The sequence below is a fragment of the Ralstonia sp. 25mfcol4.1 genome (assembly GCF_900104095.1).
Taxonomy (GTDB): Bacteria; Pseudomonadota; Gammaproteobacteria; order Burkholderiales; family Burkholderiaceae; genus Cupriavidus.
In genome coordinates, this window is record NZ_FNJO01000016.1 from 1 (window position 1) to 112,884 (window position 112,884).

Consider the following 112,884-nt stretch of genomic DNA (forward strand, 5'->3'; position numbering starts at 1 on the left):
ACGCCGAACTGAGCGCCGCCACTGGCGTGCGCGTGTACTTCTGCGACCCGCATAGCCCCTGGCAGCGCGGCACCTGTGAGAACACCAATGGTCTGCTGCGCCAGTACTTACCCAAGGGCACCGACCTGTCCGTCTACTCGCAGGAGGAACTTGACGCCATCGCCGACAGCCTCAACGGCCGCCCGCGCAAAACCCTGAACTGGCACTCCCCGCTACAAGTCCTCGCTCAGGTTCTGGCCAATCCCACGGACCGGCTTCCTGTTCAATAACTGAGGGGTGTTGCACTTCGCACTTGAAACCGCCCGGTGTTTTCTTCTCTGATCACGTTGTTCACGAGTGTGCTGCTAAATGAGGATGGGGCCTACAGCCTGCCAACGTCTTCGCATACCATCGGCTACCACGCCACACAGCCCAGCACAACGTCCTGCCGTGAAGCCCCAGCCTCTTCCCCTATATCGAGCTAACGCGTGGCCTTGCCATGTTACTCAAGAGCGTTCGCGTCGAATGCGCGCCGGCGTATTGCCGGCGATGCGACGAAAGCACGTCGTCATGTGCGAGCGGTCCGCGAAGCCACAGACATTCGCAATGGTGGCCAACGGCATACTGGTTTCCAACAATAGCCGCATGGCACGGGCTACCCGCCGCCGCATGATGAAACGCAACGGTGCTTCGCCCGTGGAGGCGCGGAAGGCGCGCATGAAATGCGGAAGGCTGACTTCCGCCATCACCGCCAGTTCAGTGATGGCGATACTGTCGCCAAGATGCGCTTCGATGTAGTCGAGGATGCGTCGCAACCTGAACGGCGCGAGTCCGCCCTTGCAGGCCCGCGCGGGGGCGTTGATCCCGAGCCCGGCTATTTCCACAGCCAGCATACCGACGAGGCTTTCGCAGTAGAGCCGTTGCCCGATGTGTGGCGTGACGCACGCCAGCGCCAGACGGTCGGCCATGGCCCAGATCGGCTTGTTCTCGAACATCAGCCGTGACCGGAGACGGGCCGCAGCACTGGCGGCACCGCAAGCCTCGTCCAGCAGGGCATCGTCGAAATGGATCGCCACACAGCGAAAGCCGCGAATGAACCGGGTATAGCCGTACGCCTCGCCGCCCTGCTCGATGAGGCTGAGGTGGTCGCTGCCCCGATAGTAGTCGGCAAGCGGCTGCGATGGCCTGTAGCGCGCCTCGATGCGGCCGCCGGTCTCACGCAATGCGGCGCGCAGGCTCACGCGCCGCGATCCGATCGGGCGAGCAACGTCCTGCAGCTCGCCGTATTCGAAGACTTCCACCTCGGTGTTCGCCCAGGTACTGGCGATTCGGCTCTGATGCACGTCCGTGACGATACGTACCATTTTCCGTTCCCTGCCAACTTCCAACTACCGTGTGTACTGACAATATGGATTCGAGGCTGCAAATTTGTCTCGACCGGAATGCCAAGCTTCCGCTGTCGGAGCAGATTCGCCTGAGCATTGCCAGAGCGATAGACTCGGGCGTACTGCCCCCGGGCACCCGCCTGCCCTCATGGCAAGACCTGGCCGCTCGCCTCGGTGTAGCGCGCGGCACGGTACAAGCGGCGTATGAGCGTTTGTCCGACGCCCAGATCATCGAATCCTTCGGCGCACGGGGCACTCGCGTCGCACGCCACCCACGCTTACCGATGACCCAGCCAAAAGCGTCGCGGCACGGGGGCATTCATGAACACCTATCTCCAGATGAACACGGGACCGGCGGTCTTTCAGCTCGGCATACCGGCGCTGGAAGGGCTGCCAGACCGGCTTTTCGCGCGCACGCGTTCTTCGAATCTATTGAAAACGGGTGCGTTTTCGTCGTTGATCTATCCCGACCCGCGTGGCGAGCTTGCACTGCGCCGGGAGATTGCGGGCTATCTCGCCATTTCCAGAAACCTCCATTGCCACCCTGATCAGGTGTTCATCACTTCGGGATACATCTCTGGCCTGGGTCTCGCACTGCGCGTGCTGAAATTGGACGGCGAAAAGGCCTGGATGGAAGAGCCCGGCTTCATGGTCACTCGCAAGGCCCTGGAGCTCGCTCGCCTCACCACCGTTCTCGTACCCGTGGACACCGGCGGCATCAACGTCGAATATGGGATCGAGCACGCCCCGGACGCCGCATTGGCCATCGTGACACCCGGCCAACAAGCGCCGTTGGGCTCGACGCTTTCGTTGACGCGACGGCTACAGCTACTTGAATGGGCGGCTGCCAGCGACGCCTGGATTATCGAGGACGACTACCTCAGCGAACTGCAGCTCGATGGCCGCGCGGCACCCGCCCTGGCATCGCTGAGCGGAGCCGGACGGGTGATTCATATCGGCACATTCAGCAAGACAATCAGCCCGGCTCTACGACTGGGATTTGTCGTGGCACCCACCGAACTGATCGATCCGTTCTCAGAAGTGGCCGCAGCACTTGCACCCGAGCCCACACCAATCGTTCAACTCGCCACGGCTGCGTTCATGCGCGATGGCCACTACATCCGGCGCATTCGCCGACTCAAGCGCCTCTACACCATCCAGCGTGAAGCCCTGTGCGAGCAGTTGCGTTCGCGCGACGCTGCGTGGACAAAGGCGGGCCTGGCGGTACTGCTCAATCTGCCGGACGGCGCGCCCGACGCCCGGATCGCCCAGGAGGCGATGGCCTTCGGCATGGCGCCGTCGCCGTTATCGAAGTGGTTCGCCACGCCATCCCCCGCGGCCTCGGGCCTTCTATTAGGGATTGCAACTGCACCCGAAGCCGACGTCAGCGCGTCATGTCATCGTCTGTTCGAGATCATCGACCGGTTTTGCCAGCCGCCCACGGCCCCCGACCGACGCCAGAAGCAGGGAAACCGAGGCGCCCAACAACACAAGATCCTTGAGTAGAAACTGGCCCGGCACCGCTGAGATGGCTGGAAATCCACCGGCCGTCGTCTCGGCCACACCGGGCGTGCTCAAGAAGAAGGTAAGCGTGATCAGGTACGTTGCCGCCGACATGGCAGCACCCAACGCCGAGAAGATGGGTCGGAACGCACCAAGAATCAGCGCCACCGCAGTCGACAGTTCGAGTATCCCGATGGCGTAGCTTGCCCCTTGCACGCCAAGCAGCACGTGCATCCAACTCATGATCGGGCTGTTGGCGATGAACGGTGCGATGCCATTGGCTTCGTAAGCCGTGAACTTCATGCCGCCGAACCAGAGGAACACGACAGCCAGCGTCCACCTGAGAGGGGCCAGCAGAGACAGCGGTCCAATGCCGTTTTCGGCGATCCGCAGCCGAAGGTGGTGTGCAAGGGTTTTCATGTGGTTTTCCATTGAAATTCGTCTGGGCGCCTGAGCTTTCAATCTAGCCCCGCGCGAATTCGATTTCGAGACTGCATTGGCGTAATCCGCTGCGCGAAAGGATCAAACCCTCGTGCATCACTTACCCTGGCGTGCCATGCGGCGCCATTGCCCCGGGGTCATGCTCATTGTCTCGGTGAACACGCGCCGGAATGCCGCAACGGACCGGTAGCCCACCGAGTCAGCCACCGCTTCGGTGCTTGCCGCCGGCTTTTTCAGCGCGTTGGCCGCGAGGCTCATGCGGATATCGGTGAGCAGATCGCTGGCCGAGCGCCCGAGACTGGACTGGAAATGCCGCATGAAGGTGGCGCGAGACATGCTGCACAGCTCTGCAAGCTCAGACAGGTTCCAAGGGCGGGCCGGATCGGCGAACATGGCCGAGATCGCCGGGGCCAGCCGTGGATGCCCGGCAAGCGCCAGCAAGCCTGCCGGCGACTGTTCCGATTCACTTGCCGCGCGCAGCACCAGTGTGAACAGTGCAAAGCTCAACGCGTTGAGCATGGCGTATCCCCCGGGCTTGTCCGTGGCGCATTCCATGCGCATGAGCCCCATCAGCCTGGCCAGATCCTTTGTGGCGGACAAGACATCGTCTTTACCTCCGTCTTCCGTCCCCCGCACCACGAACGTCGCGGGCAGGTAATCACGAATCATCCGGTCGTGCGGCGGCCCGATGAAGAACCGTCCGCACAGCATGTCCAGCGGCTCGCCCTTACCGTCGTTCTCGCTAAGCGTCCAGCCTGCGGAGCCCCGGCGATTGGAAGTGGGCCCTGGAGCATGCCCGCTACCATCGTGGAGCACGTGCGCCGCGCCGTGAGGCAGCAAGAGGATGTCGCCAGCCGACAGCTCCGTGAGCGTGCGCGTCTGCGGATCCTCCAGGACGGCCCGCCCCTTTAGCACCATGTGATACGGAATCTCGTGCGCGGCTGACTTGTCCCAGGCCACGCGCCAAGGCGCGCCGTACACGCAGCGCACCTGCAGTTGCCCGGTGATGTCGATCATCTGCAGAAGCTGGCTCAGCCAGTCGATCCGGGACACTTGACCGTCGGAATATTGATCCACTTGAACGCCTCATCGCGATCGCGCCCGGGACGCAGCGCCTACCCAACACACGCTACGTCCCCGCTGGCTTCAGATCGAACCGGCCGGCGCCACCGCCGGGAAGTCTTTTTCCGGATCGAACACATTGTTGAAGAAGTTGGTCAACGAGTACATGGCCACCAGCGCAACAATCTCCATGACGTTGGCTTCCGTGTAGCCGGCATCGCGGACCGCCTTCAGGTCGGCGTCGCTCACCTGGCCGCGCGTCTCGATGACCTTGCGCGCAAATTGCAGCGCCGCGTCGCGCTTCGGATCACTGGCGTGACCCTTCCGCGCAAGGATAATCTCATCGGCTGGCAGTTTGGCCAGGTGCTCTGCCGTAAAGCTGTGAACGGTCAGGCAGTAGTTGCAGCCATTCACTTCGGACACAGCCAGGCCGATGCCGTCGCGCGTCTTCACATCGAGCGCCTTGCTCAGGCCGCCCAGCAGCGTTGCCCATGCGTTGAACGCGATCGGGCTCTGCGCGAAGCTCGCCATCATGTTCGGCGTGAAGCCGATATTCTTCGTGAATGCATCGAGCGTCGCCTTCGATTCGGCCGGTACCTGTTCCGGTTTCAGCACTGCGGTTCTTGCCATGGTGGACTCCTTGGATAAATAGAATGCGATTGACGGTTAAACGAGATCCAGCACGTCGGCCACGGGCAAGCGCGGCTTCTGCGCCCAGTTTCCCGGACGCTCGACGCCCACGGAAAGCAGCATGACCGGCACCTCGTTGGCCGCCAGCCCAAATTCGCCATGCACCGCCTCGGCATCGAAGCCAATCATCGGGGTCGAGCCCAGGCCCAGCGAACGGGCCGCGTAGATCATCGCGGCCGCGCCGAACGTGCCCGTCCGCACGGCTTCATCCCGTTGACGTTGGGGATAGTCCTGGTACAGATCGCGTGCGGGGTTTTCCCACTCGGAGACCATCTCCGCCGGCATGACGCCGGCCGCCACCAGCGGCGCCAGGCGTTGGGGAATCACGCTGGCGTCGGCCAGTTGGCCGATGATGATGAAGGTCACGGCGGCATCGGTGATCGCCGGCTGGCTCCAGGCAATCGGGCTAAGCTTGGCCTTGGCAGCCGCCGTGCGCACGGCGATGAATCGCCAGTTCTGCATGTGGAACGACGTCGGTGCTGAGGTGCCGATGCGAACCAGCTCGCGGATCTGGTCGTCGCTCAAGGTGGCGGCGGGGTCGTAGTACTTGGCCGCGCTGCGGCTCAGGATGCATTCGATAACGGCGTTTGTCATGTTGATTGCGGTAGTCATCTGGATTTTCAAGGTTGGAGCCGACGCCGAAGGCCATTCGGCGCGGCGGCTTGGACTTTCTGGCACTAACGTTTCATCGGTCGGTTGTGAGCCTCCACTTTAGGTATGTCGGATAGCGATTTCGAGTCCGTTTTGGCTCAAGATAGTGCTCAAAAGGATCAGTCCGGTATGGATCTCAAGCTACACAGGCGGCAGACGACCATGGCGCTCCTGGGGTGCGCCGCGCATGTCACACAAAGGTTGGGGAACGCGTTGATATGTGCCCGGGATCAGGCTGCGAGCTTCGGCGCCTGGGTACCGAAATGGGGATGCCGAAAGAAAATGTCCGCAGCCCAGTTCACGAACACACGCACCTTTGCCGACAGATGCCGGTTCTGCGGATACATCGCGGAGATCGGTATTGGGTCGGTCTGCCACCTGGACATGATTTCGGCCAGCCGGCCACTATCGACATAAGGCGCGGCTGTGGCCCGTGACATGCGGGCAATGCCGTGGCCGTCCAACGCGCAGCCCAGAAGGACATCGGTATCGTTGGTAGCAATCATGGAGGGCGGCAATACTTCGCCGCGTTCCCCATCGCAAACGAGGGACCACGGCGTCGCACGTCCGGTGCGGTTCGACAGAAGATGCACCGCCCTGTGCTGCGCCAGGTCCGTAAGATTCTGGGGAGTGCCGAAGCGGCGCAGATAGATCGGCGACTCGTAGAGGCCCAGCCGCAGCCACCCGATGCGCCGTGCCACCATGGCTTCTTCCAGCGCGCCCACACGCAGCACCACGTCGACGCCTTCTTTGAGCAGGTCAATCGGCTTGCCGTTACTGGTCAGTTCGAGCCTGATCTCCGGATACGCATTGCAGAAGTCATGCAGTTGCGGCATCAGGACCATTTTCGCGATCCCGCTCGTGGTGTCCACGGTCAGCGTGCCGCGCGGCGAGTTGTTATGGCGCGTCAGCAGGTATTCCGCTTCGTCGATGTCGGCCAGGATGCGTACGCAGCGTTCGTAGTAGGCGGCGCCATCTGTGGTCACGCTGATGTGACGCGTGGTCCGGTGCAGCAGCTTGACCGCAAGATGCATTTCCAGCTTCTGGATCAGTCGGGTAAGCGTGGCCTTGGGAAGATTCAGCGATTTTGCGGCGCCTGCAAAGCTGCCGATATCCACCACCCGCGTGAAAGCCTGCATCGAGACGAGACGATCCATGACAACAGCGCTCCAAAGGCGTAGGGCTTTGAGACCGTCTCATGTGGCGCTCACTGAGTGACTGGGAGACCGTCTTGATGGTCGCATTCTGTACGGTCGAGCGCACGAGTTGAAGAACCAAGATTTCCGCTTTCATGTGTACCAAGAATTGGGGGCGCCCTGCCAAGCCCTGACTCAGGTAGCCAGAAAACCGCGACCGGCCAGAAGCGCCATTCGACGGCGCTGGAGGGACCTGTTGGGTCGCGAGATATGGGGCGAAGACCCTGACCTCATCGGGTCGGGCTACGAGACCGCCTTTCGGCAGGCTGCCGAGTCGGGTATGGCGAGCAGTGCCACCGACTTCTATACGCCCCGCCCGGTACCTGATTTGATGTGCGGGCGTTCGCCGGCGGCGACGGTGTCATCGTGCCGGCCCGCGACGCCACCGAAGCGCGCGCGATTTCGGACCGCTTGTCGCGCCAGGCAACGCATGACGAGTTCACCGGCCTCATCAGCACTGGTTTCGGATGCGGCCGAAGCGGCCGGCGTATGCCCTTCCGCACTGACTATCGAGTTGACTGAGACTGTCGTCATGAGCGACGTTGCCGCCGCGTCGCGCGCGCTTTAAGAGGTACGAAGGCTTGGCGTAACCGTCTCGCCCGGTGATTCCGGCACCGGCTACAGGACCTGTCATCGGGCACGCGCGGTGGTCGAAGCAATGGTCGTACTCGCGCGCTGCGCATGAAAACCGTCGCGGAAGGACGCCAGAACCGGATCGCGCTAGCCGTCAACACACGGCCCCGGCGGTTCGCGCACGCGACTTTAGTCCGGCGGTTGAAGCTGGCACGGACGTTGCTGCCTGATACGCCACTGCATAGTTATGCCTGACTCACTGGCATCTGATCTTTCGGGGAGCGTTTGATGAAGAAAAAGATTGCGCACTTGGCAGCCTTCGCGCTGTCCATTGGCGTACTGGCTTTCGGCACTGGCTGCGCACTGGCACAGACATATCCATCGAGGACGATCAGACTGGTGGTTCCTTTTCCGCCAGCCGGTGCCACTGACGTCCTGGGCCGGGCGATTGCGCAGAAGCTGTCCGAAGGACTCGGGCAGCCAGTGGTGGTGGAGAACCGGCCTGGTGCCGGCAGCACCATTGGCTCGGACATCGTCGCAAAAGCGGCGCCGGATGGCTACACGCTATTGTTGGCGTCAGGCTCGCTTGCCATCGCATCCAACCTATACCCCAAACTGGGCTTCGATATTCTCAAGAGCTTCACGCCGATCTCGCTTGTGGGCCATGTACCCCATATGCTGGTCGTGAGCCCTTCGATTCCGGCGAATTCGGTCAAGGAACTCGTCGCGCTGGCCAAGTCCAAGCCCGGACAAATAAGCGCCGCTTCGCAGGGAAATGGCACGCTGTCTCACCTTGAGCTGGAAATGTTCAAGTTGTCCACTGGCGCCGACATGCTGCATGTCCCGTATAAAGGCAGCAATAACGTCATGCCCGATTTACTTGCCGGCAACGTCTCGGTGTTCTTTGATAGCGTGCCGTCTTCCATGCCGCTCGTGAAGAGCGGAAAGCTCAGAGCACTTGGTGTCGTAGGGGCCAAGCGCCTGCCCATGAGCCCGGACATTCCGACACTGGCCGAAGCCGGACTTCCTGGTTTCGAAATGAAGAACTGGTTCGCGCTGCTGGCACCTGCAGGTATGCCGGCCGAGAGGGTCGAGTTGCTCAACACGCAGGTGCAAAAGGCAGTGGCCGCTCCGGATCTTGCCGCGCGGCTGGCCGAGCAGGGGGTCATCCTGGAAGCCAGCACGCCCAAGCAGTTGAGCACGCTGATGCAATCGGACGTCGCAAAGTGGGGCAAGGTCATCAAGAGTGCAAACGTGCACCTGAATTGAGCGCGGCGGCGAGGATCTCCCAAAGATGCGGATCGCAGTTGCCGAGCTTGCGTTCACGCAGCGTGAGGCGCCTGGCTACGCCGTGGAACGTAGCGTATCCAGCCGCCCGTCCCCCAGCCATGCGCGCTAGGCAACACCGTCGTGCGCGTGGTCCGCGGCGCTTGTCTTCAGCGCTGGCCGTTAGCGCTTCCGCTCTCGCAGCGGTGGCGACCTAGGCCGCCACGTTGCCGGTCAGCACAAAGGACAATACGTCGTCGGCCGTCGGTATGCCCCACGTCTGATCGGCAAGCCACTGGTAGAAGCTCGTCTGGGCGACCTTGGTCGGCCGCTTTCGGGCGACAAGTTGCAGTTCTGCGGTCGCACACTGCGCGTTGTACCTGCTGATGAGCGGCATCTGCTCCTCGTCGGCAAGGCTCACGAAATACGCCTGTGCGCGGGGCAGGCGCGCGGCGATGTAACGGTCCATCGCCTCTTTTGCGGACTTCGCCGGGGGCGGCGGTGGGGCGGCCGGTTCTTCGGTCGCGCCCATTGTCGCGCCAGTTGCCGGCCTGGTCCCTCCAACCCTTCCCTTTCCAGCGTTGGCCGTGCGCCCATCGCGGCCACCCGCGCCGTCACCCACACCTTGCCCCGCCATGTCGCCCAGTATCTTGCGAAAATACGCGGGCACATTGTCGATCGCCGGGGCGTCGGTAGCGGACTCACGTGTGCGGATGTGAGCGATAGCTTCGTGCAGGGCCCCGTGCGGGTGCATCGTGGCCAGCTTGCGCGCCTCGCTGGCCGGCAAGCCCAAGCCGATGATCGCCGGTATCAGGTCGCCGACGTTGGCCTCATCGCCTGCTTCGCGGCCATCGGCCTCGCCACTGCTCGCGTCCTCCTTGCGCGTGATCCTGAACTGCAGCTCGGTGACCGAGCGACCGACCTTGTGCTCGATAAGCTCGAGGTAGTGATCGGACACGTTGCAGATCTCCGCGATGCAGGGGTTGAGCACCGCGCGCTTGAAGATCTTGTATTCCTTGTACTTGGTCTCGCTCTCCTCGCGCCCAAGGATCAGATTCCGAAAGACGGCCAACGGAATGCGCGCGGTGATCCCGGCGCGTTCGTAACGGACGGTGTTTTCCCAGATCGCGAGCGAATGGGCCCGACGAAACAGCTTCGCTATCCGCATGTCGATCATCGCGTAGCGCTCCGGATTCAACAGTTCTTCGCGGATCTGAGGAGCAAACGAGTACGAGAGTTGGGAGCCCGTGATCCGCGCTCCGGCCAGCAGGGTCGAGCCGGTCCAGGTCGCGGTCCCGTCGCTATTGAGCTGATCCCAGTCGACGACCGTCCGCATCAGGGACTTTGCCGTCTCCTTGATATAGCTCGTGTCCTTGGTGGTCAGCGCAAGGTTCGCCATCATCTCCGGAATCGAGATCTGGAAAGTCTCGACGGTCCGGGCCTCCCCGAGGCGAAGTTCGATCGCATTCTTGATGAGCGCGTTAAACAGGCGTCGTTGCTGCAGTGTGAGCGAGCCGCCGACTGGTGAAACGTGGATGGCCTGGACCGCTTTCTTGAAGGGCTCCGCCACTTCCGGCTCCTGAACCTGGGTGAGTTGGCTGCCCTTGCGTGCCTTCGCGCGTGCCATCTGCGTGCCTGCGATGTGGAGATGGGTGAAATGTTAGACGGGTCGCGTTCACCTATCAAGGTGACGCGCGTGGCGTGAAGCTCGGGCACCGCGCCGAGGCGAGGTGAACCAAGGCGTGGCCGACCTGGCGGCTGCCCCCAAATCGTTTCACCTTTGGGCGCAAGCATACCTTCCCCCAAATTTCTTCACCTTTGACCTCAATGACATCGCAGGCCGTCCGATGGGGGCAAAGGTCAAGGGCGATGGGGTAAATGGCGCGATTCAAGGTGAAAGATGTTGGGGATCGGTCGCCCAGAGCCTGGCCATGCTCGACACCAAGAAGCGAGACCCGTTTCCGGGCGTGCGGGGCCTCAATGGCGTTCACCTTAGCTGCGAGCATGGCTGCGCGCCTAATGGAAAGGGATCTCCCTTAACTCGCTCTACCCCCAAATCACTTCACCTAATGGTGTATCGCTCCGGCTCGAGCGCGTTGCCGCGCTAGCACCGTCTGATTTTATTGCTCCCCAAATCCCTTCACCTTATTTCCGAATTTGGGAGTGGCCCCAATGGTGTTCACCTTAGTGAAATCGAAAGGCTGCTTACTCCCCATTAGTGTTCACCTATTCGCAAATACCGCGAGGGCTTTCACCTCAATAGGGTTCACCTTTTTTATGACAGACGTTTCTGCGGCCCACTACAAATATCCTTATTCATCGACCAGAGGGGTATTTCGACGTTGCCATCACGGAGGTCATGCCTTATTCCTGCGCTTGAAAAAAACAGAGCGCATTGGGAAACAGGTGAACATTATTGGGGACGCCATAGGGCGCACGGGCGACCGTGCTCGCGGCGCGTTGCGACGTCGACGAGCGATCAGGCGCCGCTACTCGCTGTTTATATGTGAGTAGTCACTCTCTACAGAGGTCGCTGTAGACTTAGTTGCGCATCATCCAGTCCCACGCGTGCAATGGCGCGAGCTGGCGCTGCGCTTGATCGGCCTGATACGTCGGTGCTTGTGCAAAGAAAATGTGCTCACGCTTGGTCCGGACGAAATACAGCGGCATCCACGCAAGGTGGGACTCAGACCTGGAATGCGTGGCGCACGTCGCTGGCTTGTGCGAGGTCCAATCCGCGTTTGTACCCGCAGAAGCGAATTGCTCATCGGCGCCAATGCACCGAACAACGATATTTTCCGGCGCGAAATCAAGGTTGCCATAGCCCTGCAATGGAAAATCCATGGCGCCAGACAAAGGAAATGACGCGTATACGCGTCGATGTGACGTAAACCTCTTGCGGTTTACGTATACGGTCGCTATTCTACGGCCAACCATTTAATTGACGGAAAGCGTCTAAGTTTCTGGTTCGGCGCCGGTCAGGCGCTTCGGGACCTTTCCAACGGATTTACAACTGTTATGGCACGAACGAGCTTACTCAAGGCAGAACTCCCGCGCCCAGATTTTTCAGACGATCACGGCCTGTCAATCGACGGGCTTGCGGCCGTTGCGGCGCAGGCCAACGACGTCTTTGGGCAAATTCGGGATGCCATGCTGGAACCTTACCCCCGTAAGATTCCGCCCTCGTTCACGAGCAGCCAGATCGCCACGCTTTGCGGGGTCGACAAGGCGCGCTTCCATTATCTTGCCACCAAAGGCGGATTGCCGGCCGGTACTTCACAAGGCAACGGCCGGGCGAAGGTCTTCAGCCTGGAAGACGCCATCACCTGGGTACAGCACGCCAACGGCCGCACCAAGCGGCCCGAAGGCCAGCGCGGGCGTATCGTCACGGTCGGTAATTTCAAGGGCGGTGTCGCCAAGACCACGACCGCGGTCTGCCTGGCACAGGCCTTGACCCTGCTCGGCCGGCGGGTCCTGATTGTCGACTGCGATCCGCAGGGCACCACGACCCAGCTTTGCGGCTGGGCCCCGGATGCCGAGATTGCCGAAGAGCAGACGCTGCTGCCGCTGATCTATGGTGACCAGACGACGCTGGACTATGCCGTCCAGACGACGTATTGGCACAACCTGGATCTGATCCCTGCCTCGTCGGCACTGTTCGATGCGGAATTCGAGATTCCGTCGAAGGTGCTGTCCGAGTCCGGCTTCGAGTTCTGGGACATCCTGCGCAAGGGCCTGGTGCCGCTGTCCGAGCAGTACGACGTGATCATCATCGACACGCCGCCTGCGTTGAGCTACATCACGATCAACGCGCTGATTGCATCGGATGGCATTCTGATGCCCTGCCCGCCTGACGGGCTGGACTTTGCCAGCTCGACGCAGTTCTGGCACCTCTTTTCGGATATCGCAAAGAAGCTGCCTGGCGTACTGGAATCCAAACGCTATGACTTCATCAACATCGTGCTCACCAAGGTGAAACAGGATGCTGTGTCGCGAGTCGTGCGCGAGTGGATGGTCAAGGCCTACGGCAATCGTGTACTGAGCATCGAAATTCCCGAGTCATCGGTCCCCAAGGGCGCTTCGGCACAGCTGGCGACCGTCTATGACCTCTCCAAGCCCGACGGCAGCGTCGAAGCGTATCAGCGTTTCCGCGATCCGCTGGACAAGCTCGCCCTGCATGTCGACGACCAGTTCGTCAGGGCGTGGACAGAAAGGAAAGAAGTATGAGAATCGGCGACAAGTTGTTGGCAAAGACCGCCAACATCGCAGTCAAAACCAATACGCCTAAACCCGAAGCCAACGAGCCCAAGACGTCGCCCGGCCGCATGCTGGCGGCGCAGTCTGCCGTCGCGGCAGCCGAGCGCCGGGTTGCCGAGCTCGAAGCGAGTGTCGGCAAGGCTGTCGAAGTCGCGCTCGACGAAATTACCGAAGTCCCCGGGCGTCGGCGCAAGCTTACGCCTGAACAGTATGCTGAGCTGCGGGAGAACCTGCGTAATAACAAGCTGGTTCACCCGATCACGCTCGTCGTGCGCGGAGATGGCAAGAAGGAACTCGTAGCCGGTCACAACCGGTTTTACGTCTTCAAGGAACTCGGCCGGGACACGATCCCGGCGGTGTTTGCCGATCTTGCGGACGTCGAGCAGATCGAGGAAGCCGCGTTCTATTCGAACCTGCTCTCCCCTTCGCTGCCCGACTTCGAAAAGTACCTGGGATTTCAGAAGCACCTCGATCGCACGGGGCAGTCGCAGCAGGACATTGCGGCGGCCGCAGGCATTTCTGCCGGGCACCTGAGCAAGCTGTTCTCGTATGCGCGTTTGCCTGGACCCGCCATCGCGGCGCTTGACGCGGCAAATGATCGTGGTCGCTTGGGTGTCAACGCGGCTTACGAGATGGCGACGTTTTTGGGCGAGCACCCGGACCAGGAGGCCGCAGTCACGGAGGTCGTGGAAAGACTGCTAAGCGACGATAAGGTCACGCAAAAGCAGGCGATCGCCCTCCTCCATGCGCGCGTGCGGCAAACAACTGTTTCGCCGGTGGCGGCGAAAACACATCGGATCAAGGCGGGAACGCGTGAACTGTGTGCGGTGACGACGCGCAATGGGACGGTCACGCTGAAGTTCAAGAATGCCGAAGACGCACAAGCCTGGGAAAAGCGGGTGCGGGAGTTCATCGAGGCCAACGCAGAGACGAACAACTAAAAAGCAGGTTTTCTGCCTTTTACAACACATGAGAGAGTGAGCGAATGAATTAAAGCGCGCTTTTGACACATCCCTCACCACAAAGACAAAGGCCTGGGCGGGAACCCAGGCCTCTGCTGAGATTCGGACGGGAATCCGAAACTCGATTTGGTGGAGTTTGATAGCTCAAAGCTCAACCTACACGTATCTACGGCGGGAACCGTGAACACGAGTCGCAACGAGTGTTCAGTGTAGCGAGTGATTTTGCCTAGTCAAGCTCCGGAGGGCGTTCGTCCTTAAAAATCGGAGTCAATATGACTATTGCGCAACGCTACGCGCCGGGCGAGGCTATCGCTCGCCCTTCTCCTCTACCGCTCGCGCTCATTGAAGCCCGGGCTGCCGTATTCGATCCGCTTAATTGCCTGGACCTCGGGATTACCGCCCGTCGGGTTCTTTTTGGCATTCTGCGATTCTTCAATTTGTCTCGTCCCTCCTCGTCCATCTGGCCACGCCGGGATTTGCTGCGCGCCGAGTCCCTGCTCAACAGCGAGTCATCCCTCTATCGTGGGCTCGCCGATTTGCAGCGACATGGCTACGTCGTTCGTGAGCAGATTCGCATAGCACGTTCCGGGCGGTTTCACGTCTCTCCGGTTCGGCTCACAGAGAAAGCACAGATTCTTCTCGGTCTCGTCGGGCGGACCTCAAAGGAGGATAGGCGTCGAAAAGTTATCCACAAGGAACCGTCTCTCACAGTGGAAGACGGCCAATATAAGGAACATACCAACAAGCAGAAGTCTTTACAGAATTCATTCGCAAGCGAGCCTCCGGCAGATAGGGACTCGGCTTCCAAGGTCCCGCTTTCGTTAGTCTGGTTGCTCAAACTCGGATTGACTGCGCGTGCTGTGTTCTCGCTGATGGGCATCGCCAAGCGTCATGGCAAACGACTGGAGGACATCGCTACGGCATTCCGGGAACGTCTGTCGGCGCTCACCAGTCGCGAGGCATACGCGTACATCCGGTCGCTTGCTGGAAAGGATCTGGACTTCGCGGCAATTGCTTCCGGCAAGGAGGGCGCTATCCGGGCCGCCACGGAGGTCCAAAGCGCGAAGAACCTCTTGGCCTCCATTCTTGCCAAGTCGCACGGGCTGACGGTCGTGAAGCGTGACGGAACCACGTTGGGTCGGATTGACGCGCACACCCAGGTCGTCATGGGGCAGGGCGGATCCTTTCCGGTCAATCTACGCTTCGCTCTGGCTTTGCAGAAGGGGCAGATGAGCATTCGACGACTATCCGCTTAGCATCGAGGGGGCGTGTACTTGCCTTTTATTCGTCGCGCTTGTCTTGGGTGGAGAGTGAAGTGTGGGATGCGAGACTCAACGGAGGTATTGTCGAATGCGGAAGGAGCGGCGGCGCAGAATCGATTCCCGGGGACATATGCGCAGGACACAATCGATGCGCCGCAAAATTTGTGGGGCCTGTTTAGAGGGATGTCAGATTGCTTGCGTGTGGAACGCGATCACATCAGATTTCGTGGCGTCGAGGGCGGGTTTCTAGTAGAAAGCCAATGAAATCAGTAGCTTACAGTGTCAGCAGTTTTTGGGCGACCGTGGTGATGAAAAGTGACCCATCTTCTAACCGTTTGATTATTAAGGCTTTCTATTAGAAAGCCCCTCGTCGTCGGGACTGAGCTTGGATCGTCATTACAGGGAGGCAGCGTCTGTGCCGCGTCGGGCAGAGTGACATAAGTCAGCGGCGGCCTGGTACGGGCGCTTCTACGCCACCACGTTATATCGCGCACACCTCGGGTCACGTTGTAGCACGCTTGGCTCCTAACACCGGGTGAGCCGGCGAGCGACTAATTGGCGTTGATGGAGAGGCGCCGTATGAAGTGGCTACCAAGCAACAGAGTGCATCGTCAAGGGGCGGCTATGGATCTCAGCGCCTGAGCCGCGATAAGAGACACTTCCTCGAAGCGGCTGTTGGCTCTTGGTGCACGAACCACCCGTCTGGCTGGTGCCTGATATCTTCTGTCGGCTTTCGTGTCTGAACTCGCGCTCGTCGGTTGGGCATGCGAATCACAAGGCGGGCGTCAACGCGAACAGAGGTCGTCCGGGTAGGCCAGTGGCTCATCCGTCGAGTCGATGAGCGCCACCGACAAAGTCGTCGCAGTCGCGTAGACGTACATGGGCAAAATCAAGCTTCACCCCTTTGTAGGCACGAATTCTGGCGGACGGGTCTCTACCAGCAGTCCTTTGCGTAAAGAGACCTGAACGTTTCGGCTCCGCGCCTTCGCTCAATCAATAATGGGGTCGCGTCGGCAAGAACTGACCGGGCCCGACATGGGCCACTAAGGTGCGGTGCGCATATTGGTGGCTGAAGCCACAGGCCGTCCACGCCCAGCGGTATGTTGCACGCGCCCTGTCTAGACCAGTGATCCCGTACCGGCCCGCCCGTCTGCCGGTAGGTGCCGCAGACTTCGGGTTTAGCAAGAAGGTGAAGCGGCAGCCGGTTTTGAATCGCTATCGTGGGCCCCCACGAGTCGCACGAGCCTTATCACAACCATGTGCCGAGATGTCTTACTCGGCCAAATTTGAATTCGCCCGAATTTTGTGGCGACCGACTACTCGGGGTATCGCAGCCAACGAGCAGTGCCGGGATAATCACCTATGTAACGAATTGTAACCATCAGCCATTCTGGCGGAGACACACAGGTGCAGGGGCCTCGGGTAGCCCGCCAAGACGCCAGACGAACCGGTTAGTGCCATGTACTGCGTATAGTTCAGCCGTTGGCTGTAGCATCCCTTAGCGTGGGCAAGCTTTGGCACGTCGCGACGCAGGAAGACTTTCGCCGCCGGGAACGTCGAAGGAGGTAACTCAGAGCAACACCTACGCCATGAGGCGTGCGCCGTACATTAGATAAGCGTGATAACTCATTGTTTCTATTAAGAAAAGGTTGCTTTCCGAAATCTTCCGGGCAGTTTTACATACTGTATTGCAATGCAAATTATTTTAGGCAGCCCTTTTCGGGCCGGACCTTAACGCTACGGCGCGACCCCTCGACGTGCAAAAGCAAATGAGCCAACTGAGCGAAGCGAATCGCAGTGCCAAACCTGACGCGAGACTGATTGCGCTTGACTGGGGCACATCCTCGCTGCGGGCGATGTTGCTCGGCGACGATGCTGCGTTGATCGACACCCGGGTTGCGCCACTGGGGATCATGCGAATTGGCGAGGGCGGTTTCGAAGCGGCGTACCGTTCGGTGGTCGCTGACTGGCTGGACGAAGCAGTGGTTCCTGCGATTGCCGCCGGGATGGTAGGTAGTGCGCAAGGTTGGCAAGAGGCGCCATATTGCGAAGGGACGGCAGGCGCGCGCGAACTCGCGGATCGCTTGGCCAAAGTCACGCTATCCGATGGCGAGGTACTGCATCTGGTGCCGGGTGTTTCCCTGACCGAGCCCCGCGCCGAAGTCATGCGTGGCGAGGAAACCCAGGTAGTGGGTGCGTTGACGCTCTTTCCCGAAATGCGCAGAGAGGCCGTGTTTGTCCTGCCCGGCACCCACAGCAAATGGATTCGCATTGAAGATGGATGCATCCGCGAGTGCCAGACCTTCATGACCGGCGAGCTGTTTGCCGTGTTGCGGCAGCATTCCATCCTGGGTCGATTTGCCGGTGCCGGTGAAGCGGAAACCAAAGGAACAGAGGAGGACGCGGCGTTCGACGCGGGTGTCGAAGTGGCGCGCACCAGCGCGGGCGGGATCTCGCCGCTACTGTTCTCGGCACGCGCCAAGGTACTGTTAGGGCAACTTCCAAGATCTGTCAGCCTGGCCTATCTGTCCGGGGTACTCATTGGCGATGAACTGCGCAACGCGTTGGCCCACCCAATTCCGTCCCTTGTCATGATCGGCGACGCCACTCTGTGCGCGCGTTATCGCAAGGCGGCGACGCAGTTCGGCGTGTCGGATATGCCAGAGATCGAGAATGCAACCCGCGCCGGACTTTGGGCGATTGCCCGCGAGGCGGGCCTGATCAGATAAGTCACGACCGTCACCGACAAGGAAGCTTCGATGATTCAACCATACTTGGATCGTTTTCCCCTGGTTGCCATTCTCCGGGGCGTGACACCAGACGAAGTCGTGGGGATTGGTCAGGCATTAGTCGACCACGGATTCACGGTCATCGAGGTGCCCCTGAACTCACCAGAACCGTTCGAAAGTATCAGGCGCCTGGTCAAGGCTTTTGGTCACGATACCCTCATCGGGGCGGGCACCGTCACCGAGACGGTACAAGTGAGGGCGGTCGGTGAGGCAGGGGGGCGGCTCGTTGTCATGCCCCATAGCGACGCCGTCGTGATCCGCGCGGCGAAGGCCGTCAACATGGCGTGCGTGCCAGGTGTGGCGACGCCGACTGAGGCATTCGCCGCACTACGCGAAGGGGCGGACGGGCTCAAGGCCTTCCCGGCTGAAGCGCTGCCGCCTGCCGTGGTCAAAGCCTGGCGGAGCGTGCTGCCGAAGCACGTCCGCCTGCTGCCGGTTGGCGGGATCACGCCGCAAGCGATGTCCGCCTATGTTGCCGCAGGGGCTTCCGGTTTCGGCCTGGGCTCAGCGCTATACAGGCCCGGCATGGACGCCAGTGCCGTGGGTCAAAGTGCGCGACTCTTTGCCGAAACCTGGCATTCGATTCAGAGAGCGTCAGCGGGATAGCCGACCGAAGCGAGCCGAGCGCAGGGGCCGTCACCGCCGGCCCGGCCAGCGGAATTCCCGGCCTATCGACCGGAAACCTGCCAACACTCGGTCAACCATGGCATGCCCTCGGATGTCACTCGACTCAAGGCGTGAAGATGTCCAGCGCCGCGAGGGCAAGGACGCCGCTCAATGCGGTGGCTGCAGCGGAATCCATCCACAGGAGGACGGCACCGGACAGCCAGCACATGACGGTGAAGCCGACGGCTTCCTTCATAAAACCACCCTCCGCCCAAGCGACTCGCGCACGACTCTGCCGGAGACGCCCAACGCCCTGTTTCACGCACGTGAATCCGTTATCGGGTATGACGGCGGACCGGCACTGGCCACGACACCGGTCGTGACCCGAAGTAGCTAGTAAAGGAGACGAGCGAATGTTCTGCATCATCGGTACCGATGATGCAGAAGGCTCGGACAGGGCAGCAGCCTGCGGTCTGAGGGAACCCGCCGGAAGCCTACCGGCCGCGCGTCGTAGGGTGCCAGAAGACGACACGTCGATGGATGCCACGCACCGCTTCTACGCCGATCAGGCCGGTCACCGCCAGCAGCAGCACGCCGGCGAACATCGTGGCAAGACTCATGCTGACTGACGACGAAGCGATCAGGAAACCCAGCCCCCGTTGGGCCGACAGAAATTCCCCCACCACGGCGCCGATCAGCGCCAGCGATACGCCGATCTGCAAGCCCGAGAAGATATCCCCCAGCGCCGCCGGCAGCTTTACGTGCCACAGCAGGAAGCCACGCGACGCGCTGAAGGCACGGCACGCCTCGAGCAGTTCCGGATCCGTCCGCCGGATGCCGTTGATCGTGTTGACGAACAGCGGAAAGAAGCAGACCAGGGCCACAAGCACGATCTTCGACGCCGCGCCAAAGCCGAACCAGACCAGCAGAATGGGGCCCAGTGCTACCTTTGGCGTTGCCTGGAGACCCACCAGTAGCGGATAGACAAAGCGTTCGAAGGTCTCGGATTCCGCCAGCAGGGCGCCAAGCGCCACGGCCAGCACGCTGCCCACCGCAAAGCCGGCTACCGTGTTGAGCAGCGTCGCGCCGATATGCGGCCACAGCGTGCCCGTTAGAAAGCCATCGGTGAGCGATCGGAACACCGCTTCAGGCGGCGGCAGGAGGTAGTCGGGAATCTGCAGCCATCGTACGGCCTGATCCCAGGCAAGCAGCAGCAGGCCGATGCTGATGGCCGGATAGAGCGGCGCCGGCAGGCGCCGGGCCACGGTGTCAGTGGGCATTGAAGTGTCTCCGCAAGTGCTGGGTCAACGCGGTGAATTCGGGATGGTCGAACGTGTCGACGCTGCGCGGGCGGGCGAGCGGGTTTGGCAGCGACTCCACAATGCGGCCGGGGCGCAGCGACATGACCAGGATCCGGTCAGCCAGGAACACGGCCTCGGGAATGCTGTGCGTGATGAACAACACCGATTTTCGCTGCACGCTCCAGATGTCCTGCAAGGCAAAGGTGAGCGTCTCCCGCGACAACGCATCCAGCGCCGCAAAGGGTTCGTCCATCAGCAGCAGGGCGGGGTCCGGCAGCAGCATGCGCGCAATGCCGACGCGCTGTTGCATGCCGCCCGACAGTTCGAACGGATAGTTTCCAGCGAACGCGGTCAGTCCGACCAGTTCCAGCAACTGGTCCGCCCGTGCCTTTGCGCTGGCAAGGTCCAGGCCCTGCGTGCGCGCCGGCAGCAGTACGTTTTCGCGGACGGTCTTCCAGGGCAGCAGGCTCGGTTTTTGAAACACCACGCCGGTGCTGCAGCTCGGCCCGTGGATCGGACTGCCGTTCAGGGCGATGTCTCCGCGCGTCGGCGCGAGCAGGCCGGCGGCCACGCGCAGCAGCGTGGACTTTCCGCAGCCGGAAGGGCCCAGCAGGGCGACGAACTCACCATCGCCGATCTCCACATCGACGTCGGCCAAAGCCTCGGTCTGGCCGGAACGCGTCGGATAGGTCAGGCCGACGCGGTGTATCGACAGTGCGACGCTCATGACTCGCTCATCCCCTCGTCATGGCGGCTTGCCGACCGCTGCACGGCATCGGCCAGGAAATCGACCACCCGGGCCCACGACGCGGCGCTGGCCGTGGCGTTGGCCTGCGCGGTGCCGCCGCCATCGAGTAGCAGACCGGCCACCGGGTGTGGCTTGGCGATCAGGGTGGCTGGCAACTGCGGCAGGCCGATTGCGTGTCCGGCGCCTTCGCCGCGGAAGTGCTCGACGGGCGCCCCGTTTTGCCGCTGGCGCAGCACGTCGGCCACCTGGTCGCTGTAGAGCGTGGACGGCCAGAAGCCGTCATCGGTGCCCGAGATCAGCAGCACCGGGCCCTCGATGTTTTCTACCGGTATGCGGGCGCGTGCCACGGCGTCGGGATTGCGCAGCGGCGTATGGAACGCGGCGGCCTGACGTACCGGCTGCCCGGCAGCGGGCGGATGATCAAATGCATGCCAGTCGGCGTCGGGATTGCCTTGCCAGACATTGGGCAGGGGCTCGCCCCGCCATGTCCAGGCGGTGGCATCGCGCGGCTTGTCCGGATGGCCTGCGCGCAGCGTGCCATGCACCACGGCGCTGGGCACGTATGCCACGATGGCCGATACAAGGGCGGGAAAGCGGGAGCCTAGCAACAGCACCAGTTCGCCGCCGCGCGACACGCCCGATACCGCAACGAATCCGTGCTGGGGTGCCAGTCGTTCGTGCATCCAGCGTAGTGCGCTTTCGAAGTATTCGAGCGGTGTGTCGTCGATATACTCGGGCCGGCCCGACGTCTTGAAATAGCCCAGGGCCAGTGCCGAGTAGCCGTGCGCGGCGTACAGGGCGGCACGTTGATCGTGCGTGCCGCCGCCGGAACCCGCCAGCACCAGCACCGCCGGGTGGGGGCGGGGACCCGCCGGCGTGTAGAGCGTGCCGCTGAGGCCGGCCTCGCGTATCGGGCGATGCGTGACGCCCGGCGCCAGGAATCGCAATGTGTACTGAGCCCGCGCCTGTGCGCCATATTGGCCCGTGGCTGTGAGGGCGACATCTAGCGGCGCAATGCCTTCGCTCAATGCCGGGCGGGTTGGGGCGCGCAGCCGCCACATGGCCCAGACCGGTGCCGTGGCGTCGGCAACGATCCAACCGCCGCTGGCGGGAGCGGTGGTCCCTACCGGAACCGTGCCGTCAGCATCCGCTTCGAGCACTGCGTGGCTTTCCCACTGGCTGCCGTCCGGATGATGCAACGTGGCGGTCAGGGTCACCCGTTCGCCGCTGTTGAATCCGCGCAGCGTGATCTCGCGCGGCACATCGACCAGCGCGTCAGCCGGCTCGACGTCGATTTGTGCGTGCTGGAGGCGGGTCATTGGGCTGCCTTTGCGCGACGTACCAGCGCGGCGCGATCAAAGTCCCCGAACGCCGGGACGAACTCATTCGAAAAGATCTTTTGCAGCGGCACATCTGCGCTCGGATACTCCCCGGCCTGGGCCATGGCTTCAATGCCGCGCTGGATGGCGGGCAGATCGTACTGTCCCGGCACGCGCGGGGCGCCCGACGGCGTGTACAGCACGCGCTTGAGCCGGCGCGTCACCAGTTCGGCTGCCTCGGCTAGCGCTTTGGCTTCGTCGCCGGCAGGCTTGGCCTCCGGATGCTGCCGCCAGAACGCCTTGACGCAGAATGCGGGATTCGCCTCGCAAACGATCTGGGCCTGGGTGTAGGCGCGGCCAAAGCGGCGCACCAGGTCGGGCTGGTCGCGCAAGGTGTCGACGTGGGCGATAAAGCCGTTGCCCGCGGTCTCCTGGAACACGGCCGGATAGGCAATGCGCCGGATCCGGGTGCCGGAGAATTCAAGCTGGTCGTCCCAGCTGCTGTTGAAGTTCAGCGCGTCCACGCGGTGGGTACGCAGCGCCTGGAACCCCGCCCCAAGCGCCCCGACGGCTACGTACTCGACGTTCTTGCCCGGCTCCAGGCCTGCAATGCGCAACGCCGCGCGCCCGCCCGGAATCGTGCCCCAAGTGAGCGCGCCCACGCCAATCTGCTTGCCCTTGAGATCGGCGAGGGTGCGGATCGGCGAGTCCGCCAGTACCGCGAATTCCATCGTGTTGCCCGGTACGCCGTTGTAGAAATAGCGCAGTGGCAGCGGATCCTTGCCCGAGAAGTAGCTCGCAATGACTGGTTCCGACGTGGGATAGCCGAACGTCACGCGCTTGCCCGCCACCTGCGGCAGCAGAGCGCCGGCGCCCTGGAAGACGATGGTCTTGACGCTGAGGTTGGCTTCCTTGAACAGGCCCAGCGCCTCGGCCGCCGCGTAAGGCGCCCCGTCGTGGACGGCGGGAGGAATGGCCAAGGCGACCGTGACTTCATCGAGCGCATGGGCCGAGGTGGCGAACAGCGCGGCGGCGCCGAGCGCGGCAAGGGTGGCGCCGGCGCGCGCCGGTTTGCGGAACTTCATCATTGACTCCTGCGGATTTCGGACGGAGAGGTCTGGGTGGGTCATCACGGCACCAGCAGGCGCACGGCTTGCTCGGCCAGCGCGCGGCGATCGATTTTCTGCGTGGCGGCCAGTGGCAGCGCATCGACGTACCAGATGCGACGCGGATGCTGGTAGGCGGCCAGCTGCGTCAGCGACCAATCGCGCAACGCGTGTTCGGTGGGGGGTGCGATACCCGGCCGCAGCACCACGAAGGCCACTGGCTTGGTGCCCTTGATCTCGTCGGGCACCGGTACGACGCAAGCCTGCTGCACGGCTTCGTGCCGCTCCAGCGCCTTTTCGATCTCGCCGGGGTAGAGGTTCTCGCCGCCGCTGACGAACATGTCGTCGCGCCGGCCCACGAAGGTGTAGAAGCCGTCCGCATCGCGCCGGAACACGTCGCCGGTGATGTAGTAACCGTCATCGGTGAATGGCTGCAGTTCAGGGCGGCCGTGGTAGCCAAGCATCAGGCCGGGGCTGCGCAGTTCCAGCACGCCTTCATCGGATGCCTTGCCTTGCGCGTCGATCAGCCGCACCGCCACGGCGGGGTGCGGATAGCCGACCGATTGCGCTGGCGTGGGCAGTCCGTCCGGATGCGGGCCAAACACGACGGGGCCGCCTTCGGTGGTGCCATAGGCGTTGATGACGCGCGCATTGGGCAATAGCTGATGGATGTGGGCCTTCAGCGCGGGGCTGACCGGAGCGGACCCCATGCGCACCGCCCGGACGCTGCCCAGGTCGGTGCGATCCAGCAATTCGCGCTCGCGCAGCATCATGGCAATCATCGGCGGCACGGCGGTCAGCCACGTGCACTGGTAACGTCCGATGGCATCGATATAGGCGGTGGCCTGGAACTGGGGCAGCAGTACCGATGGCGCATGGCAGGCCAGCGCCAGCAAAATCAGCGCCAACGCGTTCATGTGGTACAGCGGCGCGGCAATCAGCACGCGCTCGCCGGCCAGCGGCGTGCTGGCCTGGCGAGCCTGCACCACCCAGAGATGGCTGGCGTGGCTCAGGCGCACACCCTTGGGCCGCCCCGTGGAGCCGGAGGTGTAAAGCAGCAGCGCCACGTCGTCGTCATCGGGTGCGTAGGGCGTGAAGGAGGCGGTATCGCCGTCCGGCGCACTCAGGGCCGCATGTTCGGGCGACCCGAACACGATGGCCGGCGTGCCCGCCGGGACCTGCGCCCGGTGGGCCTCATCGCACAGCACCAGGCGTGCGCCGCTATCGGCGACGATGTAGTCGACCAGCGGCTGTGGCAGCTTGAAGTTCACCGGCACCGCGATCAGCCCGGCGCGCATGATGCCGAGCAGCGACACCACGTAGTCGACGGAATTCACGCCAAGCAGGGCGATGCGGTCGCCCTGCGCCAGGCCATCCCGGAGCAGCCCGCGTGCAATAGCGTCGGCGGCGGCGTCGATGTCGCCAAACGTACGCCGGGACTCATCGCCGTTGGCGATGCCCACGATGGCCAGAGCGGAGGGATCGGCGTCGCGCGCAATGACGCTACCGAGGTTGCGGCCCGGATTGCGGGCAGGTGCTGCGTGTGCTTCAGCTGCCATGATGCGTCAGCTCTGCGCAGGCGTGGCGTAGACGCCCCGGCCGCTGGCGACCAGACGGTCTTCGGCGTCGTAGACGTTGGCCTGGGCCACGCTTACCAGCCGGCCCGTCTTGATGACAGTGCCCACAACCTTCAGGTCGCCGCGCGCCGGGCGATGGTAGTCCACGCGCAGGTCCACGGTCGGCACGCCCTTGCCGGTGTGCGATACCAGCGCCCAGTCGGCGCCAAGGTCGACCAATGCGGCCAGGATGCCGCCATGGATGTAGCCGCCGTCAGGGTTGACGATCCATTCGTCGCGAAACTTTGCCGTCAGCGTGATCTCGCCTTCTGCGACGGATACGACCTGCAGGCCGAGCCATTGGTGATAGGGGCCGCGCAGCAGTCGTGCCTGTACGTCGGCGGCGGAAGGAAGAGTCGTGGTCTGGGTCATGTCCGGTTTTCGGTGTCGGTATGGAACGATGTGCGGGGTGTGGCAAAGGGGTGATGGCTTACGGCGTCACCACAACCTTGCCCAGCACGGCGCGATCCCGGATCAGCGCCAGGCCTTTGGCGGCCTGGTCGAGCGGCAACACGTTGTCGATCACCGGATCGAGATTGCCCTCGGCAACCAGGGCCAGCAGGGCCTTGAGGTTGTCGTCGTAGAAGCTGTTCGAACCCTTGATGTTCAGCTCGAAGCTCCAGACGTAGCGCAGGTCTTCCTTGGGATCATGACCGGCCGTGGCACCACACACGAGCAGCGTGCCGCCGCGCTTCAGACTCTTGATGGAGGGCAGCCACGTATCGCCGCCGGTAAAATTGACGATGACATCCACGCCGCCGTCATACGTGCGGCGCTGCGGCTTTCCGTAACGCTCGATGACCCACTTGCCGAAGTCCACTTCGCGATAGTTGATGACGTGGTCAGCGCCGATTGCCTTGAGGCGTTCACCCTTCTCGTCGGAGCCCGCCGCGGCAATGACTTCGGCGCCCAGCATCTTCGCCAGCAGTACCGTAGCGGTTCCCACGCCGCCGCTGGCGCCAAGCACAAGCACCTTGTCACCGGCCTTGACGGTCTTGTGGGTGATCAGCATCCGATGTGCCGTGCCATAGGCCACAGGCAGTGCGGCCGCCTGCGCGAACGAGACGTTGTCGGGGAGGGCAATCAGCTGGCGCGCATCCACCCGCGCGAATTCGGCCATGCCGCCATCGGTCATTTCGCCCATCAGGCCCACACCGGGCTTGAGCGGGTTCACCAGCACGCGGTCGCCGACCTTCCATCCAGTCACGCCGGCACCGAGTTCAGTGACGGTACCGGCCAGGTCCAGGCCGATCACGACCGGAAACGGCACCTTGATGCCCGGCATGCCGTGTACGGTGAAGACGTCGTGATAGTTGAAGGACGATGCACCCACCCGGATCACGACGTGGCCTTCGTCGGCCTTCGGTACGGGTTTGTCAGCAACGACGCGCAGCTGTTCTTCGAGGGTGCCGTGTGCGTCGAGCACCAGCGCTTGCATGGATTGAGTCACGATGGGTTCCTTGGGGGAGGGAAAAACGGAAGCGGAAAAGCTGGAAACAAGGCGAGCGGGGCTTACTTGAGCGTCTTGGCCTGCTCATAGGGTTTGCGCGCAAACAGGTCGTCCTTGAGTTCGCCCTTGACCAGCCCGGATTCGACGAACACCGCATGCTGGCGTCGCAGCGTGGCGATATCCGCGGGCTCGAAGGCCACGCGGTTCATGTCGTTCCAGTGGCTGACATAGACTTTGGCATCGTCGGCCGGAAGGTTGGCTTTCTTCTGCAGAATCTGGACGACTTCGTCGCGATTGGCGTTGCCCCAGGCCAGGGTGTCGCGCAATGCGGCAATCACGCGGGCCACAACCTCGGGATGGTTGTCGATCAGCTCCGAACGCGCTGCCCCGACGCCAATGTAGGGCACGGCGTCGGACTGGGTCAGCGTCTTCCACTCGGTGGCAAACGTGCCCAGCTTGCGCACGGGCAGTTCGTCGCCAAGCTGCTCCACGGTGACTGAGCGCAGCGCCGCCGCATCCACCTGCTTCTGCACCAGGAACTGCGCCAGGCGCGATTCGTTGCCGCCAACCAGCGCGAAGTCGCCGCTCTTGATCTGATAGTTGCCGGCCAGCACGGCGCCCGCAATGACCGCGACCGACGAGCCGGCCGGGGACATGCCCACCTTCTTGCCCTTGAGGTCACGGATCGACTGGATCGGTGAATCCTTCGGGACGACGAACTGCACATCGGCGGGTTGCGTCGCGGCAAAGATGCGGATGGGCACGCCCGACGCCGCAGTACCGAACACACCGGCTACGGGAGCGCCGAACGCGAGGTCGATCGAGCCGGAAGCCAGCGCCCGCAGCGGCGCATTGACGTCGGGAAAGTGAACGAACTCGGCGCGGACGCCACGCTTGGCCAGGAAATCCCTGGTTTCCAGGACCGAGCCATAGCCAAGGCTCACGCCGCTGGTCCAGTAGCCGATCTTGACAATGGGAGCCGGCTCGGCGGCGGTGGCCGTGGCGGGGGTGATCGCAGCGTAGGACAGCGCGATAAACGTGGAATAGGCGGAAAACGCGGCGGCGGCCGCTGACAGTAGCTTGCGCACGATGAAATCCTCAGGCTTGGAAGGAAATGGACGGGTTGGACGGTTGTCGCGAGGCCGCTTTCCAGCGGAACAGCCGGCGCTCGGCGGGCTTGAGCAGGCCGCCTTCGAGCAGCAGCATCAGGCCGACCAGCAGGACGGTCCATGCGAAGACCTGGTCGGTCTGGACGAGGTCGGCGGCCTGGCGCAGCCGATAGCCGATACCGCTGGACGATCCAATGGTTTCGGCCACCAGCGAGACCCGCCAGCCGAAGCCGAACGCCAGTCGTGCACCGGCAAAGAAATGCGGAAGGATCGTCGGCACGTAGATCTTGCGCAGCACCTGCATGCGAGACATGCGGAAGCTGCGTGCCAGGTCGACATAGTGCGGATCGACGGTCTTGGTGCCTTCCCAGACATTGGTAAGGATCAGCGGCATGGCCGTCATGAACACGACAAAGACCGTCGTGGCATCGGAAATGCCAAACCAGATGATTGCGAAGATCGCCCAGATGGCCGACGACACGGTGTTGAAGACCGTCAGGACCGGCTCGAAGAACCGGGCCAGGACGCGGCTTGCGCCCAGCGTCAATCCCACGCCGCTGCCCACGATGGTGGCCAGCACGAAACCCGACAGCACGCGTCGGCAGGTTGCGGCCACGTCGGCGCCGAAGGTGTCGCTGTGCCACAGGGAGAGCAGGGCCAGGCCGACCTTCTCAGGGTTGGGCAGTACGAACGATGGCACGCGGGTGGCGCCCCACCACCAGAGCCCGAGCAACAGGGCAACCAGCAGCAGGCGTTGCAGCACCAGCGTGGCGAAATGACGGGCTGTGGTCATGGTCACAGTGGCGCTCCTCATGCCGCGGCGCGCAGTACGCGCACCTGTTCTGCCACGACGGGCGCGGTGGGCACGCGGGGCCGGACCAGTCCTGCCAGGTTGACCACGTCGGCGACACGGCCGGGCCGGGCTGCAAGCCGGACCACGCGGTCGGCCAGCACCACGGCTTCTTCCATGTCGTGGGTCACGAACACGACGGTCATGCCATTGCCTGCCTGGATGCGCAACAGTTCTTCGTGCATCTGGCTGCGCGTCTGGGGATCGAGCTTCGAGAACGGCTCATCCATCAGCAGGACTTCGGGTTGTACGGCGAGACTGCGGGCCAGCGCCACGCGGCTGCGCATGCCGCCCGACAACTCGTGCGGCCATGCATCGCCGCGCGCGCGCAGGCCGACGAGTGCCAGCATGTCGTCGGCGCGGCGGCGACGATCGGCGCGTGACAGGTTGCTGGCTTCGAGGCCGAACGCGACGTTATCGCGCACGGAACGCCACGGCAGCAGCCGGTCTTCCTGGAACATGTAGGCGATACGGCGCCAGTCGGACACCTGGGTTGCGGGCACGCCGTCCACCGCAAGCTCGCCGGCGTCGGGAGGCACAAGACCGGAGAGGATGTTCAGCAAGGTGCTCTTGCCGCACCCGGACGGACCGACCAGCGCCAGTACCTCGCCACGGCGCACGCTGACGTCGATCCCGGCGAGGATCGTGGTGGCACCAAATCGCTTGACGATGCCCTGCGCAGACAGAACGGGCGGACTCATGCGGTACCCCCGGCCACGCGCATCGGCAGGTAGGTACCGGCCTGCGACAGGCTGGCATAGACCTTTTCCATGGTTTGCGTGCGAAATGCCTCGATATGGCGGCGCGCTATTGTTTCGGCGGCCTTCTCGTCGTGATCCTCGAACGCCTTGATCAGCGAGTTGTGGTCATGGCGGATCTCGGGACGCACGCGCTGGACATTGAACCCGAGCGCGACGAGCCGCGACATCTCATCCATCAGCGACGAAAGCGTGCGCGTCAGCCGCTCGTTGCCGGTGGCGTGGACGATGGCCAGGTGGAACTGCTTGTTCGCATCCATGAACTTGTCGATGCGGCGGGGCGCCGGAATCGCATACTCATCACGGCACGCCGCCTCCAGCCCGTGGAGTAGCGCCGTGTCGACCCGGCCGATGGCCAGCCTTGCTGCCATCGGTTCGAGCTGCACGCGCAGGGCGAACACCTCCTCGACGTCCTTGAGCGTGATCGGCGCCACCTGATAGCCACGGCGAGGCCGGGCGAAGATCAGTCGATCGTGCGCCAATCGCGTGAGCGCGATGCGGCAGCTGTTCTTGCCGAAGCCGTAGGTGGTCATCAGCTCGCCTTCGGTGACCAGCGCGCCGGGCACCAGCTTGCAGGACAGGATGTCGCGGCGCAGCGCCGCGTAGGCCGCCAGGCCCAGGCTGGTGTCCTGGGCGTCCTCTGCAATGCCGGCCTGCACGATCATCTTCCCTGCTCCTTCGCGGTCGTCGGGCGGCCTTCATGTCCGCCTTGCAATACATGGACGCAGCTTACGGCCGCGTCGTTGGGAAGCAAACGAAGCGTTTTACGGAAGCATATGAAGACGCTGCTGTGACTGGGCAGCCCAGCCCGGTGAGCAGCTCACAGGAATTCCGTGGGCGCCGCGGCACGAACAGGACCACGCCAAAAGAGGGCGTCGATACACGCCAATGCGGGCAGTGCTCAGGGATCGGTGAAACGGAAGGGGGGAGACTGCGCCCCCGTGCCGGGTTCGGCCGGGGGCGAGAGAGAGGGGAGCGGCGCGGTCAGTCCAGCAGGTCGGGCTCGGCTTTCACCAGTCCGGCGTAGAGGCTCTCGAATGCATGCAACGATCCTTCGTCGCCACCGACCTGTCCATGCGTATGCCGGGCCGTCGCTTCGTCGATGGGCTGTGGCTTGCCGGCAGCCTCGGCCAGTAATTGAGTATGGGCGGCGTTTTCAAGTGCGATATACCACCAGGCGGTTGCTTCGACGGTCGGGCCGGCGGTGAGGATCCCGTGGTTCTTCAGGATCGCTGCCTTGTGCGTCTGGCCATTGCCCTTGTCCAGCGCCCGGGCAATCCGCTCGCCCTCGGAGGTGTCGACCACCATCCCCGTGAAGTCGTCAAACAGCACATGATCTTCGAAGAACGAGCAAGCGTCCTGCGTCAGCGGATCGAGCTGGCGTCCGAGCGTGGACCACGCCTTGCCGTAAGTGGAATGGGTGTGCGCCGCCGCGACGATATGGGGATGTGCTTCGTGAATCGCCGCGTGGATCGCGAACGCCGCCTTGTTCAGCGGCCGGTCACCGACCACCGTCTCGCCGTGCGCATTGACAAGCAGCAGGTCGGAAACACGGATGCGCGAGAAATGGACCCCCAGCGGGTTGACCCAGAAGTGGTCCGGAAACTCGGGATCACGCGCGGTGATGTGGCCGGCCAGCCCCAGTGCGAATCCTTGGCGCGCAAAGATTCGGAACGCGCCGGCCAGCCGCTCCTGCCGATGGCGTCGCTCCGCCTCGATCGTTGGCCGTGGAGGGACCGGATCGAACCAGAACTTCTGCCGTGGTTCGGGGTTGGGAACGAACGCACCACGGCGTTCGATTGGCAATACGCTGCTCATGTCGGGCCTTTCGGTAGGGAACACCGCATGAACCTACGCCGGCCTGCCGCGAAATGGAACGAAGCATTCGGCACGAGAATATGACACGAATGCCGCGCGGCTAACGATGCGTGTGCCAGGGCACCAGCCATTGCGCAAGGCGGCGCATGGCCAGGTCGAACAGCCACGCAATGGCGCCGATCAGCACGATTCCCATCACAACCACATCGGTCCGCAGGAAGTTCGATGCATTGAGCACAAGCTGACCCAGGCCGGCGGTGGCAGCCACCATCTCGGCGGCCACCAGTGTTGTCCAGCCGAAGCCGATGGCAATGCGCAGACCGGTGAGGATCTCCGGCAAGGCCGCTGGCAGGACCACGTGGCGGACCAGCTGCCATCGCGTGGCGCCCATCGATTGGGCGGCGTGCAACTGCTCGGTCTGCACGCCAGCCACCCCTGCGCGCGTGGCGAGCGCGATTGGCGCAAAGCACGCCAGGTAGATAAGCAGCAGCTTGGCCGTCTCGTCGATACCAAACCAGATCACGATCAGGGGCAGATACGCCAGCGGCGGCAGCGGCCGGTAGAACTCGAGCATGGGGTCGGCGATGCCCCGCGCCACCCGGCTCGTTCCCATCAACAACCCCACTGGCACCGCCGTGGTGGCGGCGAACAGGAAAGCGCCGAACACACGGGCCAGGCTCCACGCCACGTGCTGCCACAACAGCAGGCCCCCTTGGACGTTGCCGTCCCAGGCTTGAACGGCGGCATGCCAGACGGCCGAAGGCGGCGGCAGGAACAATGGTGGAATCCAGCCCGCACTGGTGATTGCCAGCCAGAGGCCAAGCAACGCGAGGATGGTGGCGGCCGTGATGGTGCCGGTCCGGCCGCTGCCCAGGCGAGGGAGCACCTGGGCCACGGGGATGATGGCTTCGGCGGTGTCGTCGGTCGAACCGACGTTGGCGCCCTGCTGCAGCGGCATGGTGGCGACGGTCTCGTCAGCGTGACTCATGCGGGTTGCCCGTGTATCAGGTGGAGAAGGCGCTCGCGCCAGGCAATGAATTCGGGCGACGCTTTTACAGCCCGGGCATCGCCGGACTCGATATAGCGTTGAACGAATGGCAGCGGGAATTCGTGCGCGATGCGGCCTGGGCCGGCAGACATCACAATGACCCTGGTGCCCAGAAACAGGGCTTCTTCCACGCTGTGGGTGATGAAGAACACAGTCTTTCCGGTGGCCGCCCAGACCTTCGCCAGCACCTCCTGGACCGATTCGCGTGATAACGCATCCAGCGCACCCATCGGTTCGTCCATCAACAGCACGCGGGGGTCGTTGGCCAGCGCGCGTGCAATACCGACGCGCTGCTGCATTCCGCCAGACAATTGGTAAACAGGCGCAGTGCCGTGGCGCTCAAGGCCCACCAGACGGAGCCGATGCTGGGCGAGCGCAATGCGTTCGGCACGGGGAACACCACGGAACCTTAGTCCGAGCGCGACATTGTCCTGCACGTTGAGCCATGGCATCAGCGCATGCTTCTGGAACACGACGCCCAGTCCGGGACCGGGCCCAGTGACAGGTTCGCCGTCGAGCAGGATGCGCCCTGCGGACGGTCGGACGAATCCGGCCAGACAGTTCAGCAGCGTGGTCTTGCCACAACCGGAGGGCCCGAGCGCCACCACGAACTCGCCCGGCGCGATGGTCAGGTCAATGCCGGAAAGCGCCAGCGAGGCATGGTCGCCAGACGAAGCAAAGCGCACTGCCACGCGGTGCGCTTCGATGCGGCCGCCCGTCCCGGGGCTGGCCTCGTCCGTCATTGCGCGAGCTTGCGTACCCATGTCGCGTTGACGCCGGTGGCGTAGTCGGGCAATACAGTCTGGATGGTGCCCTGGCTCTTCAGGAATGCCGCGGTGGCCGCCAGCGACTTCGCCGCGCCACCCCCAAGCCAGGCCGCCGAGGCTTGCTGCTGCGGCGTCGGGAAGTCGTACAGGGCCAGGCTGGCCGGTACGTCGGCGGCCTCTGCGCCCGACCACTTCGCTACCGCCTTGACCTGCGGCGATTCCGGCGTCCACGCCGCCTTGTTGGCGCGGTAGGCCGCATCGGTATCGGCCAGAATACTGACGAAAGACGTCAGGAACGCATCATTGTCCCGGGCGAACGCCTTGTTGACGACGATACCGTCGAAAGTCGCCTTGCCGGTTTCCTGAGCGATCCTGCCCGACGTGGTAAGGACATGGCCGTTCTTCTTGGCCTTTGCCAGCACGGGGTCCCAGATGAACGTCGCGTCGATGTCGCCCCGTTCCCACGCGGCTGCGATCTCGGGCGGGCGCATGTTGACGATCCTCACGCTGCGCGGATCGACTTTTGCTGTCTCCAGGGCCAGCAACGTGTGGAAACGCGATGTGGATACAAACGGCACCGCCAGCCGCTTGCCCTTGAGATCGGCCAGCGACTTCACATCGCTGCCGTTGCGCGTGACCAGCGCTTCCGCGTCGTTGATATTGTCGAGAATCCAGAACAGCTCGATACCCAGGCCCTGCGACAGGCCCGCGGCAATCGGCGCGGAGCCCGCTTCGCCAATCTGCACCGAACCGGACGCCAGCGCGCGAATGACATCCGCGCCGCTGGCCAGCTTGCGGAACGTGACCTTGTAGCCGGTTTGCTTCTCGATGGTCTGGGCATCCTGCGCATAGCGCCATGGCACCACCATGTCCTGGTACGCGATCACGACTTCCTTCGATTGCGCGATGGCGCTGCCGGCAATCAGCAGCGCGGCGCAGGCCATCATCGACTTCAGCAAGCTTTTCATGGGCGTTGGGTCATGGCAGGAAAGAAGGCCAGTATAGGAATCGGCCCCCGAGGCGAGAACGAAGTTTTCGGCCAATGCTTATCTGGTTTCTGCGATGCCCACCGACGACGCACGGCATATCGATATCGGCTTTCGTTCGTTCCCGTCCGCGCAGGGCTTCCTTAAGCTCGTCTGCCAGACACCGTTGCAAACGCCCGCCCGTTCCTCGCCACCATGCCCGCTGCCTCGCCTCCACCCCAGCTTCACCTGAATCTCAACGCGCTGCATTCTGGCTTCGTGCCGTCGGCGTGGCGCCTGCCCGACAGCGACCCGCGTGCCTTTGTCGACGTGCAGCACTACGTCCGGCTGGCGCAGATCGCCGAAGCGGGAAAGTTCGATGCCATCTTCCTGGCCGACAACGCGTCCATCGCCGATCAGATCAACTTTCGGCCCATTACCGCGCTGGAACCCACCGTGCTGCTTGCCTGCGTGGCAGTGGCCACGCGCCATATCGGACTGGTCGCAACCGCCTCGACCAGCTACAACGAGCCGTACAACATCGCGCGGCGCTTTGCGACGCTGGATCACGTCAGTGGCGGGCGCGCGGGCTGGAACGTCGTGACGACGGCCGATGCAGGGTCCGCGCGCAACTTCGGTCGCGCGGCGCCGCCGGATCATGCACAACGCTACGCGCGCGCCGACGAGTTCACGACCGTCGTCAAGGCGCTATGGGATAGCTGGGAAGACACCGCGTTCGTGGGTGACCGTCAGTCGGGCAGCTTCGTGGACACGGCCCGCCTGCAGCCCATTGCTCATCATGGCCCGTTCTTTGATGTGCAAGGGCCACTGAACCTGCCACGGCCGCCACAAGGACATCCGGTGCTGTTCCAGGCCGGCGGGTCGAACGATGGCCGCGAACTGGCGGCCCGTCATGCGGAAGCCGTGTTCTCGGCCTCGCAATCGCTGGAGGAGTCGCGCGAATACCGCCTGGCACTGAATCAGCGTGCCGAAGCCCTGGGTCGCGGGTCCGGCGCGATCAAGGTCCTGCCGGGGCTGACGACGATACTCGGGGCAACCGAGGCTCAGGCACGCCAAAGACGCGATGCGCTGGTCGACCTGATTCCGTGGGACTACAGCCTGAACCGGCTGGCCGGCACGCTTGGCATTACCGCCGACCGGCTGTCGCTTGATGCGCCGTTGCCCGAAGGCCTCGCGCTGCCGGCCAATGGCAACCACACCTTCTTTCGCGCGACGATCGCGATGGCGCAGCGCCATAACCTGACGGTACGTGCGCTGATCCGTGAGCTTGCGGGTGGAGGCGGGCATCGCGTCATCGTCGGCACGCCCGAACAGATCGCGGACGACATCGAGCACTGGTTCCGTAGCGGCGCGGCAGACGGGTTCAACCTGATGCCCGATGTATTGCCCGATGGCGTGCAGGACTTTGTGGACGGGATCGTGCCGATCCTGCAGCGCCGAGGCCTTTTCCGCCAGGACTACGAGGGCAGCACCTTGCGCGAGCACATGGGGGTGGCCCGCCCCGCAGGCAGGACGGCCTCGCGGGCGGCGGCGTAGTCCGCATTTGCTATATCGGATTACTTCGTGGACCAGGGCAGGAGGGTTTCATAGACTGGTGCTTCCCAAACTCTCGCACCTCTCATCATGAAACGACGCTCCGCCCTTGGTGTCATCGCTACGCTGGTTCTGGTGCTGGCAGCCTTGCCGATTGCATCGGCCTACGCCCAGTCATCGGGCGGCAAGCCGCTGAAGGTTGGCGTGCGCGGCGGTGTGGACGAGGAGATCTGGGAAGTCGTCACCCGCGAGGCGGCCAGGAATGGCCTGAAGGTCGAGACGGTGATCATCACCGGCACCGCGAGCCCGAACGAGGCGCTGAACAACGGTGACCTCGACGCCAATTCGTTCCAGCACATTCCATTTCTGCGTGACCAGATCAAGCAGCGCGGCTACAAGATCACCAACGTGGGCGACACGCTGATCTCGCCGATCGCGTTTTATTCGCGCAAGGTGAAGTCGCTGGAGGCGCTGCCGAACGGCGCCAGCATTGGTATCCCGAATGATCCCAGCAACCAGACCCGTGCGTTGGTCATTCTGCGTGACCACGGCCTGATCAAGCTGAAGGACGGCTTCGATCCGTACACGGGTACCGTCTCGCTGGCCGATATCACGGCCAATCCGCGCAAGCTCGAATTCATCGAAAGCGCGTCGGTAGTGCTGCCGCGGGCGCTGCCCGACGTGGACGCCGCCGCCATCGTGAACACGTTCGCCTACCAGGCCGGCCTGATCGCCACGCGCGATGGCATCGCCGTGGAAAAGCGAGAGAACAATCCCTACGTCAACGTGATTGCCGTGCGTGAGAAGGACCGGGCCGCACCGTGGGTGCAGCAACTGGTCAAGTCCTACCAGTCAGAGGCGGTGCGCAAGTTCATCCTGACCAAGTATCAGGGGTCGGTCATTCCGGCGTTCTGAGGCGCTGACGAAAAGGGACTATCGCATGCGCACGCTTTCGCAATTGCCGACGCGCGACCCGCACATCGTGTTCGAGCAGGTTGGCAAGACCTATGCGGGCGCCGCCGCGCCTGCGCTGGCGGACGTCTCGTTCACGATCGAACGCGGCGAGGTATTCGGCATCATCGGCCGAAGCGGCGCGGGTAAGTCGACGCTGCTGCGGAGCATCAACATGCTGGAGCGGCCTGACCGTGGCCATGTGTGGATCGACGGTTCGGATATCGGCAAGCTGGACGAGGATGCCCTGGTGGGTCTGCGCAGGCGCATCGGCATGATCTTCCAGCACTTCAATCTGATGTCGGCGAAGACCGTCTTCGACAACGTGGCGCTGCCACTGCGTGTTGCGGGCGTGCGGCGCGTCGAGATCGAATCCCGGGTCAATGACGTGCTTGCGACGGTGGGACTCGCGGACAAGGCCAAGGCTTACCCGGCGATGCTGTCCGGCGGACAGAAGCAGCGCGTGGGTATTGCCCGTGCGCTGGTACACCGCCCGGAAATCCTGTTGTGCGACGAAGCAACTTCGGCGCTCGATCCTGAAACGACGGAGCAGATCCTGGACTTGCTGCGGGATATCAACAAGCAGCTCGGCCTGACCGTGGTGCTGATCACGCACGACATGGCCGTGATCGAGGAGGCTTGCGACCGGGTGCTGGTGCTGGATCAGGGCCAGGTGCAGGAGCAGGGGCCAGTATGGCGCATATTCGCCGATCCGCAGGCCGAAGCCACGCTGTCGCTGCTGCGCCCGCTGCGCAAGCGACTGCCTGTGAATGTACAACCTGCGGAGGTATCCCATCGTGTTGCCAATGGCTGAGAAGTACCTGAAGGCGTTCGGCGAAACGCTGCTGATGACCGGCAGCGCCTGCCTCGTGGTGTTTGCCGTCGGCATGGCACTGGCCATCGTGCTGACCGTTACCGCGCCTGGCGGGCTGGCCCCGAGGCCGCGAACGAACCGCGTGCTGTCGGTGCTGGTCAACATGTTTCGTTCCATCCCATTCATCATCCTGCTGGTGGCCATGCTGCCGGTTACACGGCTGATCGTCGGCACGACGATGGGCACATGGGCGGCCGTGGTGCCGCTGAGCGCGCATCTGATCCCGTTCTTTGCGCGGGTGTCGCAGGTGGCGCTCAATGAAACCGATGCGGGGCTGATCGAGGCGGCGCGGGCCATGGGTTGCCGACGCTGGCATATCGTGCGGCATGTGTTGTTGCCGGAGGCGCTGCCGGCGCTGATCGGTGGCGCGACGGTGACCGTGATTGCGATGATCGGGTCGTCGGCGATGGCAGGTGCCGTGGGGGCGGGTGGCCTCGGCGACCTGGCGATCCGCTATGGCTACGAACGCTATGAGACGGCCGTAATGTTCAATGTGATCGCTATCCTGGTGGTTCTGGTAACGGTGGTGCAATTCACAGGCGAGCGGCTGGCTCGCCGCTTCGATCACCGGCGATAGCAACGCCGCCGTCTCCTTTCGGGGAGTGGCGGCATCTTGTCAGAACAGGCCGGTCGTCGGAGGCGGTTCGTCCTTCAGCAGCCATGCGCCCACGGCGGCTGCTTTCCACTGGCGTGGATTGTGATTGGCCACGGTGCGCGCATTGCGCCAGTGGCGATCCAGGTTGTACTGGCGGTCGCAGGTGGATGCCCCGCCGACATCGAACGCCAGCTCCGCACTCTTCAGCGCGGCCGCCACGGCGAAGTACTGCGCCTGGGCGACGTCGATCGACGCCTGTGTCAGTGACGCATTGCTGAGGTTGTCCGCCCATGCGGCGTCAATGGCGTCAGCGGCGCGCAGCGTGGCGGCTTCGGCCGCAAATACCTGCGCGGCAATCTGGCCAATCGTTTCCTGCACATAGGGATCATCCACCGATCGCTCGGCCGAGCTGTGCTTGATGGGGCGGGCCTTGTTGCGCGCAAACCAGACCGCATCTTCCAGCGCGTTGCGGGCGATGCCGGCTTCCGTCGCCGCCAGAAAGAGCTGGAACACCGGCGATACCGGATTGCGGCGGTCGCGTGGCAGGTAGCTCGCACGCAGTTCATCCGGCTCGACGCGCATGTTCGTGAATTGCGTGGTGCCGCTGGCAGTCAGCCGCTGGCCGATGGTGTCGAAATCGTCGACCAGCGTCATGCCGGCTCGATCGCGTGGCACCGTGAAGTGCGTTTCCTTGCCGGCTTCGTCCACGGCGATGGAGCTGATCCAGTCGGCGTAGAGCGCGCCGGTGCTGTAGTACTTGGTGCCGTTGACAATGTAGTGATCATCTTCGCGGACGATGGTCGCCTGGATGGCGCCATGCTTGCCGCCGCGCTCCACGCCGCCATTGCCGACGATCTGGCCACCCAGCAGCCGGTCGAACCAGCGCCGGCGATCGGCTTCATTGTCTTGGCCCGCGAGCAGGCCTTCGATGAGTCCGAAGTTGGGTCGCAATGCCTGGGCGAGGTTGGCATCGACGGCGGCCAGCTCCTGAACGAAGCGGATGGCGTCGCGCACGCTTCCGCCGGGGCCGCCATACGCCTTCGGGATGCGGAACGTCAGCAGGCCGGCATTGGCCACCTGGCGCGCAAAATCAAAGGGCAGTTCGCGACGGCTTTCGCGTTGCGCGGCCTCCCGCGCGATGTCGGGCAGCAGGGCCTGGGCGCGTTGGCGAAGCAATGCCACATCGGCGGCCGGAGGCAGCGGTTGTGGCGCCGCTGTCGGCGAGGCGGTAGCCGTGTCGATAGCGATTGCGCGGGCAAGGGATTCCTGAAATGGCATGCGGTAGTCCTTCGGGTTCTCGTCGAATGAGCACGAAAGACATCGTGCAGCAATTCTCGCGACGCGTAACGACCGATTCCGCATGCCCTTATGCGGCTAGTGCGTGGCACCTCCGATTTCCTTGACATCGATGGAGACTTCCAGCGCCGTAGCCACCATTATCTCGATGGCCTCGATCAGAACGCGAACATCCATGCTTGGCGCACCCGGATGCGCGGCGGCCATCTGCGGCAGGTAGGGCACGTGAATGAAGCCCCCGCGCAGGGCCGGCCGCTCAGTCGCGATGCAATGCAGCAGCGAGTAGAAGATGGCATTGCAGTTGTAGGTGCCGGCGGACTGCGAGACCGACGCGGGGATGCCCGACGCGCGCAGACGGCTGACCAGCGCCTTGATCGGCAGCGCGGAGAAGTAGGCGGCGGGACCGCCGTCGATCACAGGTTCGTCGACGGGCTGCCGCCCAGCGTTGTCGGGAATGCGCGCATCGACGACGTTTATCGCGACCCGTTCGATCGATACGTCACTGCGTCCGCCGGCTTGTCCCAGGCAGAAGACGACAACGGGATCGACCTCTGCGATGGCGTGCAACAGCGCCTGCCTGACCTCGGCAATCACGCAGGGGAGTCGACGGGCCACGACGCGTGCACCGCCGATCACGCGTTCATCCACGGCTCGGGCCGCTTCCCAGGACGGATTCAGGGTTTCGCCATCGAATGGGTCGATGCCGGTGACAAGTACGGTCTGCATTTGGGCGCTGTCCGCGGGCGGACGATGGGGAGGAGGAAGCAAATCGTACCGACACCATCGAGATTCTTGAAATGGATATTCAATATCCGTTAAATTCATGGAATGAATCTATCCCGCATCGACCTGAATCTTCTGGTGGCATTCGAGGCGCTGTATCAGACGCGCAGCGTCACGCTTGCCGGCAAGCGGCTGAACCGCGCCCAGCCGTCGGTGAGCAACGCACTGAGCCGGCTCCGGGCGCTGTTTGGCGATGAGTTGTTTTTGCGTAGCCCTGCGGGGATGGAGCCGACGCAGCTGGCGCACGCGCTGATGCCCGGGATTTCGTCCGCGCTGGATCATGTCCGCCGTGCGGTGGGGCAGTCGGTTGCCTTCGACCCGGCCGCACCGGCCGGGCGCAGCTTTACCATCGCGGCCACGGACTACGCCGACATTGTTCTTCTGCCGTACGTCATCGGCCGGCTTAGACGGCAGGCGCCGGACGTCGATCTGCGGATCATGACGCTAGACCGGGCGGCGGTCTTCGAGCAGCTCGATCAGGGCGTTGTCGACGTTGCGATTGGCGGGCACCTGGCCGCGCCGAAGCGCATGGTGCAATCGAAGCTGTACGAGGAGGACTTTGTCTGCATCGTCAGCCGTTCGCATCCGTCGCTCCGCGCCGGCGGCCGGCGGCGACAGCATGTTGACCTGTCGACCTATTTGCAGTTGCCCCACGCACTATTCGCCCCCGGCAACAGCGGATCCCGACGCGGCGTCGTTGACGGCAGGCTGGACAAGCTCGGTCGGCAACGGCGTGTGGCGGCAACCTTCTCGCACATCGTCGCGTTGCCGTTGGCGGTGGCGCACAGCGATCTGGTCGCGACCATTGCCAGACGAGTGGCGAGTCGGTTGGCCTCCCCCGATGTGCAGATCCTCGAAGTCCCGGAAGAACTTGCCGATACAGGCTTCGATATCGAGCTGATCCACAGCCGGCGCACGCAGGCCGATGCCGCTGCAGTGTGGCTCAGGCAGGAGATCCGATTGGCGGTCAGCGAGATGGTTTGAGACGCGGGCGCAGCAAGGGGACAGGATGTCCCAAGGGGCCGTGCGTCACGTCGAAAAAAGGAAGTGCAAGGCTTCCGACGTCAATGTGGACTGGCTCCGCATGACTCTGGAGTTGTCAGGCGTCGTCCCCGGCAAGCAGGGACGTGAGCGCCGCGCCGCTGAGCGAGGGCGAGCGCACCAGCGCCACAAGCAGCCGCAAGCTCCATGGGCGCGTCGCGCCCGCCAGATCGCTCAAGCAAAGGGGAGGGGCCCTTCGAACTTGTCCACGTAGCAGAGGTGAGTGACGCCCTCGCCCGTATCCGCCGCCCAACGGTGCAGCAGGAATGCGGCGGGTTCCAGATATGAGGCTGGCCGGGCGTCCTCGTGCACACGCAATGCAATCTGGGTTGTGGTGCTCGGACACGTTGACACCGGTACTGTGCCGATGATCGTCTGCATCGTACGGTGAACATGTCCCGCGATAATTCGGTCGATATTGTCGTGCCGAGCGACCAGATCGCGGAAGGGATCCAGATCGCGCAATCCGTACTTGTCGAGATAGGGGATGCCGGTGCTGAACGGCGGATGATGCATGGCAACGACACACCGTCTGCCCCTGTTCGAACCAAGCTCGTGACCAAGCCACGCCAGCGTCGAACGATCCAGCTCACCATGGTGGAGTCCCGGAACGGTGGTGTCGACGGCAAGGAAGCGAACGGCGCCGATGTCGAAGGCGAAGTTGAGAGGGCCTTCTCCTGATTGCGATGGCCAGGGCTGCTCGTGAAATGCCTCTCGCAAATTTCGTCGTTCGTCGTGGTTGCCTGGCATCAGCAAGTACCGGCATTCCAACATGCCAAGAATTTCCTTCAGCATGGCATAGGCCTCAGGCGAGCCGTCGTCGGTCAGGTCGCCGGTAATCAGGACGGCGTCAGGGGCCGGCCGCAGCCGATTGATGGCTTCTACGGCCGACACAAGCATTGCATTGGAATCGACGAGGTTCTGATACAGCATACCTCTGGGCCGGACATGCACATCCGAGAGTTGCGCAACGACGGTCATGAGATTTCCCTTTTTGTTTGTTGTCCTGCGTCCGGGCGGCTTCGCTCAAAATGTAATGAAAGGGTAGCTTAAGCCGTGATACATTTATGCAACTTTGTTGCATAAAGAGTCCATGCAGACTGTCCTGAGTTTCCCGCGCCCAACCTCCCGGCGCGCTTTCTGCGTTGCAATTTCCGTGCTGACGTCGCAGGCTGGCGCGCAGGAAGCGACGCTCCCGGCGGTTGTCGTCAGCACTTCGGCCGAGAAAAGCTATGCACCGCCTTACGCCACGGGTGCCACGCGCACGGAAACGCCTTCGCGCGAAGTTCCGCAGTCGCTGCGGGTGCTGTCGCGCTCGCTGATCGACGATGCTGCCGCCACGCGGATGGACGACATGCTCGACTACGCAAGCGGGGTTTCCCGGCAAAATAACCTCGGGGGGCTGTGGGACAACTACGCGATCCGCGGCTTCACCGGCAATGAGAACACCGGCGCTGGTTACCTCGTGAATGGCTTCGCCGCAAACCGGGGCTACACGGCGCCGCGAGATACGGCGACCATTGATCGCATCGAAGTGCTGAAAGGTCCCTCATCGTCGCTGTACGGCAGCAGCGAGCCGGGCGGCGTGATCAACATCGTTACCCGGCAGCCGCAATTCAAACCAGGCCAGACCTATGACCTGGAAGTCGGCAACCATGATCGTTACCGGGCCGCGGCGGATATCACCGGGGCCATTACCGAGAATGTGGCAGGGCGGCTTGTCGCGGTCGCCGACCATGCTGGCAGCACGCGAGACTTCGTCAACAGCCAGCGTTATCTGTTCGCTCCTTCCTTGACCTGGGCGCTCGGCACCAGCACGCTGATCCAATACTCGGCCGAGCTGCAGCGCTATACGGTGCCGCTGGATCGCGGCATCGTGGCGGTCAACGGGCAGTTGGGGGCAGTGCCCCGGTCCCGCTTCCTGGGAGAGCCAAACGACGGTGACATCCGGTTGGATAGCCAGTCCCATCAACTTTCGGTCGAGCACGACTTCTCCGACAAATGGAAAGGGCGAGTTGCCATGGCCTATCGAGGGGGCAGCCTGGAGGGCGCTTCCACCGAGGCAAGTGCGCTGCTGGCGGATGGCCGGACGCTGACACGCCAGCGCCGTTACCGCGACTATCAGTCCGACGACGTGTCACTGCAGGCCGAGGTTACGGGCAAGTTCGCAACGGGCCCAGTGGGCCATGAACTGCTTGCAGGCGTGGACACCTATCGCTTCAGCACGACACAGACGATGCAGCGCAGGAACCCTACCGCCGCCGCGCCGTATGCCATCGATATCTTCGATCCGGTCTACGGCCAATCGCCACCGTCGCTGTTGCCCAACACCAGCACCTACGAGCGTCAGACGAACGTTGGTATGTATGCACAGGATCAACTACGGTTCGGCGATCGATGGCGTGTCGTAGGTGGTGCGCGGTTTGATATCTATAACCAGTCGCTGGACAACCGCCTGCGGGCAACGAGTTCGGGCCAGCATCAGACGGCGGTCTCCCCGCGCCTTGGCGTGACGTATCTGGCGACCCATGACATCGCGCTGTTCGCCAATGTGAGCCGCTCGTTCCGGCCGAATGCCGGAAGCGATGCCAACGGCAATGCCTTCGCGCCCGAGCATGGCCGCGCCGCGGAAGCCGGGATCAAGTTCGACAGCACCGATCGTCGCACCACGGCCACCCTGGCGGTGTTCGAAATCCGCAAGCGCAACGTGCTGACGACCGATCCGAACGACGCGAGTTTCCAGGTGGCGGCAGGAGAAGCCCGCAGCCGGGGCGTGGAGCTGGATGTGGGGGGACAGTTGAACGCGCATTGGCGGGTGACCGGCAACTTCGCCTACACAGACGCCGAGATCACGCAGGACTCCCGCCTGGCAGCGGGCACCCCGCTTGCCAACATTCCGCGCATTTCCGGGAGCGCCATGGCCGTCTACGAAGACAAAGCGCCGATCGGACAGCGCTACGGCATCGGTGCTGGCGTGCGTTACGTCGGGACCCGTTCGGGCGACGCGCAAAACAGCTTCTCGTTGCCGGCCTACACGCTGGCGGACCTGCTCGCCTATTGGCAGTACAGCAAGACCATCCGTGTCTCGCTCAACGTCAACAATCTGTTCGATCGAACGTACTACGCGAGTTCCTACAGCAATGTCTGGGTGGCGCCGGGAACCGGCCGCATTGTACGGCTGGGGCTGCGACTGAGCTATTGAGCATGACATCGTCCGATATGAAGCCGGCGTCCGGCATGCGGCGGCGAGTGCTGCAAACTGCTGCACTGTCGTCAGTGCTCGCATTGCCCGGGCGCACTGCGTGGGCACATGGTGGAGGGCGCGCTGCCCGCGTCATCGGGCCCTGGGAGTTGTCCAGTATCGATCCGTTGCGCAACGGCTATCTGTTCTCGCGCATGGAGGTGACGGAGACGCTGGTCAACTACGACCAGAGGGGCCGGCCGTGCCCAGGGCTTGCCGCCAGTTGGCGTCTGTCGCCCGACAGGCTGTCATGGCAGTTCACGCTCGCGGCTAACGCTCAGTTTCACGACGGCACGCCTGTGCGTCCGGCCGCGGTAGTCGCGGCGCTGGAACGCTCTCGCCACGCCGCCGGGGTGCTGTCGCAAGCGCCGATTGCGGAAATCATGCCTGACGGTTACGACGTCCGCATACGGCTCTCCAGGCCGTTCTCGCCGCTTCTCGCGTTGCTTTCGCATAGCACGACACAGGTACTCGCGCCGTCTTCTTTCGGTGCCGATGGCGGCGTACGTGCCGTCGTGGGATCGGGGCCATATCGGGTGGTCGAACTGGAGCCGCCGCAGCGCTTCGCGGTAGAGACGTTTCCGCATTGGCGGGGCAAGCGACCTGCCGTCGGTCGTGCCTCTTATCTGTCGGTCGGCCGTGCGGAGATGCGTGCGCTCATGGCCGAAGGCGCACAGGCGGACCTGGCCTATGGCCTCGATCCGGGCAGTATTGCAAGACTCGCTCGCAAGCCAGGCATAGGGTTGCTGTCCGTAACGATTCCGCGCACCACTTCCCTCAAAGTCAATGCGGCCCATCCGTATCTGGCCGATGCCGGAACCCGGCGCGCACTCTCCTTGGCGATCGACCGACGTGGCATTGCAGCCGCGATCCTGCGGGACCCGCAGCTTGCTGCAGGGCAACTGTTTCCGCCTACGCTGGAGGGCTGGCACGATGACTCGCTGCCGCCGCTGCGATACGACCCCGTGCAAGCCAGAAAGCTGCTGGCCGACGCCGGTTGGAGGGCAAGCGATGACGGGATATTGCGCCGGGGCAACGAGAGGTTTGCGCTGACGCTGCGGACGTTTCCGGATCGGCCGGAGTTGCCTGTCATCGCCACCGCCATCCAGGAACAGCTCCGGCTCGTCGGTATTCAGATCCGCGTATCGATCGGAAATTCGAGCGACATCCCTTTTGGGCACCGCGACGGTTCGCTGGAGATGGCGCTGATTGCCAGGAACTATGGGGTAGTGCCCGACGCCTTTGGCACCATCGCGCAGGATTTCATGGGGGAAGGGGGCGATTGGGGCGCGATGGGGTGGTCGTCGCCCGGCGTAACGCGCGCACTCGCCGCATTGCCGCTTGCTGGCGATCCGCAGCAGGCAACGCCGCTGCAGCGCGAGGTGGCAGGCATCCTGCATCACGCCCTTCCGCTGATTCCCGTGCTCTGGTACCGCCAGACACTTGCGGCAAATCCCCAACTCGATCACGTCTCGATTGACCCGTATGAGCGGACCTATCGCCTGTCGCAGATGGAATGGAAATCATGACGGACCAGATACTCTCCATCCCGGCTGACGAAGGCCAGCAAAGTCGCCGCGGCGCATGCCGGCCGTTCCACGTTCTTGGTACGGTTGCCTTGCAGCGTGGCATCCAGGCAGTCGTCGTGTCCGCGTTGGTCGGCACGCTGAGTTTCATGATGATGCGCTGGTTGCCTGGCGACATGGCCTTTCGCATCGCTGCGGGGCGATATGGTTTTGACATGGTCACCGTGCAGGCCGCGGAAGCGGTACGCGCCGAACTCGGTTTGCAGGCCCCCTGGCTGCCAGCACTGTGGCATTGGTGGACCCGACTCCTGCACCTCGACCTTGGCGTGTCGGCCGTCACCGGGGCACCGGTCGTCCATGAGATCGGCCATCAGCTCGGCCATACCATGATGCTGGCGGTGGCCGCGCTGGCTATTTCCTGTGCGATCGCCATTCCATTGGGATTCCTTGCGGGCATGCGTGCCGGTGGTGCACTGGATCGGGCCACTCTTCTGGCTTCGGTGATGCTGAGGGCGCTGCCGCCGTTTGTGCTGGGCATCGTGCTGGTTTCCGTGTTGTCAGTCGGCTGGAACCTGATGCCCGCGGGAGGGCATCACGAACACGGCAGCTTGCTCGCGCCGGCGTTGACGCTTGGACTGGGTCTGGCCGCGACAGCCATGCGCGTGGCGCGTGATGCGATGGCATCCGTGTCCGCCTCCTCATATTTCCAGTTTGCGCGCACCAAGGGCCTGACCGATCGCCAGGCGCTGGCCCGCCACGGCATCCGCAATGCCGCGATTCCGCTCATTGCATATATCGGGGTGCAGCTTGTGTTTCTGGTCGAGGGGGTCGTTGTCATTGAAACGTTGTTTGCATGGCCCGGCATTGGCCACGCGCTGGTGCATGCCATCTTTGGTCGCGACGTGCCGATGATCCAGGGTACGGCCATCGTCATGGGTCTGATGTTCGTGATGCTGAATACCGTTGTGGACCTTGCCTGCGCCGCGGTCGATCCGCGCTTGCGGGTTGGAAGGAGGCACCGATGCCCACACTAAGCCGGCAGCATATCGGTGCCGCATTACTGATTGGGCTGGCCCTGTTTGCCATCGCCGGTCCGCTGGTCGCCGCGCGGGCACCATTCGAACAGAACCTCTACGGCATTCTGCAAGGTCCGAGTTTGGCGGAGCCTCTTGGGACAGATCATCTTGGCCGTAGCATGGTCGCCCGTCTGGCAAGCGCCAGCCGCCTGTCGTTGGGCCTGGCGCTGCTGAGTGTCGTGACAGCGGCGGTTCCGGGGACATTGCTCGGACTTCTGGCGGCATGGCGTGGCGGCTGGACGGCCCGCGCCGTGGGTGCGGTTGCCGACACCGTGCTGGCATTGCCGGGCCTGCTGCTCGTGTTGCTGCTTGGCGCATTCGCGCCCGGAGCATTCTGGCCACTGTATGTCGGTCTGTCGCTGGTATTGTGGGTCGAGTACTTCCGCATTACCCGCGCTACGGCCTCGGTCGTGCTGGCAAGCGATCATGTCGAAGCGGCACGGATGCTTGGCTTTGGATCGTTCTATGTGCTTCGTCACCACGTTTTGCCCGAACTGCTGCCGATGCTCGGCACCTTGGCAAGCTTCGGCGCCGGCGCAGCCGTGCTTGCATTGGCGGCGATGGGCTTCGTGGGGCTGGGGGCCCAACCGCCCGCGGCCGAGTTGGGGCTCATGATGACCGAGCTGCTGCCTTACGCCGCGGAGGCGCCATGGGTGATAGCGAGTCCGATCGTGCTGTTGACGCTGGCCACCCTCGCGCTGGTGCTGCTGCACGGCGCCAGTTTGCGCAGGCATTCCGTATGAGCAGCAATAGCGTGCCGCTTCTGGCGGTTTCCCGACTGCGGGTCGAAAGCGCCGAAGGCGATCTGGTTGGCCCGATTTCATTCGAGATGCAACCGGGCCGGGCGCTCACGCTGCTCGGCGAGAGTGGCTCGGGCAAGAGCCTGCTGGCGCAGGCCATCATGGGGGCGCTGCCTTCCGGCTTGCGGGCCGAAGGCAAGGTGGCGCTCTGCGGCGAATCGTTCTCCGCCGCAGACTGCGTCGCCAGGCGCACCATGTGGGGACGACACCTGGCATTGCTTCCGCAGGAGCCCTGGCTGGCACTCGACCCCACCATGCGGGTAGGGCGCCAACTGGCAGAGACATATGCGCTGGTCGGCGGCCGGTCCCGCACCAGCGCGTGGGCAGCCACGCTGGCCGAAGTGGAATCGCTGGGTATGGCTGGGATCGGCAATGCCTGGCCTGGGAATCTGTCCGGTGGCATGGCGCAAAGGGTTGCCTTTGCGATCACGCGCGCGGGCGGTGCGCCCGTGTTGATCGTCGACGAGCCAACCAAGGGCCTGGACCATGCATGCCGTGACGATATCATCGCGCGACTTCAATCAGCGCTTCGCGCCGGCTGTGCGGTGTTGACCATCACGCACGATATCGCCGTGGCACGGGCCCTCGGGGGCGATGTGAGTGTCATGCTTGCGGGAAAAATCGTGGAGGCCGGACAGGCCGATGCCCTCCTTGCGGCCCCGTCCCACGACTACACGCGCGCGTTGATCGCAGCAGACCCCCGCAACTGGGCATCGCGACCGCCTGCAAGTCCAGGCAAGGAAGTGCTCCGGGCGAGTGGGATCGGGAAGCGCTTTGGCGACCGCGAACTCTTTCGAAACGTCGATCTGTCGCTGCATGCAGGCGAGAGCATTGCAGTCACCGGGCCAAGCGGGAGCGGTAAGTCGACGCTGGGCAACGTCCTGCTAGGCCTGGTGTCGGTGGATGCGGGACGGGTGCACCGGCGATCCGATGCTGGGTCGATACGCTTCCAGAAGATCTACCAGGAACCCTCATCGGCGTTTGCGCCGCGTCGGACGATCGGGCAGGCACTTGAAGATCTTTGTGTCCGACATCGACTTGATCGGGGCGGCATTGCGCACCTGATGACGCGTATGCGACTGACGCCTGCATTGCTGCACAGGCGGCCAGGCCAGGTTTCGGGAGGGGAGCTGCAGCGGTTCGCTTTGATTCGGGCGCTCTTGCTGAGACCAGTGTTCCTGTTTGCCGACGAACCGACTTCAAGACTGGACCCGATCACTCAAAAGGAGACGCTGGACCTGATTGCGACGGCCGCGCAAGAGCAGGAATGTTCGCTGATGCTGGTTACCCACGATCCCCACATTGCCCGTTTTCTGACTCAACGCGAGGTGAACATGGCATCCATCGGGAGACCCGCCGAGCGAGAAGCCGAAATGGCGGTTCGTGCCTTGTAGTCAGACCTGCAGATTCCGGCCCCGCCAGCTTGCGCGCCGGGGCGCGATGGCCCCGCGAGACGGGGATCTGGCGTGTCAGGCCTCTACCATCCCCAGGAACTGCTGTAGTTCCGAGGTTTGGGGACGGCTAAAGACATCCTCCGGCGCACCGATCTCGTGGACCTTGCCCTGATGCATAAACACCACGCGGTCGCACACCTCGCGCGCAAAGCGCATCTCGTGCGTCACCATCAGCAAGGTCATGCCGTCGGCGGCCAGACCTCGCACCACCTGCAGCACCTCGTTGACGAGTTCGGGGTCCAGCGCCGACGTGATCTCGTCGCATAGCAGCGCGGTCGGCTGCATGGCCAACGCGCGGGCGATAGCGACCCGTTGCTGCTGCCCGCCGGACAACTGGTCAGGATAAGCGTCGAACTTTGCGGACAGACCCACCCGCGCCAGGTTCAGTTCGGCAAGCTCGCGGGCCTTGGCCTCTGGCACGCCCTTGACGATCATTGGCGACAGCATCACGTTGCGCCCTGCGCTCAGGTGGGGGAACAGGTTGAACTGCTGGAAGATCATGCCTACCTTCAGCCGGAGCGCGCGCAGCTGCAGCTCGCTGTCGGCCAGATGCGCGCCTGCTACGGTGATGGCCCCCGCGTCGATGCGCTCGAGCCCGTTGATGCAACGTAGCAGGGTGCTCTTGCCCGAGCCACTCTTGCCGATGATGGCGATGACCTCGCCGGGTTCCACGGAAAGCGAAACGCCTTTCAGGACCTCGTTGCTGCCAAACGACTTGCGAACCTGGTCAATGGCGATGAGCGGCATGGAATTTCCTCTCCAGCATCTTGCTGTATTGCGAAAGCGGCCAGCACAGCGCGAAATACATCAGCGCCACGGCGGCGTACACGGTAAAGGGTTGGAACGTGGCGTTCACGATCATCGTGCCTGCCTTGGAAAGCTCGGTAAACCCGATGATGGATGCAAGGGCCGTTCCCTTGATGACCTGGACGCCGAAGCCGACGGTTGGTGCCACGGCAATCCGGAGCGCCTGCGGCAGGATCACGTGGCGCATCTGCTGCACGTAGCTCATGGCCAGACTGCCAGAGGCCTCCCACTGGCCGCGAGGGATGGCTTCCACGCAGCCGCGCCAGATTTCCGCCAGGAAGGCCGAGGTCCAGAGCGTCAATGCCAGTCCTGCAGCCAGCCATGCGGGTACTTCGATGCCGAAGAGCGCAAGGCCAAAGAACGCGAGAAACAGCTGCATCAACAGCGGCGTGCCCTGGAACAGCTCGATATAGGCTTGTGTCAGCCGCCGTGCCCACGGACGCTTGCCCGTGCGCAGCAACAGCACAAGTAGCCCCACGATGCCGCCGCCTACGAAGGCGACCAACGACAGCAACACGGTCCAGCGCGCCGCCAGCAGCAGGTTACGGACGATATCCCACAACGAAAACTCGATCATCCCACCCTCCGGACAAATAGCCGTCGGCCGATGCCGCGCAGCAACTGCCGCAGGGCAATCGCGAGCAGCAAGTAGATGCCGGTGCTGACCAGATACACCTCGAACGCGCGGAAGTTGCGGCCCTGTATGAAATTGGCCGCGTACGTCAGGTCTTGGGCGGCAATCTGCGAGCACACCGCGGACCCCAGCATCACGATCACCACCTGGCTTGACAGCGCGGGCCAGATCTTCTGCAATGCCGGTCGCAGCACGACATGGCGGAACACCTGGAACGGTGACATGGCAAGACTGGCACCCGCCTCGAACTGTCCGCGCGGCGTCGCTGCCAGCCCGGCGCGCACGATCTCGGTTCCATAGGCGCCCAGATTGATGACCATGGCCAGCGACGCCGCCACCATTTCCGGCAGATGCACACCGAGGCTAGGCAGCCCAAAGAAGATAAAGAACAGCTGGATCAGAAACGGCGTGTTCCGGATCAGCTCCACATAGGTGCCGACGACTGCGCGCAGCCAGGCCGGCCCCTGGGTCTTGGCCCAGGCGCCCGCTACCGCGACGGCCACGCCAAGTACCCCGCCGGTGAGCGTCAGCTGCGCCGTGACGGCAATGCCTTTCACCAGCACGTCGGTGTAGTCCAGCACCGAAACGAAATCGAACGCGTAAGCCATGCTTTTACCTGGGCGGCGCGAGTCAGAGCTGGGCCGGCAGCGGTCGCAGCAGCCACTTGATCGACAGCGTATTGAGCGAGCCGTCCTTCTTGGCTTCGGCGAGGATGGCGTTGACCTTGTCCTGCAAGGGTTTTTCGCCCTTGTTCATGCCGATGAAGCACGGCGAATTCTTGATCAGGAACTTGGTCTCCGGCGCCTTGGGCGGGTGCTTGGCGATCAGCGAGGTAGCCACCACGTTACCGGTGGCAATCAGCTGCACCTGTCCGGACAGAAAGGCCGAAATCGTGGCGTTGTTGTCTTCGTAACGCTTGATGTTCGCGCTGGCCGGCGCGATCTTGCTCAATTCCAGGTCTTCGACCGCACCACGCGTGACGCCAACGGTCTTGCCCGCCAGGTCAGCCGCACTTTTCACAGAAATGTCCGCCGGCCCGAACACACCGTTGAAGAAGGGCGCGTAGGCCTCCGAGAAATCGAGCACCTTTTCGCGCTCGGGGTTCTTGCCCATGCTCGAGATCACAAGATCCACCTTGCGCGTCTGCAGATACGGCACGCGGTTAGTGCTGGTTACGGGGACCAATTGGAGCTTGACTCCCATTTTCTTGGCCATCAGCGCTGCCACGTCAATATCGAGGCCCTGCGGCGCCATATCGGCCCCCACCGAGCCGAACGGCGGGAAATCCTGAGGCACGGCTACGCGCAGCACGCCGGCCTTGGTAATGTCGGCAAGCGTATCGGCCTGCGCGGGCAGCGCGGCCACGCAGAGGGCGGCCAGCAATGCGCACATCAGGCCACGGCGGGAAGACTTGGATTGGGACAGGGCTTGGAACATCGCGTGTTTCCTCAGTTTCGGGATGGGGTAGGGGAGAGCATGGGGTGTGCCGCGGATACTTCCGCGGCGGGCGTGGTGGCATGGGGCGTGCGCCCGGGATCGACCGGTGCCAGGGCCTGCCGCAGGTGCGCAAGGGGGTCAGCGGGGCCCACGGCATCGAGGCTCGTATGCACTTCGCCAAGATGTTCGGCCATAAGCCGCGCGGCCAGCGTGCCATTGCCCTCGGCCAACGCATTGACGATGTCTTCGTGCTGGCTGCATGAGCGGTCGGCATCGGCGGCGGACTGATTGCGGCTGGCCACGAGCGTCGTGCGCGCGGTCAGGTCACGCAGCGTGTCGACAAGGAGGCCATAGCCCAGCGAGGCGCATAGACAAACATGAAAGTCGCCCAGCAGAAAGCTGCGCATGCTGGCGTCGTCGCCCTGGAGCGCCGCCTTTTCGCGCGCGATATGAACCTTGAGCGTGTGGATGGCCTGTGCGCCCGGCGGGCGCTCCGGGCCGATCTCGCGCAGCAAGCCGGTTTCGATAATGCGCCGGGCGTCGAACGCCGCGCGAATGTCGTCGGCCCCCGGCTCCACCAGGAACCAGCCGCGCCGGGCGCTGACGGTCACCATGCCGCGCGCCGCCAATCGCGACAGCGCCTCTCGCACCAGCGTGCGGCTTACACCGAAGAGCGTGGCGAGCTCCTGCTCACCTAGGCGCGAGCCGGGGAGCAGCTTCTGGCCGAGCATTGCCTCGGTGATGCGATTGGCAATATCGGCGGGCGAGTTTTCAGTCGTTGCGTTCACGGATGCCACTTGAGCAAGTGGTATGCCATGCTTGTATGCAAGATTTGTCGCCAGAATGCGGCCTATGCGTCAATTCGGGCCGGTGTCGAACGTCGGATTATCCCCAGTGCGGGGCGCTGCGCGCCAAGACGGTGCGACGCGTTGCGGAGCCGAGGGCGGACGCCCCGGAATCGGACGGGCAAAGACGGTCGATACTGGCCCCTGAAGATGGATATTCAGTGGCGGCACTACGACCACGAACGAAAATGCCCCGCATGGGCGGGGCGTCAGTGCTACTGTCTTTTCGAAAGGAAATCGCAGACGCGGCGGGCCTAGTCGGCCTGAATGCCAAACTCCTTGACCAACCGGGCATAGCGCGCGTAGTCGGCGGCGATCAACTTCTGCAGCACGGCCGGCTCGCCGCCTACGGGCGTCACGGCGATCGTGGCCATGCGCGCGACCACATCGGGCTGCTTCAGGATTTCGTTGACGTGGCTGTTCAGCACACGAACGATTTCCGGCGGCAGGTTTTTCGGCCCAAGCAGGGCTTGCCAGGCGCCAATCTCGACGTCCTTGTAACCCAGTTCGCCAAGTGTCGGCACGTTCGGCGCAAAGGGCGAACGCTTTTGGTCGGCCACGGCAAGCGGGACCAGGGTTCCGTTGCCCACGTACTGCGCCACCGCGCCGTAGGTGACATACGTCATCGGCACCTGGCCGCCCAGCACGTCCACGATGGCGGGTGCGGTGCCACGGTAAGGCACCTGCGAGATCTTCACACCGGCGGACTTGTTGAAGAGTTCACCCATGATGTGCATCGGCGATCCGTTGCCCGGGGTGGCGTAGGTTTCCAGTTTGCCGGCTTTTGCGCGAGCCACGAGGTCGCCCATCCTGGCGATGCCGCTGTTCTTGTTCACAACCACGAACAGGGATTGCGTGCCAAGCTCGGCGATGGGGGTGAGATCGTTGAGCACGTCGTAGCTGGCGCCGGTGCCGGCTTTCAGCACCAGTGGTGCGATCGACACGGTGTTGGGCGCCAGCAGGAGCGTGTAGCCGTCGGCGGCCGCGCGGGCCACATAGGCACTTCCGATTGTGCCCGCCGCACCCGTGCGGTTCTCCACGACCACTGACTGCTTCAGGCGCGCGGCGAGCTTCTCGGCCATCAGCCGGGCCAGCACGTCGGTGTCTCCGCCAGCGGGGTAGGCCACCACGATGGTGATGGGCTTGCTGGGGTAGTTGCCCTGGGCCATCGACGGGGCCGTCGCCAGCAGCGCGGCGGTGCCGATGGCGGCGCCAATCGCGCCCATGACGATGCGACGGATTACCTTTGGTTGCATGTCGGCCTCCTTAGAAAATGTGCTTGATGCCGACCATGGCGCCAAACTGCTGGCCGCCCGGCTTCGGGTTTGCGCCGGCCTGCGCGCCGCTCACGGACATCGCCAGCGTGCCGTCGTTGTTGATGTAGCCGGCCGTCGCATACACCGCCGTGCGCTTGCTGAAGTTGTACATGCCACGCACGGCGTACAGCATCGCCTTGTTGTCGCTGTTCTGATAGTTCAGGTAGTAGACCTGACCTGCCAGCGTGAAGGCCGGGGTGATGTCGTAGGCCGCCCCGATGTAGTAGAGCTCCGAGAGCGGCGTCGTGCTGCCCTGGTTTTCGCGACGGATCACGCCGGCGCCAATCTTGGTGCGATCCAGCAGCACGTAGCCGGCAATCGATGCGCGGTCGTCGCGCAGGCTGCTGCTGGTCAGGCCGCCGAAGGCGCCTGGGCCGCCACGCTGGGAGTCATACGCGGCCGTGATGCCCCACCACTTCTGGTCCCAGCCAATCATGGCCGACCATTCGCGGCACTGGCTCTTGTTGGCCGGGTTTTCGCCGGCGCAGTTGGTGCCGGAAGGGCTGGGGCCCGCGTTGGCGGTATCGCGGCCAAAGCTGTACGTGGCGCCCATGGTCAGGCCGCCAAACGTGCCCTTGTAGGCGATGGCGTTGTCGGCACGGGTGTTCGGCAGATAGCTGTCCAGGGACCCCGAGCCGAATGCGTTCGGCCCCAGGATGTCGGGGTCGAGCGTGGCCCAGAACAGCATCGTGTACTGGCGGCCAAACGAGATCTGGCCCCACTGGTTCGACTGCAGGCCTACCAGCGCCTGGCGGCCAAACAGTCGACCGCCCTGGTTGGCGTTCCCGGAATCGGGGGCGAATCCGCCTTCGAGCACAAACACGCTCTTCAGCCCATTGCCGAGATCTTCTGTGCCGCGCAGGCCCCACCGTGACGGTACGGTCCCGGTCAGCGTGTTCATGCGGACCACGCTGTTGCCGGCCGCGCCGACGTTGTTGACGAATTCCACGCCCGTGTCCACCACGCCATACATGGTGACGGACTGGGCGCAGGCCAGCAGGGGCGCGGCTGCGAGCAGGCCCGCCGCGTACTTTGCGATCTTCATCTACCGTTTCCTTCTCTTGTCTTGTGGGCTTCTCATGGACGTTTCCGCCGGCAACGGTATGGTGGCTGCCGATCTTGTGTGTTTCATTAGTAAAACAATGAACTACATAGGAAACGATGAGCGGAATATAGGCAGAGGGCAATAGCCCGTAGATAGGGGCGAACCCGAGTGAGGCTTCCGTGTGACAAGGCTGCGTCGTCCGTACGGCACGTCGGGAGGTAATGCCACCGCGGCCGGCGTGGTGCGCGCCGCACCGCCACGGCGCATGGCGAGCGACAGAATTCCGGCGCCCCGGTCAGGCGACCCAAGCCTGGCGGGGTTTTCTGGCCGCCCCTGTTCCCGCCCTCCTTAGAGGCGGGTTTGACGCGTGTCGCACCGCTTTCGGGCGTTCCCAAAACACCGCGATTTTTCTACCTGTTTACCCTGATCGCCCCCCACAAAGATATGCGCCTATAGTCAAGAAGTTTTATTTGCAAACCTATATTTCATATATGGAACAAAGTGCGACCCATTCTGCACCCGCTCCAGGCGTCGACCTGCTGGCCGCGCTTGACAGTCATTTCGCCGAACGCGCGGTGATGACAGGTCCTGAGGGCGCGCGGGTGGCCTGCCGCATCGGCGGTACACGTGGCCCGGTCGTCGTACTGCTGCACGGCATCAGTTCGGGGGCGGCGTCGTGGTTGCCATGCGCCAGCCTGCTGGCGGCCCATGCGCGCGTGATCGCCTGGGATGCACCCGGCTACGGCCAGTCGTCTCCATTGCCGACGCCGGCTCCGACGGCGCGCGACTACGCGCTGCGACTCGGCGCGATGCTGACGGCGCTGCAGGTCCGGCCCGATCTGATCGTCGGGCACTCGCTCGGCGCGCTGATGGCGGCCGGGTTTGCTGCGAATGCGCCAGCGGCGCTCCAGCCGGACAGGTTTCTGCTGCTAAGTCCCGCCCTGGGCTACGGCGCGCCAGGGAAGGAAGACAAGGCGCGCGAAGTGGGCGCGCAGCGCATTTCCTCGCTGGAATCCATCGGGGTGGACGGCCTAGCGCAACGCGGCCCGGCCAGGCTTCTTAGCCCGGCTGCCACGCCGGATGCCCAGGCATGGGTGCGCTGGAATATGCAGCGGCTCAATCCGGATGGCTACCGCCAGGCCGTGGCGCTGTTGTGTGGTGACGATATCGGCCAGTATCTGGAAGCGCAGGCACGACCTGTGGATGTTGGTTGCGGCGCGCAGGATGTGGTCACCACACCTGCGGCGTCCGCTGCGCTGGCCGAGCGCTTTGGCCTGCCGTTCCATGCCATCCCCGGCGCCGGTCACGCGTGCTACATCGAGCAGCCCCAGGCCGTGGCCCGCTTGATTCGAAGCACGCTTTCTCGATCCTGAGCATTCCGCCCGCGCCAGCCTGGCCGGCTATCGGCCAGCGTCCCTCTCCCAGCGCGGGTTAACCCCGATCAATCTTTAAACCGTCGTTGTCTATAGTCGTACCTGTGTTCAATATTTAAACTCGTGTTTCATAGGTAAGACAAACAACGTCAACCTGAGGATCGCGACAGTCGATTGAGCCAGCCGTCCCCCACAAAGCAAGCCATGGAGCAAAGCGCAATGGAAAGCGTCGCGTACAACCCGAACCTGGTTCCCTGGGAGCGTCCCGCGCCCAACAACGTTGCCGGCAAGGGTCATATCGAAAAGCCGGGCCACGTCACCAACATCGTCTGGCAGACGCGCGCCGCCGCGCCCTCCGCCTACGAGAACGCGCTGGGCGACGCGCTGGAAGCTGCGTTCGCGGGCGGCGCCAAATCCCCGGAAGACGTCGTGCGTGCGTTCAATCACGCCGGATTCCTGGCGGCCGACGGCCAGTCGTGGACCGAGGACCGCTTCCTCTCCGAAATGCGCCGCCTGGGCGCCTGAGCACCGGCCGAGACGACAAGCGAGAAGACAGACATGGAATCGAACAAGCAAGCACGCGCCGAAGCGCGCCTGAACTCCGGCCTGCGCAACTACTGGTATCCGGTGGCGGCGTCGTGGCAGGTCACGCATGCCCCGATCGGCATCACGCGGCTGGGGCAGAACATCGTGGTGTGGCGCGACAACGCCGGCAAGCTGAACGCGCTGGAAGACCGCTGCCCGCACCGTGGCGCGCGTCTGTCGATGGGCTGGAACCTGGGCGACCGCGTGGCGTGCTGGTACCACGGCGTGGAAGTGGGCGGCGACGGACAGGTGAAGAGCGTGCCGGCGGTCGAGAACTGCCCGCTGGAAGGCCGCACTTGCGTGCGCAGCTATCCGGTGGCGGAACAGGCCGGTGCCATCTTCCTGTGGTTTGGCGATCGCGCGCCGACCGAAGCCGACGCGTTGCGCTTGCCCGAGGAACTGGTCAGCGAGGAACACAGCAACTTCCTCTGCGTGGCGCACTGGGACTGCAATTACCGCTATGCCATCGACAACGTGATGGACCCGATGCATGGCGCATACCTTCATGCGGTGTCGCACTCGATGGCAAGCGGCGAAAAGTCTGCCGTGATGCAGGTCGTGGAAACCGATCACGGCCTGGTCTTCGAGAAGACCGGCCAGCGCGGCGTGAACTTCGACTGGGTGGAATTCGGCGAGACCGGCACGCTGTGGCTGCGCCTGTCCATTCCGTATCGCGACAAGGTCGGTCCCGGCGGCCCGTTCGGCATCGTTGGCATCGCCACGCCGGTAGATGAAGAGCACTGCATGGTGTTTTTCTGGCGTACCCGCCATGTGCAAGGCTGGGAGCGGGACGTGTGGCGCTTCCTGTATCGCAATCGCCTGGAAGGCCTGCACTGGGACGTGCTGGAACAGGACCGCGTGGTGCTGGAGTCGATGGCCCCGGCCGCCCGCGATCACGAGATGCTCTACGCCCACGACGCCGGCATCACGCGTGTACGCCGCCTGCTGAAGCGCCGCGCCGATGCAGAGGTCGCCGATGAGCCTGTGGCGATGCTGCAACCGGTGACCGGAGCCCACAGCCATGCCTGATCGTCAGTACGCCAACCTGCTGGCGGGCCGCAAGGTGCTGGTCACCGGCGCCGCGCGCGGCCTGGGACTGGCCTTTGCCACAGCCATCGCCGAAGCCGGCGCCAGCGTGGCCATGGCCGACATCCTGGCCGACCGTGTCGGGGAATCGGCCGCCGCGCTGAAGGCGCGTGGTTTCAACGCGGTGCCGCTGCAGCTCGACCTGAACGATCCGGTATCGGTGCAGGCCTGCGCCAGCGCCGCCGCAGAGACGCTCGGCGGCCTGGACGGCCTCGTCAACAACGGTGCCGTCACCGACTCCGGTGGCCTCGACCTGACCGAGCTGGACATCGCCACGTGGGACCGCGTGATGAACGTCAATGTGCGCGGCACCTGGCTGATGACCGCCGCCTGCACGCCGGCGCTGCGCGCCAGTGGCCGGGGCGCAGTCATCAACCTGGCTTCGGACACGCCGCTGTGGGGCGCGCCGAACCTGCTGGCCTACGTGGCCAGCAAGAGCGCCATCATCGGCATGACCCGCTCGCTGGCCCGCGAACTGGGCGATGCCAACGTCACGGTCAACGCAGTCGCGCCGGGCCTGACGCTGGTGGAAGCCACCGCATACGTGCCGCAGCACCGGCACGACCTCTACCGCAACCAGCGCGCCATCCAGCGCGAGCAGGTTCCCGACGACGTCTGCGGCGCCGTGCTGTTCGCGCTGTCCGACCTCGCCCGTTTCGTGACCGGCCAGACGCTGGCGGTCAACGGCGGCTTTGTCATGCATTAACCAAACACTCCAGAGGAAATGGAAATGAGCGATCTGTCGCAACAGGAAAACATCAAGCGCAGCTGGGAACAACCTGAAGGCGCCTCGTTCGACAAGTGGATGGAATCGCGCGTCGCGCGCTTCAATACTCGCCGTTATGACTGGGACGCGCTGAAGTTCCAGGCGGACTACGACCCGAAATACCGTCGCGCGCAGATGCGTTACCTGGGCACCGGTGGCACTGGCGTCTCCACCGACACCAATACGGTGCCGTCGGAGCACTTCACGTTCTCCACGATGATCATCCCCGCTGGCCACGAAGGTCCCTCGCACCTGCACACCGACGTGGAAGAGGTGTTCTTCATCCTGCGCGGCAAGATCAAGCTGATCCTGGAGAAGGACAGCGAACGCTACGAAACCATCCTGACCGACCGCGACCTGGTGTCGGTGCCGCCGGGCGTGTACCGCGAGGAAATCAACATCGGCGAAGAAGACGCGCTGATGTGCGTGATGCTGGGCGCCAAGAAGCCGATCACGCCGACGTACCCGCCCGAGCATCCGCTGACCAAGGTCAAGCGGTAAGACGCGAGCGAGCCGAGCGATGAGCGCCAATCCTGAAGCCGCAGCCGCCTTGAATGCCGAAGGTCTGGACAAGTACATCGTGCCGGGTCTGGAGCGCGGCCTTCGCCTGCTGGCCGAGTTCAGCGCACGCGACCGCGTGTTGAGTGCGGCGGACCTGTCGCGCCGGCTCGATGTGCCGCGCTCCACGGTGTTTCGCCTGCTGGCCACACTGGAATCCACCGGCTACGTGGAGCGTGCCGACGGCGGCCGGGAATACCGGCTCGGACTGGCGGTGCTGCGGCTCGGCTTCGACTACCTCGCGTCGCTTGAACTGACGGAGCTGGGCGGTCCGCTGTTGAACCGGCTGCGCGACGATATCGAGTATCCGTGCAACATCGTGGTGCGCGATGGACGTTCGGTGGTGTACGTGGCCAAGGCCGCGGCGTCACGGCCGTTTGCCAGCAACGTCAACGTCGGGGCACGGCTGCCCGCGCATGCCACAGTGCTGGGCCACGTGCTGCTGGAGGACCTGGATCTGGAGCAGCTGCGAACGCTGTATCCGGAAGCCCGGTTGCAGGTCTACTCCGACAGCACGCCCCGTACGGTGGAAGCCCTGCACACCCTGGTGCAACAAGTGCAGCAGCGCGGCTACCTGCTGCAGGAAGGCTTCTTCGAAGCCAGCATTTCCACGATTGCCGCGCCGGTGCGCGACCGTACGGGCAAGGTTGCCGCCGCGCTGGGGGCCACGATCCCGGCGTCGCGCCTGCCACAGGAAGAGCTCGACCGCATGGTCGGGAAAGTCAGGGAAACCGCAGGCGAACTGTCGCGCCTGCTCGGATACCGGCCGCATCGGCATCTCAAGCGTGTGCCGGGCCAGGCGGTAGCCATGTATCGCGATTGATGGAAGAGGGGAGAGGGGATTCGAATGTCCATGATTGAACTCGACGGCAAGGTGGCCGTCGTGACCGGCGGGTCCTCCGGCATCGGGCTGGCCACGGTCGAACTGCTGCTGGAGGCGGGTGCCGCCGTTGCCATGTGCGGCCGCGACGCCGCCCGCCTGCGCAGCGCCGAAGCGTTGTTGCGCGACCGTTTCGCCGGGTGCCGGCTGTATGCCGCGACGTGCGATGTCTTGCAGCCCGAACAGGTCAACGCATTCGCCACAGACGTTGCGCGCGAACTGGGCCCGGCCGACATGCTGATCAACAACGCAGGCCAGGGCCGGGTGTCGACGTTTGCCACCACCGAGGACGCTGCCTGGATGGAGGAGTTGCAGCTGAAGTTCTTCTCGGTGATTCATCCGACGCGCGCGTTCCTGCCGCAACTGGAGCAATCGCAGCAGGGCGCGGTCGTATGTGTGAATTCGCTGCTGGCCACGCAGCCCGAGCCCCACATGGTGGCCACATCGGCCGCCCGTGCCGGCGTGCACAACCTCGTGCGTTCGCTTGCCACCGAATTCGCTCCTCGCGGCGTGCGCGTCAACGGCATCCTGATCGGCCTGGTGGAATCGGGCCAATGGCGCCGCCGCTTCGACGCGCGCCCGGAAGACGATCGTCATCTGGACTGGACCGCGTGGACCGCGCGTCTGGCCAAACAGAAGCACATTCAACTGGGCCGCCTTGGCCTGCCGCAGGAAGCCGCGCGCGCCATCCTGTTCCTTGCCTCGCCGTTGTCTTCGTACACCACGGGCAGCCATATCGATATTTCCGGAGGACTCTCCCGTCATGCGTAACGAGCAACAACAAGTCACCGTGGGCTGCGCCATTGCAGCCTTTCTCGAACAGTGCGGCGTCAAGGCTGCATTCGGTGTGATCTCGATCCACAACATGCCCATCCTCGACGCGATGGGCGAGCGCGGCAGGATCCGCTTCGTCCCGGCGCGCGGCGAAGCAGGTGGCACGAACATGGCCGACGCCTATGCCCGGACCACCGGCAGCCTCGGCGTGTGCCTGACCAGCACCGGCACCGCCGCCGGCAATGCCGCTGGCGCCATGGTGGAAGCCCTGACCGCCGGCACGCCAATGCTGCACATCACGGGCCAGATCGAAACGCCGTACCTGGACCAGAGCCTGGCCTATATCCACGAAGCGCCCGACCAGCTCACGATGCTCAAGGCCGTGTCGAAGGCCGCCTTCCGCATCCGCAGCGCCGACACCGCGATCTCGACGATCAAGCTCGCCGTGCAGACCGCGCTGACCGCGCCGACCGGCCCGGTCAGCGTGGAAATCCCCATCGATATCCAGGCTGCGCTGATTCCGATGCCGAACGACCTGAAGCCGCTGCCGGTGCCGCAACACCAGCCGTCGGCCCATGCGCTCGACGCGCTGGCAGAGCGCCTGATCAAGGCAAGGCGTCCGATGCTGTGGCTCGGCGGCGGTGCGCGCCATGCCGGCAAACAGGTCAAGCGCCTGATGGACATGGGCTTTGGTGTGGTCACCTCCACGCAAGGCCGCGGCATCGTCCCCGAAGACGACCCACGCTCGCTGGGTGCCTACAACCTGCACAAGCCGGTGGAAACGTTCTACCAGACCTGCGATGCGATGCTGGTGGTCGGTTCGCGCCTGCGCGGCAACGAGACGCTCAAGTACGAGCTGAAGCTGCCGCGTCCACTGCTGCGCATCGATGCGGATCCGGCCGCTGAAGGCCGCTGCTACCAGAGCGACGACTTCGTCAGTGGCGATGCCGCACTGGCGCTGGACGGCCTGGCGGATCGCCTGGCAGGCCGCATGCAGATCGATGGCAACTTCGCTGCGGACCTGCGCCGCGCCCACGACGCCGCCGTCGGCGCACTGGTCGATGGCCTGGGCCCGTACAGCGCACTGGTGCAGGCGCTGCAGCAGGCCGTGGGCCGCAACTTCAACTGGGTGCGCGACGTGACCGTTTCGAACAGCACCTGGGGCAATCGCCACCTGCAGGTGTTCGATTCGCGTGCCGGCGTGCATGCACTGGGGGGCGGCATTGGCCAGGGCCTGGCGATGGGCATCGGCGCCGCAGTCGGCGCCGCCGCCACGGCATCGGGCAAGAAGACGTTCACGCTGGCTGGCGATGGCGGCTTCATCCTGAACCTGGGCGAACTGGCCACGGCCGTGCAGGAACGTGCCGACATGGTCATCGTGCTGATGAACGACAAAGGCTACGGGGTCATCAAGAACATCCAGGACGCGCAGTACGGCGGCCGCCGTCACTACGTGGACCTGCATACGCCCGACTACGCGCAACTGTGCCAGTCGCTGGCGCTGCGTCACCGCCGCGTGAGCAACCTGGCAGACATCGGCGCTGCGCTGGAAGCCGCCACGGTGGAGCCCGGTCCGTTCCTGCTGGAGATCGACATGCTGTCGATCGGCAGCTTCAAGACCGTGTTTGCCGGCCCGCCGGTCAACAAGCAGGCCCCCATCGCCAATACGGCGGCGGCTGCGGCCTGAGGAGGAATGTCCATGCTGCATGTGTCGATGGTGGGCTGCGGCGCGATTGGCCGTGGCGTGCTGGAGCTGCTGAAGTCCGACCCCGATGTCGCGTTCGACATGGTGATCGTGCCGGAAGGCGGGATGGCCGCGGCGCGCGGTGCGCTCTCGACGCTGGCGCCGAACGTACGCGTGGCGACCCGGCTGGCCGACGGCGACCGGCGGCCCGATCTGCTCGTCGAATGCGCGGGCCACCAGGCGCTGGAGGAACATGTCGTGCCGGCACTGGAGCGCGGCATTCCGTGCCTGGTGGTGTCGGTCGGCGCGCTCTCCGAACCCGGCATGGCCGAGCGTCTGGAGGCTGCTGCGCGCCGTGGCAACACGCAGGTGCAGCTGCTGTCCGGTGCCATCGGCGCCATCGACGCCCTTGCGGCGGCCCGCGTCGGCGGCCTCGATGAAGTGATCTACACGGGCCGCAAGCCGGCCGGTGCGTGGATCGGTACGCCAGCCGAGCAGCTGTTCGACCTGAACGCACTGACGGAGCCGACCGTGATCTTCGAAGGGACGGCGCGCGATGCGGCACGGCTCTATCCGAAAAATGCCAACGTGGCGGCCACGGTGTCGCTGGCCGGGCTGGGGCTGGACCGCACGTCGGTCAAGCTGCTGGCCGATCCGTCGGCGGTGGAGAACGTTCACCACGTGCAAGCGCGAGGCGCCTTCGGCGGCTTCGAGCTGACCATGCGCGGCAAGCCGCTGGCGGCCAACCCCAAGACGTCCGCACTGACCGTGTTCAGCGTGGTGCGTGCGCTCGGCAACCGCGCCCACGCGGTGTCGATCTGAAGCGAGTAATTCCCCATGACGACGCAACAAGTCCTTCCCATCCTGATTGCCGGCGAATGGCGCCTGGGCGGCGGCGACCGCTACGCAACGCGCTATCCGGCGACGGGTGAAGTGGTGGCAGAACTGAACGCGGCCAGCCTGGCTGACGTCGAGGAAGCCATACAAGGCGCCGATCGGGCCTTTCGCCAGAGCGGCTGGGCCCGGCGCAAGCCACACGAGCGCGCTGCCGTGCTGTACCGCGTGGCCGAACTGATCCGTGCGAAAGCCGAAGGGCTGGCCCAGCGCCAGCGCCTCGACAACGGCAAGCCGATCAGTGAGACGCGGGCCCTGGTCGCCAGCGCCGCCGGTACGTTCCAGTTCTTTGCCGCCGCGCTCGAAACGCTCGAAGAGCACATCACGCCGCAGCGCGGAGACTGCCTGACGATGAGCGTCTACGAGCCAATGGGTGTGGTCGCCGCCATTACGCCGTGGAATTCGCCCATTGCCAGCGAGGCGCAGAAAATGGCGCCCGCACTTGCCGCGGGCAATGCCGTCATCGTCAAGCCGGCCGAGGTCACGCCGCTGATGGCACTGGAACTGGCTGCCATCTGCGAGGAAGCCGGCGTCCCGAAGGGGCTGATCAGCGTACTCCCAGGGAAGGGTTCCGTGATCGGCGACGCTATTACGAAGCATCCGCTGGTGCGCCGCGTGTCGTTCACCGGCGGCACCACCACCGGCAAGCACATCGCGCATATCGCGGCGGAAAAGATGATGCCGGTGTCGCTGGAACTGGGCGGCAAGTCGCCGACCATGGTGTTCGACGATGCCGACCTGGACCATGCAGTGAGCGGCGTGCTGTATGGCGTATTCAGTTCGTCGGGCGAATCGTGTATTGCCGGTTCGCGCCTGTTCGTGGCGCGCTCGCAGTATGAGGCGTTCATCGACCGCCTGGCGGCTGGCGCGGCAAAGCTGCGCGTGGGAGACCCCGCCGACGAGCGCACTCAGATGGGGCCGTTGATCACGGACCGGCACCGCGACAGCATCGAATCGTACGTGGCGGTGGGCGTGGAGGACGGCGGCCAGCTGCGCACCGGCGGCATCCGCCCCGACGTGGCGGGCCTGCCCAATGGCTATTTCTATACGCCAACGATCATCGAGGGTCTCGACAACCGCGCACGGATCTGCCAGGAAGAAATCTTCGGGCCGGTGCTGGTAGCGATGCCGTTCGATGACGAAGATGACCTGATCGAGCAGGCCAATGACAGCGTCTACGCGCTGGCAGCAGGCATCTGGACCCGCGACTACAAGCGTGCGTGGCGGGTGGCACGATCCGTGCAAGCCGGCAATGTCTGGATCAACACGTACAAGCAGTTCTCGATTGCCACGCCGTTCGGCGGCTGGCGGGACAGTGGCCTCGGCCGCGAGAAGGGACGGCTTGGCATCCTGCAGTACATGGAGCAGAAGAGCGTGTACTGGGGCCTGAACGAACAACCGCTGCCGTGGGCCAACTGAGGCCATCGCGCATCATCGCAAACCGGCAGGACGGAGACTGGAAATGAAGGTATTGGGAATTGACGAGATCGTCTACGGCGCCGACGACTTCGATGCATGTCGCGGCTTCTTCGGGGACTGGGGCCTGACGATCAAGCGCGATGACGCGCAGGGTCTGGACTTCGAGACCCTGAACGGTTGCCGCGTGCTCGTACGCAAGGCCGGCGACGCGGCGCTGCCGCCGGCCATCGAGGATGGCCCGACGCTGCGTGAAGTGGTATGGGGCGTCGACAGCGAAGCGTCGCTGGCGGCCCTGCGTGACCGCATTGCCAGTGAGCCGACCTTCGTGTCGCTGGAGAATGGGGCGCGTATCGGGTGCACCGACCCGAATGGCCTGGCGGTGCGCTTCCAGGTCACGCGCAAGCATGATGTCCAGGTGGACTGTGCGGTGATGAACACGTGGAACGACAAGCCGCGCATGAACCAGCGCAGCCCGATCTACGAGCGCGCCATTCCGATCGAGGTAGGCCACGTGGTGTTCTTCGTGAAGGACGTGAAGGCGACGGAGCGGTTCTACATCGATAAGTTCGGATTCGTGCAATCTGACAATTATCCCGACCGTGGCGCGTTCCTGCGCTGCGCCGCAGAAGGCGGCCACCACGATCTGTTCCTGCTGCAGCTTCCGCACGGCAAAGCCGGTCTTAATCACGTGGCGTTCACGGTGCGCGATATCCACGAGGTATTTGGCGGGGGCATGAACATGTCCCGCAAGGGCTGGGATACGCAGCTCGGACCGGGCCGCCATCCCATCTCGTCGGCGTACTTCTGGTATTTCAGGAATCCGGCTGGCGGGCTGATCGAGTACTACGCCGACGAAGACCAGCTCGATGCCCACTGGGAACCGCGGGCGTTCGAGCCCGGCCCCACCATGTTCGCCGAATGGGCGATCGAGGGGGGCATCGATGGCAATACCCGTCGTCAGAAGAACGCCGGCGGTCCGGAAGGCAAGTTCCTGACGGAAAAGCGTTAAGCATCCGGAAGTCTCGAAGTAGAAGGAAGCCCCATGAGTGCGAGCCCATCTTTAGCCCTGCGCGTGCAGGCCATGCGCTTCGAGTCGCGTGGCGTCGTCAGCCTGGAACTGCGTGACCCCGACGGGGCGCCGTTGCCGGAATTCGCGCCCGGCGCCCATATCGACCTGCACCTGGCCAACGGCCTGGTCCGCAGCTACTCGCTGTGTGGTGCCCCCGAACAGCGCGACCGCTATACGGTGGGCGTGCTGAATGATCGCAACAGCCGTGGCGGCTCGCGCTTCGTCCACGAGCAGTTGCGCGTGGGCGCCACGCTGACGGTGGCAGCGCCGCGCAATCACTTCGCGTTGAACGAGGATGCCGCGCATACGGTGCTGGTGGCCGGTGGCATCGGTGTGACGCCGATCGTATGCATGGCGCGGCGCCTCGCCGAACGCGGGCGTGCATTCACCCTGCTGTATTGCGCGCGCTCGCGTGCCGAGGCGGCGTTCATCGAGCAGCTTTCGGCCTACGGCGATGCGGTGCGTTTCCACTTCGACGACGAAGCGGGCGTGCCCCCCGACCTGAGCGCCATGCTGGCAGGCCAGGACGCCAGCACGCACTTCTATTGCTGCGGTCCGGGGCCGATGTTGACGGCGTTCGAGTCCGCCTGCGATATGCACGGTTACGCGAACGTGCATATCGAGCGCTTTGCCGCCGATCCGGCGACGGAAGCGGTGCAAGAGGGGGAATACAGCGTGCAACTGCAGCGCTCGGGCAAGAACGTGCGCGTGCCGTCCGGCAAGTCGCTGCTGGACGCCCTGCTGGAGTCGGGCGTGGCTGTGGAATACAGCTGCCGCGAAGGTGTGTGCGGATCGTGCGAGACGGCTGTGCTCGACGGTTGCCCGGATCACCGCGACAGCGTACTCAGCAACAGCGAGCGCGCATCGAACAAGACCATGATGGTCTGTGTGTCCGGTTGCAAGGGCCAGCGCCTGGTGCTGGACCTCTGACCAACGCAACGCCGCGCCATGACAGGCGCGGCTACGAAGACTGCCCGCCGGCAAGGCAGAGCCGCACGTTCAGGGACGAAGCGGCCACGCGGGTAACTGCCCTACACGATTCAGGAATAGATACCCGTGTTGATTCAGAGACAAGACGCCGCACCTTCGCTGCAGGGTGCACAGGCGGGCGCTGTGGCCTACGGCGGCGCAGCAACCGGCGAGTCCGCCGCCACATCCCAGACGCAATCGGCCGCAAAGGTGACGCGTGGCCAGATCATTGCCCGCATCGAGCGCATGCCGGGCAACATGATGCACGTGCGTGCACGGCTGCTGATCGGGCTGGCGACGTTTTTCGATGGCTTCGACGTGATTGCCATTGCGGCAACGCTGCCACTGCTGATCGCGAAGTGGTCGCTTTCGCCTGGCCAGATTGGCTTGTTGATCGCCGCTCCGTCGGTGGGGCAACTGGTTGGAGCGCTGCTGTTTCCCGCATTGGCCGAACGGTTTGGCCGCCTGCGTTCGATTGGCTGGAGCGCCGGCATCATCGGCCTGATGAGCCTGGCGTGTGGTTTCGCCCCGTCGTTCGAGATATTCCTGCTGTTGCGCATCGTGCAGGGTCTGGGCCTGGGCGGCGAGTTGCCTGTGGCGGCGACGTACATCAATGAGGTAACGCGCGCGCACGGCCGCGGCAAGTTCGTGCTGCTATACGAGATCGTGTTCCCGATCGGATTGATGGTGTCGAATGCGCTGGGCGCCGTGCTGGTGCCGCGCTACGGCTGGGAGGTGATGTATTTCCTCGGCGGCGTGCCACTGGTGCTGTTTTTCGTGCTGCGCCGGCTGATTCCGGAGTCGCCGCGCTGGCTGGCGGAAAAAGGCCGCATGGCGGCCGCCGCCGACGCGCTGCGCCAATTCGAAGCGCGGGCCACGCAGCCATTGGCACCCATTGGCGATACGTCGAGGTTCGATGCGATGGGCGACCGTCCGCGCCGCCGCGTGCGCGATCTGGTGGGCAAGGCCTATCTGGGGCGAACGCTTGCCGTGTGGATGCTGTGGGCCACCTGCGGGTTTATCCAGTATGGGCTGTCGACCTGGCTGCCGACGGTCTACCAAACCATCTACCACGCACCGCTGCAACTTGCACTGAACCTGGCGGCAGGTGCATCCGTGCTGGGCGTGGTGGGGTCGTTGATCTGCGCGCTGGTGGTGGACAAGGTGGGTCGCAAACCGGTGATCAACGTGTCGTTTGTGCTGTGTGCGGCGTCGCTGATTCTGGCAGGTGTGTTTCACGCGTCGTCGGTGTATGTGGTGGCCACCTTCTGTGCGCTGGCGATGGGCTTCCTGGCCTGCGGCTTCATCACGGCCTACGTCTATACCCCCGAGCTTTACCCGACGAGCGTGCGGGCCATGGGCTGTGGCCTGGGCGGGGCGTGGCTGAAGGTATCGGCGATCTTCGCGCCGGGCATCATCGCCTCGACCATCGGCACTGGGAATTTGAGCACCGCGTTCTTCGGGCTGGCGGTAGTGCCCCTGCTCGCCGCGGTCACCGTGTTTTTCCTCGGCATCGAAACCAAGGGCCAGGTTCTGGAAGAACTGGAGGTGTGACGCCGCGCGGCGTTGAACGGTGTTGCCTCCGCTTGTCAATGCTGCCCCGACGCCGACTGCCCCGGCGCGCGGGGCATTTTTATTCCGCGCCCGGGGCCGCTGATGCCGGCCAAAAACTAGGGTTTTCCTTAAGTTGATAAATCAACAAAGCGGTTTACAGTGAAATCGTTCCCGGTGTGGATCTTGGTTTTATATATGGAACAATTCTGCTAGTGTTCGGCATAGCGCCGAGTGCTCCGGTCATCGGGCATGGCGAAGCATGTTATATCGACATGCCTTGCTGTTCATCGGCAAACCGAACGTCAAGCAGAGAGAGACCATGACTACAACCACTCCCACCGAGGAGATGCAGGACAAGTACATCGTGCCGGGTCTTGAGCGCGGGCTCAGGCTGCTGGGCGAGTTCAGCAGCAAGGATCGCACGCTGTCGGCGGCGGAGCTGGCGAGGCGACTGCAAGTGCCGCGTTCGACGGTGTTCCGGTTACTCGCCACGCTGGAAATGATGGGCTTCGTGGAGCGCACGGACGGTGGGCGGGAGTTCCGCCTGGGGATGGCGGTGCTGAGGCTGGGGTTCGATTACCTGGCGTCGCTGGAATTGACCGAGCTGGGCCGGCCGCTGCTGGACCGGCTGCGCGACGAAATTCACTATCCGTGCAATCTCGTGGTGCGCGATGGCCGGTCGATCGTGTACGTGGCGAAATCCGTGGCGGCCCGGCCGTTCACGAGCACGGTGAATGTAGGAACGCGCCTTCCTGCGCATGCCACGGTGCTGGGCCGCGTGTTGCTGGAGGACCTGACGCTGCCGCAGCTACGGGAACTGTATCCCGAGACGCGTCTGGAAGTGTTCTCGGAAAGCACACCGCGCACGGTGGAAGAGTTGTACGAGATGGTGCAGCGTGACCGCCAGCGCGGCTACGTCCTGCACGAGGGATTCTTCGAGGCCAGTATCTCGACCATTGCCGCGCCGGTACGCGATCGCACCCGGCGCGTGGTGGCGGCCCTGGGCGTGACGATTCCGGCAGCACGGATCGATCCTGCCCAGCTCGAACCGATGGTGGAAAGGGTGCGGGAGGCGGCAGCGGAATTGTCGCGCCTGCTGGATTACCGGCCAATGCCCGAAAGCATGGTGGCCGGCCAATGACAACGCGACGGTAGCGATCGTAACGATCGAAGGGACAGGCAGGAACAGCATGCAGCACCGCAGCCACAACGCAAAGGCAACCCAATGGACCCGGCGGTGGCTGGGCGCAATGGCGGCAACGGCGGCCGTCGCCATGGCTGGCACAGCGCATGCCGAGACGTGCGCGAGCGTGCGGATCGTCGTGCCGTTTCCCGCCGGCGGAGCGGCCGACCAGCTTGCCCGCACGCTGTCCGTAGGGCTGCAGCAGCGCAAGGGTACGCCACTCATCGTGGACAACAAGCCCGGTGCCAACGGCAACATCGGCATCGATGCGGTGCGACGCGCGGCCGGGGACGGTTGCACCTGGCTGGTCGTGCCGGCCGGCAACCTGACGATCAATCCGACGCTGTTTCCGAAGCTTTCCTATAACGTGGCCCGCGACTTCCGACCTGTATCGCTGCTGGCCAGTTCTCCCAACGTGCTGGCCGTGCATCCTTCGGTCAAGGCGCACACGGTCCCGGAACTCATTGCGCTGGCAAAACAGGCCGACCAGGCCAGGACGCCGCTGGGCTATGCCAGTCCCGGGGTCGGCAGCGGCCTGCATCTGGCGGGCGAACTGTTCCACCACAAGGCGGGCGCGAACATGCTGCATGTGCCGTACAAGGGCACCACGCAGGCCGTCAATGACGTGGTGGGCGGGCAGGTGCCGGTGCTGTTCGGCACATGGCCGACGCTTGCCCCGTTCATCCAGTCCGGAGCGCTGCGCGCGATTGCCGTGACGCAATCGAATCGCTCGGCTGCCGCGCCCGGTCTGCCGTCGCTGGCGGAACAGGGTATGCCAGGCATCGACGTGAGTTCGTGGTATGCGCTGCTCGTGCCATCGGCGACGCCCAAGCCCCTGGCCGATGCGCTTGCCGTCGACGTACAGACCTTGTTTGCCACACCGGCGGTTCGCGCCGATCTGCAGCGCCAGGGTCTGGAGCCCATCGCCAGCACGCCAGAGGCCCTCGCTGCACGGATTCGCAGTGAAGCCGCGTCGTGGGCCACGCTGATTCGCACGTACCACATCACCGCGGACTAGCGGAAATCGTTCGGAGGCGCCAAGCCGGCGCCATCCCCAATCCCCATTTTTGAGTCGTACCTGGCCGCACCGCGTGCAGTGCGCGGTGGCATGCGGCCGTCTTTTCTTGCACTGTCGAGGACAAAGCGAGGCAACCATGGATTTTGTGTTGAACGGGAAGGCGACACACTTCGACGGCGACGGCGATACGCCGCTGCTCTGGGTGATACGCGACGACGCCGGGCTGACCGGCACGAAGTATGGCTGCGGCATCGGCGCATGCGGTGCATGCACGGTCCATGTCGACGGCCACGCCCAGCGGTCGTGCGTGACGCCGGTATCCACCGTGGCGGGCCACAAGGTGACGACGATCGAGGGTTTGTCGCCGGATCGCTCGTCAAAGGTCCAGCAGGCGTGGATCGCCAAGGATGTGCCGCAGTGCGGCTACTGCCAGTCCGGGATGGTGATGGCGGTCAGCGCGCTGCTCAGGCAGAACCCGCACCCCACCGACAAGGACATCGACGCGGCCGTCAGCAACCTGTGCCGCTGCGCCACGTATCACCGCATCCGGGAGGCCATCCATGCTGCAGCAAAGTGAAGTGCCGACGAGCCCCGCGCGCCGTGGCTTCCTCAAGGTGAGCGCCGCGCTGGCCGGTGCACTGTGCATTCCGCTCCCCGCCTTGGCGAGCCGGACCGTCGATAGCGGCCCGCATGGTACGAACGAGATCACTGACTGGATCTGGATCGAGTCCGACGGCAAGATCACGCTCGGACTGTCGCAGTGCGAATGCGGGCAAGGCGTGTACACCGGGATGCCGCAGGTGCTTGCCGACGAGCTCGACGCGGACTGGCAGAACATCGCGGTGACGTTTGTGACCGGGCGCGATGCATACCGTACCGGGGCGGCGTATGAGGAGCCGCAGCAGTTCGTGGGCGCGTCGATGTCCGCCACGCTGTTCTACCAGCGCCTGCGTATTGCCGGGGCGCAGGCACGTGAAGTCCTCATGATCGCGGCGGCAAGGCGACTGCAGGTGCGCCCCGGGCAGTGCCACACCGACAAGGGGCGCGTCTACCATGGCGCCACGGGACGGTCACTGTCCTACGGTGAACTGGCCGAGGAGGCATCGAAGCTGCCGCTCAATCCGACGCCGCGCCTGAAGAACGAGGCGGCGCACAAGCTGATCGGGAAGGATCTGCTGCGCATCGATACCCCCGCCAAGGTGGACGGCTCGGCCCAGTTCGGGATCGACGTGAAAGTGCCGGACATGTTGTACGGTGCCCTCAAGATGCCGCCCACCGTCACCGGGAAGGTGACGGGCCTTCGCAACGCTAAGGCAGTGATGGCGATGCCTGGGGTCAAGGCCGTGGTGCAGGCGCCCGATGCGGCGATCGTCGTCGCGACAAGCTACTGGCTTGCGAAGAAGGGTGCCGACGCGCTGGAGCTAGACGTCGATCCAGGGGCGGCAAAGGACCTGGACAGCGACAACATCATGGCCGCACGCAAGGCTGCGCTGGGTGCACCGGAAGCGGTTGTCGCCACCCGGCTGGGCGACGCCGACACGGTACTGTCAGCGGGTGGCCGGATCGTCGAGGCCGACTATCACACGCCGTACATCGTTCACGCGACGATGGAGTCGGTGAATGCCACGGTGCATGTGCGTGATGACGCGATCGAGGTCTGGGGTCCGATCCAGGGGCAGGATTTCGTGCGAAACGCGCTGGGCAAGCTGTACAGCCGCAAACCCGAGACGGTAATCGTGCACACGACATTCCTGGGCGGAAGCTTCGGCAGAAAATTCCTGCCGGACTTCGTGATCCATGCCGCGCGCGCGTCCGCCGCGGTCGGAAAGCCGGTCAAGGTGATCCGCTCGCGCGAGGACGATATCCGGCACGGCTTCTATCGCCCGGGTGTCTCTGGACGCTTCCGCGCGGTGCTTGACGACAAAGGCATGCCGGTAGCCATGCACGCACGTATGACCGGCCAGTCGCTCTACGGCGTGATCAAGGCGGATCGCATGGCCAGGCAAGGTGGCTGGGACGAGACGATGCTGGAGGCCGTCTACGATTGCGTCTACCGCGTGCCGAACCTCAAGGTCGACATGATCGACGTGAAGCAGCCGATTCCCGTGAGTTTCATGCGCAGCGTGGGCTCGACATCGAGCGTTTTCATGCTGGAGAGCTTTGTCAACGAGATGGCGGATGCCGCGCGCATGGATCCGTATCGTTACCGTCGTGCGCTGCTGGCGCACAACCCGTTGGCACTGCGCACGCTTGACGCGGCGGCAAAGGCCGCCAACTGGGATCGCAAGCCGCCCGCCAATGTCACGCGCGCCTTCACGTTCAATCTCTACACCGGCCGTGGCGAGGCATTCCAAACCTACGTGGCCATGGCGCTGGAGCTCCAGCGTGCGGGCCAGTCATTCGCGGTAAAGCGGGTGGTGTGCGCGGTGGAGTGCGGCAGGGCCATCAATCCGAACCTGATCCGGGCGAACATCGAGGGCGGGATCGGCTTTGCGTTGACGAATACGCTCAATAGCGAGATCACCTTCAAGGCCGGGGTGGTGCAACAGAGCAACTTCCACGACTATCCATTGCTACGTCTGGCGGAAATGCCGAAGATCGAAGTCGTCATCGTCGACAGCGATCGTCCGCCGCAGGGCTGCGGGGAGGTTTCGCTCGGGCCAGTGGCTCCAGCCGTGGCCCATGCGCTGTACAAGGCAACCGCGTCGCGACAACGGTCGATGCCGATGAAGCTGGAAGCGTGAAACCGGACGGCGCGACGCGGCGCGCCGTCCGTCATCTCGTGGCCCGCAAGCTAGGGCTTGCGATACCCCAACAGCGCCGACAGATCCCTGGCGGCGGCCTTGACCTCTTTCTCGGTGCGTTCTCGTAACGTGCCATCGACTTCAAAACGCTGCTGCGGACCCGCCACGCTGATCGCCGCGATGACATTGCCGGCGGCGTCGCATACGGGTGCTGCGCACGAATCAATGCCAGGCTCGAAAGCGGAGAAGCTCCATGCGCAGCCGCGTTCGCGGTCGGCCGCGAGAATGTCGGCGAGCCGCGCATGGGTGGCCGGGCTCTGCCGCGTGACCGTCGGCAGGGGATCGTCGCCAAGCCGTGCCCGCAGTTCTTCGGCGGAAAGATGGGCAAGCAGCATGCGGCCCGGGGTGGTCAGGTGCGCCGGCACGCGGCTCCCCACCTGGATGTTGCTCACCAGCCCAGTGTTAGGCATGTCGCGCAGCAGGTAAAGCACATCCCCGCCATCGGGCACGGCGAGATAGGCCGAAAGCTCGAGCGAGCCGCTCAATTGCGCGAGTATGCGCCGCGCGAAGGTGGTCAGGTCGTTGGCAGCCAGCACACGCGAGGCCATCTTCAAGAACGCGAATCCAACAGTGTGGCCGCCCTGCGGAAGGCGCTCGACCATGCCCTCGTGCTCCAGCGTGTCGAGCAGCCGCATGACGGTAACCCGGTTGACGTCGATGCGCCGGCCCACTTCGCTGAGGTTGGCGGTGGAACCGCCCTCGGCGATGAAGCGCAGCAAGCGCAGGCCGCGCATGACCGGTGTTACCAGTTGCTGCGATGAGCCGGTGGATTCGTCGGCATCGGATTCGGAAGGGAGGTTGCGCAAGGCGGCGGGCGTGGGCATGGATGATCGGGCGATGACGGGGAACAGCTTCAGTTCAGCGGCGCGTTCCAGGCGTCGTAATCGTACACCCAGTCGGCATTCCCGCCGGCCTTGAGCCATTCGTTGCCGCGCGATCCAATCTGGATGCGGCTGGTACGTGCGTGACGGGCTGACTGGTAGCGCGTCAGTGCGGCCGGTACGTCGGTGGTGCTGGCGTCGGCGAGGCAACGCGCCATGACCACGCCGTCCTCGATGGCCATGCCGGCGCCTTGCGCCATGAATGGCATCATCGGATGGCAGGCGTCGCCCATCAGGGTGATGTGGCCTGCGGACCATGCGGGCAGCGGGTCGCGCACGTACAGCGCTGAGATGAGTACGTCGTCGCAGGCGTCGAGCAGCGCGCGTGCATCGGGATGGAAACCCGCATAGGCGGCGCGCAGGTCTTCCACGCGGCCCGGCGTGGTCCACGACTCGTTGCGCCAGCTCTCCTGTGCGACGGTGGCAAACACAAAGATCTCGCGGCCCCGGTTCAGCGGGAACGTCACGATCTGGCTGGTAGCTTCGGGTCCCCACCATTTCGTGAAGGCTCCGATGTTCGGAACGCCGGCGAGGCGTTCGGCCGGGACCACCGCCCGGTAGGCGACGACACCGGCAAAAGTGGGATGCTCGTCGCCGAGGATCGCACGACGCACGACCGAGTGGATCCCGTCGGCGCCGATCAAAACGTCCACGTCGTCGCTGGACCCATCGGCAAACTGCACGGTGGCACCGCGCTCGCGCGGGACGATCGCAATGGCCTTCGAGCCCAGCTTCACATTTGCCGGGGGGACTGCTGCTTCGAGGGCCGTCATGAGGTCGCCCCGGTGCATCGTCAGCTGGGGGGCGCCATAGCGGCGCTCGGCTTCGTCCGACATGGCCAGGCGCGACGTTTCTTCGCCGCTGTCCCAGATCCGGCTGATGCGATGCGTCGGACGGGCGGCCGTCTCGCGGAGCGCATCGCCGATGCCGAGCCCGTCGAGCGCGCGCACCGCGTTGGGCGTCAGGTTGATATCCGCGCCGACACGCGCAAAGCGAGTCGCCTGCTCATACACGACGACGTCCATGCCGAGCTTGCGCAGGGCGATGGCCGCAGCCAGGCCGCCAATGCCGGCGCCATTGATGCCGATTCTTCCGTGGATCATGGAATGCTCCTGTATGTTCAAAAATGAACGAAATGTTCATAAAACAGTCGCATGTTTGGGTGAGGCAGTCAAGCGGTGCGGGTGCACGCAAGCTGTTTTTGCCGGCCGAACCCGACGATATGGCCCGCGCTGCCCTGCGGATCCTGGTATCGCAGCGGCTCCGGCACAGCTATTGCACCGGTCCCGACATTGCCGTGGCCATGCCGAGGCCCTTTAAATTCCGGCCGTCCGCTGCCGATAAGGAATCTTCCCGCTCCTCAATACGCGGTGTAGGTTTCGGGTCACTAAATCAAAGAGAGCAATTTTTGCAATGGCTGCGTCCGCAGGAGACCGTTTTCAGCCGCAGGTCGGGGCAGGTATGCCGTTGGCCAGCTTGGCGCTGGAACAGGTCTTATTGCAGTTTCCCGAGCCGCTGCTTCTGAAAAGCCGCCGTGGCGTCTGGCTCTTCGTGAATACCGAGATGTGCCAGCTCATGCAGCGGCCCGCCGAAGAACTGTTGGGGCGCTCCGATGATGAGTTATTCGGTGCGGAACGCGCGGCGACCTATCGCGCTGTCCACGACCGTGTTGTCGAAAGCGGCGAGCATCAGGAAGAAACCGAGGTATTCCGCGTGCGCGATGGGGGTGAGCGGATCCTCCGAACGCGGAAACGCCTGGTGCGGTTGCCGCACTCGCCTGAGCCGCTGATCCTCGTATGGATCACCGATATTACCGACGCACACCGCACGGCAGAGGCCCTTTCCGAAAGCGAGGCACATTACCGGTACGCGGTCGAACTCAGTCCAGAGATTCCCTGGACAGCGGATAAGCAGGGCCGTATCACAGAGGCCGGCCCACGCTGGGCGGCCCTTACCGGCATGCCTGTCGCGGAGGCCCTCGGCGACGGCTGGGCACGATGCGTTCACCCAGACGACCTGCCGCGTGTCAGTGAGACGTGGTCGAATGCGGTGGCTTCGCACCGTGGCGTGGATATGGAATATCGCGTGAAGCTTCGGGACGGCTCATATCGCTGGTTTCGCGCCCGCGCGGCGGCGCGCACTGACGATAACGAGAACGTTATCCGCTGGTATGGAACGCTCGAGGACATAGACGACCGCAAATCGGCCAGCATGGCGATGGAGGGTCTGGCGGCGCGCTTGTCTGCTGTACTCGAGAGCACCACGGATAGCGTCGTGCAACTCGACCACTCCCTGCGACTGACCTACTTCAACGGCAATGCTGCGCGCGCGATGGCTGGCCGCATGCCGGCGCTCGGACGATCGGTGTGGGATATCTTTCCCGAAGAACGTGATGGCGTTTTCGCGGAGCAATACCGGTTGGCAATGACGCGGCAGACGCCTGTCGTGTTTGAGCACTACATGCAGACGCTGCAAGCATGGTACGAGATCCATGTGTATCCGACCGAGGATGGCCTGTCTGTGTTTTTCCGCGATGTTTCCGAGCGAAAGGACGCGGAGCAGCAACTGCTGGCGAACCAGGGGGCGCTCTTCCACATGGCTCGTCACGACCCGTTGACCGGCATCGCGAACCGGTTGCTCTGGCGCGAGCGGATGGAGGAAATTCTCGCGTCGGCCACGCCCCATTCGCTTTCGGCACTGCTATATATCGATCTCGATGGCTTCAAAGGGGTCAACGACGCGTTTGGCCATTTTACCGGCGACATCGTGCTGCAGAAGGTGGCTGCCCGATTGCAGGCGTGCGTCGATGACTCCGAAGCCGTCGCACGTATCGGCGGGGACGAGTTTGTCGTGGTACTTGAGCGTGCCGCGGATCGGCAGGCAATCGATGACCTCGCCCGAAAACTGATCGCGCAGCTCGCGCGCCCGTTCGAACTCAATGCGGAGCGTGTGACGCTGGGCGGCTGCATCGGCATTGCGCTGATACCGGACGATGGGGGGAGTGCCGATGAGCTGTTGCAAGCTGCCGACGTCGCGCTGTACCAGGCCAAGGCGGAAGGCCCTAATGCCTACCGGTACTTCTCGGCCGACGAGGGTGGCCGAACGAAAGTGCGTTTCGAGCGCAAGCGGGCGCTGCATCATGCTGTAGCAGCCGGACAATTCGAACTCCATTACCAACCGATCTACGATCTGCGCTCCGGCCAACTGCGAAGCTTCGAGGCGCTCTTGCGCTGGAGGCATCCGGTACATGGCCTGGTGTCGCCAGCGGACTTCGTGCCGCTGACCGAGGAAACCGGCCTTATCGTGCCAATTGGCGAGTGGGCGTTGAGCGAAGCGTGCCGACAACTGGCGCGCTGGCCGTCCGCCATATCCGTGGGCGTCAACCTGTCGCCGCTTCAGTTTCGGGGCCGCGCGTTGCTGGAAGCCGTCCGCCGGGCGGTCAACGAGTCAGGCGTTCAGTTTTCCCGGCTCGAACTCGAGATCACCGAATCGGTCCTGTTGCGCAACGATCGAGTCAACCTTGAACTGTTGAGAGAGCTGCGCGCCATGGGCGCACGGATTGCGATGGACGATTTCGGGACGGGCTATTCGTCCTTGAGTTACCTCCGAAGCTTCCCGTTCGACAAGATCAAGCTCGATCGCTCGTTTGTCGCGGATCTCGCCACCAGCGCCGAGGCGAGGGCGATTCTCCATGCTGTCCGCAGCCTTGGTGCGGCATTCCGCGTGCGGACCACGGCCGAAGGCATCGAAACGCCCGAGCAGCTATCCGTCGTGCGCCAGGAAGGCTATGACGAAGGTCAGGGCTATCTTCTTGGCCGGCCAACGGATTCAGAAGATGCCTTCGCGTTGGCACATGGGGTAAGAGACGGAGAATCGGATGCCATGAGGTGGCTGCAGCCGATTTCGAGTGCCCCGGGCGTCGGCCGGTAACGACCGTTGACGGCCCCGGGGCGCGATGGCCGCTACGGCAGCAAGGTTTGCAAGGCCGCCTGGGCGTCGCGCCGCAGGCGTTCGATGTCGAGCCCGACCACGGCACCATCCCGCACCACGTGCCGGCCGCGCACGAACACGTCGCGCACGGGCGTTGGCTCGCCGGCCGCAACGGGCGCCGTGGCGATGTCGTGGAAGCCGGCAAAGCGCAAGCCGCTGACGTCGTAGATGGCAAGGTCGGCGGACTGGCCTGGCTGCAGCGTGCCGATGCCTGGCAACCCGAGCACTCGCGCACCACCGGCGGTGCCCCAGTGGATCACCTCTTCGACGCGCGTCTGCGACGCCCCGCCCAGCGCACGATGGATGAGCCAGGCGAAATTGGCTTCGTGGACCATGCTGCCTGATTCGTTCGATGCCACGCCATCGACTCCGATCGATACCGGCACGCCGGCGTCGGCCATGGCACGCACCGGCGCGATACCGCTGCCCAGCCGCGCGTTGCTGACCGGGCAGTGCGCCACGCCGGTGGCCGTCTGCCCGAGCATGCGGATCTCGTCGGGTGTCACCGTGACAAGGTGAGCGAACCACACGTCAGGGCCCAACCAGTCATGATCGGCCACGAACTGTACGGGCGTGCAGTGGAATTTCTCGGCGCAGAAGCGAACGTAGTTGTCGGTTTCCGACAGGTGCGTATGCAGCCGCAACTGCATGCCGCGCGCGAACGCCGCCACTTCGCGCAGCATCGCGGGGGGCATCGAGAACGTGGGTGTGGTGGGTGCCACCACCACGCGACGCAGCGCGTCGGGGCTGGCATCGTGATAGCGCGACTTGAGGCGTTCTATGTCGCCCAGCATTTCGTCGAACGTTTCGGGCACCAGCGCCGTGGCGCGCATGCCAGGATGATCGGCCTTCGATTGCACGGCGCCACCGCGACACAGCACCAGGCGCATGCCGAACTCTTCGGCCACGTCGAACAGCACATCGCCCGTCTCGGCGCCATGGCCGTGGTGATACAGGTAGTGGTGGTCGGCGCAGGTGGTGGTGCCCGACAGCAGCAGTTCCGCCATGCCCAGCCGGACGGCCGCGCGGAAGCTGTCCGGCGTGAAGCGGTCCAGCCGCGGATACGGCACGCTGGCCAGCCATTCCTGCAGATCGGCGTTCATGCCCGCGGGCACGGCCTTGAGCAGGTTCTGAAACAGGTGATGGTGCGTGTTGACCCAGCCGGGATAGATCACGCAGCCGGTGGCGTCGATCACGGTTTCATCGGACAGCGGCGTCAGGTTGGCGGCCAGCTCGGCCACGCGGCCGTCGCGGATGCGGATATCGACGGCGCCGCCCCGGGCGTCGGCACCGGCGCGGCCGGTCATGACGGCGGCCGCGCCCCGGATCAGCATCGGACTAGTCGTCGCCATGATTCAAACCTCCGGAAAGTGTTCGGGCACCACGGCGTGCCGGGCCTGCTCGACGCTGTCGTCGCGCGCGGGGATGCCGTTGAGGACCAGATTCAGAAAGACCGACACCACGCAAGAGATGATCACGCTGCTATGCACGAACGGCTGCAGCGCGGCGGGCAGCTTGTCCAGCAGGTTCGGCATGATCACGGGCATCAATGAGCAGGCGAGCGTGATGGCCACCACGCTGAGGTTGGCCGGCTTGCGTTCATAGTCCACCTGGCCCAGCGTCCGGATTCCCGCGGCTACCACCACGCCGAACATGACGATGGTCGCGCCACCCAGTGCGGCCGCCGGAATCGACGAGAACAGCGCGCCGATCTTGGGTACCAGAGCCACCACACACAGCATGACGCCGCATACGGCCACTACCCAGCGGCTGCGCACGCCGGTGACGATGACCAGCCCCACGTTCTCCATGAACGCGATGAACGGAAAGGCGGCGAACATGCCGCCGATGGCGCTGGCCAGTCCGTTCGCGCGCAGGCCCGCAGTGGCTTCCTGCTCGCTCACGGGCCGCTTGACGATGTCGCCGATGGCCACGAACAGGCCCATCGATTCCACCATCTGCACGACCATCACGATCACCATCGTCACGATGGCACCGGCATTGAACGTGGGCAGGCCGAATGCGAACGGCGTGACCATGGTGAACCACGGCGCACGGGCCACTTCGTCGAAGTTGCCCATGCCCATGAGCCACGCGGCCGCGCCGCCCATCATCAGGCCGATCAGCACGGCCAGGCTGCGCACCAGCCGGCCACCATGGCTGTTGATGAACAGGATCAGTGCCACGGTGCCGAAAGCCACGATGAAGAACATCGGCGAGCCGAACGCTTTGGCGTCATGGCCGCCGCCGGCCCATTGGTAGGCGACCGGAAACAGCGACAGGCCTACCGAGGTGATGATGCACCCGCTTACTACGGGCGGAAAGAAGCGTTTAAGGCGCCCGATCACGGGCGCCAGGAACATCGTGACCACGCCCGCGCCGATCACTGCACCGCAGACCCCGGTGAAGCCAAGCGACGGGTCGGTGCCGATGGCGATGACCGGCCCCACGGAGCCGAATGCCACGCCCTGCATCAGCGGCAGGCGCACGCCGAACTTCCAGAAGCCCACGGTTTGCAGCAGCGTGGCAATGCCGGACGTGAACAGCGCGGTGCTGATCAGCAGCGTGGTCTGCGCCGGTGTCATCTTCAGGGCGCCGGCAACGATCATCGGCACGGCGATGGCGCCAAGATAACTGACCAGCATATGCTGGAAACCAAGCGAGACCATGGCCCGCGCGGGCAGTATCTGGTCGACGGGATCAACGGGGATTGACATGGCTTTCTCCTGCCTTGGACGTGTGGGGTGTGCACCCAAGGTAGCGAGCCCGCAACCGCGTGCGTAGCATCATTGCGAAGGCGCGCGCACGGAAGCGAAATACAGCGGGTTTTCCTCAGCTTGCATGAAACCTGCATGGATCCCTAGCATGCACACATTCCTTGCCGTTCGTCCCTCCGTTTGCACCATGGGCCATCATGCTGCACCAAGAATGAACACCGCGAGTCATGCGCGTGCACTGGATCATGTGCAGGCGCTTTCCGCGCGCGTGTTCGGCCCCACGCGGCTGCATACGGACGATGCAGACCCCGAAGTGGCACTGCAAAGCTGCCAGATCGGCCACCTGACGCTGGCGAGCACGCGCTATGCCCGCGACATGACGGTGGAGCCGGTGCCCGGCAAAGACGAGTACGTCATCCAGACCGTGATCTCGGGCCAGTGCAGCGTCGAGGTCGAAGGCGTATCGGTCACGATGGAGCCGGGTAACACGTGGGTGTTCTCGCCATCGCTGTCCGTGAGGCTGCATTTGGAAGCAGGATGCGAACGCTTCAGCGTTGTGGTGCGGCGGCATGCGCTCGAGGATGCGTTTCGCGCATGTTTCAACTTCGATCCGCCCAGCCCCATGGTCTTTGCGTTGCAGCCATTGCCCGACGCGCAACGCGCCGGACGCTGGCGGGCGTTGATGACGTGGATGCGTGCCGAAGCCGCGATGCGCGAGGATCGGCACGGCCTGCCCGCCGCCGACACGGCTATCGAACAGCTTTGCCTGACCACGTTGCTGGTGGACCATTTCGGGGAGGACGGCAGCCTGCTGCCACGCGGCTATTTGCCGTCATTGCCAGCCTACGTGCGTCGCGCCATTCGGTACCTGCGCGCCAATCTTGGCCAGCCGGTAATGATGCAGGAGCTTGCCGCCCATTGCGGCGTGTGCGAGCGCACGCTGCAGCTTGGCTTTCGCAAGAGCAAGAACACCACGCCGATGGAATACCTGCGCGTGCTGCGCCTGCAGGGCGCGCGCGCCGACCTGCAACGCGCAATACCGGGCCCCGGCGTAGTGTCGGCCATCGCGTTGCGACACGGGTTTACGCACCTGAGCCTGTTCGCGCGCGAATACCGACGCGAATTCGGGGAATCGCCTTCGGCCACGCTGCGTCGCGCGGGATAAAAAAGACGCAGCCGACGTGAGGCGGCTGCGCCATCAATCACCCGCCGATATTGTGGCGGGGTCCCAGAGCTGATTCCGGCGGCGTTGGCGGCTGCGTGCTATGCGGGGAGTTGCGTGGGCTGGCAAACGCCCAGCAGCGTCTGCAGTCTTGCCCGGTCGAGGTTGCGGCCGATAAATACGAACTTGCTTTCGCGAGGCATGTCGCCCCATGCGTCCCCGGGGTGGAAGTCCATCAGCCGGTGCACGGCCTGGAGCACGTGCCGCCGATCGTCGTCGTGCACGGCCACGATGCCTTTCATCCGGAACACGTTGTCGCCTTGGGCGGCCAGCAACGCGCGCAGCCCGTGTTCCAGCCGTTGCCGGTCGAACGGCGCGTCGAACACCAGCGAAACCGACGTGACCGACGGATCGTGACGATGTGCGTGGTCGTCATCGTCATGGCTGTGATCGCATCGTTCGTCGCAGACATGGTCGGCGTGGTCATGATGGGTGTGGTCGTCGTCAGGCAGGCGCGCCGCACCTGGCGTGAAGCCGCCAATGCCCAGAATGCGCGACAGGTCCACCTGCGCGTAGTTCGACCGCAAGATCTGCGCGCCTTCGTTCAGATGATGCAGGCGATGTGTCAGCGCGTCCAGCCGCTCGGCGTCCACCAGGTCGGACTTGTTCAGGATGATGCGGTCGGCGGCCACGATCTGGTCGACGGCCTGGTTGTCGAAGCCGGACAATTTCGGATCGTCCAGATGGTCCTCGATGTGCACCGCGTCGACCAGCGTCAGGATGCCGTCCAGCGTCACCTGCTTCGCCACGTCGTTATCCATGAAGAACGTGGCGGCAACCGGAGCCGGGTCGGCCAGGCCACTGGTCTCAACCAGGATGTGGTCGAATCGCTCAGGCCGTTCGAGCAGCTTCTGCAGGATGGCTACCAGATCGGTCCGTACGTCGACCACGCAGCAGATGCAGCCGTTAGTCATCTGGTAGATCTCTTCGTCGGAGGTCAGCACCAGGTCGGAATCGACGTCGACCTCGCCGAACTCGTTCTCGATCACCGCGATCCGGTGTCCGTGTTTCTGCGTCAGGATGTGGTTCAGCAGCGTGGTTTTGCCCGCGCCCAGAAAGCCGGTCAGGATGGTAACGGGTACGGGCGGGTGGGTGCGGCGATGGGCTTCGATCATGGTGTCTCCCGGGTGATGACTTCGGCGTTGACGGCGGCAAGCGTGGCGCGCATGCCGGCCCAGCGCGAGACCAGGCCGTCATGCGGAATGTCGAACAGGTCCAGCACGCGTCCGACGGTGTGGTTGACGATGTCGTCGACGCGTTGTGGATGGGTATAGAACGCGGGCATCGGGGGCATGACGATGGCCCCCATTTCGGTGACGGTGGTCATGTTGCGCAGATGCACCAGGTGCAGCGGCGTTTCCCGCGTCAGCAAGACTAGCCGGCGGCGTTCCTTGAGCATGACGTCGGCGGCGCGCGTGATCAGGTTGTCGGCCAGCCCGGTGGCCACGGCGGCCAGTGTGCGCATCGAGCAGGGCGCCACCACCATGCCGTCGCAGCGGAACGACCCGCTGGCCAGACTGGCGCCGATGTCGCGCACGTTGTGTACGACGTCCGCCAGCCCTTCCACCTGGGGGCGTTGCAGGCCCAGTTCGTGATGTACGGTGAGCAGGCCGGACGGCGAGCAAACCAGGTGCGTTTCCCAGCCGTCGATCATGCCGAGTGCCTGCAGCAGCCGCACACCGTACGCCGCGCCGCTGGCGCCGGTGATGGCTACCACCAGCCGGCGCGTCGCGTTCATGGGCGGGCCTCCGTCGCGCGCTTTGCCGCCAGCGCCTGCAATACCTGCTCGGGCTTGATCGGATAGTGGCGAAAGCGTACGCCGATGGCGTCGAACACGGCATTGGCGATGGCCGGCCCGATGGCGACGATTGGATCTTCCCCGACGCCCTTGGCACCGAACGGGCCGCCCGGGTCGGGCGCGGCTTCCAGCAGCACGGTGTGGATCTCGGGCATGTCCATGGCCAGCGGCATCTTGTAGTCGACGAAATTGGCGTTCAGCGACCGGCCCGTCTTCACGTCGATCTGGTAGTCCTCGTAAAGCGTGTGACCAATACCTTGCTGGATGCCGCCCTCGATCTGGCCCGCGGCGGCAACCGGGTGAATCACCTTGCCGATGTCGTGCACCGGCACGACCTGCTTCACGGTGACGAAGCCAGTCTCGGTATCGACTTCCACTTCGACGAAATGCGCGGCAAACGAGTACGACTTGGTGGGGTGATAGGTGGCGGTGCCCACCAGTTGCGCGGCGGGCAGGCCCTTACGCGGCATCACGGCTTCGCGCACGGTCATCGTCGGGCCCTGGCGGCCACGTACCGAGATCACGCCGTTCACGATATCGAGGTCCGCCGGTTCCGCTTCCATCTGTTTCGCCGCGCGCGCCAGCAGCTGCGTCTTGATGTCGGCGGCCGCCATCTGCGCGGCGCGTCCCACCATGTAGGTAGTGTGGCTGGCGAATGCGCCAATGTCCCACGGCACCACATCGGTATCGCCGTGTACCACGCTGACCGATTCGAACGGAATGGCCAGTTCTTCGGCCACGATCTCCGCCAGCGCCGTATGCGCGCCCGTCCCCAGTCCGGCGGCGCCGGTCAGCAGCACCACGGTGCCGTCCTCGTTCATCTTGACGATCGCATTGGCCTGTTCCTTGATACCCGGATAAGCGCTGCTGCCGTGCATTTCGCAGCCGATGCCCCAGCCGCGCCGGAGCACGCCGTGCTGCCGGCGCGTTTCGGCGCGGCGAGCGTTCCAGTTCACCACTTCCATGCCCTTGCGGATGCACGCTTCCAGACCGTGGCCGATGAGCGGATGGTTGGACGGTGCGATATCGCCTTCACGGACCGCGTTGCGCAGCTTCAGTTCGGCGGGATCGACGCCCAGTCGTTCGGCGGCCTCGTCCATCTGGATGTCGAGCGCGTAGTACGTCTGTACCACGCCATAGCCACGGAAGGCGCCGGCGATCGGGCTGTTGGTGTAGACGCAGCGGCCTTCCAGCCTGACGTTCTCGCATCGATACAGCGACACCATGGCCGCCGTGCCGACATTGGTCACGCCGGGCCCGTGCGAACCGTACGCGCCAGAATTGAAGACCACCTTCGCTTCGCGCGCGGTGATGGTGCCGTCGTTGCGAAAGCCTTGCCGCAGCCAGATCCTGGCCGGATGGCGCGTGCGTCCGCCCAGGAAGGTCTCTTCGCGCGTGTATTCCATCCGTACCGGACGATGCGTCTGGCGTGCCAGGAGCGCGCACAGGAACTCCGCCTGGAAAAGATCCTGCTTGGCGCCGAACCCGCCGCCCATGTGATCCACCAGCACGCGCACCTTGTGCAGCGGCAGGCCCAGCACCTCGGCCATGATGCCGCGCACCATGAACGCGGTCTGCGTCGAGATCCACACCGTCAGGTTGCCGTTACCGTCCCACTTGCAGGTCAGCACGTTCGGTTCCATGTAGGCCGGCGTGGGACGGCCGCCTTCGTACACGCCTTCGAGGATGAAGTCGGCTTCGGCAAAACCCTTGTCTACGTCGCCACGCTCGATCTTGACCGGCGGCAGCACAAGGTTCCCGCCCGGTTCGCGGTCGTGGATCAGCGCGGCGCCTGGCGCGGTCGCATCTTCCACAGTGAAGAGCGCCGGCAGGGCTTCGTACTCGACCTGGATCAGTTCGATGGCGCGCGCCGCGATGTCCTCGCTGGTGGCCGCAACGGCCGCGACACCTTCTCCCCAGTAGCGGACCTTGTTGTCCAGGATGTACTGGTCGCCGGTGACTGACGCCGAGCGCGGATGTGGCGATCCCGCGTGCAGCACGCGCGGCACGTTTTCATGCGTGAGGATTGCTTTGACACCCGGCAGCGCCAGCGCGGCCGAAGTATCGATGCTGACGATGCGCGCGTGTGCCACGTTGCATCGCTTGAGCTTGGCGTGCAACAGGCCAGCCATCGGCATGTCCGATACGTACTTGGCGTTGCCGGTGACCTTGTCCAGCAGGTCGGCGCGCTTGACGCTGTGTCCAATCACGGCGTGGGTCATCGTGCGTTCTCCGTCAGTGCGTGAGCGGCGTCGCCGTCTGGATGGCGCATGGCCTCGGCCGTCCGTTCCACAGCTTCGATGATCCTGGTGTAGCCCGTGCAGCGGCAGATGTTGCCCGAGATGGCAAAGCGGATTTCCTGCCGCGTGGGCTGCGGGTTGGCATCGAGCAATGCCTTGATGGCCACGATGAAGCCAGGTGTGCAGAAACCGCATTGCGCTGCACCGCAGCGCATAAACTGTTCCTGAATCGGATGCACCTCGTCTGCGGCGGGCTGGATGCCTTCGATCGTGACGATCTTGCGGCCGTGGGCTTCGGGCGCCAGCATCAGGCAACTGTTCATCGGCATGCCGTCAACCAGGATCGTGCACGATCCGCATTCGCCCACATCGCAGCCCTTCTTTGTACCAGTAAGTCCGGCGTCGGCGCGCAGCGCATCCAGCAATGTACTGTTGGGTTCCACGGCAAGCTCGCGGACTTCGCCGTTGATATCCACTTCGATCAGTTTGCGCATCACAGTGTCTCCAGGGCTTGGGCGATGGCGCGGCGTGTCAGCACCCCCACCATCTCGCGGCGATATTCGGCGCTTGCGCGCACGTCGCTGATCGGCCGTGCATCTTCCATGGCGGCATGCGCGGCCTGCAGAATCAGCGCGTCGGTGACGGGGCGATGGCGCAGCACCGCTTCGGCATGTCGTGCCCGAATTGGCGTGGGACCGACTGCGGCAAGCACGATCCCAACGTCGGTGCAATGCCCGCGATCCACCGTGATTGACACGGCCACGCCGACGGTCGCCAGTTCCATCTGTACGCGCCGTCCGTGCTTAATGTACGCCTTGCCGGTGTGCGGGGCCGGCGCGGGAATGGTGATGCGCGACACCAGCTCATCTGGCGCAAGGGCGGTCTTGCCGGCGCCAGTCACGAAGTCTTCCACGGACATCGAACGCGAGCCTTGCAGGCCGTACAGATGCACCGACGCGTTGTCGGCGATCAGTGGCGCGAGCAAATCGGCCGACGGCGATGCGCGGCACACATTGCCCACCACGGTGGCGCGGTTGCGTACCTGGATCGAGGCGAAGTCCGTGACGGCCCTGGCCAGGCTGGCGTAGTGACGACGCACCGCATACGACGTTTCCACCTCGCGCGTGGTAACCAGCGCGCCGATGCGCAGGCCATCAGCGAGATCGAATGCAAGCACGTCCATGCCGGGAATTTTCTTGATGTTGATGACGTGCGAGGGCTGGCGATGCGATTCCTTGATCTGCACGAGCAGGTCGGTGCCGCCGGCCAGCACGCTGGCGCCACCGCCACAGCGATGCAGCAGCGCCGCGGCCTCTGCAAGCGTGGCGGGTTCGAGATATTCAAACGCTCTCATCTTCGGCTCCTGTGGGATGCTTGCGGCCCGTGCGGGGCGTGCATTTGCCGCTGACCGTGCCTCGATCATGGTGGGCGAGCCGTCATCGGTAAATACCCATAATCGGATTTATTCATCGTGTTACCCTTTGAATCACTGCCAAGCCGACGCCGTTACGGCGCACCACAGAGCAGGGGGAGACATGCCAGTCAACATGAACGTATCGCTGCGGCAGCTGCGCGCCTTCGTGGCCGTCGCCGAGGAATTGCATTTCACGCGCGCGGCGGAAAAGCTGAACCTATCGCAGTCGTCGGTCAGCGCGCTGATCCAGGAACTGGAAGGCAACCTGGGCATCAAGCTGTTCGACCGCCATACGCGCCTGATGCAAATCACGCAAGCCGGCGCGGAGTTGCTGCCAATGGTCAGGAAGGCCGTGGCCGACATCGACAGCGTGATCGACAGTTCCGCCGAGTTGCGCTCACTTGGCCGCGGCCGTGTGTCGATTGCCGCGTCGTCGATCCAGGCGGCACTGATGCTGCCGCGTTTCATTCGCGAGTTCTGCGTGGGCCATCCCGGCGTGAAAGTGGAGCTGCACGACGTGGCCGAGGACGAAGTGCCGCGCATGGTCAGCGCGGGCGAGGTCGACTTCGGCATCGGCACGATCCCGGAAGGTCAGCCCGATCTCAGTGCCCATCGGCTATCTTCCGACGCATTCGTGATCGTGATGCTGCCCAGCCATCCGCTGGCTCGCCGGCGAGAACTGACGTGGGAAGACGTGGCGAAGCTGCCGGTGATCGGGCCGCACCGCGGCAATCCCATTCGCGACTGCCTGGACGCCGCACTCGCCACGCGCGGCATTTCGCTGTCGCGTGTGCACGAGGTGTTCCTGCCGCTGACCATGGTGGGCATGGTCGATGCCGGATTAGGCGTCGCAGTGATGAGCACGGCTGTCACGCGGCTGACGTCGGCGCTGGGTCTCGTGACCGTCATGCCGCAAGACCCTGTCATTTCGCGCGACATCAGCCTCCTGATGCATGCGGACCGATCGCTGTCCCCATCCGCGCAATCGTTTCGGGATCTGCTGATGCGACATCGGAGCGATCTGGGGAAATAGAGCGGACGCGACTGTTGCCACGGCGTGGCTTCGCGCCACCGCGCCCGCTCTTCCCCGCTACGCTTTTGTTCGCGGGAGAACAGCCGAAACCACCAACCGCTACGCCACCTTCTTCGCCAGAATCTGCGGGGCATCTTCGGCGCGTACGTTGAACAGCAGGTTCAGCAGCACCGCGCACAATGTGCCGAGCAGGATGCCGTTCTGGCAAAACTTGGCCAGCAGTTCGGGCAATTGCGCGAAGAACCTGTCGGCCACCAACGGGATCATGCCTAGCGCCACGCTCACGGCAACGATGTACGCGTTCTTCTTGTTTTCTACGAAATCCACGTGTGCGAGTATGCGCACGCCCGTGGCCGCGACCATGCCGAACATCACCAGCGCTGCGCCTCCCAGCACATATTGCGGAATCGACGCGGCAAAGAATGCGAGCTTGGGCAGGCAGCCCAGCACGATCAGGATGCCGCCCGCCGTGGCGCATACCCAGCGGCTGCGCACGCCGGTCACCTGCACCAGCCCCACGTTCTGCGCATATGACGTGTAGGTGAACGTATTGAACACGGCGCCCACCAACGCGCCTACACCGTCGGCGCGCAGGCCGCGCGCCAGATCGTCGGGCGTGACGGGACGTTCCACGATTTCGCCCAGCGCCAGGAACTGGCCCACGCCTTCGATCATGATCACCACCATGACCACGCACAGCGTGATCGACGTCATGAGGTCGAAGGTGGGCCATCCGAAGTGGAATGGCGTGATCAGCGCCACCCAGTCGGCCGCATGCACGCCGGCAAACGTGACCTTGCCCAGCGCCACCGCGATCGCAAATCCCACCGTGATGCCGATCAGCACCGCGATGTTGCAGAGGAAGCCCTTGAAGAACGCGATCATGCAGAGCACCGTCAGCAACACCACGGCTGCGATGCCGATATGCAAGGGCAAGCCATATGCGGGATTGGGCACGGGGCCTGCGGGCGTGTTCAGCGTGGGGTTGCCGCCGGCTGCCCAGTTCACCCCCACACGCATCAGCGAAATGCCGATGACCAGGACCACGGTGCCGGTCACCACAGGTGGAAACCAGCGGATGAGCCGGCTTACGTACGGTGCAGCCAGGAATGTGAACACGCCGGCCACCATCACTGCCCCAAAAACGGCTGGCAGCCCCAGCGACGGGTTCGAGCCGGTGGCGATGATCGGCGCGATGGCCGTGAAAGTGACGCCCATCATCACAGGCAGGCGGATGCCGATCTTCCCGATGCCGATGCTCTGGATCATCGTGACCAGGCCGCAGCAGAACAGGTCCGCCGCGATCAGGAACGCAATCTGGTCCTTGGGCAGATGCAGCGCGCCGCCGATGATCAGCGGCACCGCAATCGCGCCCGCGTACATCACGAGCACATGTTGCAGTCCAAGCGCGGCCAGCCTGAGCGGGGGCAAGACTTCATCCACCGGGTGCACCGTCTCGATCCGGTGCCGATTGGGGTTGGGGGCCATGCTGTCTCCTTCGTCTTCCAGGCCGGTACTGCCCGCGTGGTGGTTCGGAAAGGGAAGAGCAGCTGCAGCCCACGTGGGCTATGCCACGTTCTCCCGCCACCTGCGTGTCGTTGTCAGGGCAGCATGCCAGCGACCGGACATTGGGTAAATGGGGCGTTTGGATGAATGGATCGGGTAGCCCGATCAATGCCGCACGCCGTGGATGGTTGAATGCGTGACTCAGTGTTTTCCCGTATCGATGCGCGCAAGCAGCGCGGCGGCGCGCGCCATCGCATCGTCATCGATCCGTGCGCGGACGCCGTCGAAGTTTGGCCCGCGCGTGGCGTCGAGTCCCATACGCGAAGTGGTGCCGACACCCGAAGCCGACGGGTCCAGCGCGCTGCCGGGCAAGCCGTCCACGATCACCACGTCCAGATGCGGCTGCAGATGCGTAGCCATGGCCCATAGCACCTGCTCGTCGTTCGTGATGTCGACGTCGTGGTCCACGGCGACCACGGTCTTCAGGTACGGATCCCAGCCAAGGAGGCCCAGCATGACCTGGCGTGCTTCTCCCGGGCGCGACTGGCGCAGCGCCACGTAAGCATGAAAATGCGTGCCGGAGCTGGGGTAGTGCACGGAAGTGACGGAGGGAAAGCGATCCTTGAGCTTTTCCACCATCTCCGATTCGCGCGGAATGCGACCGAGGTTCAAATGCTCGGAAGAATTGCCGCCGACCACGTCGACCAGCCACGCGTCGGTGCGTCGCATCACGGTTTCCACGCGCAGCAGGTTGTTGGTGGAGCGATCGGACGAGTAGCCGGTAAACTCGCCGAACGGCCCTTCGTCCACACGCGCGCCGGGATCAAGCACCCCTTCGAGGACGATTTCCGCATGTGCCGGCACCTCGATGCCGTATCGCGGGGTGCGCACGACGTCAAGCGGTGCACCGAACAGTCCGCCCGCCACCTGCCGCTCATCCACGCCATAGGGCAGACGTGCGGCGCCAGCCAGCATGAACAACGGATGCGCGCCGATCACCATGGCCACCGGCAGCGGCCTGCCCAGTTCGGCCGCACGCTGGTACATCCGCCACAAGTGGCCGCGCGAATGCAGGCTCGTGGCAATCTCGTTTGGCGAATGCAGCATCGAACGGTGGTAGCTGGCGTTGCCGATGCCCAGCTCCCGGTCTTCGGCGATCAGGATGGCGTTTGTGATATACGGCCCGCGATCTGTGGCGAAGTGCCGGATGGCAGGCAGGGTGGTCAGGTCCACATGTTCCTGCACGATGCCGGTTACTTCGCCTGAATCGAGCACCCGTGGCAACAGCAGGCGTCGCGCGCGCGCCTGGTATTCAGCGTGGATGCCGGCGGGCGAGACACCTCCAAGCATACGTCCCACGCGTTCGCGTGACGCGAACAGGTTGGTGACCAACGGTGTGCCTAACGCAGTCACGTCGTCAAACCTCACTATGGGATGACGCTGTTGGGCGGCCAGCGCCCATACCAGCGCGGAGGGGTCCTGGTTGGCGGTGACCGGCTCGCGCACGGTCAGGACATCGTCGGGAAATGCCGCGCAATAGGCGGCCAGGAAAGTGTGAAAGTCCTGCGAGGTGTCTTCGAACACCGGGCCGGATCCCTGACCGGTATGTCGGTCGATACCTGGCAGGGAAGTCGAGGCAGTCATGGCATGGCTCCGCTTGGGATACTTCAACGGGACACCGTTGCCGCGCACGGGCGCGGGCGTCGAGGTTGACGACGCGCCCGTGTGTGACCAGACGGGAAAGTGAAACGTCAGTTGCTGCGGCCGGATCAGGCGTAGATGTGCTTGCTGGCGTAGGTGTCGTTCAGGCGTACCTGAGCTTCTTCCTGCGTTTTCGGCGGCGGCGTGGTCTCGATGCCAACCAGCCGGGCAATGTTGTTGCCCATGTAGTCCTCCAGGCCGTCCTCATCGAGATCCATGCCTTGGGGCGCAGGGCCGCAAAGCATTTCCAGTTCGCGCAGCCACATGCCGGGTTCGTTCGGCGGCGTGTCGGTGCCGAAGACGATCTTGTCCCGCGGCAACTGGCGTGCGAACTCGACAATACGCGACTGGAAGCACCAGCCCGATTCGCAGTAGACGTTCGGCGTGTCCATGGCCATCCAGAACGCCTCGAACGAGTAGTTGCCGCCGGTCTGGATGCCGAAGTGCCCGATGATGAAATTGACCATCGGAAATTCGCGGATGACCGGATAGAACATGGTCGGAATGGTGTAGGGTCCGTCGCCGGTATGGATCAGCACCACGATGTTGTACCTGGCGCAGACCTTCATGGCGGGACGCAGCCAGTCCAGTGCGCGATCCGGCCGGTAGCCGTGCATGTTGGCATGCAGCTTGAGCATCTTGAAACCGTATTCCTTGACGTGGAATTCCAGCTCCTGTGCGCCTTCTTCCGGGCCCCACCGCGGGTTGAACGTGAAGTTGCCGATGAAGCGGTCCGGATACTTTTGGCACAAGCTGGCCACGTAGGCCATGTAGTCGCGAATGCCCTCGCGGCCGCGGCGGTTGCCGTCGCGATAGCCGGTGTTGCCCGGCGGCGGCTGGATGAAACCCATGTCGATGCGGCGCGGCTTGCCGTTGATGATGTAGGGGCCGTCCATCATCTTGAGCAGGCGTTCGCCGGTGAAGGGCTCGCCCGTGTGTCGCCAGGCTTCGTCGACAAGGTTGGTCGGGTGCAGGTGGGTGTCGATGATCATGTTCGTATGCTCCGTCGGAATCTCTTTGGGGTGTCCGCGTTCATGCGGCCAGGCGCGCTTTGGCTTCTTCCAGCGAACGCGGCACCGGCGTCGGCTCCAGGCCGATCATGCGGGCGACGTTGTTGCCGAGGTAATCCTCGAGCATGTCTTCATCGAGATTGAGTCCCTGGGGCGGCTCGAAGCACAGCACCTCCAGCAGACGCAGCCACATGCCTGGTTCGTTCGGAGGCGTGTCCGAGCCGAACAGGATCTTGTGCTTCGGGAGCACCTTCGCGAATTCGACGATCCGGGATTGCAGGCACCAGCCGGATTCGCAATAGACGTTAGGCATGTCCATGGCCATCTGAAACGGCTCGAAGCAATACACGCCGCCGGTCTGCACGCCAAAATGGGCCATGATGAAGTTGACGGTCGGAAACTCCTTCATCATCGGCACCCATTCGGTGGGGATGCTGTACGGGCCGTCGCCAGTGTGCAGCTTCACCAGCACGCCCAGTTCCGCGCATTTCCGCAGGGCGGGGCGCAGCCAGTCCAGCGCGCGATCCGGCCGGTATGCGTGCATGTTGGCCTGGAACTGCACCATCTTGAAACCGAGCTTCCGCACATAGTGCTCGATCGCATTGACGCCATTTTCCACGCCGCACCGCGGGTTGTAGACAAAGCAGCCGATGAAGCGGTCCGGATACGTGGCCACCATCTCGCGCGTGTAGGCCATGTAGGCGTCGATGGATTCGCCGCCCGATTTCACGCCGTCGGTATAGGTGTAGATCGTGTTGCCTTGCGGCGGCTGGATGAACGCCTTGTCGATGCGGCGCGGCTTGCCGTTGATCGTGAACGGGCCATCCATCATCTGGATCAGACGCTCGCCGGTAAACGGTTCGCCGTCATGGCGCCAGGCCAGGTCGACCAGATTGGTCGGATAACAGCTGGTGTCGATGATCATTGAGATTCCCTAACGATGACTCTGGTGAAAGGCTTGGAGTCTGGTCAGGGGAGGTGGGACCGGTCTGGTCATGGCGCCACTGACAGGAACTCCGTCAGTGAGCAATCTCCAGATGAACCTCGCGGCATTGCGCCGCTGCTGTTCGATCGACCGCTTCTACCCACGCGTTCGTTATATAGCCTGCCGCCCGCAGGCGTCAAGCGCGACTTGTGGTGCGATGCACGAACAGCGAAAGCTGCGTCCCGGCCACGCGGCGGCGCTGTCTACCTGCGCTGGTCGTCGCTGCGTCGGGGTTTACGCGCAAAAAGGAAATTCCGCTTGAGATATCAGGTAGCTTGATAATACACTGACACCATCGCGAAACCGGATTACCGAGGAGAAGCAGAGATGGCTGATTACGAAGGGCGCTGGAAGGCTGTGAAGGTCAGTGTGGAAGAGGGCATTGCGTGGGTGACGTTCAACCGTCCCGAGAAGCGCAACGCGATGAACCCGACGCTGAACGCCGAGATGGTTCAGGTGCTGGAAGAGCTGGAGCTGGATGCGGACGCCAAGGTGCTGGTCCTGACCGGCGCCGGTGACGCCTGGACGGCGGGCATGGATCTGAAGGAGTACTTCCGTGAAGTGGATGCCGGCCCTGAGATCCTGCAGGAGAAAATCCGCCGCGATGCGTCGCAGTGGCAATGGCGGCTCCTGCGCATGTACAGCAAGCCGACTATCGCGATGGTCAACGGCTGGTGCTTTGGCGGCGGCTTTTCGCCGCTGGTTGCCTGCGACCTGGCAATCGCCGCGGACGAGGCCACCTTCGGCCTGTCGGAGATCAACTGGGGCATTCCGCCCGGCAACCTGGTCAGCAAGGCAATGGCCGATACGGTCGGTCACCGCAAGGCGCTGCACTACATCATGACGGGCGACACCTTCACCGGCAGCGAGGCCGCCGCGATGGGCCTGGTCAACGAGAGCGTGCCGCGCGCCCAACTGCGCGAGCACACGATCGCGCTGGCCGGAAAGCTGCTCGAGAAGAACCCGGTGGTGCTGCGGGCGGCCAAGATTGGCTTCAAGCGCAGCCGCGAACTGACGTGGGAGCAGAACGAGGACTACCTGTACGCAAAGCTCGACCAGGCCCAGCTGCGCGATCCCGAGCACGGCCGCGAGCAGGGTCTGAAGCAATTCCTCGACGACAAGTCGATCAAGCCGGGCCTGCAGGCTTACAAGCGCGCCTGACCGGCCGTCAACCCCGATCGAGACGGCGGCCCAACGAGCCGCCGCCAGGAGACAACGCTGATGAACGAACTGACCATGCTGATTGGCGGGCAGGATCGGCCCGCCACCAATGGCGCCACCTTCGAACGCCGCAATCCGGTGAACGATGCCGTGGTGTCGCGCGCCCCGGCAGCCACGCTCGCGGATGCCGATGCCGCCGTCAATGCTGCCGCGGACGCCTTTCCGGGGTGGGCTGCACTACTGCCGGGCGAGCGCCGCCGCCGGCTGCTGAAGGCCGCCGACCTGATGGACCAGCGTACGCAGGACTTCATCCGCATCGGCGTGGCTGAGACCGGCGCCATGCCAAACTGGTACGGCTTCAACGTGATGCTGGCGGCCAACATGCTGCGCGAGGCCGCCGCGATGACGACGCGTATCGAGGGCAGCGTGATTCCCTCGGACGTGCCGGGTAGTCTGGCCCTGGCAGTGCGCCAGCCGTGCGGCGTGGTGCTTGGCATTGCGCCGTGGAACGCGCCGGTGATTCTCGGCACCCGCGCCCTGGCGATGCCGCTCGCGTGCGGCAACACGGTCGTGCTCAAGGCATCCGAGGCGTGTCCTGGCGTGCATCGCCTGATCGGGACGGTGCTGCAGGAGGCGGGGCTTGGTGACGGTGTCGTCAACGTGGTCACGAACGCGCCCGAGGATGCGGCGCAGGTGGTCGAGCGGCTGATTGCGCATCCCGCCGTGCGCCGCGTCAACTTCACCGGCTCTACCCACGTGGGCCGGATCATCGCCCAGCACGCGGCCCGGCATCTGAAGCCGGCGCTGCTGGAGCTTGGCGGCAAGGCGCCGTTGCTGGTGCTCGACGATGCGGACCTCGATGCGGCAGTCGACGCCGTGGCTTTCGGTGCCTTTTTCAACCAGGGGCAGATCTGCATGTCGACGGAGCGCGTGATCGCTGACCGCAAGATCGCCGACCGGTTCGTCGAGAAGCTGGCCGCGAAGGCGAAGACGCTGCGGGCTGGCGATCCCGCCGATCCCGCCAGCGTGCTGGGCGCGCTGATCAGCAAGGATGCCGCGCGGCGCATCGCCGCATTGGTGGAGGACGCGCGCGCGCAAGGCGCAAGCCTGCCCGTGGGTTTGCACACAGACGGCGCGATCGTGCAGCCGGTCATCGTCGACGGCATCGCGCCGGGCATGAAGCTCTACCGTGAGGAATCGTTCGGCCCGGTAGTGACGGTTGGGCGCGTGGATGGCGACGACGAGGCGGTACGCATGGCCAACGACAGCGAATATGGCCTCTCCGCGTCGGTATTTAGCCGCGACGTGTCGCGGGCGATGTCGGTTGCCCAACGAGTCGAATCGGGCATCTGCCACATCAACGGTCCCACCGTGCATGACGAGGCACAGATGCCGTTTGGCGGCGTCAAGGCGAGCGGCTATGGACGCTTTGGCGGCCAGGCGGCAGTGGCCGAGTTCACCGACCTGCGCTGGATCACGATCCAGAACACCCCGCGCCACTATCCGGTCTGAACCGGCGGCCGAGCCACATACTCCCCGCAGAGGGAGGCAACAAAACAGTGAGGAGACAGGACGTGAAAAACGTCTCGACGCAAGGCCCCCCCGGCCCCGGGGGCGCTGCAGTGTCCTACCGCGACGTCGCCATTGGGCGCACGGACGCCGAGTTCTGCCGCGACGGCGACATCTGGCGCGTGCGTTCGCGGGAAGTGCTGCAGGACTATCCGGAACGGATGTCCGATTGCCTCGCCACCGGCGCCGCACGTCACCCGGCGCGCGTGCTTGCTGCGCAGCGCGGCCCCGACGGCAACTGGATCACGATCACATATGGCGAGATGCTGGCGCGTGCACGATCGATCGGGCAGGCGTTGCTGGACCGTTCGCTGAGCGCCGAGCGGCCGCTGCTGATCCTTTCCGGTAACGACCTCGAGCATCTGCAACTGGCGCTCGGCGCGCTTTGGGCTGGCGTGCCGTTTTCAGCCGTATCCCCGCAGTATTCGCTGGTCTCCGGCGACTTCGGCAAGCTCCGGCACGTGTTCGATTTGCTGACGCCCGGCCTGGTCTACGCCGCCGATGGCCCAGCGTTCGCGCGCGCTATCGAAGTCGTGGTGCCGGCCGGCGTCGAGGTCGTGACGCGTGACGGTCATCTTCCCGGGCGCGCCGCGACGTCGTTCGATGTGTTGGCACAGACGCGTCCCGGCAGTGTTGACGCTGCCAACGCTGAGGTTGGTCCCGATACGATCGCCAAGTTCCTCTTCACCTCCGGCTCCACGCGGCAGCCCAAGGCGGCGACGACCACGCACCGCATGCTGTGCAGCAACCAGCAAATGCTGCGGCAGGCGATGCCGGAGCTCGGCCGTGTGCCGCCGGTTCTGGTTGACTGGCTGCCCTGGAGTCATACGTTCGGCGGCAGCCACAATGTCGGCATCGTGCTCTACAACGGCGGCACGCTCTACATCGACGGCGGACGGCCGTTGCAGGGTGCCTTCGATGAAACGCTGCGCAACCTGCGCGAGATTGCGCCCACGATCTACTTCAACGTGCCGAAGGGTTGGGAGGAACTCGGCAGGGCGCTGGAACATGATGCCCGGCTGTGCGAGACGTTCTTTTCGCGCGTCAATCTCTACTTCTTCGCCGCCGCCGGCCTCTCGCAGGAGGCGTGGGACCGGCTCGAGCGCGTCACCGAGGCGCATTGCGGACAGCGCATCCATATCATGTCCGGACTCGGCATGACGGAGACCGCACCGTCGAGCATGTTCACGACAGGCCCGGTCGCGCGCTCCGGCTATGTCGGCCTTCCTGCCGCGGGCTGCGAGCTGAAACTGGTGCCGGCCAACGGCAAGTACGAGGCCCGTTTTCGCGGGCCGCACGTCATGCCGGGTTACTGGCGCGCGGAGGCGGACCCCGAGCGGCAGGTGTTCGATGAGGAAGGCTACTACTGCACTGGCGATGCACTGCGCTTTGTCGATCCCGAGCGGCCGGCGCTTGGTTTCCAGTTCGACGGGCGCATTGCCGAGGACTTCAAGCTCAGCACCGGCACGTTTGTGAGTGTCGGGCCGCTGCGCGCGCGGGCGATCGGGGCCGGAGCCCCTTTCGTCCAGGACGTGGTGATCGCGGGCGCGGACCGAGACGAGATCGGTCTACTCGTCTTTCCGCAAATGGCGGAATGCCGCCGCCTGGCCGGCCTGCCTGCGGACACGGGCACGCGGGAAGTGCTGGCGTCCGCGCCGGTACGCGAAGCCTTCGCGGCGATGCTGCGCAAGCTCGACCTCACTGCCACGGGCAGCGCCACGCGCGTCAGGCGGCTGCTGTTGCTCGAAGCGGCGCCGTCGCTCGATGACGGCGAACTGACCGACAAGGGCTCGATCAACCAGCGTGCCGTGCTTACGCGCCGCGCTGCGCTTGTCGACGTGCTTTACGACGACGCCGGCCGCGATAGCCGCGTGATCCGTTTGCAGGAAGCCGCGCCGCAGAGCCGGCAAGCATGACAGCAGCAACGCCGACACGATCGGCCATGACAAGAGGAGACAACAGATGAAATTTGGACGGGCAGGTCTCGCAGTGCTGGCGGCAGCGCCGGCAATCGCGGGCGCGCAATCGGTGACGCTCTATGGCGTCGTCGATACCGGCGTCGAGTACGTCAACAACATCGGCACCGCGAAGAACAGTGTGGTGCGTATGCCAACGCTGACCGGCACGGTGCCGTCGCGCTGGGGGATACGCGGCAGCGAGGATCTCGGTGGCGGCCTGAAAGGCGTGTTCGTGCTCGAGTCCGGGTTCACGCCCGACGCCGGCGCGTCGGGCCAGGGTGGGCGTCTGTTCGGACGACAGGCGCTGGTGGGGCTCTCGGGGCCCTGGGGCCAGGTCGGGGTCGGCCGCCAGTACACGATGCTGTTCTGGGCGACGCTGGACGCCGACATTCTTGGCCCGAACGTCTATGCTTCCGGCTCGCTCGACAGCTACCTGCCGAATGCCCGCGCGGACAACGCGGTCGCATACAAGGGCACGTTCAACGGACTGACGGTGGGGGCGACCTACAGCTTCGGCCGCGACACGGTCAATGCCGGACCGAGCCCGACGGGCCAGAACTGTGCCGGCGAAAACCCGGCGGACAAACGGGCGTGCCGCGAATGGTCGGCGATGCTGCTGTACGAATTCAAGGGGCTTGGTCCGACGATTGGGCTGTCCGCCGCCTACGACTCGTTGCGGGGTGGTCCCGGTGCGTTCGGCGGCCTCACAAGCAGCAGTTTCACGGACGACCGCCTGTTTCTTGGCGGCTACGCAATCTTTTCCCAGACCAAGGTCGGCCTCGGCTGGATTCGGCGCGACAATGACGGCAGCCCCACGCCGCGCAGCGACATGATCTACGGCGGCGTCTCTCACGACGTGACCCCGGCTTTCAATGTCGCCGGACAAGTCTATTACTACAAGTTCCACAACAGCGATAACAAGGCGATGCTCTACGCGCTGCGCGGCACCTACGCGTTCTCGAAGCGCACGTCCGTCTACGCGACAGCCGGCTACATCAATAACAGCGGCCAACTGACCCTTTCGGTCAGTGGCGGCGCCACGGGGTCCAATACCGGCCCGGGCGGCCAGCAGTTCGGTGTGATGACCGGCATCAAGCATATCTTCTGACCTCCGCCTGCAAGAGGCAGACCAGGGCGCCAAGAGGCGGCGACGAGATACGCCAGGGCGCCCGATACACGACAACGAGGAGACAAGTCATGACAACACGCCGCGATCTTCTTCAGGCGTTGATGGCCGCATCCGCATGCGGTGCGCTGTCGCCCCTGGCCGCGCTCGCCCAGGCGGTCCAGCAGGCGAAGGTACTCTATGGTTTTCCGGCCGGCAGCGTGGGCGACCAGGTTGCCCGGCGGGTCGGCGAGAAATTCGCCAACACGGCGTTCTCGCGCAGCGGCGCGGTGGTGGATAACCGCCCCGGCGCGGGCGGGCGTATCGCGCTCGAACTGCTGAAAGCATCCCCGGCCGACGGTAGCGTGCTTGCGCTCTCGCAAGCATCGGCGCTGTCGACTTATCCGCATGTCTATACGAAGCTCAGCTATTCGGCGGCGGACTTCGCACCGATCTCCACGGCCGCATACATGACGTTTGCGCTCGCCGTGGGACCGGCGGTGCCCGCCAATGTGCGGACTGTGAAGGACTACATCGCGTGGGCGAAGGCTCACCCAGCGGACGCCAACTACGGCTCGCCGGGCGCGGGATCGACACCCCATTTCGTCGGTGCGCTGTTTGGGCTTAACGCGGGCCTGGACTTGCGCCACGTGCCCTATCGTGGCTCGCTGCCCGCGGTCAACGACGTGGTGGCCGGGCAGATCGCCTCGAGTTTCACGCTGACTGGCGATTACCTGCCATTCGTCAAGAGCGGCAAGCTGCGTGTACTGGCCACTTCAGGTGCCACGCGGGCGCCATACCTGCCGGAAGTGCCCACGTTTGCGGAACTTGGCTATCCCGAAGTGGTTGCCGACGAGTGGTTCGGTTTTCTGGCGCCGGCCAGGACGCCGCCAGCCGTTCTATCCGCGGCAGGCGCCGCGATCAACCAGGCGCTCAAGGACCCGGCCATCGTCGATGGCTTCCTCTCGATTGGTCTCGTGGCGAAAGGCTCGTCATCCGACGACATGAAGCGCGCGATGGACGCCGAGTACCGCAAGTGGGGTCTGCTCGTGAAGAAGGTCGGCTTCACGGCCGAATCCTGATGGCGCCCCGGAGTCCATGATGGATCACCAGAACCTTGTCGCGATCGACTTCCATACGCATGCGGAAGTCAGTTGCTGGAACCCGTTCGACAACTACGGCGAGGAGTACGATGCCGCCGCCGACAAATACTTCGGCAACAAGCGCCGGCCGACGATCGAAGAAACTGTCGCCTATTACCGTGAGCGCAGAATCGGCCTGATCATGTTCACGGTGGACAGCGAGTCGAACCTTGGTCGGCGCCGGATCCCCAACGAAGAAATCGCTGCGGCGGCGAAGGCCAATGGCGACATCATGATGGCCTTCGCCAGCATTGACCCTCACAAGGGAAAGTTCGGCGCGCGCGAAGCGCGCAGGCTGATCGAGGAACACGGTGTGAAGGGCTTCAAGTTCCATCCGACCGTGCAGGGTTTTCATCCGAACGACAGGATGGCGTGGCCAATCTATGAGGTCATCAACGGGCACGGCCTGCCCGCGATCTTTCATACAGGACACAGCGGCATCGGTTCCGGCATGCGTTGCGGTGGCGGGCTGCGGCTCGAGTACAGCAATCCAATGCACCTGGACGACGTGGCGATTGCATTTCCCGACATGCAGATCGTGATGGCGCACCCGAGCTTCCCGTGGCAGGACGAGGCGATCAGCGTGGCGATGCACAAGCCTAACGTATGGATTGACCTGTCCGGCTGGAGTCCGAAGTACTTTCCACCGCAGCTTGTGCGCTACGCCAACACGTTGCTCAAGGACCGGGTGCTGTTCGGCAGCGATTTCCCGCTGATCACCCCGGAACGGTGGATGGATGACTTCAGGCAGGCCGGATTCCGTCCCGAGGTGATGCCTGGCATTCTGAAGGACAACGCCGTCCGGTTGCTGGGGCTTTGACGGCGCGGCGCATTGCGAAGAGCGTCCGGACGCGCATTTCTCTCGCGCACTACCTTCGGCACGCAGGCCTGGACCGGGCTGCGTGCCGCTGTCGTTGAGATAGCCGGCACGCGGCCGGTATCGGGTCAGTCGCGGATCAGTGCGCGCCGACCCGCACGGGTTGGCCAACGGCCGCTGTCAGGCGCCCGAGCAGGCCTACGCTGGCAATTGCCACCAGCAGCGGGATCGCAAACACATAGTACAGATGCGCCGAAGGCCAGCCCGCATCCAGCAGCGACCCCGCCACGAGCGGCGCAAGCACCGCGCCGAATCGCCCCATGCCAATCGACCAGCCCATGCCCGTGGTGCGCGTCTGCGCCGGGTACAGAATCGGTGCGTAGGCATAGAGACCGACCATGCAGCCAAAGATCCCGGCGCCAATCAGGACCGCCAGCGCCAGTGCCGGCGCGAGCGTGCTCGCGTACAGGCCAAAGGCGATCATCATCAGCGCGGTCAGGATGAAGCAGCTCCACAGCAGCGGCCGCAGTCCGATGCGCGCGGAGAGGAACGCGAACGCTGTGCCGCCGACGATGCCGCCCACGTTGAGCAGCACCCCGCCCGTGATGCCCTGCTGCGCGGACATTCCCGCAGCCACAAGGAGCTTTGGCGTCCATGAGAGCACGAAGTAGAAGGTGAACATCACGAGGAAAAACGACATCCAGATCATCAGCGTCTGCATGGCCAGGCTGCCTCGGAAGAGGCTGCGCACGTCGCCTGCTTCCCGCGCTTGCGTTGCCTCGATGGCGGGTAACGCGGCGACCGATGGGCGTCCCATGCGCGCGAGGAGCCGGTTGAGCTTGTCGAGCGCACCCTCGGGGCGCCGGGCGATCAGGAAATCGAGCGATTCCGGCAGGCGCGCAAGCACTACCGGGACCATCGCCAGCGTGACGAGGCCGCCAAACACGAACACGCTGCGCCAGCCGTAATGCGTGAGCAGTACGCCGGCGATAGCACCGCCGATTGTCGCGCCAACCGGATAACCCGTCGCCTGCAGCACGATTGCCGTGCTGCGCCACTTGTCGGACGCGTACTCGCCCGTGATCACGTTGATGCTGGCAAGCATCCCCCCGATGCCGAGCCCTGTCACGGCGCGCAGCGCCGCAAGCTGCGGCACGTTTTGCGCGAGCGCCGAGCACAGCATGCCGGCCGAGATCGTCCCCAGGCAAATCAGGATCAGCGGTCGGCGGCCGATGCGGTCCGCCCACGGCGCGAGGAACAGCGAACCGGCAGCCATGCCGAACAGGCCGGCGGAGAGCAGTACGCCGACCTCCTTGCCGGTCAGGTGCCAATCGGTGGAAATGTGCGATGCCGTGAAGGCCATCGCGAGCACATCGAACCCGTCGAGCATGTTGAGTACGATGCAGATGGCAATCGCCATCACCTGGGCAGGGCTCATCGTGCCGCGGTTGATGGTTTCCCTGATCTCTGGCAGCATTTGTCTACCTCCTTGTATTTGTTGAGTACCGCCACGGACGGGCGGCTTTTCGGGGTACGGCGTCTTGCAAAACAGCGCGGCTACAGGTCCAGCACGAGCATTCCGGTCCTCGCGCGGGAGCAGCAGGGCAGGAACTGATCATTGGCGGCGCGTTCCTCATCGGTAAGGTAGGCGTCGCGATGATCGGGCGTCCCAGACAGCACGCGCGTAAGGCAAGTGCCGCAGACACCTTGCTCGCACGAGGTCTGAATCTCCACCCCGTGCTCGGCCAGTGCCTGCACCACGGTCTCGTCCGCACCGATATCGATGACGCGGCCCGTGCTCTGCACTGTTACCTGGAAGGCGCCGCCGGGGCTGGATGGCGTTTCCGGCGCCGAGAAGTACTCGCGGTGCAGGCTCGACTCCCTCCAGCCGGCGGCGCGCGCCGTGTCCAGTACGGCCGCCATGAAACCGGTTGGTCCGCAGACGTAGAGATGCGTATCGGCTTGGGGCGAGGCCAGGAGTCGCTGCAGGTCGGCGCGCTGCCGGTCGTCGTGGTACAGGAATGTGCGTTCGCGCAAGTCGTCACCAGCGATCCGGTCCTGGAATGCCGTGCTGGCGGCGCTGCGCGTGCAGTAGTGGAACTCGAACGACGCGCCGCTGCGCGCGAGGCTCTGTGCCATTGCCAGGATCGGCGTTACGCCGATGCCTCCAGCGAGCAGCACGGAATGCCTGGCGTCGGCATGCAAAGGGAAGTGATTCTTCGGCGCGCTGATCTCGAGCATATTCCCGGCCGTGAGCGCATGCATCGCTGCCGAGCCGCCGCGAGACGCGGCATCGCGCAGCACCCCAAGCTGGTAGCGGTGCGTTTCGGCCGGGTCGTTACAGAGCGAATACTGGCGTACCAGCCCGTTGCCGAGATGCACGTCGACATGCGCGCCTGCAGTAAAGGGTGGCAACGCGTTGCCATCGGCGGCCACCAGTTCGAACAGGGCGATACCGTCGGCGACCGCCGTCTTGCTTGCGATCCGAACCTGCATCATGCCGCTCCCGCCGGTGCAACCGCTTGTGAGGCCTGCGTCTGTTCCTGCGCGAGCAGCCGGTCCAGAATGCGGCGGGCCTGCACGCCACCGGCGTCGATGTTCAGCTTTAGCAGTGTTCGCGCGGGGTTGGCCAGCAGGTTGCGCTGCTGCGCCTCCAGCATCTCCAGATCCTCGCCAAAGATCTTGCCCTGGCCTTCGCGGATTGTCGCGGTGAGTGCAGCGTCGTCCGGCTTGAAGTTGCGCGCCATGCCCCAGAAGTACCAGATCGAGGTCTCCGTCTCTGGCGTGATGAAGTCTACGACGATGCTCGACGCCTTGTGCTCGGCGGGCGCATCGTAGCCACCCTTGCCGGCGTGGGCCACGCCGACCTCGATCATCACGTGGCTCGGCGGCGTGAAGCGGCATATCTGCCAGCGGTCGCAGGGCACGTCGTCGGCAAGACCGTTGCCGCGCAACGCGGCGGCCCAGAATGGCGGTGGCAGTATGCCTTCCATATGGCGGCTAGTGATTACCGAGTTGCCTTCCACGCGCGTATCCGGTGCGGATTCCTCGATCTCTGCCTGGCCGATGCTTGACGCGTGCACGTAGGTCTCGTGCGTCAGGTCCATCAGGTTGTCGATCATCAGGCGATAGTCGCAGCCGATGTGGTACAGCCCGCCGCCATGCGCCCACTCGGGGCTCACCGCCCATTCGAGATGGGGGATCAGCGCGTCATCGGCCAGCGCGGCATCGCCGGGCCACACCCAGACGAAGCCATATCGCTCCACGGCGGGGTAGTTGCGGATCGACGGAAAACCGCCAACGCGCTGGCCGGCCATGGCCTTGCATTTGCCATCGCGGCCCATTGTCAGGCCGTGATAGCCACAGACCAGCTGCCCTTGGCGCACGAAACCGAGTGACAGCGGCGCTCCGCGATGCGGACAGAAGTCCTCCAGCGCGGCGACGCAGCCGGTGCCATCTCGGTACAGCACCATCTTCTCGTTGCAGATTGTGCGGCCGAGTGGCTTGTCATTGAGTTCATCGGGCGTGCAGGCCACATACCATGTGTTTTTTAAGAACATGACTTTCCCCTCCCGGCGCGCGTGGCGCCAGGATCCTTTGGTTGACGAAGAGCGTGGTGAAGGAACCCGCGTAGCGGGTCAGGCGGTACGGCCGGCGCGCCGAATCAGGCTGCCGCCAAGTACCTGTGACATTGCCTGCTGGTTCTGCAATGCGAACTTCAGGTTTCGGTTGGCGATGCGGCTGTGCTCGCGCATTAGCGCCTCGGCACGCGCGCCTTCGCGCTGTTCGATGGCCTCGACCACCGCGCAGTGCTGGGACTGCGCCAGCAGCAGCATCTCGCGCGCGCTTTCGTCGATCGACTGCACCATGACGAAGGCGCTCGCGGAAGCGAACGGCAGGCTCGTCACCTTGTCGATCTGGCGTGCAACGAGCCCGCTGCCGCAGGCCTCGGCCAGCAATTGGTGAAAACGCGCGTTGAGGTCGACGTACTGCGAGAATTTCACGGCGGTCAGTTCGCCGGTCAGTGCGGTGTCGATCTGCGCTATGACATCGCGCATGGCGTGAAGAAGACTCGTGCTAACGCCACGTTCGGCGGCGAGGCGCGCGGCCAGACCCTCCATCGTGCCGCGCAGTTCGATCGCATCGCTGATTTCGTTCTCGTCGAACGAGCGTACGGCGAAGCCGCCGGACGGGATCGGCTCGACAAGCCCTTCCTCCTGCAGCCGGATCAGTGCCGCGCGGATTGGCGTCCGCGATACGCCAAGGCGCTCCGACACCCATACTTCCGAAATGCGTGCACCGGGCGGCAGTTCGCCGCCAAGAATCAGTTCGCGAAGGCCGAGCAGGGCGCGAACGGCCTGGGACGTGCTGGTGCCCGCCTTACCGTCGCCGACGTTGTGGTTGTCCGTATCCATCAGGATGTCTCCGTGGGGCGAGCCGCGCTGGACCAGGCGGCGTTTCATTGCGTTGTTGTATACAGACTGTATTCAGTCTGCGCTGCAATGACAAGAGACGGCTCCGGAATCGAGGGTAAACGTTAAGAAAATTGACTGAATTTCTGAGGGAAAGGCGCTTCAGCGGAAAAGCTGGATACAACAATAGATTGAGGTCGCTCGGCCCGCTGCCCGCCGCGCTATGGCGGCAAGGTGGTGTGCAGTCGTAAAGCCATGCCCTCGATCGAGCGAGGGGTACCCGCTTTCAGCGCAGGTTACGCGCGCACGTTTTCAGCAGCTCTTGCAACATGGCTGCATGCGCGGCATCGATTCCGTCCAGCATGTCCCGCTCCATCGCTGCAACCGTGTCATCGCATTGCCGAAGCAAAGCCCGTGCGCTGTCGGTGAGGCTGAGCAGTACGATGCGCCCGTGCAATGGGTCGGGCTGGCGCACGATCCAGCCACGCGCTTCCATCGTCTTGACCACCTCATTGGCTGACTGAGGCGAGATGAGCGAGCGTTCGGCCAGCTGGGCGTTGGAAGTCGGGCCACGCGCATGCAACACGGAAAGGGCCGTGAACTGCGGGAGGGTCAGCCCGTGGGGGGCCAGCACCTCGCCGAGGCGGCGCTTGACGATTCGGTCGGTGCGCCCAATCAGGTAAGGCAACCGACTAGGCAGCGCCGTCGGGGCCTGCGCCTCCGACGGCGCCCTGTCTTTTGTCTTCTCGGTCGTTTGTGCCGAAGATGCCTTCGTGGTCCGGCGTGTCATTCTGGTCGTCTGTCCTGTCTTGGGTGCGGGAAGGTCTTTCCCTTCTCCGCGTCGGGTGTTCCAAGGTAAGGATGATATGCGAATAACAGGTGACCTGACATCCGGTTGATGCGGCGGACGCCGTGAAGGCATGCCCACCGCCGAAATGTCGCTCTACCCCCCCGCCCGCGCGACGCGGGATACCGTGCCGGCGCCACAATGCCGGCTGCACCGGGGCATCACAATGCGTTTGTTGGAGCTGGTGCGCGGTCGCATCATGGAGCAGCGCGGTGCCGACGTCACCGTGCCATCGGTGAGCCGGGACAACGCCTCATGTGGGGGCGGCGCAAGGTAAAGGTGGCGGTGTCCAAGCTGGAAGACGAAACCGCCCGGGCCCACGCTGGCTTCTCGAAGTAGAGAAAGCGGGAGGCCCCGGCACGGCCGACGCAAGCGCTAGGGATAACAGGAGATTGCGTATGCTGACCCAATGTCGGTCTGTTAATACGCGAGGTTTCAGTTATTGTTGAGAGGCGTCAACCCCGTTGCCTTGATGAGTTTTGCATTCGACGGCGCCGCCAGATATTGGATGAACGCTTTGGCATCGGCGCTACGCTTGCTGCCTTTGACGATGGCTGCAGCGTACGGTGTGATGCGCTGTAATTCGTCAGGCAGCTCAGCGACGATGTCGATACCGTGGACTGGCTGGAGCTCACTATGTTGCTGGCATCCGAATGCAGCTTCCCCTTTCGCCAGTATCTCTCCGACGGGTGTCGCCGGGATTTGCTTGCCCTTCTTTTTCACTTCCGCCTCGATCCCCAGGCGAGCCAGGAGCTCGCCCTGAATGTACTCGCCGCTCGCACTGTCGGACCATGCGATGGAAGGGGCGTCGAGAAAGGCCTGACGCACCGACGCCACGGTGCGCAAGTCGGGTCGGGGTTTGCCGGCAGGCACAGCGCAGGCAATCCTGGAATTGGCGATAACGACTTTGCTACCGGGTTCCAGTTTGCCGCTATCCATCAGTTTATCTAGCGCACCCCCCACCATGATCACCACGTCGATCGGTTCCGCACGTGCCAAGCGGGCGGGGATCGCGTTGTTGGTCTTGCCCATGGACGGCCCGAATGTGAGAGTGACCGGAACCGAAGGGTTTTCTTTGTTGTAGCGGCTCGTAAGCTCCTTGGCTGCCTCAGCGAAGCCTCCGGACGTGACGGCGATAAGGTCGCTTGCGTGTGCAGGCGAGGACAAGAGCAGTGCGAGTACGGAGACCGAGGTGCAGGCGAACCGTGCGGCGATGCTGCTGCTGGGGTCTGGGCGTGCTGTGAGGGGTCGTTTCATTGTCGTTCTGCGGCAGGGTTTGGGCGCATCTATACTCGCCGGACATCAGCATTTTTGCAATTGCAATGTCTGCAATGAACATTCCATGAAACAGAACGATCTCGATCTGAACCAACTGAGAGCCTTCCTTGAAGTTGCCGACAGGAAGAGCTTTCGGCGGGCGGCAGAGGAGCTCTGCATTTCGGCTCCGGCGTTAAGCCGACGTGTAGAGCTGTTGGAAGAGCGATTGGGCGCGCGGTTGCTGGCGCGCACTTCGCGCTCCGTGCGATTGACCGAGGTTGGGGCTTCGTACCGGGATAGGGCGCGTGCTGCGCTAGACGACCTCGATGCTGCGACATTTTTCGTAAGACGGACAGCGGCGGGGTCGTCCGGACGGGTGACCGTGTCCTGCATTCCGTCTGTGGCATCAGGAGTCATTCCAAAGGCGCTGCTCGCCGCCGAAGAAGGCCTGCCGGGAGTCCGCGTGCGCGTCATCGACGATTCGGCCGCCATCGCCATTGCCAAGGTGCGGGATGGCGAGGCGGATTTCGGGGTCGCTTTCCTGCCGGAGCCGGTGGCGGAGACGGTTTTCGACCCAGTAGTGGAGGATCCCTTCGTACTGGTTGTCGCCAAGAGCCACCGGCTTGCCACACATCGAAGCGTCCGATTGGCGTCCCTCGGCGATGAGACCTGGATCGCGCTAGGCCGGAATAGCGGAAACCGACATCTCGTCAATCGCGCGCTTGCAGACCATGGCATCTATCTGCCCTATACACATGAGGCGGCTCACATCGCGTCGCTGTTGGCGCTCGTGGAAGCCGGCATCGGTATTGCCCTGTTGCCGAGGCTTGCCGCACGAAGCAATGCGAATACAAGGGTCATCAAACTGTCGGACTTCTCGCTCGCCCGGACAATCGGCATTGTGAGCAATCCGGCGCGACGTCTTTCCCCGCATGCGGAGGTCTTCCGGAACAGGGTTGAGGCTAGCCTCCGGAGCGCGTGGGTTTCGGATCGCGCTGTCAGCCGTCGGAGCGACAGGTGACTTAACATCCACAGCCGTAAACGGCATCGGCACGGATAGACCCATCCCATTTCCCCTGAAACATCTGGTTACATTTGACGATCCGGCACGCTCTTGAAGAGCTTGCGTGCCGTCTCTATTTCGCTCGCTGCCAGCCATGGCAGACTTTCGATGTGCGAGTTGTTGCCAGGCGCGTCGATAGTCAGGTTCTTATATTGGTGATCTGTTATCGCTAAGGAGATGGAAATGAAGATTCGTCCCCTCGACGACCGGGTTATCGTCAAGCGAATCGAACAGCAGCGGCCCGCGGTCTCGGGCATCGTGATGCCTGAGTCCGCTACTGAAACGCCCGAACAGGGCGAACTCGCAGCGGTCGGCATAGGCCCGCAGCTCCAGGACGGAACGAAGGGCCCGCCCCAACTGAAGGTTGGGAACCTCGTAGTCTTCCGGAAGCATGTTGGGCAGACCGTGCAGGCGGACGGCGAAGCGCTGCTCGTCATGCGTGAGGAAGACGCCGTGGGCGTTCTCAACGGTCAGGCGGATATAGCTTCGCAGCCTTTGCAGGCTGCCTGACCCAGGCAAACCAAGGTTTAACGCACTCACCCCGGGCAGGTGGCATACAAGGCAAAGTCTTGTCCCGACGAGGTCGACTCGTTTATTGCTCCTTTGAATGGGGATGTGCTCCGGTTTGGCTGGAGCAATCAGATCGTCATGATGTCTGTGGGTGCATTTTCTTGAAATAAAGCCGAAGTGAAAGGCAGCGGCTGGGTGTCTTTTGAGACTCTTGAAGTTGCCGTTTTCTGTTGCTATTTTTATTTCCGCTCAGGCAGTCGCGATGTCGCGCTGCGTGTTTCTGTTTGTTTGCCGGGCAGTGAGGGCAGGTGAATGGGAGCGCGTGATGCCCCTCACTCCTCGCTGCGCTCCACAGGAGGATACGACCATGACTGACGCACTCTTCGGAACCGATCTCTTCGACGAGTTCGATCGTCTGCAAAGGCAGATGACCGGCCTGTTTGGAGGGTTTCCTTCCAGCATCCGCGCCGGCCGCACTGGCGCATTTCCTGCCATAAACATCGGAGCCACTGACGACTCGATCGAGATCGTGGCATTTGCTCCTGGACTCAAGCAGGAAGACATTGAAGTCACCATTGACCGTGGTCTGTTGACGATCAGCGGCGAACGACGACCGCTCTGGCAGCACGATATGCCGGAGTCAAGGCGTTACGCGCAGGAGCGCTTTGTCGGCGCGTTCAGAAGGGTCATTGAATTGCCCGAGGGCGCGGATCCTGACAAGGTCCAGGCACGCTATGCCAACGGTTGTCTTTCAGTGAGCGTGGGTAAGCGCGAGGCGTCGAGGCCGCGTGCAATCACCGTTCAATAACGTGAAGGAGGCTGCCATGAACGATAACACCCAACTCGCACAACGTAACGATGGTGCCGTGGTCCAACGCCCTGAAGAGAAGGGCGTGCGGAAAATCACCTTGGTCCCTGCAGTGGACATTGTGGAAGACGTCAACGGCGTGACGCTGTGGGCTGACCTGCCTGGCGTGAGCCGCGAGAACCTCCAGGTCAGTTTCAACGACGGTGCGCTGCATATCGAAGGGCAAGCGATTGTGCCGACGCCCTCGAGTCTTCGTGTGCAACATGCGGAAATCCGTCAGCCTCACTTTGCGAGATCGTTCTCCTTAAGTCCGGATCTGGATGCTGCGCAGATCGGCGCGGTGTTGCAAGACGGCGTGCTGAAACTGACTATCCCTCGACGTGAGGAAGCGAGACCGCGCCGCATCCCGGTCAACCTGGCTTAGGCGCTTGGTGTCCTAACGGATCATTCGACGTTCGGGGACATCCAATAGCGGTGTTTCACGGCATACGAAGCGCCACCGCCCGTACAGTTCCTTCGGTCAGTACGAGGCGCGGCAAAGCCGACCAAGGCGAATCTTCATGTTCGCCTTGGTCGGCATGCTTCACAGCCTGGGTTCGCTCCGGCAAATCGACGGGAACCCTGGCGATCGGAAAGCGCATTCCACGCGTAGAGACAAATATCAGATTGACGCACAGAGGTTGTCATGGAATTCGATACCGACTGGATGACATTAGGTCCTCACCGTATAAGGCTACGCTGCGTTCGCGGGTTTCCGACCGAGAAGATGCGCAGTATTGCAGAGCTCGCTCGCCTCGCAATCGAGCACAACATGAGCGCCGCGGCACGGTTGCTTGAAGTCGTTGCGGATCGCTCCAATGCGTATTCGATAAGCATTGGCACGACGTTTCCTAAAGACAAGGATGTGGTGCCTGATCTCGAGATGGCGCTCGCCACGATATTCGGCCTGAAGCCAGATCAGATCAATATGGAGGTCACAGTCGTCAGTCAGGCTGAAGTCGACCTTCACTTTGGCGTGTACGAACGTATGCTGGCGGAGCGGATCGGGATCGTGCCCCTGATTCAGTGATTCACAGCACTGAGGCTTGCTCACGGAGCCAGCGGATGCGGCCCGCGGCATGGGTCATATTTTCCTATTTTGATTAGTGAGCCTGCAAAAGGTAGCCTGACGTACCATCCCAGAGCAGTTTCACTGCCGTGATTACCAGTAGTCCGTAGCAGGCCCGGTACATCTGGCGCTGATCGAGCCGCCCATGCAGGCGCCAGCCCAACCAGACACCGGCGGGAACGGCAAGCAGGCAGATCGCCATCAACGTCCAGACGGCACCAACGGGCCTGGCCAGCGCCAGCCATGGCACGGCCTTGAGGATGTTTCCCACCGTAAAGAACATGCTGGTCGTGCCGGCATAGACCTGCTTGCTCAGGCCCAGCGGCAGCAGGTACATCGCCAGCGGCGGCCCGCCCGAGTGGGCGACCATGGTTGTGATCCCTGACGTGAGGCCCGCCGCCACGGCCTTTGGCGAGGAGCGGGCCTGCACCGCGACGTCGCTGCCCCGCAAGAGCCATAGTCCGACAAAGCTCAGTGTGACCACGGCCATGACGATGGAGATGGCACGGTGGTCCAGCACCCGAAACAGAAAGTAGCCGACCCCGATGCCGACCACCAGCCCCGGCACCAGCAAGAGCAGATCGGGCCTGGACCACGTCGAGGGCTTCCAGTAGCGCAGGCTGAACAGGTCCATCGCAATGAACAGCGGCGCCAGCAGGCCGCCCGCCGATACGGGATCCATCACCAGCGACAGCAAGGGAATGCCGACGATGGCAAAGCCGCCACCGAAAGCGCCTTTCATGAAACAGATCAGGAAGACGCCGGCAAAGGTGACGAGGACGGTGGTGATATTCAGTTCCATGATGGCATTGGCAAAGGCTTGGGGCTGACAGCTAAAGGCTGGAACCATCGTAGGTTTGTTAGGCAATACAATCAAATCATTGTCATGGATACAACTTCGGTGACCTCGTCCACCGGCGACCGGTGCTCCCCGTGGTGCGTGATATGATTCGCACGCGAATTAAATCGATTAACGCCGGCCGGAACATGAAACATCGCCTTGTCTATCTCCTGAACGTTGGTCACCGACGGCTGCAGCGCTGGTCGCAGGCGCGTGCCGCCCGTGGCGGCGTTACGGCGGCCCAATCGGGGTTGCTGTTCTTTCTGGGGACGCACGACGGGGCGCTCATGAGCGAAGCCGCGGCAGCGCTGGACCTTGGCGCGCCGGGGATGAGCGGCCTGGCTGACCGTACGGAAAGAGCTGGCCTGATCGAACGCCGGGCGGACGAGAACGACGGCCGGGCATCGCGGCTGTGGCTCAC

Annotated in this window: 102 protein-coding genes and 2 pseudogenes (1 of these 104 only partly in view); 50 read left to right on the forward strand and 54 right to left on the reverse strand. The window is 64.0% G+C overall.

Annotated features, from left to right (window positions below; translation table 11 throughout):
- The coding region (locus BLQ58_RS23375) for an IS30 family transposase (protein WP_139186154.1) at positions 1-269 on the forward strand (269 nt) is incomplete at its 5' end.
- Positions 270-485: 216 nt separating this feature from the next.
- Here BLQ58_RS23375 and BLQ58_RS23380 read toward each other — a convergent pair.
- Positions 486-1,343, reverse strand: coding sequence for an AraC family transcriptional regulator (locus BLQ58_RS23380; protein WP_092602418.1), 858 nt, complete (start codon positions 1,341-1,343; stop codon positions 486-488).
- 44 nt (positions 1,344-1,387) lie between these two features.
- Here BLQ58_RS23380 and BLQ58_RS23385 point away from each other — a divergent pair.
- Positions 1,388-2,795, forward strand: a pseudogene (locus BLQ58_RS23385) (PLP-dependent aminotransferase family protein); the annotation flags it as partial.
- Here the strand turns inward: BLQ58_RS23385 and BLQ58_RS23390 are convergent.
- From BLQ58_RS23390 to BLQ58_RS23410, 5 genes are all read right to left on the reverse strand, one after another.
- Positions 2,757-3,287, reverse strand: a complete 531-nt coding sequence (locus BLQ58_RS23390) for a YkgB family protein (protein ID WP_092602420.1) — start codon at positions 3,285-3,287, stop codon at positions 2,757-2,759. The pseudogene BLQ58_RS23385 and the gene BLQ58_RS23390 overlap by 39 nt on opposite strands.
- 117 nt (positions 3,288-3,404) lie before the next feature.
- Positions 3,405-4,361 (reverse strand): AraC family transcriptional regulator, encoded by a 957-nt coding sequence (locus BLQ58_RS23395; RefSeq protein ID WP_092602564.1) that lies wholly within the window; start codon positions 4,359-4,361, stop codon positions 3,405-3,407.
- Positions 4,362-4,454: 93 nt separating this feature from the next.
- Positions 4,455-5,000: a carboxymuconolactone decarboxylase family protein gene (locus BLQ58_RS23400; protein WP_092602422.1), complete on the reverse strand. Its 546-nt coding sequence runs from the start codon at positions 4,998-5,000 to the stop codon at positions 4,455-4,457.
- 36 nt (positions 5,001-5,036) lie between these two features.
- Positions 5,037-5,672 (reverse strand): nitroreductase family protein, encoded by a 636-nt coding sequence (locus tag BLQ58_RS23405; protein WP_092602424.1) that lies wholly within the window; start codon positions 5,670-5,672, stop codon positions 5,037-5,039.
- A gap of 269 nt (positions 5,673-5,941) precedes the next feature.
- Entirely contained in the window at positions 5,942-6,868 is a 927-nt protein-coding gene (locus tag BLQ58_RS23410) for a LysR family transcriptional regulator (RefSeq protein ID WP_092602426.1), read from the reverse strand.
- Between the two features lie 900 nt (positions 6,869-7,768).
- Here BLQ58_RS23410 and BLQ58_RS23420 point away from each other — a divergent pair.
- The gene (locus BLQ58_RS23420; protein ID WP_092602430.1) at positions 7,769-8,749 is read left to right on the forward strand and encodes a Bug family tripartite tricarboxylate transporter substrate binding protein; all 981 of its coding nucleotides are present in this window, start codon (positions 7,769-7,771) and stop codon (positions 8,747-8,749) included.
- 211 nt (positions 8,750-8,960) lie between these two features.
- Here the strand turns inward: BLQ58_RS23420 and BLQ58_RS23425 are convergent, their stop codons facing one another.
- Together BLQ58_RS23425 and BLQ58_RS23430 are read right to left on the reverse strand one after the other, a co-directional pair.
- Entirely contained in the window at positions 8,961-10,373 is a 1,413-nt protein-coding gene (locus BLQ58_RS23425) for a replication initiation protein (protein WP_029051519.1), read from the reverse strand.
- Between the two features lie 914 nt (positions 10,374-11,287).
- Positions 11,288-11,590, reverse strand: coding sequence for a hypothetical protein (locus BLQ58_RS23430; protein ID WP_029051520.1), 303 nt, complete (start codon positions 11,588-11,590; stop codon positions 11,288-11,290).
- A gap of 174 nt (positions 11,591-11,764) precedes the next feature.
- On the opposite strand from BLQ58_RS23430, the gene BLQ58_RS23435 reads away from it, so the two are divergent.
- From BLQ58_RS23435 to BLQ58_RS23455, 5 genes are all read left to right on the forward strand, one after another.
- Positions 11,765-12,973 (forward strand): ParA family protein, encoded by a 1,209-nt coding sequence (locus BLQ58_RS23435; protein WP_029051521.1) that lies wholly within the window; start codon positions 11,765-11,767, stop codon positions 12,971-12,973.
- A complete protein-coding gene (locus BLQ58_RS23440; protein ID WP_029051522.1) occupies positions 12,970-13,944 on the forward strand; it encodes a ParB/RepB/Spo0J family partition protein in 975 nt (324 codons plus the stop codon). Before BLQ58_RS23435 ends, BLQ58_RS23440 begins: the two co-directional genes overlap by 4 nt.
- Positions 13,945-14,237: 293 nt before the next feature.
- Positions 14,238-15,221 carry a hypothetical protein gene (locus tag BLQ58_RS23445; protein ID WP_029051523.1) on the forward strand — a complete coding sequence of 328 codons (984 nt, stop codon included), beginning with the start codon at positions 14,238-14,240 and terminating at the stop codon, positions 15,219-15,221.
- A gap of 1,775 nt (positions 15,222-16,996) precedes the next feature.
- The gene (locus BLQ58_RS23450) at positions 16,997-17,956 is read left to right on the forward strand and encodes a 2-dehydro-3-deoxygalactonokinase (RefSeq protein WP_049815828.1); all 960 of its coding nucleotides are present in this window, start codon (positions 16,997-16,999) and stop codon (positions 17,954-17,956) included.
- 30 nt (positions 17,957-17,986) lie between these two features.
- Positions 17,987-18,622 (forward strand): 2-dehydro-3-deoxy-6-phosphogalactonate aldolase, encoded by a 636-nt coding sequence (locus BLQ58_RS23455; protein WP_029050899.1) that lies wholly within the window; start codon positions 17,987-17,989, stop codon positions 18,620-18,622.
- A 124-nt stretch (positions 18,623-18,746) separates the two neighbouring features.
- On the opposite strand, the gene BLQ58_RS29690 is transcribed toward BLQ58_RS23455, so the two are convergent.
- The 16 genes from BLQ58_RS29690 to tauA all read right to left on the reverse strand — a co-directional run bounded on the left by BLQ58_RS29690 (position 18,747) and on the right by tauA (position 33,480).
- Entirely contained in the window at positions 18,747-18,878 is a 132-nt protein-coding gene (locus BLQ58_RS29690; protein ID WP_302847661.1) for a hypothetical protein, read from the reverse strand.
- A gap of 238 nt (positions 18,879-19,116) precedes the next feature.
- On the reverse strand, positions 19,117-19,902 hold the full coding sequence (locus BLQ58_RS23460; RefSeq protein ID WP_092602432.1) for an ABC transporter permease: 786 nt from the start codon (positions 19,900-19,902) through the stop codon (positions 19,117-19,119).
- Positions 19,892-20,650: an ABC transporter ATP-binding protein gene (locus BLQ58_RS23465; protein ID WP_029050897.1), complete on the reverse strand. Its 759-nt coding sequence runs from the start codon at positions 20,648-20,650 to the stop codon at positions 19,892-19,894. The genes BLQ58_RS23460 and BLQ58_RS23465 overlap by 11 nt, the downstream gene beginning before the upstream one ends.
- On the reverse strand, positions 20,647-21,990 hold the full coding sequence (locus BLQ58_RS23470) for an acyl-CoA thioesterase/bile acid-CoA:amino acid N-acyltransferase family protein (protein ID WP_049815827.1): 1,344 nt from the start codon (positions 21,988-21,990) through the stop codon (positions 20,647-20,649). Before BLQ58_RS23470 ends, BLQ58_RS23465 begins: the two co-directional genes overlap by 4 nt.
- Positions 21,987-23,075 carry an ABC transporter substrate-binding protein gene (locus tag BLQ58_RS23475; RefSeq protein ID WP_029050895.1) on the reverse strand — a complete coding sequence of 363 codons (1,089 nt, stop codon included), beginning with the start codon at positions 23,073-23,075 and terminating at the stop codon, positions 21,987-21,989. Before BLQ58_RS23475 ends, BLQ58_RS23470 begins: the two co-directional genes overlap by 4 nt.
- A 44-nt stretch (positions 23,076-23,119) precedes the next feature.
- On the reverse strand, positions 23,120-24,655 hold the full coding sequence (locus BLQ58_RS23480; RefSeq protein ID WP_049815826.1) for a class I adenylate-forming enzyme family protein: 1,536 nt from the start codon (positions 24,653-24,655) through the stop codon (positions 23,120-23,122).
- Positions 24,656-24,661: 6 nt separating this feature from the next.
- Positions 24,662-25,084: a PaaI family thioesterase gene (locus tag BLQ58_RS23485; protein ID WP_029050893.1), complete on the reverse strand. Its 423-nt coding sequence runs from the start codon at positions 25,082-25,084 to the stop codon at positions 24,662-24,664.
- A gap of 58 nt (positions 25,085-25,142) precedes the next feature.
- Positions 25,143-26,150, reverse strand: a complete 1,008-nt coding sequence (locus tag BLQ58_RS23490) for a zinc-binding dehydrogenase (RefSeq protein ID WP_175459987.1) — start codon at positions 26,148-26,150, stop codon at positions 25,143-25,145.
- A 74-nt stretch (positions 26,151-26,224) separates the two neighbouring features.
- The gene (locus BLQ58_RS23495; protein WP_092602434.1) at positions 26,225-27,250 is read right to left on the reverse strand and encodes an ABC transporter substrate-binding protein; all 1,026 of its coding nucleotides are present in this window, start codon (positions 27,248-27,250) and stop codon (positions 26,225-26,227) included.
- 10 nt (positions 27,251-27,260) lie between these two features.
- Positions 27,261-28,064, reverse strand: coding sequence for an ABC transporter permease (locus BLQ58_RS23500; RefSeq protein ID WP_029050890.1), 804 nt, complete (start codon positions 28,062-28,064; stop codon positions 27,261-27,263).
- Positions 28,065-28,081: 17 nt separating this feature from the next.
- Complete coding sequence (locus BLQ58_RS23505) at positions 28,082-28,822, reverse strand: ABC transporter ATP-binding protein (RefSeq protein ID WP_049815825.1); 741 nt, start codon at positions 28,820-28,822, stop codon at positions 28,082-28,084.
- Entirely contained in the window at positions 28,819-29,544 is a 726-nt protein-coding gene (locus BLQ58_RS23510) for a GntR family transcriptional regulator (protein WP_049815824.1), read from the reverse strand. The genes BLQ58_RS23505 and BLQ58_RS23510 overlap by 4 nt, the downstream gene beginning before the upstream one ends.
- Before the next feature lie 319 nt (positions 29,545-29,863).
- Positions 29,864-30,697: a class II aldolase/adducin family protein gene (locus BLQ58_RS23515; RefSeq protein ID WP_029050888.1), complete on the reverse strand. Its 834-nt coding sequence runs from the start codon at positions 30,695-30,697 to the stop codon at positions 29,864-29,866.
- 100 nt (positions 30,698-30,797) lie between these two features.
- Positions 30,798-31,685, reverse strand: coding sequence for an ABC transporter permease subunit (locus tag BLQ58_RS23520; protein WP_029050887.1), 888 nt, complete (start codon positions 31,683-31,685; stop codon positions 30,798-30,800).
- The gene (locus BLQ58_RS23525) at positions 31,682-32,509 is read right to left on the reverse strand and encodes a taurine ABC transporter ATP-binding protein (protein WP_049815823.1); all 828 of its coding nucleotides are present in this window, start codon (positions 32,507-32,509) and stop codon (positions 31,682-31,684) included. Before BLQ58_RS23525 ends, BLQ58_RS23520 begins: the two co-directional genes overlap by 4 nt.
- A complete protein-coding gene (gene tauA, locus BLQ58_RS23530) occupies positions 32,485-33,480 on the reverse strand; it encodes a taurine ABC transporter substrate-binding protein (RefSeq protein WP_029050885.1) in 996 nt (331 codons plus the stop codon). Before tauA ends, BLQ58_RS23525 begins: the two co-directional genes overlap by 25 nt.
- A gap of 213 nt (positions 33,481-33,693) precedes the next feature.
- On the opposite strand from tauA, the gene BLQ58_RS23535 reads away from it, so the two are divergent.
- From BLQ58_RS23535 to BLQ58_RS23550, 4 genes and pseudogenes are all read left to right on the forward strand, one after another.
- The gene (locus tag BLQ58_RS23535) at positions 33,694-35,034 is read left to right on the forward strand and encodes an LLM class flavin-dependent oxidoreductase (protein ID WP_029050884.1); all 1,341 of its coding nucleotides are present in this window, start codon (positions 33,694-33,696) and stop codon (positions 35,032-35,034) included.
- 87 nt (positions 35,035-35,121) lie between these two features.
- Positions 35,122-35,946 carry a MetQ/NlpA family ABC transporter substrate-binding protein gene (locus BLQ58_RS23540; RefSeq protein ID WP_029050883.1) on the forward strand — a complete coding sequence of 275 codons (825 nt, stop codon included), beginning with the start codon at positions 35,122-35,124 and terminating at the stop codon, positions 35,944-35,946.
- A gap of 25 nt (positions 35,947-35,971) precedes the next feature.
- Positions 35,972-36,760 (forward strand): annotated as a pseudogene (locus BLQ58_RS23545) (methionine ABC transporter ATP-binding protein); the annotation flags it as partial.
- Between the two features lie 16 nt (positions 36,761-36,776).
- Positions 36,777-37,433, forward strand: coding sequence for a methionine ABC transporter permease (locus tag BLQ58_RS23550; protein ID WP_029050881.1), 657 nt, complete (start codon positions 36,777-36,779; stop codon positions 37,431-37,433).
- 39 nt (positions 37,434-37,472) lie between these two features.
- Here BLQ58_RS23550 and BLQ58_RS23555 read toward each other — a convergent pair whose 3' ends face one another.
- Both BLQ58_RS23555 and pcp read right to left on the reverse strand, forming a co-directional pair.
- A complete protein-coding gene (locus tag BLQ58_RS23555; protein ID WP_092602438.1) occupies positions 37,473-38,729 on the reverse strand; it encodes an acyl-CoA dehydrogenase family protein in 1,257 nt (418 codons plus the stop codon).
- A 96-nt stretch (positions 38,730-38,825) separates the two neighbouring features.
- On the reverse strand, positions 38,826-39,473 hold the full coding sequence (gene pcp, locus BLQ58_RS23560) for a pyroglutamyl-peptidase I (RefSeq protein WP_029050879.1): 648 nt from the start codon (positions 39,471-39,473) through the stop codon (positions 38,826-38,828).
- A 102-nt stretch (positions 39,474-39,575) separates the two neighbouring features.
- Here pcp and BLQ58_RS23565 point away from each other — a divergent pair, with 102 nt between their 5' ends.
- A complete protein-coding gene (locus BLQ58_RS23565) occupies positions 39,576-40,514 on the forward strand; it encodes a LysR family transcriptional regulator (RefSeq protein ID WP_029050878.1) in 939 nt (312 codons plus the stop codon).
- 231 nt (positions 40,515-40,745) lie between these two features.
- Here the strand turns inward: BLQ58_RS23565 and BLQ58_RS23570 are convergent, their stop codons facing one another.
- Entirely contained in the window at positions 40,746-41,552 is an 807-nt protein-coding gene (locus tag BLQ58_RS23570; protein WP_029050877.1) for a phosphodiesterase, read from the reverse strand.
- Between the two features lie 112 nt (positions 41,553-41,664).
- Here BLQ58_RS23570 and BLQ58_RS23575 point away from each other — a divergent pair, with 112 nt between their 5' ends.
- The 5 genes from BLQ58_RS23575 (at position 41,665) to BLQ58_RS23595 (ending at position 48,608) form a co-directional block, all read left to right on the forward strand.
- Positions 41,665-43,773 carry a TonB-dependent siderophore receptor gene (locus BLQ58_RS23575; RefSeq protein ID WP_092602440.1) on the forward strand — a complete coding sequence of 703 codons (2,109 nt, stop codon included), beginning with the start codon at positions 41,665-41,667 and terminating at the stop codon, positions 43,771-43,773.
- Between the two features lie 2 nt (positions 43,774-43,775).
- Positions 43,776-45,341 (forward strand): ABC transporter substrate-binding protein, encoded by a 1,566-nt coding sequence (locus BLQ58_RS23580; RefSeq protein WP_254776087.1) that lies wholly within the window; start codon positions 43,776-43,778, stop codon positions 45,339-45,341.
- A gap of 149 nt (positions 45,342-45,490) precedes the next feature.
- Positions 45,491-46,372, forward strand: a complete 882-nt coding sequence (locus tag BLQ58_RS23585) for an ABC transporter permease (protein WP_029050875.1) — start codon at positions 45,491-45,493, stop codon at positions 46,370-46,372.
- Entirely contained in the window at positions 46,360-47,157 is a 798-nt protein-coding gene (locus BLQ58_RS23590) for an ABC transporter permease (RefSeq protein WP_049815822.1), read from the forward strand. Before BLQ58_RS23585 ends, BLQ58_RS23590 begins: the two co-directional genes overlap by 13 nt.
- Positions 47,154-48,608 (forward strand): ABC transporter ATP-binding protein, encoded by a 1,455-nt coding sequence (locus tag BLQ58_RS23595; protein WP_092602442.1) that lies wholly within the window; start codon positions 47,154-47,156, stop codon positions 48,606-48,608. Before BLQ58_RS23590 ends, BLQ58_RS23595 begins: the two co-directional genes overlap by 4 nt.
- Before the next feature lie 75 nt (positions 48,609-48,683).
- Here BLQ58_RS23595 and BLQ58_RS23600 read toward each other — a convergent pair whose 3' ends face one another.
- The 7 genes from BLQ58_RS23600 to BLQ58_RS23630 all read right to left on the reverse strand — a co-directional run bounded on the left by BLQ58_RS23600 (position 48,684) and on the right by BLQ58_RS23630 (position 54,752).
- Positions 48,684-49,415: an amino acid ABC transporter ATP-binding protein gene (locus BLQ58_RS23600; protein ID WP_029050874.1), complete on the reverse strand. Its 732-nt coding sequence runs from the start codon at positions 49,413-49,415 to the stop codon at positions 48,684-48,686.
- A complete protein-coding gene (locus tag BLQ58_RS23605; RefSeq protein ID WP_029050873.1) occupies positions 49,396-50,052 on the reverse strand; it encodes an amino acid ABC transporter permease in 657 nt (218 codons plus the stop codon). Before BLQ58_RS23605 ends, BLQ58_RS23600 begins: the two co-directional genes overlap by 20 nt.
- Positions 50,049-50,717, reverse strand: a complete 669-nt coding sequence (locus BLQ58_RS23610) for an amino acid ABC transporter permease (RefSeq protein WP_029050872.1) — start codon at positions 50,715-50,717, stop codon at positions 50,049-50,051. Before BLQ58_RS23610 ends, BLQ58_RS23605 begins: the two co-directional genes overlap by 4 nt.
- Before the next feature lie 22 nt (positions 50,718-50,739).
- Positions 50,740-51,546, reverse strand: coding sequence for a transporter substrate-binding domain-containing protein (locus tag BLQ58_RS23615; protein ID WP_049815820.1), 807 nt, complete (start codon positions 51,544-51,546; stop codon positions 50,740-50,742).
- An 11-nt stretch (positions 51,547-51,557) separates the two neighbouring features.
- Complete coding sequence (locus BLQ58_RS23620; protein ID WP_254776088.1) at positions 51,558-52,343, reverse strand: GntR family transcriptional regulator; 786 nt, start codon at positions 52,341-52,343, stop codon at positions 51,558-51,560.
- Between the two features lie 302 nt (positions 52,344-52,645).
- Positions 52,646-53,647: a Bug family tripartite tricarboxylate transporter substrate binding protein gene (locus tag BLQ58_RS23625; protein ID WP_029050869.1), complete on the reverse strand. Its 1,002-nt coding sequence runs from the start codon at positions 53,645-53,647 to the stop codon at positions 52,646-52,648.
- Positions 53,648-53,657: 10 nt separating this feature from the next.
- Positions 53,658-54,752, reverse strand: a complete 1,095-nt coding sequence (locus BLQ58_RS23630; protein WP_029050868.1) for a porin — start codon at positions 54,750-54,752, stop codon at positions 53,658-53,660.
- Between the two features lie 491 nt (positions 54,753-55,243).
- Here BLQ58_RS23630 and BLQ58_RS23635 point away from each other — a divergent pair, with 491 nt between their 5' ends.
- The 17 genes from BLQ58_RS23635 to BLQ58_RS23715 all read left to right on the forward strand — a co-directional run bounded on the left by BLQ58_RS23635 (position 55,244) and on the right by BLQ58_RS23715 (position 73,308).
- On the forward strand, positions 55,244-56,125 hold the full coding sequence (locus tag BLQ58_RS23635; RefSeq protein WP_092602444.1) for an alpha/beta fold hydrolase: 882 nt from the start codon (positions 55,244-55,246) through the stop codon (positions 56,123-56,125).
- Positions 56,126-56,329: 204 nt separating this feature from the next.
- Positions 56,330-56,650 (forward strand): recombinase-like helix-turn-helix domain-containing protein, encoded by a 321-nt coding sequence (locus BLQ58_RS23640; RefSeq protein WP_092602446.1) that lies wholly within the window; start codon positions 56,330-56,332, stop codon positions 56,648-56,650.
- Positions 56,651-56,683: 33 nt separating this feature from the next.
- Positions 56,684-57,739 carry an aromatic ring-hydroxylating dioxygenase subunit alpha gene (locus BLQ58_RS23645; RefSeq protein ID WP_092602448.1) on the forward strand — a complete coding sequence of 352 codons (1,056 nt, stop codon included), beginning with the start codon at positions 56,684-56,686 and terminating at the stop codon, positions 57,737-57,739.
- Complete coding sequence (locus tag BLQ58_RS23650) at positions 57,732-58,502, forward strand: SDR family oxidoreductase (RefSeq protein WP_092602450.1); 771 nt, start codon at positions 57,732-57,734, stop codon at positions 58,500-58,502. Before BLQ58_RS23645 ends, BLQ58_RS23650 begins: the two co-directional genes overlap by 8 nt.
- A gap of 24 nt (positions 58,503-58,526) precedes the next feature.
- Entirely contained in the window at positions 58,527-59,063 is a 537-nt protein-coding gene (locus tag BLQ58_RS23655) for a cupin domain-containing protein (RefSeq protein WP_092602452.1), read from the forward strand.
- Between the two features lie 19 nt (positions 59,064-59,082).
- Positions 59,083-59,943, forward strand: a complete 861-nt coding sequence (locus BLQ58_RS23660) for an IclR family transcriptional regulator (protein ID WP_092602454.1) — start codon at positions 59,083-59,085, stop codon at positions 59,941-59,943.
- Positions 59,944-59,967: 24 nt separating this feature from the next.
- Positions 59,968-60,771: an SDR family oxidoreductase gene (locus BLQ58_RS23665; protein WP_092602456.1), complete on the forward strand. Its 804-nt coding sequence runs from the start codon at positions 59,968-59,970 to the stop codon at positions 60,769-60,771.
- Complete coding sequence (locus BLQ58_RS23670) at positions 60,764-62,461, forward strand: thiamine pyrophosphate-binding protein (RefSeq protein ID WP_092602458.1); 1,698 nt, start codon at positions 60,764-60,766, stop codon at positions 62,459-62,461. The genes BLQ58_RS23665 and BLQ58_RS23670 overlap by 8 nt, the downstream gene beginning before the upstream one ends.
- A gap of 12 nt (positions 62,462-62,473) precedes the next feature.
- Positions 62,474-63,280 carry an aspartate dehydrogenase gene (locus BLQ58_RS23675; protein WP_092602460.1) on the forward strand — a complete coding sequence of 269 codons (807 nt, stop codon included), beginning with the start codon at positions 62,474-62,476 and terminating at the stop codon, positions 63,278-63,280.
- Between the two features lie 15 nt (positions 63,281-63,295).
- The gene (locus BLQ58_RS23680; protein WP_092602462.1) at positions 63,296-64,771 is read left to right on the forward strand and encodes an aldehyde dehydrogenase; all 1,476 of its coding nucleotides are present in this window, start codon (positions 63,296-63,298) and stop codon (positions 64,769-64,771) included.
- 43 nt (positions 64,772-64,814) lie between these two features.
- Positions 64,815-65,780, forward strand: a complete 966-nt coding sequence (locus BLQ58_RS23685) for a VOC family protein (RefSeq protein WP_092602464.1) — start codon at positions 64,815-64,817, stop codon at positions 65,778-65,780.
- Between the two features lie 33 nt (positions 65,781-65,813).
- Entirely contained in the window at positions 65,814-66,770 is a 957-nt protein-coding gene (locus tag BLQ58_RS23690) for a PDR/VanB family oxidoreductase (protein ID WP_092602466.1), read from the forward strand.
- 285 nt (positions 66,771-67,055) lie between these two features.
- Entirely contained in the window at positions 67,056-68,363 is a 1,308-nt protein-coding gene (locus tag BLQ58_RS23695) for an MFS transporter (RefSeq protein ID WP_254776102.1), read from the forward strand.
- A 319-nt stretch (positions 68,364-68,682) separates the two neighbouring features.
- Positions 68,683-69,504, forward strand: a complete 822-nt coding sequence (locus BLQ58_RS23700) for an IclR family transcriptional regulator (RefSeq protein WP_092602570.1) — start codon at positions 68,683-68,685, stop codon at positions 69,502-69,504.
- Between the two features lie 109 nt (positions 69,505-69,613).
- Positions 69,614-70,564, forward strand: a complete 951-nt coding sequence (locus BLQ58_RS23705) for a tripartite tricarboxylate transporter substrate binding protein (protein ID WP_092602468.1) — start codon at positions 69,614-69,616, stop codon at positions 70,562-70,564.
- A 136-nt stretch (positions 70,565-70,700) separates the two neighbouring features.
- Positions 70,701-71,141, forward strand: coding sequence for a (2Fe-2S)-binding protein (locus BLQ58_RS23710; RefSeq protein ID WP_029051585.1), 441 nt, complete (start codon positions 70,701-70,703; stop codon positions 71,139-71,141).
- Entirely contained in the window at positions 71,125-73,308 is a 2,184-nt protein-coding gene (locus BLQ58_RS23715; protein WP_049815974.1) for a xanthine dehydrogenase family protein molybdopterin-binding subunit, read from the forward strand. Before BLQ58_RS23710 ends, BLQ58_RS23715 begins: the two co-directional genes overlap by 17 nt.
- 50 nt (positions 73,309-73,358) lie before the next feature.
- Here the strand turns inward: BLQ58_RS23715 and BLQ58_RS23720 are convergent, their stop codons facing one another.
- Entirely contained in the window at positions 73,359-74,102 is a 744-nt protein-coding gene (locus BLQ58_RS23720; protein ID WP_254776104.1) for an IclR family transcriptional regulator, read from the reverse strand.
- 119 nt (positions 74,103-74,221) lie between these two features.
- Positions 74,222-75,349, reverse strand: a complete 1,128-nt coding sequence (locus tag BLQ58_RS23725) for an FAD-dependent monooxygenase (RefSeq protein WP_092602572.1) — start codon at positions 75,347-75,349, stop codon at positions 74,222-74,224.
- 313 nt (positions 75,350-75,662) lie between these two features.
- Here BLQ58_RS23725 and BLQ58_RS23730 point away from each other — a divergent pair, with 313 nt between their 5' ends.
- On the forward strand, positions 75,663-78,179 hold the full coding sequence (locus BLQ58_RS23730) for a sensor domain-containing protein (protein ID WP_092602470.1): 2,517 nt from the start codon (positions 75,663-75,665) through the stop codon (positions 78,177-78,179).
- A gap of 32 nt (positions 78,180-78,211) precedes the next feature.
- On the opposite strand, the gene BLQ58_RS23735 is transcribed toward BLQ58_RS23730, so the two are convergent.
- Positions 78,212-79,591 carry an amidohydrolase family protein gene (locus tag BLQ58_RS23735; RefSeq protein ID WP_092602472.1) on the reverse strand — a complete coding sequence of 460 codons (1,380 nt, stop codon included), beginning with the start codon at positions 79,589-79,591 and terminating at the stop codon, positions 78,212-78,214.
- 3 nt (positions 79,592-79,594) lie between these two features.
- Complete coding sequence (locus tag BLQ58_RS23740) at positions 79,595-80,956, reverse strand: nucleobase:cation symporter-2 family protein (protein WP_092602474.1); 1,362 nt, start codon at positions 80,954-80,956, stop codon at positions 79,595-79,597.
- A 211-nt stretch (positions 80,957-81,167) separates the two neighbouring features.
- On the opposite strand from BLQ58_RS23740, the gene BLQ58_RS23745 reads away from it, so the two are divergent.
- Positions 81,168-82,121, forward strand: a complete 954-nt coding sequence (locus BLQ58_RS23745) for an AraC family transcriptional regulator (protein ID WP_175459985.1) — start codon at positions 81,168-81,170, stop codon at positions 82,119-82,121.
- A gap of 98 nt (positions 82,122-82,219) precedes the next feature.
- On the opposite strand, the gene BLQ58_RS23750 is transcribed toward BLQ58_RS23745, so the two are convergent.
- From BLQ58_RS23750 to BLQ58_RS23770, 5 genes are read right to left on the reverse strand one after another with little or no spacing between them, the layout of a single operon-like run.
- Positions 82,220-83,293 (reverse strand): CobW family GTP-binding protein, encoded by a 1,074-nt coding sequence (locus BLQ58_RS23750; RefSeq protein WP_092602478.1) that lies wholly within the window; start codon positions 83,291-83,293, stop codon positions 82,220-82,222.
- On the reverse strand, positions 83,290-83,916 hold the full coding sequence (locus tag BLQ58_RS23755) for a UbiX family flavin prenyltransferase (RefSeq protein ID WP_092602480.1): 627 nt from the start codon (positions 83,914-83,916) through the stop codon (positions 83,290-83,292). The genes BLQ58_RS23750 and BLQ58_RS23755 overlap by 4 nt, the downstream gene beginning before the upstream one ends.
- Positions 83,913-86,198, reverse strand: coding sequence for a xanthine dehydrogenase family protein molybdopterin-binding subunit (locus BLQ58_RS23760; RefSeq protein ID WP_092602482.1), 2,286 nt, complete (start codon positions 86,196-86,198; stop codon positions 83,913-83,915). The genes BLQ58_RS23755 and BLQ58_RS23760 overlap by 4 nt, the downstream gene beginning before the upstream one ends.
- Positions 86,195-86,710 carry a (2Fe-2S)-binding protein gene (locus BLQ58_RS23765; RefSeq protein ID WP_092602484.1) on the reverse strand — a complete coding sequence of 172 codons (516 nt, stop codon included), beginning with the start codon at positions 86,708-86,710 and terminating at the stop codon, positions 86,195-86,197. Before BLQ58_RS23765 ends, BLQ58_RS23760 begins: the two co-directional genes overlap by 4 nt.
- Positions 86,710-87,570 (reverse strand): FAD binding domain-containing protein, encoded by an 861-nt coding sequence (locus tag BLQ58_RS23770; RefSeq protein WP_092602486.1) that lies wholly within the window; start codon positions 87,568-87,570, stop codon positions 86,710-86,712. The genes BLQ58_RS23765 and BLQ58_RS23770 overlap by 1 nt, the downstream gene beginning before the upstream one ends.
- 193 nt (positions 87,571-87,763) lie before the next feature.
- On the opposite strand from BLQ58_RS23770, the gene BLQ58_RS23775 reads away from it, so the two are divergent.
- A complete protein-coding gene (locus tag BLQ58_RS23775; protein WP_092602488.1) occupies positions 87,764-88,663 on the forward strand; it encodes a LysR family transcriptional regulator in 900 nt (299 codons plus the stop codon).
- Positions 88,664-88,762: 99 nt separating this feature from the next.
- On the opposite strand, the gene BLQ58_RS23780 is transcribed toward BLQ58_RS23775, so the two are convergent.
- The 4 genes from BLQ58_RS23780 to BLQ58_RS23795 form a co-directional block, all read right to left on the reverse strand.
- Positions 88,763-90,151 (reverse strand): nucleobase:cation symporter-2 family protein, encoded by a 1,389-nt coding sequence (locus tag BLQ58_RS23780; protein ID WP_092602490.1) that lies wholly within the window; start codon positions 90,149-90,151, stop codon positions 88,763-88,765.
- 219 nt (positions 90,152-90,370) lie between these two features.
- Entirely contained in the window at positions 90,371-91,813 is a 1,443-nt protein-coding gene (locus BLQ58_RS23785; RefSeq protein WP_092602491.1) for a UbiD family decarboxylase, read from the reverse strand.
- A gap of 125 nt (positions 91,814-91,938) precedes the next feature.
- Entirely contained in the window at positions 91,939-92,862 is a 924-nt protein-coding gene (locus BLQ58_RS23790; RefSeq protein WP_092602492.1) for an amidohydrolase family protein, read from the reverse strand.
- Positions 92,863-92,902: 40 nt separating this feature from the next.
- The gene (locus tag BLQ58_RS23795; RefSeq protein WP_092602494.1) at positions 92,903-93,805 is read right to left on the reverse strand and encodes an amidohydrolase family protein; all 903 of its coding nucleotides are present in this window, start codon (positions 93,803-93,805) and stop codon (positions 92,903-92,905) included.
- A 387-nt stretch (positions 93,806-94,192) separates the two neighbouring features.
- On the opposite strand from BLQ58_RS23795, the gene BLQ58_RS23800 reads away from it, so the two are divergent.
- From BLQ58_RS23800 to BLQ58_RS23825, 6 genes are all read left to right on the forward strand, one after another.
- Positions 94,193-95,026 carry a p-hydroxycinnamoyl CoA hydratase/lyase gene (locus BLQ58_RS23800; protein WP_092602496.1) on the forward strand — a complete coding sequence of 278 codons (834 nt, stop codon included), beginning with the start codon at positions 94,193-94,195 and terminating at the stop codon, positions 95,024-95,026.
- A 60-nt stretch (positions 95,027-95,086) separates the two neighbouring features.
- Positions 95,087-96,538 carry an aldehyde dehydrogenase gene (locus tag BLQ58_RS23805; protein ID WP_092602498.1) on the forward strand — a complete coding sequence of 484 codons (1,452 nt, stop codon included), beginning with the start codon at positions 95,087-95,089 and terminating at the stop codon, positions 96,536-96,538.
- Positions 96,539-96,600: 62 nt separating this feature from the next.
- Positions 96,601-98,511, forward strand: a complete 1,911-nt coding sequence (locus tag BLQ58_RS23810; RefSeq protein ID WP_254776089.1) for a feruloyl-CoA synthase — start codon at positions 96,601-96,603, stop codon at positions 98,509-98,511.
- A gap of 46 nt (positions 98,512-98,557) precedes the next feature.
- The gene (locus BLQ58_RS23815) at positions 98,558-99,661 is read left to right on the forward strand and encodes a porin (protein ID WP_092602500.1); all 1,104 of its coding nucleotides are present in this window, start codon (positions 98,558-98,560) and stop codon (positions 99,659-99,661) included.
- A gap of 89 nt (positions 99,662-99,750) precedes the next feature.
- Positions 99,751-100,740, forward strand: coding sequence for a Bug family tripartite tricarboxylate transporter substrate binding protein (locus BLQ58_RS23820; RefSeq protein WP_092602502.1), 990 nt, complete (start codon positions 99,751-99,753; stop codon positions 100,738-100,740).
- Between the two features lie 19 nt (positions 100,741-100,759).
- Entirely contained in the window at positions 100,760-101,620 is an 861-nt protein-coding gene (locus tag BLQ58_RS23825) for an amidohydrolase family protein (protein WP_092602504.1), read from the forward strand.
- A 136-nt stretch (positions 101,621-101,756) separates the two neighbouring features.
- On the opposite strand, the gene BLQ58_RS23830 is transcribed toward BLQ58_RS23825, so the two are convergent.
- From BLQ58_RS23830 to BLQ58_RS23860, 6 genes are all read right to left on the reverse strand, one after another.
- Positions 101,757-103,094 carry an MFS transporter gene (locus BLQ58_RS23830; RefSeq protein WP_092602506.1) on the reverse strand — a complete coding sequence of 446 codons (1,338 nt, stop codon included), beginning with the start codon at positions 103,092-103,094 and terminating at the stop codon, positions 101,757-101,759.
- Positions 103,095-103,174: 80 nt separating this feature from the next.
- Positions 103,175-104,113, reverse strand: a complete 939-nt coding sequence (locus BLQ58_RS23835) for a PDR/VanB family oxidoreductase (protein ID WP_092602508.1) — start codon at positions 104,111-104,113, stop codon at positions 103,175-103,177.
- Positions 104,113-105,177 carry an aromatic ring-hydroxylating oxygenase subunit alpha gene (locus tag BLQ58_RS23840; RefSeq protein ID WP_092602510.1) on the reverse strand — a complete coding sequence of 355 codons (1,065 nt, stop codon included), beginning with the start codon at positions 105,175-105,177 and terminating at the stop codon, positions 104,113-104,115. The genes BLQ58_RS23835 and BLQ58_RS23840 overlap by 1 nt, the downstream gene beginning before the upstream one ends.
- Before the next feature lie 78 nt (positions 105,178-105,255).
- Positions 105,256-106,032 carry a GntR family transcriptional regulator gene (locus BLQ58_RS23845; RefSeq protein WP_092602576.1) on the reverse strand — a complete coding sequence of 259 codons (777 nt, stop codon included), beginning with the start codon at positions 106,030-106,032 and terminating at the stop codon, positions 105,256-105,258.
- Between the two features lie 283 nt (positions 106,033-106,315).
- Positions 106,316-106,819: a MarR family winged helix-turn-helix transcriptional regulator gene (locus tag BLQ58_RS23850; protein ID WP_092602512.1), complete on the reverse strand. Its 504-nt coding sequence runs from the start codon at positions 106,817-106,819 to the stop codon at positions 106,316-106,318.
- A gap of 492 nt (positions 106,820-107,311) precedes the next feature.
- Positions 107,312-108,133, reverse strand: a complete 822-nt coding sequence (locus BLQ58_RS23860; RefSeq protein ID WP_029051336.1) for a molybdate ABC transporter substrate-binding protein — start codon at positions 108,131-108,133, stop codon at positions 107,312-107,314.
- 85 nt (positions 108,134-108,218) lie between these two features.
- Between BLQ58_RS23860 and BLQ58_RS23865 the strand changes: the two genes are divergently transcribed.
- The 5 genes from BLQ58_RS23865 (at position 108,219) to BLQ58_RS23885 (ending at position 111,583) form a co-directional block, all read left to right on the forward strand.
- Positions 108,219-109,154, forward strand: coding sequence for a LysR family transcriptional regulator (locus BLQ58_RS23865; RefSeq protein ID WP_049815923.1), 936 nt, complete (start codon positions 108,219-108,221; stop codon positions 109,152-109,154).
- Between the two features lie 225 nt (positions 109,155-109,379).
- Positions 109,380-109,706, forward strand: coding sequence for a co-chaperone GroES (locus BLQ58_RS23870; RefSeq protein ID WP_029051337.1), 327 nt, complete (start codon positions 109,380-109,382; stop codon positions 109,704-109,706).
- 367 nt (positions 109,707-110,073) lie between these two features.
- Entirely contained in the window at positions 110,074-110,514 is a 441-nt protein-coding gene (locus BLQ58_RS23875; protein ID WP_029051338.1) for an Hsp20/alpha crystallin family protein, read from the forward strand.
- A gap of 16 nt (positions 110,515-110,530) precedes the next feature.
- Entirely contained in the window at positions 110,531-110,938 is a 408-nt protein-coding gene (locus BLQ58_RS23880; RefSeq protein ID WP_029051339.1) for an Hsp20/alpha crystallin family protein, read from the forward strand.
- A 261-nt stretch (positions 110,939-111,199) separates the two neighbouring features.
- A complete protein-coding gene (locus BLQ58_RS23885) occupies positions 111,200-111,583 on the forward strand; it encodes a hypothetical protein (RefSeq protein ID WP_029051340.1) in 384 nt (127 codons plus the stop codon).
- A gap of 73 nt (positions 111,584-111,656) precedes the next feature.
- Here the strand turns inward: BLQ58_RS23885 and BLQ58_RS23890 are convergent, their stop codons facing one another.
- Positions 111,657-112,424, reverse strand: coding sequence for a sulfite exporter TauE/SafE family protein (locus BLQ58_RS23890; protein ID WP_029051341.1), 768 nt, complete (start codon positions 112,422-112,424; stop codon positions 111,657-111,659).
- A 185-nt stretch (positions 112,425-112,609) separates the two neighbouring features.
- Between BLQ58_RS23890 and BLQ58_RS23895 the strand changes: the two genes are divergently transcribed.
- Positions 112,610-112,884 carry the 5' portion of a MarR family winged helix-turn-helix transcriptional regulator gene (locus BLQ58_RS23895; protein ID WP_049815925.1) on the forward strand. It continues 199 nt past the right edge of the window, so the window shows 275 of its 474 coding nt (coding positions 1-275); the start codon lies at positions 112,610-112,612; the stop codon falls past the right edge of the window.

What these genes read in the sequence shown, in the direction of transcription:
- BLQ58_RS23380 (WP_092602418.1), bottom strand. Translation starts at nt 1,343, where the DNA reads ATGGTACGTATCGTCACGGACGTGCATCAGAGCCGAATCGCCAGTACC.
- BLQ58_RS23390 (WP_092602420.1), bottom strand. Translation starts at nt 3,287, where the DNA reads ATGAAAACCCTTGCACACCACCTTCGGCTGCGGATCGCCGAAAACGGC.
- BLQ58_RS23400 (WP_092602422.1), bottom strand. Translation starts at nt 5,000, where the DNA reads ATGGCAAGAACCGCAGTGCTGAAACCGGAACAGGTACCGGCCGAATCG.
- BLQ58_RS23405 (WP_092602424.1), bottom strand. Translation starts at nt 5,672, where the DNA reads ATGACTACCGCAATCAACATGACAAACGCCGTTATCGAATGCATCCTG.
- BLQ58_RS23410 (WP_092602426.1), bottom strand. Translation starts at nt 6,868, where the DNA reads ATGGATCGTCTCGTCTCGATGCAGGCTTTCACGCGGGTGGTGGATATC.
- BLQ58_RS23420 (WP_092602430.1), top strand. Translation starts at nt 7,769, where the DNA reads ATGAAGAAAAAGATTGCGCACTTGGCAGCCTTCGCGCTGTCCATTGGC.
- BLQ58_RS23425 (WP_029051519.1), bottom strand. Translation starts at nt 10,373, where the DNA reads ATGGCACGCGCGAAGGCACGCAAGGGCAGCCAACTCACCCAGGTTCAG.
- BLQ58_RS23430 (WP_029051520.1), bottom strand. Translation starts at nt 11,590, where the DNA reads ATGGATTTTCCATTGCAGGGCTATGGCAACCTTGATTTCGCGCCGGAA.
- BLQ58_RS23435 (WP_029051521.1), top strand. Translation starts at nt 11,765, where the DNA reads ATGGCACGAACGAGCTTACTCAAGGCAGAACTCCCGCGCCCAGATTTT.
- BLQ58_RS23440 (WP_029051522.1), top strand. Translation starts at nt 12,970, where the DNA reads ATGAGAATCGGCGACAAGTTGTTGGCAAAGACCGCCAACATCGCAGTC.
- BLQ58_RS23445 (WP_029051523.1), top strand. Translation starts at nt 14,238, where the DNA reads ATGACTATTGCGCAACGCTACGCGCCGGGCGAGGCTATCGCTCGCCCT.
- BLQ58_RS23450 (WP_049815828.1), top strand. Translation starts at nt 16,997, where the DNA reads ATGAGCCAACTGAGCGAAGCGAATCGCAGTGCCAAACCTGACGCGAGA.
- BLQ58_RS23455 (WP_029050899.1), top strand. Translation starts at nt 17,987, where the DNA reads ATGATTCAACCATACTTGGATCGTTTTCCCCTGGTTGCCATTCTCCGG.
- BLQ58_RS29690 (WP_302847661.1), bottom strand. Translation starts at nt 18,878, where the DNA reads ATGAAGGAAGCCGTCGGCTTCACCGTCATGTGCTGGCTGTCCGGTGCC.
- BLQ58_RS23460 (WP_092602432.1), bottom strand. Translation starts at nt 19,902, where the DNA reads ATGCCCACTGACACCGTGGCCCGGCGCCTGCCGGCGCCGCTCTATCCG.
- BLQ58_RS23465 (WP_029050897.1), bottom strand. Translation starts at nt 20,650, where the DNA reads ATGAGCGTCGCACTGTCGATACACCGCGTCGGCCTGACCTATCCGACG.
- BLQ58_RS23470 (WP_049815827.1), bottom strand. Translation starts at nt 21,990, where the DNA reads ATGACCCGCCTCCAGCACGCACAAATCGACGTCGAGCCGGCTGACGCG.
- BLQ58_RS23475 (WP_029050895.1), bottom strand. Translation starts at nt 23,075, where the DNA reads ATGAAGTTCCGCAAACCGGCGCGCGCCGGCGCCACCCTTGCCGCGCTC.
- BLQ58_RS23480 (WP_049815826.1), bottom strand. Translation starts at nt 24,655, where the DNA reads ATGGCAGCTGAAGCACACGCAGCACCTGCCCGCAATCCGGGCCGCAAC.
- BLQ58_RS23485 (WP_029050893.1), bottom strand. Translation starts at nt 25,084, where the DNA reads ATGACCCAGACCACGACTCTTCCTTCCGCCGCCGACGTACAGGCACGA.
- BLQ58_RS23490 (WP_175459987.1), bottom strand. Translation starts at nt 26,150, where the DNA reads ATGCAAGCGCTGGTGCTCGACGCACACGGCACCCTCGAAGAACAGCTG.
- BLQ58_RS23500 (WP_029050890.1), bottom strand. Translation starts at nt 28,064, where the DNA reads ATGACCACAGCCCGTCATTTCGCCACGCTGGTGCTGCAACGCCTGCTG.
- BLQ58_RS23505 (WP_049815825.1), bottom strand. Translation starts at nt 28,822, where the DNA reads ATGAGTCCGCCCGTTCTGTCTGCGCAGGGCATCGTCAAGCGATTTGGT.
- BLQ58_RS23510 (WP_049815824.1), bottom strand. Translation starts at nt 29,544, where the DNA reads ATGATCGTGCAGGCCGGCATTGCAGAGGACGCCCAGGACACCAGCCTG.
- BLQ58_RS23515 (WP_029050888.1), bottom strand. Translation starts at nt 30,697, where the DNA reads ATGAGCAGCGTATTGCCAATCGAACGCCGTGGTGCGTTCGTTCCCAAC.
- BLQ58_RS23520 (WP_029050887.1), bottom strand. Translation starts at nt 31,685, where the DNA reads ATGAGTCACGCTGACGAGACCGTCGCCACCATGCCGCTGCAGCAGGGC.
- BLQ58_RS23525 (WP_049815823.1), bottom strand. Translation starts at nt 32,509, where the DNA reads ATGGGTACGCAAGCTCGCGCAATGACGGACGAGGCCAGCCCCGGGACG.
- tauA (WP_029050885.1), bottom strand. Translation starts at nt 33,480, where the DNA reads ATGAAAAGCTTGCTGAAGTCGATGATGGCCTGCGCCGCGCTGCTGATT.
- BLQ58_RS23535 (WP_029050884.1), top strand. Translation starts at nt 33,694, where the DNA reads ATGCCCGCTGCCTCGCCTCCACCCCAGCTTCACCTGAATCTCAACGCG.
- BLQ58_RS23540 (WP_029050883.1), top strand. Translation starts at nt 35,122, where the DNA reads ATGAAACGACGCTCCGCCCTTGGTGTCATCGCTACGCTGGTTCTGGTG.
- BLQ58_RS23555 (WP_092602438.1), bottom strand. Translation starts at nt 38,729, where the DNA reads ATGCCATTTCAGGAATCCCTTGCCCGCGCAATCGCTATCGACACGGCT.
- pcp (WP_029050879.1), bottom strand. Translation starts at nt 39,473, where the DNA reads ATGCAGACCGTACTTGTCACCGGCATCGACCCATTCGATGGCGAAACC.
- BLQ58_RS23565 (WP_029050878.1), top strand. Translation starts at nt 39,576, where the DNA reads ATGAATCTATCCCGCATCGACCTGAATCTTCTGGTGGCATTCGAGGCG.
- BLQ58_RS23570 (WP_029050877.1), bottom strand. Translation starts at nt 41,552, where the DNA reads ATGACCGTCGTTGCGCAACTCTCGGATGTGCATGTCCGGCCCAGAGGT.
- BLQ58_RS23575 (WP_092602440.1), top strand. Translation starts at nt 41,665, where the DNA reads ATGCAGACTGTCCTGAGTTTCCCGCGCCCAACCTCCCGGCGCGCTTTC.
- BLQ58_RS23580 (WP_254776087.1), top strand. Translation starts at nt 43,776, where the DNA reads ATGACATCGTCCGATATGAAGCCGGCGTCCGGCATGCGGCGGCGAGTG.
- BLQ58_RS23585 (WP_029050875.1), top strand. Translation starts at nt 45,491, where the DNA reads ATGATGCGCTGGTTGCCTGGCGACATGGCCTTTCGCATCGCTGCGGGG.
- BLQ58_RS23590 (WP_049815822.1), top strand. Translation starts at nt 46,360, where the DNA reads ATGCCCACACTAAGCCGGCAGCATATCGGTGCCGCATTACTGATTGGG.
- BLQ58_RS23595 (WP_092602442.1), top strand. Translation starts at nt 47,154, where the DNA reads ATGAGCAGCAATAGCGTGCCGCTTCTGGCGGTTTCCCGACTGCGGGTC.
- BLQ58_RS23600 (WP_029050874.1), bottom strand. Translation starts at nt 49,415, where the DNA reads ATGCCGCTCATCGCCATTGACCAGGTTCGCAAGTCGTTTGGCAGCAAC.
- BLQ58_RS23605 (WP_029050873.1), bottom strand. Translation starts at nt 50,052, where the DNA reads ATGATCGAGTTTTCGTTGTGGGATATCGTCCGTAACCTGCTGCTGGCG.
- BLQ58_RS23610 (WP_029050872.1), bottom strand. Translation starts at nt 50,717, where the DNA reads ATGGCTTACGCGTTCGATTTCGTTTCGGTGCTGGACTACACCGACGTG.
- BLQ58_RS23615 (WP_049815820.1), bottom strand. Translation starts at nt 51,546, where the DNA reads ATGTTCCAAGCCCTGTCCCAATCCAAGTCTTCCCGCCGTGGCCTGATG.
- BLQ58_RS23625 (WP_029050869.1), bottom strand. Translation starts at nt 53,647, where the DNA reads ATGCAACCAAAGGTAATCCGTCGCATCGTCATGGGCGCGATTGGCGCC.
- BLQ58_RS23630 (WP_029050868.1), bottom strand. Translation starts at nt 54,752, where the DNA reads ATGAAGATCGCAAAGTACGCGGCGGGCCTGCTCGCAGCCGCGCCCCTG.
- BLQ58_RS23635 (WP_092602444.1), top strand. Translation starts at nt 55,244, where the DNA reads ATGGAACAAAGTGCGACCCATTCTGCACCCGCTCCAGGCGTCGACCTG.
- BLQ58_RS23640 (WP_092602446.1), top strand. Translation starts at nt 56,330, where the DNA reads ATGGAGCAAAGCGCAATGGAAAGCGTCGCGTACAACCCGAACCTGGTT.
- BLQ58_RS23645 (WP_092602448.1), top strand. Translation starts at nt 56,684, where the DNA reads ATGGAATCGAACAAGCAAGCACGCGCCGAAGCGCGCCTGAACTCCGGC.
- BLQ58_RS23650 (WP_092602450.1), top strand. Translation starts at nt 57,732, where the DNA reads ATGCCTGATCGTCAGTACGCCAACCTGCTGGCGGGCCGCAAGGTGCTG.
- BLQ58_RS23655 (WP_092602452.1), top strand. Translation starts at nt 58,527, where the DNA reads ATGAGCGATCTGTCGCAACAGGAAAACATCAAGCGCAGCTGGGAACAA.
- BLQ58_RS23660 (WP_092602454.1), top strand. Translation starts at nt 59,083, where the DNA reads ATGAGCGCCAATCCTGAAGCCGCAGCCGCCTTGAATGCCGAAGGTCTG.
- BLQ58_RS23665 (WP_092602456.1), top strand. Translation starts at nt 59,968, where the DNA reads ATGTCCATGATTGAACTCGACGGCAAGGTGGCCGTCGTGACCGGCGGG.
- BLQ58_RS23670 (WP_092602458.1), top strand. Translation starts at nt 60,764, where the DNA reads ATGCGTAACGAGCAACAACAAGTCACCGTGGGCTGCGCCATTGCAGCC.
- BLQ58_RS23675 (WP_092602460.1), top strand. Translation starts at nt 62,474, where the DNA reads ATGCTGCATGTGTCGATGGTGGGCTGCGGCGCGATTGGCCGTGGCGTG.
- BLQ58_RS23680 (WP_092602462.1), top strand. Translation starts at nt 63,296, where the DNA reads ATGACGACGCAACAAGTCCTTCCCATCCTGATTGCCGGCGAATGGCGC.
- BLQ58_RS23685 (WP_092602464.1), top strand. Translation starts at nt 64,815, where the DNA reads ATGAAGGTATTGGGAATTGACGAGATCGTCTACGGCGCCGACGACTTC.
- BLQ58_RS23690 (WP_092602466.1), top strand. Translation starts at nt 65,814, where the DNA reads ATGAGTGCGAGCCCATCTTTAGCCCTGCGCGTGCAGGCCATGCGCTTC.
- BLQ58_RS23695 (WP_254776102.1), top strand. Translation starts at nt 67,056, where the DNA reads ATGCCGGGCAACATGATGCACGTGCGTGCACGGCTGCTGATCGGGCTG.
- BLQ58_RS23700 (WP_092602570.1), top strand. Translation starts at nt 68,683, where the DNA reads ATGACTACAACCACTCCCACCGAGGAGATGCAGGACAAGTACATCGTG.
- BLQ58_RS23705 (WP_092602468.1), top strand. Translation starts at nt 69,614, where the DNA reads ATGGCGGCAACGGCGGCCGTCGCCATGGCTGGCACAGCGCATGCCGAG.
- BLQ58_RS23710 (WP_029051585.1), top strand. Translation starts at nt 70,701, where the DNA reads ATGGATTTTGTGTTGAACGGGAAGGCGACACACTTCGACGGCGACGGC.
- BLQ58_RS23715 (WP_049815974.1), top strand. Translation starts at nt 71,125, where the DNA reads ATGCTGCAGCAAAGTGAAGTGCCGACGAGCCCCGCGCGCCGTGGCTTC.
- BLQ58_RS23720 (WP_254776104.1), bottom strand. Translation starts at nt 74,102, where the DNA reads ATGCGCGGCCTGCGCTTGCTGCGCTTCATCGCCGAGGGCGGTTCCACC.
- BLQ58_RS23730 (WP_092602470.1), top strand. Translation starts at nt 75,663, where the DNA reads ATGGCTGCGTCCGCAGGAGACCGTTTTCAGCCGCAGGTCGGGGCAGGT.
- BLQ58_RS23735 (WP_092602472.1), bottom strand. Translation starts at nt 79,591, where the DNA reads ATGGCGACGACTAGTCCGATGCTGATCCGGGGCGCGGCCGCCGTCATG.
- BLQ58_RS23740 (WP_092602474.1), bottom strand. Translation starts at nt 80,956, where the DNA reads ATGTCAATCCCCGTTGATCCCGTCGACCAGATACTGCCCGCGCGGGCC.
- BLQ58_RS23745 (WP_175459985.1), top strand. Translation starts at nt 81,168, where the DNA reads ATGAACACCGCGAGTCATGCGCGTGCACTGGATCATGTGCAGGCGCTT.
- BLQ58_RS23750 (WP_092602478.1), bottom strand. Translation starts at nt 83,293, where the DNA reads ATGATCGAAGCCCATCGCCGCACCCACCCGCCCGTACCCGTTACCATC.
- BLQ58_RS23755 (WP_092602480.1), bottom strand. Translation starts at nt 83,916, where the DNA reads ATGAACGCGACGCGCCGGCTGGTGGTAGCCATCACCGGCGCCAGCGGC.
- BLQ58_RS23760 (WP_092602482.1), bottom strand. Translation starts at nt 86,198, where the DNA reads ATGACCCACGCCGTGATTGGACACAGCGTCAAGCGCGCCGACCTGCTG.
- BLQ58_RS23765 (WP_092602484.1), bottom strand. Translation starts at nt 86,710, where the DNA reads ATGCGCAAACTGATCGAAGTGGATATCAACGGCGAAGTCCGCGAGCTT.
- BLQ58_RS23770 (WP_092602486.1), bottom strand. Translation starts at nt 87,570, where the DNA reads ATGAGAGCGTTTGAATATCTCGAACCCGCCACGCTTGCAGAGGCCGCG.
- BLQ58_RS23775 (WP_092602488.1), top strand. Translation starts at nt 87,764, where the DNA reads ATGAACGTATCGCTGCGGCAGCTGCGCGCCTTCGTGGCCGTCGCCGAG.
- BLQ58_RS23780 (WP_092602490.1), bottom strand. Translation starts at nt 90,151, where the DNA reads ATGGCCCCCAACCCCAATCGGCACCGGATCGAGACGGTGCACCCGGTG.
- BLQ58_RS23785 (WP_092602491.1), bottom strand. Translation starts at nt 91,813, where the DNA reads ATGACTGCCTCGACTTCCCTGCCAGGTATCGACCGACATACCGGTCAG.
- BLQ58_RS23790 (WP_092602492.1), bottom strand. Translation starts at nt 92,862, where the DNA reads ATGATCATCGACACCCACCTGCACCCGACCAACCTTGTCGACGAAGCC.
- BLQ58_RS23795 (WP_092602494.1), bottom strand. Translation starts at nt 93,805, where the DNA reads ATGATCATCGACACCAGCTGTTATCCGACCAATCTGGTCGACCTGGCC.
- BLQ58_RS23800 (WP_092602496.1), top strand. Translation starts at nt 94,193, where the DNA reads ATGGCTGATTACGAAGGGCGCTGGAAGGCTGTGAAGGTCAGTGTGGAA.
- BLQ58_RS23805 (WP_092602498.1), top strand. Translation starts at nt 95,087, where the DNA reads ATGAACGAACTGACCATGCTGATTGGCGGGCAGGATCGGCCCGCCACC.
- BLQ58_RS23815 (WP_092602500.1), top strand. Translation starts at nt 98,558, where the DNA reads ATGAAATTTGGACGGGCAGGTCTCGCAGTGCTGGCGGCAGCGCCGGCA.
- BLQ58_RS23820 (WP_092602502.1), top strand. Translation starts at nt 99,751, where the DNA reads ATGACAACACGCCGCGATCTTCTTCAGGCGTTGATGGCCGCATCCGCA.
- BLQ58_RS23825 (WP_092602504.1), top strand. Translation starts at nt 100,760, where the DNA reads ATGGATCACCAGAACCTTGTCGCGATCGACTTCCATACGCATGCGGAA.
- BLQ58_RS23830 (WP_092602506.1), bottom strand. Translation starts at nt 103,094, where the DNA reads ATGCTGCCAGAGATCAGGGAAACCATCAACCGCGGCACGATGAGCCCT.
- BLQ58_RS23835 (WP_092602508.1), bottom strand. Translation starts at nt 104,113, where the DNA reads ATGCAGGTTCGGATCGCAAGCAAGACGGCGGTCGCCGACGGTATCGCC.
- BLQ58_RS23840 (WP_092602510.1), bottom strand. Translation starts at nt 105,177, where the DNA reads ATGTTCTTAAAAAACACATGGTATGTGGCCTGCACGCCCGATGAACTC.
- BLQ58_RS23845 (WP_092602576.1), bottom strand. Translation starts at nt 106,032, where the DNA reads ATGGATACGGACAACCACAACGTCGGCGACGGTAAGGCGGGCACCAGC.
- BLQ58_RS23850 (WP_092602512.1), bottom strand. Translation starts at nt 106,819, where the DNA reads ATGACACGCCGGACCACGAAGGCATCTTCGGCACAAACGACCGAGAAG.
- BLQ58_RS23860 (WP_029051336.1), bottom strand. Translation starts at nt 108,133, where the DNA reads ATGAAACGACCCCTCACAGCACGCCCAGACCCCAGCAGCAGCATCGCC.
- BLQ58_RS23865 (WP_049815923.1), top strand. Translation starts at nt 108,219, where the DNA reads ATGAAACAGAACGATCTCGATCTGAACCAACTGAGAGCCTTCCTTGAA.
- BLQ58_RS23870 (WP_029051337.1), top strand. Translation starts at nt 109,380, where the DNA reads ATGAAGATTCGTCCCCTCGACGACCGGGTTATCGTCAAGCGAATCGAA.
- BLQ58_RS23875 (WP_029051338.1), top strand. Translation starts at nt 110,074, where the DNA reads ATGACTGACGCACTCTTCGGAACCGATCTCTTCGACGAGTTCGATCGT.
- BLQ58_RS23880 (WP_029051339.1), top strand. Translation starts at nt 110,531, where the DNA reads ATGAACGATAACACCCAACTCGCACAACGTAACGATGGTGCCGTGGTC.
- BLQ58_RS23885 (WP_029051340.1), top strand. Translation starts at nt 111,200, where the DNA reads ATGGAATTCGATACCGACTGGATGACATTAGGTCCTCACCGTATAAGG.
- BLQ58_RS23890 (WP_029051341.1), bottom strand. Translation starts at nt 112,424, where the DNA reads ATGGAACTGAATATCACCACCGTCCTCGTCACCTTTGCCGGCGTCTTC.